The organism is Proteiniborus sp. DW1, assembly GCF_900095305.1.
Taxonomy (GTDB): domain Bacteria; phylum Bacillota; class Clostridia; order Tissierellales; family Proteiniboraceae; genus Proteiniborus.
In genome coordinates this window covers 1-81,763 of record NZ_FMDO01000055.1, presented here as the reverse complement: position 1 = coordinate 81,763, position 81,763 = coordinate 1, and the positions used below count along the sequence as shown (strand labels likewise).

Annotated in this window: 78 protein-coding genes and 1 other annotated feature; of the genes, 65 read left to right on the top strand and 13 right to left on the bottom strand. The window is 32.8% G+C overall.

The window, feature by feature from the left end; genetic code table 11:
• Positions 1 to 36: 36 nt before the first annotated feature.
• From DW1_RS13485 to DW1_RS13470, 4 genes are read left to right on the top strand one after another with little or no spacing between them, the layout of a single operon-like run.
• The gene (locus DW1_RS13485) at positions 37 to 921 is read left to right on the top strand and encodes a branched-chain amino acid ABC transporter permease (RefSeq protein ID WP_074351300.1); all 885 of its coding nucleotides are present in this window, start codon (positions 37 to 39) and stop codon (positions 919 to 921) included.
• 13 nt (positions 922 to 934) lie between these two features.
• Positions 935 to 1,876 carry a branched-chain amino acid ABC transporter permease gene (locus tag DW1_RS13480; RefSeq protein ID WP_074351298.1) on the top strand — a complete coding sequence of 314 codons (942 nt, stop codon included), beginning with the start codon at positions 935 to 937 and terminating at the stop codon, positions 1,874 to 1,876.
• Complete coding sequence (locus tag DW1_RS13475; protein WP_074351296.1) at positions 1,863 to 2,639, top strand: ABC transporter ATP-binding protein; 777 nt, start codon at positions 1,863 to 1,865, stop codon at positions 2,637 to 2,639. The genes DW1_RS13480 and DW1_RS13475 overlap by 14 nt, the downstream gene beginning before the upstream one ends.
• Positions 2,639 to 3,343, top strand: a complete 705-nt coding sequence (locus tag DW1_RS13470) for an ABC transporter ATP-binding protein (protein ID WP_074351294.1) — start codon at positions 2,639 to 2,641, stop codon at positions 3,341 to 3,343. Before DW1_RS13475 ends, DW1_RS13470 begins: the two co-directional genes overlap by 1 nt.
• 104 nt (positions 3,344 to 3,447) lie before the next feature.
• Here DW1_RS13470 and DW1_RS13465 read toward each other — a convergent pair whose 3' ends face one another.
• The 5 genes from DW1_RS13465 to DW1_RS13445 form a co-directional block, all read right to left on the bottom strand.
• Positions 3,448 to 3,621, bottom strand: a complete 174-nt coding sequence (locus tag DW1_RS13465; protein WP_074351308.1) for a DUF2249 domain-containing protein — start codon at positions 3,619 to 3,621, stop codon at positions 3,448 to 3,450.
• A 20-nt stretch (positions 3,622 to 3,641) separates the two neighbouring features.
• Positions 3,642 to 4,865 (bottom strand): Ger(x)C family spore germination protein, encoded by a 1,224-nt coding sequence (locus DW1_RS13460; protein ID WP_074351293.1) that lies wholly within the window; start codon positions 4,863 to 4,865, stop codon positions 3,642 to 3,644.
• Positions 4,852 to 5,955 carry a GerAB/ArcD/ProY family transporter gene (locus tag DW1_RS13455; protein ID WP_074351292.1) on the bottom strand — a complete coding sequence of 368 codons (1,104 nt, stop codon included), beginning with the start codon at positions 5,953 to 5,955 and terminating at the stop codon, positions 4,852 to 4,854. The genes DW1_RS13460 and DW1_RS13455 overlap by 14 nt, the downstream gene beginning before the upstream one ends.
• A gap of 4 nt (positions 5,956 to 5,959) precedes the next feature.
• The gene (locus DW1_RS13450; protein WP_074351291.1) at positions 5,960 to 7,438 is read right to left on the bottom strand and encodes a spore germination protein; all 1,479 of its coding nucleotides are present in this window, start codon (positions 7,436 to 7,438) and stop codon (positions 5,960 to 5,962) included.
• A 63-nt stretch (positions 7,439 to 7,501) separates the two neighbouring features.
• Positions 7,502 to 7,813, bottom strand: coding sequence for a hypothetical protein (locus tag DW1_RS13445; protein ID WP_074351290.1), 312 nt, complete (start codon positions 7,811 to 7,813; stop codon positions 7,502 to 7,504).
• 254 nt (positions 7,814 to 8,067) lie between these two features.
• Between DW1_RS13445 and DW1_RS13440 the strand changes: the two genes are divergently transcribed.
• The 5 genes from DW1_RS13440 (at position 8,068) to DW1_RS13420 (ending at position 15,206) form a co-directional block, all read left to right on the top strand.
• Positions 8,068 to 9,432 (top strand): MATE family efflux transporter, encoded by a 1,365-nt coding sequence (locus DW1_RS13440; RefSeq protein ID WP_074351289.1) that lies wholly within the window; start codon positions 8,068 to 8,070, stop codon positions 9,430 to 9,432.
• Between the two features lie 201 nt (positions 9,433 to 9,633).
• A complete protein-coding gene (locus DW1_RS13435) occupies positions 9,634 to 10,470 on the top strand; it encodes a CvfB family protein (RefSeq protein ID WP_074351282.1) in 837 nt (278 codons plus the stop codon).
• A gap of 93 nt (positions 10,471 to 10,563) precedes the next feature.
• Positions 10,564 to 11,142, top strand: coding sequence for a 30S ribosomal protein S4 (gene rpsD / locus DW1_RS13430; RefSeq protein WP_074351280.1), 579 nt, complete (start codon positions 10,564 to 10,566; stop codon positions 11,140 to 11,142).
• A gap of 262 nt (positions 11,143 to 11,404) precedes the next feature.
• Positions 11,405 to 12,475, top strand: a complete 1,071-nt coding sequence (locus DW1_RS13425) for a glycosyltransferase family 4 protein (RefSeq protein ID WP_074351278.1) — start codon at positions 11,405 to 11,407, stop codon at positions 12,473 to 12,475.
• 502 nt (positions 12,476 to 12,977) lie between these two features.
• Positions 12,978 to 15,206: an EAL domain-containing protein gene (locus tag DW1_RS13420; RefSeq protein ID WP_074351276.1), complete on the top strand. Its 2,229-nt coding sequence runs from the start codon at positions 12,978 to 12,980 to the stop codon at positions 15,204 to 15,206.
• Positions 15,207 to 15,227: 21 nt separating this feature from the next.
• Here DW1_RS13420 and DW1_RS13415 read toward each other — a convergent pair whose 3' ends face one another.
• A complete protein-coding gene (locus tag DW1_RS13415; protein ID WP_074351273.1) occupies positions 15,228 to 15,929 on the bottom strand; it encodes an RluA family pseudouridine synthase in 702 nt (233 codons plus the stop codon).
• Between the two features lie 122 nt (positions 15,930 to 16,051).
• Between DW1_RS13415 and DW1_RS13410 the strand changes: the two genes are divergently transcribed.
• From DW1_RS13410 to DW1_RS13370, 9 genes are all read left to right on the top strand, one after another.
• Complete coding sequence (locus DW1_RS13410; RefSeq protein ID WP_074351271.1) at positions 16,052 to 18,745, top strand: sigma 54-interacting transcriptional regulator; 2,694 nt, start codon at positions 16,052 to 16,054, stop codon at positions 18,743 to 18,745.
• A 240-nt stretch (positions 18,746 to 18,985) separates the two neighbouring features.
• Positions 18,986 to 19,306: a PTS sugar transporter subunit IIB gene (locus tag DW1_RS13405; RefSeq protein WP_074351269.1), complete on the top strand. Its 321-nt coding sequence runs from the start codon at positions 18,986 to 18,988 to the stop codon at positions 19,304 to 19,306.
• 23 nt (positions 19,307 to 19,329) lie between these two features.
• Complete coding sequence (locus tag DW1_RS13400) at positions 19,330 to 20,610, top strand: PTS sugar transporter subunit IIC (RefSeq protein WP_074351267.1); 1,281 nt, start codon at positions 19,330 to 19,332, stop codon at positions 20,608 to 20,610.
• A gap of 141 nt (positions 20,611 to 20,751) precedes the next feature.
• Positions 20,752 to 21,078: a PTS sugar transporter subunit IIA gene (locus DW1_RS13395; protein WP_074351265.1), complete on the top strand. Its 327-nt coding sequence runs from the start codon at positions 20,752 to 20,754 to the stop codon at positions 21,076 to 21,078.
• 1 nt (position 21,079) lies between these two features.
• Complete coding sequence (locus DW1_RS13390) at positions 21,080 to 22,168, top strand: DUF871 domain-containing protein (protein WP_074351263.1); 1,089 nt, start codon at positions 21,080 to 21,082, stop codon at positions 22,166 to 22,168.
• A 50-nt stretch (positions 22,169 to 22,218) separates the two neighbouring features.
• Entirely contained in the window at positions 22,219 to 22,683 is a 465-nt protein-coding gene (locus tag DW1_RS13385; RefSeq protein ID WP_143474427.1) for a hypothetical protein, read from the top strand.
• A 93-nt stretch (positions 22,684 to 22,776) separates the two neighbouring features.
• Positions 22,777 to 23,907, top strand: coding sequence for a TMEM165/GDT1 family protein (locus DW1_RS13380; protein WP_074351259.1), 1,131 nt, complete (start codon positions 22,777 to 22,779; stop codon positions 23,905 to 23,907).
• Between the two features lie 82 nt (positions 23,908 to 23,989).
• Entirely contained in the window at positions 23,990 to 24,511 is a 522-nt protein-coding gene (locus DW1_RS13375) for a peroxiredoxin (protein ID WP_074351258.1), read from the top strand.
• 144 nt (positions 24,512 to 24,655) lie between these two features.
• A complete protein-coding gene (locus tag DW1_RS13370) occupies positions 24,656 to 25,279 on the top strand; it encodes an NUDIX hydrolase (protein WP_074351256.1) in 624 nt (207 codons plus the stop codon).
• A gap of 207 nt (positions 25,280 to 25,486) precedes the next feature.
• On the opposite strand, the gene tyrS is transcribed toward DW1_RS13370, so the two are convergent.
• The 3 genes from tyrS to DW1_RS13355 form a co-directional block, all read right to left on the bottom strand.
• Positions 25,487 to 26,713 carry a tyrosine--tRNA ligase gene (gene tyrS / locus DW1_RS13365; protein WP_074351254.1) on the bottom strand — a complete coding sequence of 409 codons (1,227 nt, stop codon included), beginning with the start codon at positions 26,711 to 26,713 and terminating at the stop codon, positions 25,487 to 25,489.
• Positions 26,714 to 26,767: 54 nt separating this feature from the next.
• Positions 26,768 to 26,969 (bottom strand) — a binding site (T-box leader).
• Between the two features lie 74 nt (positions 26,970 to 27,043).
• The gene (locus tag DW1_RS13360) at positions 27,044 to 27,418 is read right to left on the bottom strand and encodes a class II SORL domain-containing protein (RefSeq protein WP_074351252.1); all 375 of its coding nucleotides are present in this window, start codon (positions 27,416 to 27,418) and stop codon (positions 27,044 to 27,046) included.
• Positions 27,419 to 27,552: 134 nt separating this feature from the next.
• Positions 27,553 to 27,927: a class II SORL domain-containing protein gene (locus DW1_RS13355; RefSeq protein WP_074351250.1), complete on the bottom strand. Its 375-nt coding sequence runs from the start codon at positions 27,925 to 27,927 to the stop codon at positions 27,553 to 27,555.
• 174 nt (positions 27,928 to 28,101) lie between these two features.
• Here DW1_RS13355 and DW1_RS13350 point away from each other — a divergent pair, with 174 nt between their 5' ends.
• Both DW1_RS13350 and DW1_RS13345 read left to right on the top strand, forming a co-directional pair.
• Entirely contained in the window at positions 28,102 to 29,232 is a 1,131-nt protein-coding gene (locus tag DW1_RS13350; RefSeq protein ID WP_074351248.1) for a THUMP domain-containing class I SAM-dependent RNA methyltransferase, read from the top strand.
• A gap of 78 nt (positions 29,233 to 29,310) precedes the next feature.
• On the top strand, positions 29,311 to 29,658 hold the full coding sequence (locus DW1_RS13345; protein WP_200800532.1) for a cupin domain-containing protein: 348 nt from the start codon (positions 29,311 to 29,313) through the stop codon (positions 29,656 to 29,658).
• Between the two features lie 83 nt (positions 29,659 to 29,741).
• Here the strand turns inward: DW1_RS13345 and hcp are convergent, their stop codons facing one another.
• Complete coding sequence (gene hcp / locus DW1_RS13340) at positions 29,742 to 31,388, bottom strand: hydroxylamine reductase (RefSeq protein WP_074351247.1); 1,647 nt, start codon at positions 31,386 to 31,388, stop codon at positions 29,742 to 29,744.
• 230 nt (positions 31,389 to 31,618) lie between these two features.
• Here hcp and DW1_RS13335 point away from each other — a divergent pair, with 230 nt between their 5' ends.
• On the top strand, positions 31,619 to 32,152 hold the full coding sequence (locus tag DW1_RS13335) for a cob(I)yrinic acid a,c-diamide adenosyltransferase (RefSeq protein ID WP_074351245.1): 534 nt from the start codon (positions 31,619 to 31,621) through the stop codon (positions 32,150 to 32,152).
• Positions 32,153 to 32,309: 157 nt separating this feature from the next.
• Here DW1_RS13335 and DW1_RS13330 read toward each other — a convergent pair whose 3' ends face one another.
• The gene (locus DW1_RS13330) at positions 32,310 to 32,696 is read right to left on the bottom strand and encodes a DUF5362 family protein (protein ID WP_074351243.1); all 387 of its coding nucleotides are present in this window, start codon (positions 32,694 to 32,696) and stop codon (positions 32,310 to 32,312) included.
• A gap of 277 nt (positions 32,697 to 32,973) precedes the next feature.
• On the opposite strand from DW1_RS13330, the gene DW1_RS13325 reads away from it, so the two are divergent.
• On the top strand, positions 32,974 to 34,098 hold the full coding sequence (locus DW1_RS13325; RefSeq protein WP_074351242.1) for a SpoIIE family protein phosphatase: 1,125 nt from the start codon (positions 32,974 to 32,976) through the stop codon (positions 34,096 to 34,098).
• A gap of 82 nt (positions 34,099 to 34,180) precedes the next feature.
• Positions 34,181 to 35,521: a glucose-6-phosphate isomerase gene (locus DW1_RS13320; RefSeq protein WP_074351240.1), complete on the top strand. Its 1,341-nt coding sequence runs from the start codon at positions 34,181 to 34,183 to the stop codon at positions 35,519 to 35,521.
• A gap of 57 nt (positions 35,522 to 35,578) precedes the next feature.
• Here the strand turns inward: DW1_RS13320 and DW1_RS13315 are convergent, their stop codons facing one another.
• Complete coding sequence (locus DW1_RS13315) at positions 35,579 to 36,310, bottom strand: DUF881 domain-containing protein (protein ID WP_074351238.1); 732 nt, start codon at positions 36,308 to 36,310, stop codon at positions 35,579 to 35,581.
• A gap of 336 nt (positions 36,311 to 36,646) precedes the next feature.
• On the opposite strand from DW1_RS13315, the gene DW1_RS15600 reads away from it, so the two are divergent.
• The 4 genes from DW1_RS15600 (at position 36,647) to DW1_RS13300 (ending at position 39,499) form a co-directional block, all read left to right on the top strand.
• Entirely contained in the window at positions 36,647 to 36,787 is a 141-nt protein-coding gene (locus DW1_RS15600; protein ID WP_159433595.1) for a hypothetical protein, read from the top strand.
• A gap of 144 nt (positions 36,788 to 36,931) precedes the next feature.
• Positions 36,932 to 37,675, top strand: a complete 744-nt coding sequence (locus tag DW1_RS13310; RefSeq protein WP_074351236.1) for an ATP-binding protein — start codon at positions 36,932 to 36,934, stop codon at positions 37,673 to 37,675.
• Between the two features lie 197 nt (positions 37,676 to 37,872).
• Entirely contained in the window at positions 37,873 to 38,265 is a 393-nt protein-coding gene (gene mscL / locus DW1_RS13305; protein ID WP_074351235.1) for a large-conductance mechanosensitive channel protein MscL, read from the top strand.
• Between the two features lie 229 nt (positions 38,266 to 38,494).
• Complete coding sequence (locus DW1_RS13300; RefSeq protein ID WP_074351233.1) at positions 38,495 to 39,499, top strand: LCP family protein; 1,005 nt, start codon at positions 38,495 to 38,497, stop codon at positions 39,497 to 39,499.
• 137 nt (positions 39,500 to 39,636) lie between these two features.
• On the opposite strand, the gene murC is transcribed toward DW1_RS13300, so the two are convergent.
• Positions 39,637 to 41,022, bottom strand: a complete 1,386-nt coding sequence (murC, locus tag DW1_RS13295) for a UDP-N-acetylmuramate--L-alanine ligase (protein ID WP_074351231.1) — start codon at positions 41,020 to 41,022, stop codon at positions 39,637 to 39,639.
• A gap of 461 nt (positions 41,023 to 41,483) precedes the next feature.
• On the opposite strand from murC, the gene spoVG reads away from it, so the two are divergent.
• From spoVG to DW1_RS15955, 38 genes are all read left to right on the top strand, one after another.
• Positions 41,484 to 41,744, top strand: coding sequence for a septation regulator SpoVG (gene spoVG, locus DW1_RS13290; RefSeq protein ID WP_074351229.1), 261 nt, complete (start codon positions 41,484 to 41,486; stop codon positions 41,742 to 41,744).
• Between the two features lie 228 nt (positions 41,745 to 41,972).
• A complete protein-coding gene (gene glmU, locus DW1_RS13285; RefSeq protein ID WP_074351227.1) occupies positions 41,973 to 43,349 on the top strand; it encodes a bifunctional UDP-N-acetylglucosamine diphosphorylase/glucosamine-1-phosphate N-acetyltransferase GlmU in 1,377 nt (458 codons plus the stop codon).
• Between the two features lie 13 nt (positions 43,350 to 43,362).
• Positions 43,363 to 44,310, top strand: a complete 948-nt coding sequence (locus DW1_RS13280; protein WP_074351225.1) for a ribose-phosphate diphosphokinase — start codon at positions 43,363 to 43,365, stop codon at positions 44,308 to 44,310.
• A 21-nt stretch (positions 44,311 to 44,331) separates the two neighbouring features.
• Positions 44,332 to 44,913 (top strand): aminoacyl-tRNA hydrolase, encoded by a 582-nt coding sequence (pth, locus tag DW1_RS13275; protein WP_074351223.1) that lies wholly within the window; start codon positions 44,332 to 44,334, stop codon positions 44,911 to 44,913.
• Between the two features lie 39 nt (positions 44,914 to 44,952).
• Positions 44,953 to 48,489, top strand: a complete 3,537-nt coding sequence (gene mfd / locus DW1_RS13270; protein ID WP_347499818.1) for a transcription-repair coupling factor — start codon at positions 44,953 to 44,955, stop codon at positions 48,487 to 48,489.
• A gap of 39 nt (positions 48,490 to 48,528) precedes the next feature.
• Positions 48,529 to 49,533: a peptidylprolyl isomerase gene (locus DW1_RS13265; protein ID WP_074351221.1), complete on the top strand. Its 1,005-nt coding sequence runs from the start codon at positions 48,529 to 48,531 to the stop codon at positions 49,531 to 49,533.
• A 128-nt stretch (positions 49,534 to 49,661) separates the two neighbouring features.
• The gene (spoVT, locus tag DW1_RS13260; protein ID WP_074351219.1) at positions 49,662 to 50,213 is read left to right on the top strand and encodes a stage V sporulation protein T; all 552 of its coding nucleotides are present in this window, start codon (positions 49,662 to 49,664) and stop codon (positions 50,211 to 50,213) included.
• Between the two features lie 285 nt (positions 50,214 to 50,498).
• Positions 50,499 to 52,112, top strand: a complete 1,614-nt coding sequence (locus DW1_RS13255) for a putative polysaccharide biosynthesis protein (protein ID WP_074351217.1) — start codon at positions 50,499 to 50,501, stop codon at positions 52,110 to 52,112.
• Positions 52,113 to 52,174: 62 nt separating this feature from the next.
• Positions 52,175 to 53,653 carry a bifunctional methyltransferase/pyrophosphohydrolase YabN gene (gene mazG, locus DW1_RS13250; RefSeq protein ID WP_074351215.1) on the top strand — a complete coding sequence of 493 codons (1,479 nt, stop codon included), beginning with the start codon at positions 52,175 to 52,177 and terminating at the stop codon, positions 53,651 to 53,653.
• A 79-nt stretch (positions 53,654 to 53,732) separates the two neighbouring features.
• The gene (locus tag DW1_RS13245; protein ID WP_074351213.1) at positions 53,733 to 54,011 is read left to right on the top strand and encodes an HU family DNA-binding protein; all 279 of its coding nucleotides are present in this window, start codon (positions 53,733 to 53,735) and stop codon (positions 54,009 to 54,011) included.
• A gap of 171 nt (positions 54,012 to 54,182) precedes the next feature.
• On the top strand, positions 54,183 to 54,425 hold the full coding sequence (locus tag DW1_RS13240; protein ID WP_074351210.1) for an RNA-binding S4 domain-containing protein: 243 nt from the start codon (positions 54,183 to 54,185) through the stop codon (positions 54,423 to 54,425).
• A gap of 279 nt (positions 54,426 to 54,704) precedes the next feature.
• A complete protein-coding gene (gene yabP / locus DW1_RS13235; RefSeq protein WP_074351208.1) occupies positions 54,705 to 54,992 on the top strand; it encodes a sporulation protein YabP in 288 nt (95 codons plus the stop codon).
• Between the two features lie 26 nt (positions 54,993 to 55,018).
• The gene (yabQ, locus tag DW1_RS13230; RefSeq protein WP_074351206.1) at positions 55,019 to 55,528 is read left to right on the top strand and encodes a spore cortex biosynthesis protein YabQ; all 510 of its coding nucleotides are present in this window, start codon (positions 55,019 to 55,021) and stop codon (positions 55,526 to 55,528) included.
• Positions 55,529 to 55,612: 84 nt separating this feature from the next.
• The gene (locus DW1_RS13225) at positions 55,613 to 55,927 is read left to right on the top strand and encodes an FtsB family cell division protein (RefSeq protein ID WP_074351204.1); all 315 of its coding nucleotides are present in this window, start codon (positions 55,613 to 55,615) and stop codon (positions 55,925 to 55,927) included.
• A gap of 87 nt (positions 55,928 to 56,014) precedes the next feature.
• Positions 56,015 to 56,425: a S1 RNA-binding domain-containing protein gene (locus tag DW1_RS13220; RefSeq protein ID WP_074351202.1), complete on the top strand. Its 411-nt coding sequence runs from the start codon at positions 56,015 to 56,017 to the stop codon at positions 56,423 to 56,425.
• Positions 56,426 to 56,876: 451 nt separating this feature from the next.
• Positions 56,877 to 59,270 carry a stage II sporulation protein E gene (spoIIE, locus tag DW1_RS13215; protein WP_074351200.1) on the top strand — a complete coding sequence of 798 codons (2,394 nt, stop codon included), beginning with the start codon at positions 56,877 to 56,879 and terminating at the stop codon, positions 59,268 to 59,270.
• A gap of 308 nt (positions 59,271 to 59,578) precedes the next feature.
• Complete coding sequence (locus DW1_RS13210; RefSeq protein ID WP_074351198.1) at positions 59,579 to 60,310, top strand: vWA domain-containing protein; 732 nt, start codon at positions 59,579 to 59,581, stop codon at positions 60,308 to 60,310.
• A gap of 104 nt (positions 60,311 to 60,414) precedes the next feature.
• Positions 60,415 to 61,341: a protein kinase domain-containing protein gene (locus DW1_RS13205; RefSeq protein WP_074351196.1), complete on the top strand. Its 927-nt coding sequence runs from the start codon at positions 60,415 to 60,417 to the stop codon at positions 61,339 to 61,341.
• Between the two features lie 45 nt (positions 61,342 to 61,386).
• Positions 61,387 to 62,775, top strand: coding sequence for a tRNA lysidine(34) synthetase TilS (tilS, locus tag DW1_RS13200; protein ID WP_074351194.1), 1,389 nt, complete (start codon positions 61,387 to 61,389; stop codon positions 62,773 to 62,775).
• A gap of 48 nt (positions 62,776 to 62,823) precedes the next feature.
• Entirely contained in the window at positions 62,824 to 63,375 is a 552-nt protein-coding gene (hpt, locus tag DW1_RS13195) for a hypoxanthine phosphoribosyltransferase (RefSeq protein ID WP_074351192.1), read from the top strand.
• 85 nt (positions 63,376 to 63,460) lie between these two features.
• The gene (ftsH, locus tag DW1_RS13190) at positions 63,461 to 65,278 is read left to right on the top strand and encodes an ATP-dependent zinc metalloprotease FtsH (RefSeq protein WP_074351190.1); all 1,818 of its coding nucleotides are present in this window, start codon (positions 63,461 to 63,463) and stop codon (positions 65,276 to 65,278) included.
• Between the two features lie 668 nt (positions 65,279 to 65,946).
• A complete protein-coding gene (locus DW1_RS13185) occupies positions 65,947 to 67,626 on the top strand; it encodes an acyl-CoA mutase large subunit family protein (protein ID WP_074351188.1) in 1,680 nt (559 codons plus the stop codon).
• A 41-nt stretch (positions 67,627 to 67,667) separates the two neighbouring features.
• Positions 67,668 to 68,069 carry a cobalamin B12-binding domain-containing protein gene (locus tag DW1_RS13180; protein WP_074351186.1) on the top strand — a complete coding sequence of 134 codons (402 nt, stop codon included), beginning with the start codon at positions 67,668 to 67,670 and terminating at the stop codon, positions 68,067 to 68,069.
• A gap of 12 nt (positions 68,070 to 68,081) precedes the next feature.
• Positions 68,082 to 69,029, top strand: a complete 948-nt coding sequence (gene meaB, locus DW1_RS13175) for a methylmalonyl Co-A mutase-associated GTPase MeaB (protein ID WP_347499812.1) — start codon at positions 68,082 to 68,084, stop codon at positions 69,027 to 69,029.
• A 23-nt stretch (positions 69,030 to 69,052) separates the two neighbouring features.
• Entirely contained in the window at positions 69,053 to 69,454 is a 402-nt protein-coding gene (gene mce, locus DW1_RS13170; RefSeq protein WP_074351182.1) for a methylmalonyl-CoA epimerase, read from the top strand.
• Positions 69,455 to 69,509: 55 nt separating this feature from the next.
• Positions 69,510 to 71,057, top strand: a complete 1,548-nt coding sequence (locus DW1_RS13165) for an acyl-CoA carboxylase subunit beta (RefSeq protein WP_074351180.1) — start codon at positions 69,510 to 69,512, stop codon at positions 71,055 to 71,057.
• Between the two features lie 13 nt (positions 71,058 to 71,070).
• Positions 71,071 to 71,454, top strand: a complete 384-nt coding sequence (locus DW1_RS13160; RefSeq protein WP_083605682.1) for an OadG family protein — start codon at positions 71,071 to 71,073, stop codon at positions 71,452 to 71,454.
• A gap of 48 nt (positions 71,455 to 71,502) precedes the next feature.
• Complete coding sequence (locus DW1_RS13155) at positions 71,503 to 71,919, top strand: biotin/lipoyl-containing protein (protein WP_074351178.1); 417 nt, start codon at positions 71,503 to 71,505, stop codon at positions 71,917 to 71,919.
• Positions 71,920 to 71,952: 33 nt separating this feature from the next.
• Positions 71,953 to 73,134: a sodium ion-translocating decarboxylase subunit beta gene (locus DW1_RS13150; protein ID WP_074351176.1), complete on the top strand. Its 1,182-nt coding sequence runs from the start codon at positions 71,953 to 71,955 to the stop codon at positions 73,132 to 73,134.
• A 117-nt stretch (positions 73,135 to 73,251) separates the two neighbouring features.
• Complete coding sequence (locus tag DW1_RS13145; RefSeq protein WP_074351174.1) at positions 73,252 to 74,238, top strand: biotin--[acetyl-CoA-carboxylase] ligase; 987 nt, start codon at positions 73,252 to 73,254, stop codon at positions 74,236 to 74,238.
• Positions 74,239 to 74,398: 160 nt separating this feature from the next.
• Positions 74,399 to 75,178 (top strand): ECF transporter S component, encoded by a 780-nt coding sequence (locus DW1_RS13140; protein WP_074351172.1) that lies wholly within the window; start codon positions 74,399 to 74,401, stop codon positions 75,176 to 75,178.
• 43 nt (positions 75,179 to 75,221) lie between these two features.
• Complete coding sequence (locus DW1_RS13135; RefSeq protein ID WP_074351170.1) at positions 75,222 to 75,989, top strand: type III pantothenate kinase; 768 nt, start codon at positions 75,222 to 75,224, stop codon at positions 75,987 to 75,989.
• Between the two features lie 214 nt (positions 75,990 to 76,203).
• A complete protein-coding gene (gene dusB, locus DW1_RS13130; RefSeq protein ID WP_074351169.1) occupies positions 76,204 to 77,181 on the top strand; it encodes a tRNA dihydrouridine synthase DusB in 978 nt (325 codons plus the stop codon).
• A 17-nt stretch (positions 77,182 to 77,198) separates the two neighbouring features.
• Positions 77,199 to 78,164: a quinate 5-dehydrogenase gene (locus DW1_RS13125; RefSeq protein ID WP_074351167.1), complete on the top strand. Its 966-nt coding sequence runs from the start codon at positions 77,199 to 77,201 to the stop codon at positions 78,162 to 78,164.
• Positions 78,165 to 78,195: 31 nt separating this feature from the next.
• On the top strand, positions 78,196 to 79,131 hold the full coding sequence (locus tag DW1_RS13120) for a hypothetical protein (protein WP_074351165.1): 936 nt from the start codon (positions 78,196 to 78,198) through the stop codon (positions 79,129 to 79,131).
• Between the two features lie 232 nt (positions 79,132 to 79,363).
• Positions 79,364 to 79,840, top strand: a complete 477-nt coding sequence (gene greA, locus DW1_RS13115; RefSeq protein WP_074351163.1) for a transcription elongation factor GreA — start codon at positions 79,364 to 79,366, stop codon at positions 79,838 to 79,840.
• Positions 79,841 to 79,874: 34 nt separating this feature from the next.
• Positions 79,875 to 81,356: a lysine--tRNA ligase gene (gene lysS, locus DW1_RS13110; RefSeq protein ID WP_074351161.1), complete on the top strand. Its 1,482-nt coding sequence runs from the start codon at positions 79,875 to 79,877 to the stop codon at positions 81,354 to 81,356.
• 29 nt (positions 81,357 to 81,385) lie between these two features.
• Positions 81,386 to 81,517 (top strand): hypothetical protein, encoded by a 132-nt coding sequence (locus DW1_RS15955; protein WP_278335763.1) that lies wholly within the window; start codon positions 81,386 to 81,388, stop codon positions 81,515 to 81,517.
• Positions 81,518 to 81,763 lie beyond the last annotated feature (246 nt).

Genomic DNA, 81,763 nt, shown 5'->3' with positions numbered 1-81,763 from the left:
TAAATTGTTGATTATTAGAAATGGAGGTGTGATAATATGGAACAACTATTCCAGCAATTAACAAATGGAATATCACTTGGAAGTATATATGCATTAATAGCCCTTGGCTACACTATGGTATATGGAATAATAAATCTTATTAATTTTGCACATGGTGAAATCTACATGGTTGGAGCGTATGTAGGCTTCGCTTTAACAACTTTTCTTGATTTAGGCTTTTTACCTTCTCTATTAATTTCAATGCTAGTATGCAGTATACTTGGAGTGGTTATCGAAAAAGTTGCATATAAGCCAATTAGGAAATCTACCAGAATATCAGCTCTTATCACAGCTATAAGTGTATCTTTATTTTTACAGTATACTATGATGTATTTTGTTGGTCCACAAACAAGAACATTTCCAGAGGTTTTAAAAAGCAAAAGTATCAACCTCTTTAATGGAAATATAGTAGTTGATTTAAAAAACATATATATAATTCTTATTACTATTATATTAATGACTGCACTTCAATACATTGTACGCAATACTAAAATAGGTAAAGCTATGAGAGCAGTCTCTCTTGATAAAGAAGCTGCGGAGCTTATGGGAATAGATGCTAATAAAATAATATCATATACTTTTGCTATTGGTTCGGCGCTAGCGGGGGCAGCGGGTGTGCTTGTAGGAGTTTACTACAATACAATAAATCCATTAATGGGAGCAACCCCTGGACTAAAGGCTTTTATTGCAGCTGTATTAGGTGGAATAGGAATAATCCCAGGAGCTGTGTTTGGAGGCTTCTTCCTTGGTATGACTGAAACCATAGTAAGTGCTTATGGGGGATCAATTTTTAAGGATGCAGTTGCTTTTGCAATTCTCATCTTAGTCTTGCTAGTAAGACCAAATGGACTTTTAGGTAAAGCTATAAAGGAAAAAGTGTAGGAGGGGGGAGAATATGAAAAAAATTAGTAAAGGTAGTATTTTAAGCTGCATTGCAATAATAATTTCTTATTTTATAATTCAAATGTTAATAAATATGGGATTCATTGACTCCTATCTTCAACTAAACATAATATTAGTAGGAATAAATATCATATTAGCAGTTAGCTTAAATCTCATAACAGGCTTTACTGGTCAATTCTCCTTAGGACATGCAGCTTTTATGGCAATAGGCGCATATACTTCTGCGATTTTTACAGCTAAATTTGGTCAACCTTTTATAATATCAATAGTAATCTCTGGTATAATAGCAGCTATTGCAGGAGTTCTTATTGGAATCCCAACACTTAGACTAAAAGGTGATTATCTTGCCATTGCTACACTTGGATTTGGTGAAATCATTAGGATTTTAGCTTTAAACACTGACTATATAGGTGGTGCAAGAGGGTTTAATGATATTCCACAATATACAAATTGGACTTGGATTTTTATAATGACAGTGGCTACCATAGTACTCACTAGACATTTCATTAATTCGTATCATGGTAGAGCCTGTATATCTATAAGAGAAGATGAGATAGCAGCTGAAGCCATGGGAGTAAATACCACTTATTACAAAGTACTTGCTTTTGCTATTGGAGCATTCTTTGCAGGTACTGCAGGTGCACTGTATGCTAATTATTTCTACTTTATAAAGCCTGATTCATTTGGGTTTATGAAATCTATTGATATATTAGTTATTGTTGTGTTTGGAGGAATGGGAAGTATTGCTGGTTCAGTAGTTGGTGCAATTGCACTATCCATTATTTCAGTGTTTCTTCAAAATATACCAGAGCTAAGAATGGTTATTTACTCACTTATTCTTTTTGCAATTATGGTATTTAGACCAACAGGACTCATGGGAAATCAAGAGTTCAAGCTATTTAGAAAGGGGGCTAAGCCAAATGCCGGTGCTTAAGGTAAACAACTTATCAAAATCTTTTGGGGGAATAAAAGCAGTATCTAATGTAAGCTTAAACATAGAAAAAGGAGAAATCATTGGACTAATTGGACCTAACGGTGCAGGTAAGACCACCTTTTTCAATTTATTAACAGGAATGTATACTCCTACTTCTGGAGATATTCTATATGATTTAAAAAGGAAGGCTACAACAAAAGAGCTAAAACCTCATAAAATAATACACTATGGTGTGGCTAGAACATTTCAAAATATAAGGCTTTTTAAAAATATGTCAGTAGTAGATAATGTGCTTATAGGTTTTCATCAAAGTTTAAAATACGGTGTGGCATCAGCTTTATTTAGACTACCATCATACTTTAAAAACGAAAAAAATACTTTTGAAGAGGCACTACAGCTTCTTGAAAAGTTTAACTTATTAGATAAAAAAGACGAGCTTTCAAAAAATCTTTCTTATGGAGACCAGAGAAGGCTTGAAATAGCAAGAGCATTGGCAGGAAATCCTCAGCTTCTACTTCTAGATGAGCCTGCTGCAGGTATGAATCCTAGGGAAACAGCAGAGCTTAAGGAGCTTATCAAATGGATTAGAGAAAGCTTTGATCTTACAATTATAGTTATAGAGCACGATATGTCCTTAGTTATGGAACTGTGTGAAAGGATATTTGTTTTTGATTATGGAATTCTAATTGCTAGTGGCACTCCAGAGGAAATACAAAGTAATAAAAGAGTAATAAAGGCTTATTTAGGTGAGGAGGAAGAATAATGCTAGAGCTTACAAATGTAAATGTATATTATGGGGGGATTCATGCATTAAAAAACATAAGCCTTAAAGTTGAAGAAGGGGAAGTGGTTACACTTATCGGAGCTAATGGGGCAGGGAAAAGTACTACCCTAAAAGCCATATCAGGCTTAGAAAAACCAAGCAATGGGGAGATTAAGTTTAATGAAAAGAAGTTAAATTCTTTAAATCCACCGGACATAGTTAAGATAGGTATATCTCATGTGCCTGAAGGTAGAAGGATTTTTTCTAAAATGAGTGTTATGGAGAACCTTGAAATGGGAGGTTTTACAAGAAAGGATAAATCTGAAGTCAACAAGGATTATGATAAAGTATTTTCATTGTTTCCAAGACTCTATGAAAGAAAAGAACAAATGGCAGGGACTTTGTCTGGAGGGGAACAGCAGATGCTTGCCATTGGTCGTGCGCTTATGTCAAGACCTAGACTTTTACTATTAGATGAGCCTTCAATGGGACTTGCGCCAATAGTAGTAAAAGAAATTTTCTCAATTATTAAAGACATTAATAAGGCTGGGACTACAGTATTGCTAGTAGAACAAAATGCACATATGGCACTAAATGCTGCAGACAGGGCATATATCATAAGAAATGGAGAAATGGAGGTAGAAGGTAATGCAAAGGAGCTTTTAAAGGACGAAAAAGTTAAGAAGGCATACCTAGAAGGATAAGAACGAGGCTCAGACATAAAAGGGATTCTTCGCTTACACTTAGAATGACACATTATAGAATACGGCATTTTAAGGTTATAAGTTCGAAGAATCTCTTTAATTGTTTATTCAAATTGACCTTCCAGTTCTGCTAGTACTTGATAATGTAAGGGGCTAGGGTCATGGTCATTAATAAGCTCCATTTTTTCGCCTTTCTTAAGGTTGTTAAAGGTTTCAAATATTACTGGATGCTTATCCTTTGGTGGATAATATTGATTGGCTAGGTTTAAATATCTAATTTAATTAATACTTTGTACTCTTAATCACCTATTTTAGATGGTTTTGAATGCTTGCCAAAGTCAATAAGTTTAACATCAAAGTCTACATTAACCTTTGCCTTTGTGTATTTTTCCATCCAATTATACTTTTCAAAATCTTCAAAAAGTAGAAATTTTCTTCTTGCAATTGAAGACCATAGAAAAGGTTCTCCACCAAACTCTTTCTGAGTTTTTTCAATTAGCTTTTTTGATTCGACTTCAAAATACTTTTCTATGAATTTTTTTAATAACTCCTGATTTTCCTGATTTTCAACATAATCAACGAGACTTGGAATAGCAGATATGCTTATTTTAATGGGAACAATCACATCAATAATAGGGTAATCTTCACTAATACTAATGTCTATTTTTATTCTACCTCTCATTAATTTAGCAGAAATAAATTCACCTTTCTTTAAGGGATCAGGAAAAGTCGTTAGAATATTATCTGTTTTTCTCACTGGTCTTAGGAACATGGCTAGTCTAGTTTCTTTTCCAGTCAATTTCCCAACCATTTTACCTTTCTTAATAACCGCTGAACCTATTAACTGGGTAGGGTTTAGTTCCTCTTTATAAACTTGACCTGCTATGTAATCCCCTATACCTACACTTAATTCTTTTTGAGCACTTTGTATGGTAGTAGCATAGCCTATCAAGTATAGGCTATGGGCATCTAAATTACGCTGAAGGTATCCATGTATATTAGCTAAGGGTATAAACCCTGTGTCTTCCCAAGTAGCAGTCATAAGTTCATAGTATTTACCTATTTGAGCATCAAATTGAGGACTATTTTTGCTAATAAATTCTGATGCTTCCTCCTTACAAACAATTAAATCTATTTCACGTCTCGTGTCTCTATCTCTTTGAGCTGATTCTATTAAATGATATATTTTATCTGTTTTAGCCAATTCCTCACTTACAATTAGAACTTTTGTATGAGAGAATGTGAGACGTCTTGCAAAAGAAATATTAGCTAAATCTTTTGCTGATATAATATCATCTGACAAAAGTGTTATTATTTCACTAGAGTCTTCATTTGTCTGAGAACCAATAGTTGAAGTAACTTGAGGATTAGTAATTTGAAAAGTTATTTTAACCTTGTTATCTTCTCCCTTATCTATACCTATAACTGTAACATAGCCTACTTCTTCTATCTCCATTTTGTCCCAGCATCCAGTTAAAAATATTACTATTACTAATATAGTAATAATTTTAGTCTTTTTCATTTTTAAATTCTCCCTTCAATTTAGCTATAATCCATAATAGAATCGGTAGACCTGCAATATATACCCATAAATATTTAATAGCGGTAGTTCTAAAAATCAAAATGTACTTTGTATAATTTTCGGGTAATATTGCAATGATGAAAATTATAAAGCCAATAAGAGGTATTAGTGTTTTCTTGCGATTTGTTTTTAACAAAGTAGTAGAGATTTCTGCTATAACATAGATAAATATACTAAAACGTACAGAAGAGATAATTGCCCAAAACCCTAAGTACAAGACCTCCGTATTAGTAATGAATCTTCCTATTTCAACTAAGCGTGTTATCTGATGAAAGGGGTAATTCATGTTAATAAACGTAAGATATCCAAAAACGGTTATGTAAGTTAATGTATATAAAGCTATTTGTAAAACAGAGATACTTAGCCCCCATAATGTTGCAGATTTAAATTCCTTGTAAGTCCTAACCTTAGGGAAAAAAACAGCTAAAAAGAGAAGAGTATCATAGATAGTTGTACTCGTAATGCTTGTTTTCAAAAGTACTCCAAGACCAGGACCACCTATGGGAAATATCTGATTGAAATCCATTTGCACCCATATGGTAGGTATCAATAATAAAATCACTACCTGCATATAGGGATACACAAACCAACACAAGCTTCCTAGTACAGTAAATCCTCTACTAGCTATATAGCAGCTAGTAACTATTAGTAGGAATAATATAAAAAGTGATGGAGTTTTTAAATAGAACATTGTGCCAAGGATATCAGCATATTCTCTAGTGCTTAATATAGTGTATTCGAATACAATTAATATTAATGCAATAGTAAATATATATCCAAAGAACTTGCCAGCTACATGAAAAATAACATCAATTAAATTCTTGTTTTTATAAAGCCTCAGTAAAGAGAAAATGCATGAAAGTGAAGGCATAAAAAAAAGAGCAGAGAGTATGGGAACCATCCAGGCTGCATTTAGGCCTTTTTTTGCAAACATAATTGGTGTTGTGTCAGTAGCCATTGATGCTACGACAATAAATATAACTGAGAAAAATTCTCTAAAACCAATTTTATCATCATATTTCTTTATCATTATTTCACTCTTTTCCTTTAGTTTTTCTTATTAAAGGTTCAAGCTTAGTAATATTTGAAGGCCTAAGTAGCTGCTTCCAGCTAGGAGTTCTAATATAAGTGTCATTAGACGATTTATAATAAGGTGCTATTGGAGACATAAAAGGGACTCCAAAGGAAGATAAACTGATTAAGTATGCTAAAAAAGCAGATAATGAAAGAGAAATTCCCAAAAAGCCCAAAAAACCAGCAGCTAATACAAATGCAAATCTAAGTAGCCTTGTAGCATAGCTAAGAGAAATATCAGATATAGCAAAGGATGCTAATCCTGTAATGGATACTATAATTACTAAAATAGGGCTTATTATATTTGCTTGTACAGCAGCTTGGCCTAATATAAGTGCGCCTACAATACCTATAGTTGAACCCATGGTATTAGGTACTCTTATTCCTGCTTCTCTAATGAGTTCAAATGATAGTTCCATAAAAATTACTTCTACAATAAGTGGAAAAGGCAATGTTTCTCTAGTTCCTGAAATAGCTATAGCGAGATCAGTAGGTATCATTTCAATATGATAATTAGCTATAGCTACATGTATAGCGGGGGTTAATAATGTTAATATCAATGCAATAAATCTTGAAATTCTGATAAAGTTTCCATAAGGCCACCTTAAGTACTGATCTTCTGATGTATGGAGAAGTGACCAAAAAGTAATGGGTAGTACTAAAGCAGCAGGAGAACCATCCATAATCAACACTATATGCCCTTCGTTTAAAAAAGAAGCAGCCCTATCAGGACGTTCTGTATATAAAATTGAAGGAATCAAAGAATAACTTCTTTCCTCTATTAATTGGTGAAGAATAGAGATGTTTAATACCAGATCAACTTCTATACTCTTTATTCGCTTTCGAACATTTTCTACTAGGTCAGGATCCGCAATTCCTTCAATATACATCATATACACGTCATTCTTACTTTTAAGGCCAACCTCGATACCTTCGGATATTAAATTAGCGTACTTATAGTGTTTACGAATAAGTGAACGGTTTACCTGAGCAGATTCTATAAAAGATTCTTTAGGGCCCTTTACCACATTTTCTGTTTCTGGCTTTTCTACTTGACGATGCTCAAATTCTGATGTTGAAATATAAATTGCCTCTGTGGAGCCTTCAATAAGTAATACTGTATCGCCTTTAACTAAAGAAGTAGTCATGTCAGAGATACTAGATATTTTCTCTGCATTTTTTGTAGTAGTGATTCTTTTTATTATATAGGCTGCAACATCACCGTCTATATCTGAGGCACTATCATTCATTAAGGGTTTGATTATATCATCAGTTATGGTGTTTATACATGCTGTACCCTGTACATAGATAATTACCGCATCTAAATCAAATGCCTTTATATGTAATGGACGAATAATAAAATCCTTATTTTTAGGATAGAAAAATATTTTTTTGAAAGCATCTAAGTCTACCCATAGGTTTCCGGTGAGTTTTTCCATAAAAATTCACTCCATATTATTGGTAATCTATTGATATAGTATTGCCGCTAGAAGAACTAAATATTATCCTAAAAATTGAGGATTTTCCTGATTGTCTGTTCGTATTGCTTTTTGCAGAATTGTGAGGCGAATCTTAGGACTGCCTTCTTTAAAATCATGAGAGTATCTAGTTTTACAGTTTATACATTCTAAATATTCCTTGCTGTTCAACAGTTCTCTATAGTCAAATAGAAAAGGTAGTTCTTTTTCTTTTTCACTCCAATTTTTAGTAAGAGGAGTGTCTAGCTTATAATTATATAAAAAAGTGGCTTCTCTTCTCATTTCAAAATTCACACCTTTACATTCAGGACATACTAAATATTTGTCTGTATCCATAATTCACATTCCTTTCTAAAATATAATTTTGAATTCACATGGTATTTAGGAAAGCCCGAGATTTATTTTATTATTGACATAACAGGGAATATGTATTACAAATTTTATTATCAGAATATATCCCAATTATTGTATTCTACGGTTTTATGTGTTGTACTTAGAAAACTATTTAAATAATTTTTCATAGTGATATAATCATAATAGTATACAAAAAATTTTTATTTGCTTTTAAACTCATCATAAGGGGGACAAAAATGGACAATAAGCAAAGAAGAGACTTAATTCTTAATGGAGATATTTATAAGGTAATAATCACATTATCTATACCAATTATGATAAACAATTTAATCCAAACCCTTTACAATTTAGCAGATGGAATTTGGGTTAGTAAGATTAGTTCTGTTCATTTTGCTGCAACATCCTTTGTTTGGCCAGTGAATTTTCTTTTTATTTCTTTTGGAATAGGGATATCTATAGCAGGAACTTCTATATTATCCCAGCTAATTGGTGCAGGAGATTATGAAGAAGCAAACAAATATTCCAGTCAACTTGTTGTAATATCATTAATATTTTCTATATGCTTTACTATTATAGGGTATTTATTAAGTCCTCATGTAATCAAACTGATGGGAGCTACAGGAGACCTTGCTGAGTACAGCAATATATACTTAAGAATTACTTTTTTAGATATGCCTTTTATGTTTTTGATTTTTAATTTTAATTCGATTATGAACGCACAAGGAAACACAGTACTACCAACTGTATTAAGTGGGATCAGTGCCATTTTAAATGTAGTGCTAGACCCTATATTCATATTTACTTTTAATATGGGTATTGCTGGGGCTGCTATTGCCACGTTGATTTCAAGGGCCTTATTAGCTTTTGCAGGAATATACATATTGTTTAAATCTCAAACTATGATTAAACCTACTTTCAAAGGATTTAGATTTGACAATGAAGTTATTAAGAGAATCATAAGTGTTGGAGTGCCTTCTTCAATTGGTCAAACTGGTTCTGCATTAGGATTTATGGTGCTCAATAGCTTTATTACATCCTATGGTACTGCTACTATGGCTGCCTATGGAATGGTAAACAGAATAAACTCACTAATTATGCAGCCAGCCATGGGAGTTGGCGCAGCATTAACATCTATTGTTGGGCAAAACCTTGGCTCAGGACAAACAGATAGAGTTAGAGAAGCTTTTAAAAAGTCTTCCATATTTACTATAGGCTTTTCAGTAGCTGGACTCATTTTGTTTTTATTATTTGATAAAGAGATAGTAAACTTCTTCATGCAATCTAAAGATGATCTAGAGGTTATTGACCAGGGAGTTAGCTATCTTAGATACATTACTCTTTCACTACCTCTAATGGGTATGTTTAGTGTATTTCAAGGTATATTCCAAGGTTCAGGTCACACTAAATATTCAATGGCAATGGAAGTAGGACGATTATGGTTTGTTAGACTACCTATGATACTGATATTCAAGCATTTTACTGATATAGGGTCTACGGGAATTTGGTTCTCCATGAGCTTTAGTAACTTAATAATATGTTTATATGGTCTTGCAGTCTATAAAAGAGGGCAATGGCAAAGAAAAGTTATTCGAACTGTTTAAAGATAGTAGAGCGATAGTTCAATAATAGTGTAACGATAGTTTAATGATTGTTAAACTACTGTTCCCTTACTATTGAATTATCGTTTATTTTTGTTTAAGAAAAAGCGTACATAGTATATTTTTTTGGGTATAAAATAAAGATAGTATTTAGTGTTAAATTGAATTATAATTAGGATTATGTTTTATATAGGAGGTTTTTTAGTGATAGAATTAGGTAAGTTTCAAAAATTACAGGTTGTTAGAAAAGCAGAGTTTGGAATATATTTGAATACAAAGGAGCGTAAATCTGAATCTGATATACTGTTACCAATTAAGCAGGTACCAGAAGGTATTGATAAAGGTGACGAAATTGAAGTATTTGTTTATAAAGATTCAGAGGATAGATTGATAGCTACTACAAAGAAGCCTAGGCTTGTAGTAGGTGAAATAGGAATGCTTAGAGTGGTGGAAACTACTAGAATAGGTGCATTTTTGGATTGGGGGCTAGATAAGGATTTATTGTTGCCCTTTAAGGAGCAAATAGGAAAAGTAGAAAAAGGTAAAGAATACTTAGTAGGGCTATATGTGGATAAAAGCAATAGGCTTTGTGCAACTATGAAGGTCAATAGAATTCTAAGTAGTGATTCTCCTTATAAAGTAGACGATAAAGTTAAAGGGATAGTATACAGAATAAACAAGGAAATGGGAGTATTCGTAGCTGTAGATAGTAAATATGATGCCATGATACCTAAACATGAGATTTATTGGACCTACAGAATTGGAGATAAAATAGAAGCTAGGGTCACAAAAGTAAGAGAAGATGGGAAGTTAGCACTAAGCCTTAGAGAAAAAGGACAAAAACAAACTGACGAAGATGTAATACGAGTCTTAACTAAGATGATTAAAAACGGTGGAGTGTTAATGTTAAATGATGATAGTTCACCAGAGGAAATAAAGGAACAGCTAAATATGAGTAAAGGTGCATATAAAAAAGTTATTGGGAGACTCTTAAAAGAGAGAAAAATAGAGATTATAAAAAATGGGGTCAAATTATTGTAGATGATAATAAATATCACTTGCAAACCATTATCAAAAATAGTATAATATCATTGGCTGCTGGATAAGTAAAAATAATTAGAGGAGGAATTTTATTTGGCAAGACCAATGGGCCCAAGGTTTAAGGTAGCAAGACGCCTTGGTGTTAATGTATTTAATCATCCAAAGGCTCTTAAAAGAGGAGCTAAAAAACTAGGCAAGCAATCTGATTATGGAAAGCAGCTTATGGAAAAACAAAAGCTAAAAGCATATTATGGAATGTTAGAGAAACAGTTTAAACTATATGTGGATCAGGCGCTTTCTTCTAAAGGAAATCCTGGAGAAAGACTAGTTCAAAGGCTAGAATGTCGTTTAGACAATATTGTATATAGACTTGGCTTTGGCTCTACTTTAAGACAGTCTAGACAAATAGTAGTTCATGGACATATACTTGTAAATGGCAAGAAGGTTGACATACCATCATATAAAGTAGAAGTAGGAGATATTATTTCATTAAAAGAAAAATCCAGAAAAAATGAGATGCATAAAGAGAACTTCTATGGGCAGGAAATGAGTTTGAATTATTTAGAAAAAGACCTTGAGAGCTTTTCAGGGAAATTAGTATATATTCCTAATAGAGACGAAATACCAATAGAAGTAACAGATTCTTACATTATTGAGCTTTATTCAAAATAATTAAGTATAACTATATGGTTCATGATATAAATCAGAGAGGGCTTTCTTCTCTGATTTTTTAAGTTACTGAATAATCGACCTGCAAGAAATTAGAAATAGGTAGGTCAAGCTGTAAAATACCTAACATCTGAATCATAATTTTTTGTAATTATTGGACATAATTATTAATAAGATTAATTGTCAAAGTATAGAAGAAGCGAAGTATTATTTTAATATTTGATGACTAAATTATTAATATAATGATGCTTATGGGGTGGTGCTTATGACTACTATAAATATGTTGTCATCTGCTGAAAAGGTTAAGGGACAAGGAGTAGCTTCTGCTTATTTAGAACAGGTAAGCCTTGTTCAAAGTGGCTTGTCAGATAAATACAAAGTAGAGATAAATAAATTTAAGCCTTGTGATATTACCCATTATCATACCGTAGACTTTAAACATTTTTTAAGTCTACCCTTTGCAAAGATTTCAGGGAAAACAGTTGGATGTGTTCACTTTCTTCCTGAAACCCTAGAGGAGAGCTTAGACATTCCCATATTATTTAAAAAGGTATTTTATAGGTATGTAGTAGCATTTTATAACAAAATGGACTATCTGGTAACAGTAAATCCATATTTTATAGATAAACTTTGTGAATATGGGATAGACAGAAGAAAGATAACCTATATACCTAACTTTGTTTCGTCAAAGGACTTTTATCCAGTTGATTTAAATAAAAAGAAGGAGATAAGAGAAAAATACAACGTTTGCACTGATGCTTTTGTAGTATTAGGAGTGGGCCAGGTACAGACAAGAAAGGGAGTTCTGGATTTTGTTGAAATTGCAAAAAATATGCCTGACATTCAATTCATATGGGCTGGTGGCTTTTCCTTTGGAAGAATAACAAGTGGTTACAAGGAATTAAAAGAAATAGTAGAATCACCACCTGAGAATGTTAAGTTTATTGGAATAGTTGAGCGAGATGATATGAATTTAGTATATAATATGTCTGATGTTTTTTTCCTTCCTTCATATAGTGAATTATTTCCTATGGCTATTTTAGAGGCTATGAATTGTCATTTGCCAATAGTATTAAGAGATATAGATATATATAAAAATATATTATTTGATTATTACTTAAAAGCTAGTGATAATAAGGAATTTGAAAAATTATTGAACGCTTTAAAAAATAGTGAGAATAAATACAAGCTTGCCAAAGAAAGGTCAGTTGCTGGAAGTAGATTTTACTCAAAGGAGCATGTACTACAACTTTGGAGAGAGTTCTATGACAACGTAAGTGAGGACTTAAAAGCAAGACGTTTCAGAGGAAAACGATATGAAAAGAAATCCAATTAAGTAATATGATACTGCTTTTTAGTGCAGGAATATCAACTTAAAATATATTTATCAATAGTTGGATATGAGTTTGTATAAATTATGTTTTGAATATTTTTTTTAGGGTATTTAGATATTAAGAATTATAGAATTTCAGATAAGTTAAATAAAAACTAAATAATATTTATGTTAGAATCAAGGACTATAGGAAGAAATTTATTTTGTTCAGGAACTTAACAAAATAAATTTCTTCTTTTTTGTCTATATGAAAACGTAAACTATTCTTGAAAGCTAAATTTCATACTGAAGTCCTATTTTTCTCTATGGTACTTTTTTAGCTATTTAGTATATTTTTTTAATTGATTTTATCTAGGTTTGGGGATTATTATAAAATTTCACTTCAGATTATTATCATATGCCACCTTAATTTAAAATATTATAGGTGGCTTAAAAAGGAGGATTATGCAGAACTTTGTAGAATTATACAATCTAATTAGCTGTTCTTTTTTGGAGGTGAGCTACTATGAAAAGTAAGATATTAATTTGTTTCTGTGTCAGCATTATATTATCTTTTGTTGTAGCGAATGCAACTTCCTCAAATACATTAGATAAGAACACTGTTATTTTGCGTGTTGCGGGGGATAATAATCATCCACCATATGAGTATATAGATGAAAGTGGAGTGTATAAGGGGTTTAATGTTGACATAATGAATGCATTATCTATTGAATTGGGAATAGATATTGAAATTGTACCTATGGAATGGAGTAATGCATTAAAGGCTCTTGAAAGAAAAGAAGTAGATCTTATACAAGGTTTATCTAAAACAAAGGATAGAGAAGAAAAGTTTATATTTGCTTCGCCTACTGTAGTAAACTCCCAAGCAATTTTTGTATTGAAAGAAACAAGTATTATTACAGAAATAGGCGATCTTTCTGGAACACGAGTAGCTCTCCAAGAAGGTGATATAAACCACGAAGTTATTGGTAAAATTCAAAATGTAATTATAGTTCCTAAAAGAAATCAAAACCAAGCTATGGATGCATTATTAAATGGTGAAGTAGATGCTTTTGTTGGAAATAGGCTTACTGGTACATACTATCTTCAAAAGCTGAGAAAGTCTCATTTGGTTAAAATCGTAGGAGAGCCTATGGAGTTAGTAGAATATGGTCCTGCTACATATTTGGGCAATGAAGAACTAATTATTATGTTAAACAAAGGCTTAGCGAATCTAAAGAAGAATGGCATATATGACAAAATATATAGGAAGTGGTTTGGGGAAGAGATTTTTAATAAAAAAGAAGTTATTAGAGCATATATTAAAGAATTTGCCATAATAACTGGGATAGTTTTATTAGTAATCATATTATTTATTGTCTGGAATAAACGCCTAAAAACAGAAGTTAGTAAGAGGACAAATGAACTTCAAGCGGCTAATAAGGATTTGCTTTTACATCAACAGAAAATTCATAGTCTTGCATACTATGATAGTGTCACATCTCTACCTAATAGGCTTTTTTTAATTGAAGCTCTAAATAAAACACTTAACAAGGCTATAGAGGATAATAGCAGATTTGCAATTCTATATTTTGATTTAGATAGATTTAAACAAATTAATGATACATTAGGTCATGACATTGGTGATATAGTATTAGACTTAGTAGGGAAGAGAATAGCTCAAACCATAAGAAAATCTGATATCTTGGCTAGAATAGGTGGAGATGAATTTATAGTTCTAATGCCGGATATAAATAATGAAAAGGAGACAGTTGTTCTAGCTGAGAGGATTATTGAAGGTTTCAGTAAACCATTTGCTATAAATACATATGATCTTTATTTAACTACGAGTATTGGGATAGCTATATATCCAGAAGCAGGAGATACAAGTCAAGCCATAATGAAAAGTGGCGATATAGCTATGTATAAGGCTAAAGATAATGGGGGTAATGGTTACTTTATATATACGAAAGAACTAAGCGAAAAGGAAATGGATAATCTAATCTTAATTAATCAACTAAGACAGGCCGAGCAAAATAATGAATTAAGATTATTTTACCAGCCAATAATAGAGATAAATACGGGCAATATAGTTGGAACGGAAGCCTTGATAAGATGGGAAAAGCCCGGAGAAGGTCTCATTAGTCCTGCCAGATTTATACCATTGGCAGAAGAGACGGGGTTGATAGTTTCTATAGGGGAATGGGTACTTAGAACAGCTTGTAAACAGCATATTGATTGGATAAATAAGGGGTACAAGCCTATAACCGTTTCTGTCAATATTTCTGCAAGACAGTTTCAGCAGCATAATTTCGTAGAAACAATACTGAAAATAATTAACGAAACTAAAATTGATCCTAGTTATTTAGTTTTAGAAATCACCGAATCTACAGCTATTATGAATATAGAATATACTCTTGAGATGCTAAAGAAGTTAAAAGGACTGGGAGTGCAAACATCTATAGATGATTTTGGAACAGGATATTCAAGCTTACATAAGCTAAAAGAGATGAATGTAGATGAGCTTAAGATTGACAAGTCTTTTATTCAAGATTTAAACTTAGATACTAGAAATGAAAAAATAGCTAAAACTATTATAATACTTGCAAATGAGCTGAAGCTAAAAGTAATTGCAGAAGGTGTAGAAACAAAGGAACAGCAGGAGTTTTTAAAAGAAAACGGTTGTATTAATGCTCAAGGATACTATTATAGTAAACCCTTACCAGCTGATGAACTTGAAAAACTTTTTGCATAAAAAATGATGGATTTTTGTCCATCATTTTTTATCTTGTATCTCAAATACATTCCAAGGATACTCCCAATAAGGAAAACTAGTGAAAGTGACAGGGGTATTACTTACTGGATGTATAAAACTTAGTTTATGAGCCCAAAGAGAAATCTGAGTCCATTCTTTCTTTTTGACAAAGATTTTATTGTATTTGTTGTCTCCCCATATAGGAAAACCTGCATTAGACAACTGAACTCTTATTTGATGATGGCGCCCTGTTCTCAAGTCCACTCTAAGGAGACTAATATCACCATATTCATCAGTCTTTTTTGTAGCTATAAGTGTGTAATCTAAAATAGCTTCTTTTGCATTTTTTGTACCTTCTGGTACTACTTTGCTCATATTAATAGTTACAAGCTTTTTCAAATAATCTCTCAATTGGTCATGTGAATAGGGTGGTATGCCACAGACAATCGTAAGATATTCCTTAGTAAGGCTACGCTCTGATATTTGCTTTGATAGAGCTCTATTTGCTTCTTTAGTCTTAGCTAAGACTAATATTCCACCTACAGGGCGATCAAGTCTATGTACTAGTCCCAAATATGGTTTTTTTGCACTATCTAATGCTAGCTGTTCTGACAATAAACTCAGTAAATCTTCGTCCTGTGTCTTATCACTTTGACAAGGTAACTTAGGTGGCTTTTCAACTACAACTATACTTGAGTCTTGAAATAATATATTTATTTTCATTATAAGTTCTCCTTACTCTATATACTCATATTAATTTTTTCAGAAAGATATCTAAATATCAATGGATAATTTTAGGAAAATAATATATTATAGTATTAGATTATACTGGTAGGGGTGAGAAAATGAGTATAGTTGATAATGTATATAAGATGCTTTGTAAGCTAGAGGAAACTATGCCTGAAGGGGTGTCTGCATCTGACATTGGTACTGTCCTTAACATAAGTCGATCCAATGCCAGCAGATACTTAAACGTATTATATAAGGAAAACAAACTAGAAAAGATTCAAGGTAGACCTGTTTTATATAGATCAACTGTTAAGAACTCATCTCACCAATTGGAATCTGATACATACAGCTTAGATAAAATGGTTGGGTCAACTTCAAGTTTAGCTGTATCTATACAAAAAGCTAAAGCAGCAGTGTTATATCCACCTAGAGGTTTACATACTTTAATTCTTGGAGAAACAGGTGTTGGTAAATCTATGTTTGCAGAGTTAATGTATAGATTTGCGATTGAATCTATGGTATTAAAAGAGGATGCTCCATTTATAAGATTTAATTGTGCAGACTATGCTGATAATCCTAACCTACTAACTGCCCAAATATTTGGTGTCAAAAAAGGTGCATACACCGGAGCAGATGCTAATAAAGAAGGTCTTTTAAAAAGAGCACATGAAGGATTTTTATTTCTCGATGAGGTACATAGACTATCTCCTCAAGGACAGGAAATGCTATTTACATATATAGATAAAGGTTTTTTTAGGCCTTTAGGTGCAACAGATGCCGTTGAGCATGCTAATGTGAGGATAATTGCTGCCACTACAGAAAATCCGCAGTCATATCTCTTGAAGACATTTACTAGAAGAATACCTATGGTTATAAATCTACCTTCATTGAGAGATAGAAGCATTATAGAAAGGCATGCTCTTATAGAGACTTTTATAAAAGAAGAATCTTTAAGAGTTAATAAAAGCATATATGTGAACAAAAACTCTTTTATTGCGTATTTGCTTTATGATTGTCCTAATAATATAGGGCAATTAAAAAGCGATATACAATTGGCTTGTGCAAAAGCCTTTCTTAACTATAAGTCAAACAATGATAATTATATACTTATAAGTCAATCTGATTTACCTAATCATGTAATAAAGGGCTTAATGAAAATAAAATATCATAGGAAGGAGATTGAGCAAATTTTATGTTCTACAGGTGATATTCTAAAGTTTAGTCAAGATAAAAAAGATAGAATTTTTATTAGTGATGAGCACAATAATACTGAGGACTTTTATAGTTCAATTGAAAAAAAGCTTGAATCTCTAAAGAATATCGGCATTGATGAAAAAGAAGCTAATGAGATATTGAATATAGATATAGAAACTCGTTTTCAGAAGTATATTGGTAACATATCAGATAAATTTAGAAAAGAAGAACTTTCAAAAGTAGTAGATATGAAAACTTTAGAGGTAGTAGAAGAAATATTATTGCTAGCACAACAAAGCTTAAAAAAGGAATTTGATGAAAAGATATACTCAGGCTTAGCACTACACTTGGAAAGAAGCATAGAAAGAATTAGAAGAGGAGAAAAAATATATAATCCTAAATTGAATTTCATTAGAGTAAACTATGAAGAAGAATTTTTATTTGCCACTAAAATAGCTAAACTAATTGATAATAAATTTGGCATTGAAATACCTATAGATGAGATTGGTTATTTGGCTATGTTTTTCTCAGCTTCATCCTTTATGTCTAATGTTGAAGAAACAGGAAAAGTAAGAGTCCTTGTAATAATGCACGGAAAAACAACGGCAAGTAGTATGGCAGATGTGGCTAATAGTCTCATAGGAGAAGAATATGCAGAGGCTTTAGATATGCCGCTTAGTATGAAACCTGAGACTATGTATGATATAGCAAAAAGAAAAGTGTTAGAAATAGATGAAGGCAAGGGTGTAATATTACTTGTAGATATGGGTTCTCTTAATAGTTTTGGCGATATGATTATGGAAGATACGGGAATAGAATGTAGAACTGTTGATATGATAAGTACTCCATTAGTTATTGATATTTGTAGAAAAGCTATAATGGGATATGAGTTAAGCGAGATTTACGACTCTACTGTAGAGAAAAATTTCCAAGCTAATGAAAAAATAAGAAAAAATAATAAGAGAACCAATGTAATAATTTCTGCTTGCTTCACAGGAGAAGGTTCTTCAAAACGATTAATTAAATTGATAGAAGAACAGATCGGAAGTGAAGGACAAGTCAAACTTATTCCAATAAATATTTTAGATAGTATAAGTTTTATGAAAAGACTAGATGAAATGAAAAAAAGATATAATATTCTGGCTATAATAAGTACAATGGATATGGATACAGGTCATATTCCATTTATACCTGCTATTGAAATACTAGATGGAGTTGGAATATATAAGATAAAAGAAATACTTAAAGAGGAAGAGATGTTTTTCAAAATAGGAAAATCCCTTAATGATCATATGTTAGCTGTTGAGGGAGAAGAAGTAGCAGATAAGGTGAAATATGTAATAAGAAATATTGAAAAAGAATTGAGTGTGAAAGTATCAAATGATGTTAAGATGGGTATTGCATTACATATAAGTTTTCTAGTGGATAATATTTTAAACGGTAACGAGCCTAAGAGTTTTGAAAATCTAAGTGAATATAAGGCTGCACACAGAAAAGAACTGATGCTGATTAAAAAATCTATAAAACCTTTAGAGAATAGCTATAGTATCAGTATTGAAGACAGTGAATTAGCTCATATAGTCAAGTTGTTTTTAATGAATAATACTAGTGTGTAATAGTGTGTTACTAAATTACACACTATTTATTTTTATTACACAGTACAAATTATTATAAATTAATAATAGTGTACATTCTTTTCAGCTCCATTCTGCATAAATCAATGTTTACAAGACCTAGATAAGAATCTGATTATTGAGATAATTGGCACGATTTATGCATTATATATTAGTGTGTTATAACACCAATATATTTAAAGGAGGGTAGAAAAGACATTTATTTGTTAGGGGGAGACATTAATGATTAAAGTTATGCTTGTATGTTCTGCAGGAATGTCCACTAGCTTATTAGTAACCAAAATGAATACGGCAGCAGTAAAGAATGGCATTGATGTTACCATATTTGCGGTAGCAGAAGCAGATGCCAAAAGACAATTTGATGAAGTAGATGTAGTATTACTCGGGCCACAGGTAAGATTTCTTTTACCTAAGATGAAGGAACTTTTAGAGCCAAAAGGGATACCAGTAGATGTAATTAACGGCATGGACTATGGAATGATGAACGGAGAAAAAGTATTAAATCAAGCATTGGAGCTAATGAAAAGGGGAGAAGAGAGTTAATAAAAATAATAAGGGGGATAAGAATGAATAGTTTTATTAGTTTCATGGAAAGACGTTTTGTACCTATTGCGGCTAAAATAGGTGCTCAAAGACATCTTGTGGCTATTCGAGACGGTTTTGTAGCAATTATGCCTTTAATACTAGCAGGTTCATTTGCATTAGTATTCAAAAACACATTGTTTTCATGGATACCTGGTTTGGAAGTCCTAAAGGGAATATGTGATAGCGTGTGGTGGGGAACACTGGCTATTATGACATTAGTGGTAGTATTTAGTGTAGGATATAACCTAGCAAAGGGATATGAAGAAGATAGTCTTGCAGCAGGAGTCATATCAGTTGCTGCATATATCGCAACTCTTCCTCAGGCACATGGAGATGCAGGCTGGGGGTATATTCACTGGGGATATTTAGATTCTAAAGGACTGTTTACGGGATTGATAGTAGCATTGATAGCAACTGAGATTTTTGTAAAGCTAACAAAGAAAAAAATAATTATTAGGATGCCAGATAGTGTACCACCAGCAGTAGGCAAGGCTTTTGCAGCAGTTCTTCCAGGCATCATTGTTTTAACAATATTTGGGACTATAACGTTAGTAATCTCTCTAGCAGGTTTAGGAAGCCTATATGAAATGATATACAATGGAATCCAAAAGCCACTACAAGGGTTTGGGCAAGGTGTAGGTTCTGCTATGTTTTTAACAGCATTAATAAGTCTGTTTTGGTTCTTTGGACTTCATGGAGGCAATATTCTAGACCCTATAATGAACTCATTATATATACCTGCCCTTGAAGCTAATTCAAGTGCTATTCAACAAGGTCTAGCTGCACCTAATGCTATTACTAGAGTATTCTTTGATTCCTATGTGTATCTAGGAGGCTGTGGAGCCACTTTAGCACTTATTATTGCTATATTTATTGTATGCCGTAAGAGAGAGGATTATAAGGCTGCTGCTAAACTATCAGCACCATCAGGAATATTCCAAATCAATGAACCGATTATGTTTGGACTTCCTATTGTTCTTAATCCAATACTAATTATTCCATTCGTAATTATACCGCCGATACTTACACTGGTGGCATATCTAGCAACAGTTACAGGATTGATTCCACCAACATATGTTGCTATACCTTGGATAACGCCTCCTGGAATAGGAGCATTCTTGGCTACAGGAGGAACGCTAAAGAGTTTATTTGCAGGGTTAGTAGCATTGATAAATCTTGCTATAGCTACATTAATCTATTTACCGTTCGTATCACTTGCCGAAAGACAAGCAAGAAAAGAAGACAAAAAAGCTAATGCATAAATATAATACTGTAGTGTTAAAGGGTAGTATGCCCTTTAACACTATAATCATTTACAGTATTATTTAATTAATATTTAGGTAAGCATGGAATGAAAAATGTTACTCAGATAGCGAGCTTATTAATTCTAAGGAGAGAGAGACATGGAATTTGAAATGATTATTATGAACTTGTTAAACTATAGTGGAGAAGCTAGAAGCTATAGCATGGAGGCAATACAATTTGCTAAAGATGGAGAGGTTGAGAAAGCAAAGAAAAGCATAGAAGAAGCAGAACAAAAAATATCTTTGGCTCATAAATTTCAAACAAGTTTAATACATTCTGAGGCTCAAGGAGAAAAGCTAAGTATATCCTTGCTCCTAATACATGCAGAGGATCATCTTATGAATGCTATAACTATAAAAGACATGGCAACAGAGTTTGTTGACTTATATGTTAGGATGAGTAAAATATCAAATGGAGGGTGTTAAAATGCGTAAGCTAGGTGTTTCTATATACCCTCAAAATGCATCTAAAGAAGAAAATATGAACTACTTAGAACTTGCTGCTAAGTATGGGTTCTCTAAGGTATTTACTTGCCTTATTTCAATGAAAGGCAACAAGGATAATTTTATTAGGGACTTTAGTGAGATTATGAATTATGCTAAGACCTTAGGAATGGAAGTAATAGCAGATGTATCTCCTTCGGTGTTTCATGATTTCAATATTGACTATAAAGATTTAAAATTTTTTCATGAGCTAGGTCTAGGAGGTATAAGGTTAGATTTGGGGTTTACTGGACTTGAAGAGAGCATAATGACTTTTAATCCATATGGGTTAAAGATAGAAGTAAATATGAGCAATGGAACTAAGTATATAGACAACATATTGTCCTATGTTCCTAATAAAGATAATCTTGTTGGTTGTCACAATTTTTATCCCCATAGATATACAGGTCTATCAAGAGATCATTTTATGAAGTGTTCGAGAACATATAAGCAATATGGAATAGAGACAGCAGCCTTTATTTCTTCTGAAAATGCAGTTTTCGGTCCATGGCCACTTAATGAGGGGCTTTGCACTTTAGAGGAACATAGAGAACTTCCAATAGAAGTGCAAGCTAAGGACTTATTTAACACTGGCTTAATTGATAATGTAATCATAGCAAATTGCTTTGCTTCTGAAGAAGAGCTGAGGATACTTGGTGAAATGAATAAAGACCTATTATCTTTAAATATTCATATCTATGAGAATGTTCCAGAACTTGAAAGAAAAATCATATTAGATGAAGTTCACTTCAATAGAGGAGATGTGTCAGAGTATATGATACGGTCTACTCAAAGTCGAGTGAAGTATACCGGACATCATTTTGAAGCCTTTAATACTAGAGACATTGAACGAGGAGATGTTTTGATAGAAAGCAGCTTGTATGATAGGTATGCTGGAGAATTGCAAATAGCATTAAAACCAATGAAAAATAGCGGTAAAACAAGTGTAGTAGGAAGAGTTTGCGAAGAAGAAATATATCTTTTAGATAAAATAGGACCTTGGCAAAAATTTATCATTATTGAAAGGGACTAAAGACCTATGATATAATCAATTGTATTAAAATGATTATAGAAGGGAAGCAGTTGATGTATACAATTTTAGATATTATTGCCAAGTTGATTGAAATCGATAAAGAATCTTTGGAGTTATATAAAACACTAAAAGAAAGCTCCAATGTAAACCAACGTGTAAAGCTAGCTGCAGGTGTATTTGCAAGGGAGGAAGAAAGACATATAAAGGTATATGAAGATTTAAAAAATGAGATGTCAAAATTTGAAGATATAACAATTGATTTTGATATATATGATTCGGTATCAAAGATTATCTTAGAATTTAAGAAAGGAATGACTTTTTATGAAGTAGATGAAGTAAAAGAGCTTCTGAACAATACTTTAGCTTTTAGAAAGAAAAAAGTAGCTTTAATCATCAGTATACAAGGTTTATTAGTTAGAAAAATAGAGGATACTAAAACTAGTAGCTACAAAGCACTAACTAGAATAATCGCAGAAGAAGAAGAACATATTAAGATGATAGAAACCTTTCTATAACGGACATAATTAAATCTTAAAGGGAATCCTTGTTAAATAGGATTCTTTTTTGAGTCATTAAAAATTAAATGCTTAAGCTGTGGAGGGATACTAATGTTAAAGGAATTATTAAGAGCTTTTTTCTTTATTTTTGCAGCAGAGATGGGAGACAAGACTCAGATATTAGCTATGACATTTGCAACACAATATAAGGTGCGAAAGGTTTTATTAGGAGTTATCATTGGCTCTGCACTAAACCATGGTATAGCCATAGCTTTAGGCTCCTATCTATCAAATGTAATCCCATTAGACAAGATACAATTAGCTGCCGGATTGATGTTTGTAATATTTGGATTGTGGACACTAAAAAATGATAACGAGGAAGAAGAGAAAAGTAGTAAAAAGAGTTTTGGGCCAGTATTAACTGTAGCTATGGCTTTTTTTGTGGGAGAACTAGGAGACAAAACACAGCTTACAGCTATGACTTTAGGTACAGATGCAAGTTATCCAATTTTTATATTATTTGGAACGGTTTTAGGAATGTTGGCTACAAGCAGCCTAGGCATATTTGTGGGAAGCATAATTGGAGATAAGGTACCTGAGTTTGCAATTAAAATTATTTCATCAGGCATTTTCTTATTCTTTGGTACTGTAAAGCTATTTCAGACAGTTAATCCAAGATTTATAACAGGACTAAATGTTATGATTTACTTTATAATTATAGCTTTATCTGTTTATCTATTATTGAAGCCAACCTTAAAGGCGAGAAAAACAGGAAAGAAACTTCCAATGCAGGAGGCTGCAGCTGCTTTGTATATTCAAGCAAATGAGATTGAAAGAGCCGTAGAGAACATATGTCTTGGGGAATCTAATTGTGGAGCTTGTGCAGGAAGTAAATGTCTTATAGGATTTACAAAAAGAGCTCTAATGTCTGCCATAGAAGAAGGAGTATACATTTTACCTTCCGAATGGGAAGAGTTACCTAAGTATAATAATAAAGATTTCGAACAAGGGAAAGTAATAGAAGCATTAGCTCTTACTCTGTCTCATCTAAAAAAATATGGACATAATGTTGATGAAAACTATGTAGTCAATAAGGCTAGACAGGCTTTAGAGACTATAGCCTTTGGAGAGAAAATTCCTTTTGATGGAAACATTGAAAAATATTATAAAAACATGAAAAAAAGAAACGAAAGAATACACGACAGAGTGAAAAAGAGAGTTGAAGAACAGTTGGCCATGTGAATTAATTAACTTTGTTTAAAATTTTATTGATGGGATATAAATATATTGATTAATATTATTTTAAACATAAGGAGGAAATTACATGGAAAGAATAGTTGGTAAACCAGCATTAGATTTTAAATTAAACGCAGTTATGCCTAATGGCGAGGATTTTGGTGAAGTAAAACTAAGTGATTATAAGGGAAAATGGCTAGTAATGTTCTTTTATCCGTTAGACTTTACTTTCGTTTGCCCTACTGAAATAAGAGCCTATAGTGATAGATATGAGGAGTTTCAGAAAGCAGGAGCAGATGTTTTAGGGATTAGTACAGACAGTGAACATTCACATAAAGCTTGGATAAAGGGTGACCTAGGAAAGCTAAAATTCCCGCTAGCATCTGATAGAACAAAATCTACAGCAAGAGATTATGGTGTTTTGATAGAGGAAGAGGGAATTGCACTTCGAGGACTATTCATAATTGACCCAGAAGGGGTAGTGAGATACTCAGTAGTTCATGACCTTGGAATAGGTAGAAGTGTAGACGAAACCATAAGAGTATTAAAAGCACTGCAAACTGGTGGTCTATGTCCTATAGATTGGAATGAAGGAGAAGAGTTACTATAATAGAGAAATAGAAATTTAACAGGACGCCCAATTGGGCGTCCGACTTTTTTTTGTTGCTTATAAACTCGAGGGTTTGACTATCTACTTATCTATATCATTGGAATTCAATTGGAGATATGATAGTATCATAATGAGGTGGTAATTATGGATTTTCATTATTTAGAACAAGTATTTAAACAGCGAAAAGGAAGCTCTATGGATTTAATAGATAATTATGCTATACTTTTACCTTTAATAAACATGGATGGGAAGTGGCATATTTTATTTGAGGTGCGTTCAGAAAAGTTAGATAGACAGCCTAATGAGATATCTTTTCCAGGCGGGAAAGTAGAGGGAAAAGAGACATTTAAAGAAGGGGCTATTAGAGAAACCTGTGAAGAATTAAATATTAAATCTGAAAGTATAACCCTATTAGGAGAGTTAGACTATGTATTGTCTTCGAAAAGTGTAGTATATGGTTATGTGGGAGTACTAGAGGATTTAGATGTGGAGCTCCTAGAATACAATAGAAATGAAGTTGGGCATGTATTTACAGTACCATTAGATTTTTTTCTAAAAAATGAACCAGAAATACATTATACGAAGCTAGAAGTCACTCCTAGGGCTGACTTTCCATATCATCTAATACAAAATGGGAGAAATTATAATTGGAATAAGAGCAGTCAAGCAGTTTATTTTTATGTTTATGAGGACTATGTTATATGGGGCTTAACTGCTAGATTTGTAAAAAATTTTGTAGACATAATAAATAGAACTGAAAAGAATTAAATTAGTTCTTGTTTTAATTTTTATATTAATAATTTTCTGTATTTTTATAAGTACATGAAGGATATGACGTATTTATGTTACTTTAGACATATAGTTATTAAATAACAATGTATTTCATAATAATATATCTCGAGTAAAAATGTGATAATTGCATTAGCCAAAATAAACAGGGACGACTTGGATTAAATACAAGTCGTCCTCGTGTCTCTATACTAGCTTGATTTGGTGGTATACTTTTTTGCCCTTTCTAATTATAAGCCTATTATCCTCAAAGTCATCTAAGGTGATTACTATGCTTGGATCACTTACCTGACTATTTTTAATAGATATTCCACCTTGAGTAATCAGTCTTCTTGCCTCACCATTAGACTTTGTAAGGCCAATTTGAGTTAGTAGACTTAGTATTCCAACACCTTCTTCAAATAGAGATTTTTCAAGCTCAGTAGTAGGCATCGAATCTAAATCCCCACTGCCACCAAATAAGGCCTTTGTGGCATCTTCTGCTTTTATCGCTTCTTCCTCACCATGAACAAGCTTTGTAACCTCAAAAGCCAATACTTTTTTAGCTTCATTTATTTCAGCGCCTTCAAGGGCAGATAGTCTTCTAACCTCATCCATCGGTATGAATGTCAACAGTCTTAAGCACTGCTCTACCTCAGCATCATCTACATTTCTCCAGTATTGGTAGAACTCATATGGAGAGGTTTTCTCTGGGTCTAGCCATACAGCACCCTTTGCAGTTTTGCCCATTTTGTTACCTTCACTATTTGTTAGTAGTGCACAAGTCATCGCATATGCTTGCTTGCTAGTCTTTCTTCTTATAAGTTCCATACCAGCAATCATATTAGACCACTGATCATTGCCACCCAATTGCATTATGCAATTATGTTTCTCATTTAACACATAGAAATCATATCCCTGCATTAGCATGTAGTTAAACTCTAAGAAGGATAGTCCCTTTTCTAGTCTTTGTTTAAAACATTCAGCAGTAAGCATTCTATTAACTGAAAAGTGAGTTCCAACTTCTCTTAAAAAGTCAACATAGTTTAGATCTAACAGCCAATCAGCATTATTTTCTAGTATTGCCTTACCATCGCTAAAGTCAATAAAATTCTCTAATTGTTTTTTTATACAGCTTACATTATGCTCAATTCCTTCTTTAGTAAGCATTTGTCTCATATCAGTTCTTCCTGATGGATCACCTATCATAGCAGTTCCACCGCCAACTAAGGCTATAGGTCTATGGCCCGCTCTTTGCATATGTGCCATAAACATCATAGTAACGAAATGTCCTACGTGTAGGCTGTCAGCAGTAGGGTCAAAGCCTATATAAAATGTAACTGATTCTTTTCCTAAAAGCTCTCTTATCTCTTCTTCATGGGTTGTTTGTGCTATATATCCTCTTTCCATTAAGGTATCAAATACATTCATTATAATTCCTCCTTTATTGATGATTTTATGAAAAATAAAAAGGGTTTTCTCAAATCCTATAAGGACGAGAAAACCCGTGGTACCACCTTAATTCGCATCAAAAGATGCCTCATAGTCATTATATCGTATGACATACGCAATATTTTCATATTGAGACTCCAGAGTGTAATTCATACTTTATGTACTGAAGGCTTTTCACCAACCAGCCAACTCTCTACATGCACCCATAAAGCACTACTAGTTCTTTCACAGTCATATAAATATGATTTGCATATATGATATTTCTTTTTATGTTCATTGTCAAGTGATTTTATAAATTTTTATTCCCTAAATTTAATTAAATTTAACTTCTTCCCTGTGTTCCCATAAACCATGAATATTGCAGTATGCCATTGCATAGATAAATCCAGGTTTATGTAGTATTACATGGGTTAATCCTACTGGCTCTGTAAACACTCCACCTTCGCCATGGGAGGAGAAATTAAAATCAGCGATTTCTACAGGGAACTTTCCTTCTTCACTAAAGTAATATAGCTTAATCCATACGATATGATGATCTAAGGTGTTAGGATGCTTTATATCATCACCAATAGAGACTTTAATTTCAATTTCCTCACCTTCACGTATCTTTTCTGGTAAATGAATTACTGGAACATGTTTTTCATTTTTGAAATCACCAGTTTGTAAAAATTGACCTAAGCTTTGCATAATATTCCTCCTACTAATAATATATTTTCAAAAAACAATAAGTTATAACTTTTAGTATTCCCGTATAGAGAATAAATAAAAAAAGAATCCTAAAATCAAGGATTCTTTTTAAACAATTAATTTACTCTTATTTACTATTCAACTAATATTTCAGCAGAGTTTTCCCATAAACCATGTATGTTACAGTAGCTCAATGCATGGAAAGTACCTGATTTGCTTACTTTGATTTTGCTAGTTGCTATAGGTTGAGTAAATACTTCTCCTTCGCCATGAGCAGTAAAGTTGAAATTACCTACTTCTACAGGAAATTTTGCTCCCTCTGGTAAGAAAAATACCTTAATCCAAGAAATATAATGTTCAAATGTATTAGGATGAGGAATCTCTTCACCTACTAAAACCTTTATTTCAAACTCCTCTCCTGCCTTTACCTTCTCAGGAATATGTATTACTGGAACGTGCTTTTCACCCTTCCAGTCTCCAGACTGTAAAAATTGACCTAATGATTTCATATTATGTACCCCCTTAATTGTTTATATAATTTTATTATTATTTCATACACAATATACCCTCATATTTTGAATTAAAACAAGAAAATGATAATAAATAAACATATAAAGTTAGTAAAAAGCCTATCTTTTTGGTAAAATATATATTAGATATTGATACGAATTAGGAGAGATGAGATGGCAAATATACAATTAATAGCTACATCAACATTTGGACTTGAAGCAGTGGTAAAGAGAGAAGTGGAACAGCTAGGATATAAAAATATAACAGTAGAGAATGGGAAAGTTACTTTTAATAGCGATGAATCAGGAATTCCTAAGGCAAATTTATGGCTAAGGACCGCTGATAGAATTTTATTAAAAATGGGTGAATTTAAAGCTTTATCTTTTGAGGAACTTTTTCAAGGAACTAAGGCTCTTCCTTGGGATGAATGGATAACAGAAGATGGAGAATTCACCGTCACAGGAAAGTCTGTAAACTCTAGACTTTTTAGTGTTTCTGATTGTCAAGCAATCGTAAAAAAGGCAGTAGTTGAGAAATTAAAAGAAAAATATAAAACGGAATGGTTTAAGGAAGATGGTCCAAAATACACTATTCAGGTGTCTATTCTTAAAGACATAGCCACGCTTACAATTGATACAAGTGGAGAGGGATTACATAAAAGAGGATATAGGATACAAAATGTAGAAGCACCTATTAAAGAAACACTAGCGGCTGCAATTGTTAGCCTAAGCTATTGGAATTCGGGTAGAATATTATTAGATCCTTTCTGCGGTTCAGGAACTATACCTATAGAAGCAGCTATGATTGGTAAAAATATAGCACCAGGCCTTCAGAGAAGCTTTGCTTCAGAAGAATGGCCTAGAATTGGAGAGGCTCTATGGAAAGAAGCAAGAAAAGAAGCATTTAAAGTTATAAAGCAGGATTTAGACCTTAAAATATATGCCTCAGACATAAATCCTAAAGCAGTGGAGGCTGCTAAGGAAAACGCCTATGAAGCAGGAGTGGATGACTGTATAATCTTTGAAGTTAAGGATATGTCAAAAATAGATATAAAAGGCGAATACGGAGTTATCATATGCAATCCTCCATATGGGGAACGTTTAGGAGAAAAAGGAGAAGTTGAAGAGCTTTATAGGATAATGGGGAAGGTATTTAAAAAACTTGACACTTGGTCTGTTTATGTAATTACCTCAAATGAGGATTTTGAAAAACTCTATGGGAAAAGGGCAGACAGGAAAAGAAAACTATTTAATGGCAGGATAAAGGTAGATTATTATCAGTATTATGGACCTAAGCCTGTATAAAGGTAGTTTGGCGATTGTTTAATTACTGCTCTACTATTTTGTTAGCTATTGTTTAACATAAAAAAAGGGGGGCTTACCGTGATAGTATCAAACAAAAAGGATGTAAAGTCAGTAAAGATTGAAAATCCACAAGCTAAAGATGCTGCAATGAAAGTACTAGTATCACCTAAAGAAGGCTGGGAAGGTTATGTAATGCGTGTATTAGAAATTGAGCAAGGAGGACATACTCCAAAGCATAGTCATCCATGGCCACATATCAATTATATTATCAGTGGGAAAGGGATACTTTATTTAGACGGAAAGGATATAGAGGTAGAGGCAGGAGGATTCGCTTATGTACCTGCAAATACTGAGCATCAGTTCTCAAATGCAGGTAATGAAATCTTTGAATTTATTTGCATAGTACCTGAAGAAGGACATAAGTAGAAAAAGATAGCTAATTACAAGAATATTTAAAGCCGCTCCATATGATTATACAAACCATATGGAGCGGCTTTTTATCTAGTTAATTATGCTCCCATGAACATTTTTAAATCATCTTCAACATTAGTGATTCCACCAATTCCAAATGTTTCAACTAATACCTTAGCTACATTTGGTGATAGGAATGCTGGTAGAGTTGGTCCTAAGTGAATGTTTTTAACACCTAGATATAGAAGAGCTAATAATACAATAACAGCTTTTTGTTCATACCATGCAATGTTATATGATATTGGAAGCTCATTTACATCATTTAACTCAAATACTTCTTTAAGCTTAAGAGCAATAACTGCTAATGAGTAAGAGTCATTACATTGTCCTGCATCCAATACTCTTGGGATTCCACCGATATCCCCTAGCTCAAGCTTGTTGTATTTATACTTAGCACAACCTGCTGTAAGGATTACAGTATCTTGAGGTAAAGCTTTTGCAAATTCAGCATAGTAATCTCTTGATTTCATTCTTCCATCACAACCTGCCATAACGAAGAATCTCTTAATTGCACCTGATTTAACAGCATCTACAACCTTATCGGCAAGATTTAATACAGTATTGTGAGCAAATCCACCAACTATTTCACCTGTTTCAATTTCAGTAGGAGCTGCACATTTCTTTGCATGCTCAATTACTTGAGTGAAATCTTTTTTACCATTAGCATCTGCTGTTATATGTGTTAATCCTTCGAAGCCTACTGCACCAGTAGTATAAACTCTATCTTTATATGAATCCTTTGGAGGAACTAGGCAGTTTGTAGTTAGTATAATAGGCCCATTGAAGCTATCAAACTCTTTATCTTGCTTCCACCAAGCATTTCCGTAGTTTCCTGCAAAGTGAGAATGTTTTTTAAATGCTGGGTAGTAGTGAGCAGGTAGCATTTCACCGTGAGTATATACATCTACTCCAGTTCCTTCAGTTTGTTTTAGTATTTCTTCAAAGTCTTTTAAATCATGTCCACTTACTAGTATTGCTGGGTTGTTTCTTACACCTATATCAACTTTAGTTATTTCAGGATGACCATAAGTGCTAGTGTTAGCCTTGTCTAATAGAGCCATTACATCTACACCATGTTTTCCACATTCCATTACAAGGGCTACTAGGTCATCTGCTGATAGACTGTTGTCTGTAGTAGCTACTAAAGCCTTTCCAATAAAAGAATATACTCCTTCATCTTCATAGCCTAAGTTTAGAGCGTGTTCAGCATATGCTGCCATACCCTTAAGACCATATGTTAATAACTCTCTTAGAGATCTTACATCTTCATTTTCTGTAGCTAAAATTCCTACGTATTTTGACTTTTCATCGAATACATCTTCTGAATCAGAATACCAAGAAGCAGAATCATGAGTAATATCTTCAATGCTTCCTCCAGCCTTAACTACTGATTTTTTAATTTCATCTCTAAGCTTTAATGCCTCTTTAATTTTTGATACAAAACGAGCTTTATCAAAGTTAGCATTAGTAATAGTCATGAAAAGACTTTCAATAATAAAGCGGTCAGCCTTTTTTGTGTCTAGCTTCAATTCTCTAGCTTTGTTGTTATAGAATGAGATCCCCTTTAGTGAATAGATAAGCAAATCCTGAAGATTAGCTACTTCAGCAGGCTTGCCACATACTCCCCTAATTGTACAGCCTGTTCCTTTTGCTGTTTCTTGGCATTGAAAACAAAACATACTCATTAAAAAATCCTCCTTTATTTAAATGTATTAATATTAACAGTATAAATATACCTTATAAGTTATTCGCTAAACTTTATAATTAACTTTATCAACTACTTATTATAATAAGAGATATTAGAATGTAAAACCGTGATTGGTATCAAATAAAAGTGTGATATATATCACAGATAATAAATAAACAGTATTGTTTTGGGTATATTTTGATTATAGAATAGAAAAGAGGTGTATTTATGAGTGTATATACTAAGACTGGAGATAAAGGTCAAACTAGTTTGTTTGATAATAAAAGAGTAGATAAGGATGATTTGAGAGTAGAAAGCTATGGAACCATAGATGAGTTAAATAGTTGGCTAGGTCTATCTAAGAATTTTGTAGAAGACAGTGAGATATTCAACCTAATTCATCATATTCAAAGAAGACTATTTGATGTAGGAGCTGAGTTAGCTACAGAAGATGAGAGCAAAAGACCAGTTATGATAAAAGAAGAAGAAGTAACTTTTCTAGAGGAGGAAATTGACAAATATATAGAAAGAATAAAAAAACCTGATCACTTCATAATACCAGGAGCAGGTAAGATATCAGCTATTTTACATGTGGCGAGAACTGTTTGTAGAAGAGCTGAAAGAAGAATAATTTCTCTTTCAAAGAAAACCAATATAAACCCTCATTTAATCAAATATGTAAATAGACTTTCGGATTTATTATATGTACTGTCAAGATGTACTGAAGATGATTACGAGGAAGTAATTTTTTATAGGGAATAGAGAAATTCTATTTTGTAATTCATATATTCAAGAGCTTTCCATTAATTAGCTTCAATAAAAGCTTTCTTAGTTTATGGCGTTTCGATAAAAACCTATATTTCTAGAATAAAAAAAGCAGGTTTATTAGCTGTAAACCTGCTTTTTTCTTAGAAGCTTTTTAGTAATAACCTCCAAATTGGCTGAAAAGAGCAATTCCACCTATAATAACAACAATTATAACTATAACTGCCATAACGAGACCTACAATCATTAAGATGCCTTGCAACTTCATATATGAGCCTAATTTCTCAAAAATACCATTTACTTCTCTTGCATCTCCTGTTAAATACTTGTCAATAGATGTTTTAGCATTTCTAAGCTTAACCCCAAGTATGATTTGAATAATTCCAGGAATTAAAGAAATACCAAATGTACCGAATGCTCCCAGGCATGTAATTGCCCCTGTTATTATATTCATTATGCCTACAAATCCAGACCATTTGCCTAGTGTCTCTAACAAACTTCTATCAGGAGTAGAGTATGTAGCTTGACTTAAATTATCCATCAGATTCACCTCCTTTTCCTATATTTAATATAGATTATATATAACATTATGCCAGAAATCAAATACTACTGCGGCAATATGCCTCTTTTCTTTGCTGTGAATGTACAATATATAAATATAGAAAAACACTAAAATTATGATATAATACTAATTAATAGAGTTATTTAAGTACATTCTCTAAAAGAATTTTGTCATGATTATATAACATAGTGTAAAATATAGTTTAAAAAACAACAGACTATTATAGTGTATTTTATAAATAGAGGGGGGGTAGCATTTGATTCAAGAACCTAAGAAACTTGTTCTAAATGATAAAACTAAAAGAGATAGTATTATTTCTTACGAAGTGCTAGATGGCATGGTAGACTGGGTACGAGTCATAGACCAGAATGGAGTTATAATATTTGCCAATAAATCAATGAAGGAAGCTTTAGGTGGTAACATTATAGGCAAGAAGTGCTATTCAGTCCTTGGAAAGGGCTGTGCTTGTAAAAGATGCATTACAGAAGCTACAGTGAATACAGGTGAAATAGTGGAGAAAGAAGAAGTAATTGGAAATAGAATATTTTCTGTGAAGAGTTCACCAGTTAAAGATCTAAACGGTAATATTTATGCAGCAGTTGAGGTTTTTAGAGATGTAACCAAAGAAAGAAAGCTGGAAAAAGAGTTAATTAAGAAGAATGAAAAGATGAGTAAGGATTTGTCTTTTGCTAGAACTATTCAGAAAAAAATATTACCTAAACAAGGGAAATTAGGTCCACTAAATATAGATTATTTATATTTTCCTTCAGAGATGCTAAGTGGCGATATTTTTGATATAAATAAGATTAATGAAGACCTTATAGGTATTTATATAAGTGATGTGGTTGGACATGGAATTACAGCGTCGATAATGACTATGTTTATTAGGCAGGCTATGAAATCAATAAAATATGACTACTTAGATCCAAGTGAGGCCATTAGTGAATTACATCAGAGATTTTTAGATTTAAATCTTGACACAGAAGAGTATTTTTCAATATTTTATGGTATTTTTGATAAAAGAGATAATACGTTTAAATATGTTAATGGCGGACATAACTGTATTCCACTACATATCAATAGTAATGGAATAGAATTTCTAGAGGCTAAAGGCTACCCAATAACTTGTCTATTTGATACTATAAAATATGAAGAAAAATCTATTAAACTTAAAAAAGGTGATAAAATATTATTTTATACTGATGGAGTAATTGAAACTAGAAATGAAAAAGGAGAACTATTTGGATTTGATAGATTGATAGATATAGCAAGTAAACATAGAGACAATCTACTAGATGCCATAGAAAAAAATCTAAATGAATTTAAATATAAAGACGTAGACGATGATTTTGCACTGTTGACTGTTGAGTTAGTTGGATAAAAAGCTGGTTAGCCAGCTTTTTTTCTGAACGTATATAGAAAATAGTGTTTAATGCTCTAATAATTACAAGAGGGTGATAAAAGTGCAAGATATTTTTTTGGATTTTTCAAATTCAATGGTATCATTAGCAGAAATTAATAGTATTAGAGAACAGGTTTTTACTGCTCACGATTTGTTGCATAATAAAAAAGGTTTGGGGAAAGAGTTTTTAGGCTGGATGGATTATCCTATAGAGTATGATATTGAGGAGTTTGAAAGGATAAAGAAAGCAGCTGCTAGAATAAAAGAAGACTCACAAGTATTGATAGTAATAGGCATAGGAGGGTCATATCTAGGTGCAAGAGCTACTATAGAAGCCCTTAATCATTCATTTTATAATTTGCTTCCTGCCGGAGAAAGGAGAGCACCTGAGATTTATTTTGCCGGAAATAGCATTAGCACAAAGTACATTGGAGATTTGTTAGATATCGTAAAAAATAAAGACATAAGCATAAATGTCATATCGAAGTCTGGAACCACTACTGAGCCTGCTCTTGCATTCAGAATATTTAAGGAATTTATGGAGAAAAAATACGGAAAGAGTGAAGCTTCAAAGAGGATATATGTAACTACTGATAAAGAAAAGGGAGCATTGAAAAGACTTGCAGAGGATGAAGGGTATGAAACATTCGTCATACCTGATGATATAGGTGGTAGATTTTCTGTACTTACACCTGTAGGATTGCTTCCTATTGCCACTGCAGGTATAGATATTGATTTACTAATGAAAGGTGCAAGAGCTGCAAGAGAAGATTATTCTCATAAAAATCTGGAGAAAAATCACTGCTATATATATGCTGCCCTAAGGAACCTACTCTATAGAAAAGGAAAGCATATAGAAGTATTAGCTAGCTATGAACCTTCTTTGCACTTTACTGCTGAATGGTGGAAACAGCTTTATGGAGAAAGTGAAGGAAAGGATGGGAAAGGAATATTTCCTGTTTCTGTTGCATTTTCTACTGACCTTCATTCTTTAGGTCAGTATATTCAGGACGGGAAAAGAGTTTTATTTGAGACTACAATTAATATTAGAAATTATTCAAGAGAGATAAAAATCAGTAGAGAGGATTCAGACCTTGATGGCTTAAATTATCTTGCAGAAAAAACCTTAGATTATGTAAATAAGATGGCATTTAATGGCACAGTAATTGCTCATGTAGATGGAGGAGTTCCTAACCTAGTTATTGATGTGCCAGAATTAAATGAATTCTATTATGGGAAATTAATATTTTTCTTTGAGAAGGCATGTGCTATAAGTGGATACTTATTAGGAGTAAACCCATTTGACCAACCTGGAGTTGAGGCTTACAAAAAAAACATGTTTGCATTATTAGGAAAACCAGGATATGAAGACTTACGAAAGAAGCTTCAAAAAAGAATATAGGGTTAATAAGGGCTAGTTCCTAGGAAACCAAACTATACCCTAGGAGACTAAGCCTTTTTAATTATCCAAGTTGTCTATAGGCCTTACATATTTGAGCTCAATTTTTTTGTTGATACTAGGTATTACAATATCATCTTTTCTAGATACATTGACCTTGAGGTGTAACTGTCTTTTCATAGCATCTAATATTCCGTTCCTGAAGGTGAGGTTAGCTTCTAATTCCTTAGGCTCACCTATAGCCTTGATTGTAATTGGGGGACTTAAAACATGGTCATCAAAAATTAATGAATTATTTTCTAACTCAAGTGTTGAATATGATGTATATCTTATATCATTTATGGAGATTGCCTCAGCATTAGCAGCGTTTAAAAAGCTTATTATCTGTAAGAGAGAATCATAATTATATGCTATGATGCTAGTACCATCATCAAAAATAGCCTCTTTTTCAGGTTCGCTGATTTCCACAACAACACCAGGACCTTGTATTTCTTTATAGCCTATAAACATATTATATTTTTCTAATTCACTATAAAGATTTCTTAGGTAATAATTTTTATTGGCCTGTTCTTGCTCAAGTCTTTTAATTTCATCTTCAACCTCTGATAAATCTTTTTTAACCTCTGCTCTTTGAGCTTCTAGCTTATTTAATTCTGCCAGTAGAGTTTTAGATTTAGCAATAGGGGTATCACCTCCGGTGACATTTTGAGTAATTTTAAATTGTATAGAAAGAATTATTCCTAAAATCGCACAGACTAGAAATACAGCCAACATACCTTTTATTTTTTTCAAATCAATTCCTCCTAGAATATCTAGTTTATAATAATATAATAACCTTTTTCGAGAAAAAAAGGAATTGGTATTATGTATTTTTCTTGTTAAAGATAATTACCATGATAGGTGGGTATATTAGATATATATTATTTTAAGAAGAAATACTTTATTGAAGAGTAGAAAATATGGAGGTATATTATGAACATAATTATAGATGATAAAGTAAGAAAATATCTAAGAGCTTTAGGTAAAAAAGCAATCACAATATATACAGAAATAGTAGGAAGTTGCTGAAGCCCAAGGCCTGAAATTTTTGTAAGGACAAGGGAGCCGGAGGCAACTGAGGATTTTGATTTGTACAATATAGATAATATCAAAGTTTATTTATTTAAAGAAGCTAATGTTGGAGAAAAGGTTACAATAAAAATGTCAGAGCAAACTTCTGATTTGCCAGACAAAGAGATTGCAGTAGAAGGAGTTGATTTAAGCAGGTAGCTTGTACTTTTGCTTAGGTTTAAATATAGACCTAGTTGCTAGTATTTAATGTGACAAACATCACTGATTTTTGTGAGCCTTTTCGTGTATTATTATTTATGTTAAGTTATAATGAAAATATAATAACATGAAAGGGCGTTGAAGATGGCTTTAAGAAAAATAATGCATATTGATGAAGAAAAGTGTATTGGATGCGGATTGTGTACAAAAGGATGCGCAGAAAGTGCTATAAAAATAGTTAATGGTAAGGCAAAGCTAATATCAGAGAATTTATGTGATGGATTAGGAAAATGTATTGGACATTGTCCAATGGGTGCTATAACGATAATTGAAAGGGAAGCAGATGAATTTGATGAAGAAGTAGCAGCAAAGCACTTAGAGAATTTAAATGAAAATAAAGCTTCCTTAGAACATAGTCATGTAGGAGGATGTCCTGGAAGTAGGGCTATGGCTATTCAGAGAAATGAAAAAAGAGGAACCTCAAGTTCTGTATCTACAGGAGATATTGAAATTAAAATAAAGCCACAGTTGTCACAATGGCCTGTTCAATTAAAGCTAATACCTGAAAAGGCTTCGTATTATGATGGAAAAGAGCTATTAGTAAGTGCTGACTGTGTACCTATTGCATATCCAAATTATCACTTAGACCTACTTAAAAATAGAGCAGTAGCAATTGGGTGTCCAAAGCTAGATGATGTGAATTTTTATGTTGAAAAGCTAACTAATATAATTTCAAATAATGATATAACAGGAATTACAGTAGCTCATATGGAGGTTCCATGCTGTAATGGTATAGTTATAGCCGTAAATGAAGCAGTGAGGAGAGCTGGAAAAGATATAGAAGTTAATAAAGTAAAGATACTAATTAATGGTGAAAAAGAGAGCTAAAACTCTCTTTTCTTTTTATGACCTAACCCGATTTTCTGAATGCTTTTTTCAGAAAATCGGGTTAGGTCAAACGCAACGAGCACCAAATTTATGGAGGGTAGCGAGTAAATAAATTTGTGTTGCGAGATTGTGATAATGAACAAGAGAAATATGATATAATAGTATAAAAATAGTAACTATGAAGTGAGGGAGAACATATGCTTAAAGAGTTTAAGAAATTTGCAATGAGAGGAAATGTAGTTGATTTAGCAGTAGGGGTTATTATTGGTGGTGCTTTTGGAAAAATCGTAACATCACTTGTAAATGATGTAATTATGCCACTATTGGGACTTTTATTAGGAGGCATTAATTTTGCAGAGGATAAGTTATTACTAAGGGAAGCCAGTGGAACAACAGAAGCACTTTATCTAAATTATGGACAATTTGTTCAGTCAGTAATTGACTTTTTGATCATATCATTCTCAATATTTCTTTTTATTAAGGCTATAAATTCAGTTAAGAAAAAAGAAGAAAAGCCAAAGCCTGCTGAACCAACTAAGGAAGAAATTTTACTTACTGAAATTAGAGACTTGCTGAGGGAGAGAAAATAATTATTCAAAGGCATAAAAAAATTTTGCACATAATTGAGTATAAATGACAAATTTTGTGGATATCTGCAAGGAAAACAAACAATCCTGTGGATATCTTTAATTTTGTAATATAATCTTAACTTTTTAATATTTTTTAATATGTTATAATTTTCATAAACACTATAAGATTTTTTTGGTAGCCTAATTTTGCAAAATTTACACTTCATAAAACTGAAAGTAGGTGTGTGCATTGAAATATTTTTTAAAGGTTTTTACTATTGCTCTTGCATGTTTCCTATTAGCTGTTGGTGCAGGTGTATATACATACTCTAAAATATATGTACCATCAGAAGAGGAACCAGGTATTACTGATAATGATGAAGATGATGAAAAGAATGATGAGGACTCCATGAAGGAAGAGAAGCCTAAAGACCCTTTACAAGAAGCCATAGCTAAGAGCAAGAGAGTAAACTTCATACTTATGGGGATGGAAGGCGCTAGGTCTGATACTTTGATATTTGCAAGCTATGACCCTAAGGACAAAAAGGTAGATATGATATCTATTCCAAGGGATACCTATTATCACACAAAGGGGTATGATGGTGCTGAACTTAGAAAAATAAATGCAGTATATGGTAGAAGTAAGACTGAAGGAGTCAAAAAAGCAGTAGGAGAAGTTTTAGGACAAGTTCCTGTTCATCATTATATTATGGTAGACTACAAAGGTGTAGCCAAGATTGTAGATTCCATTGGTGGTGTAGAGGTAAATGTACCTTTTCATATGGATTATTATGACCCACATGATAAACCACCTTTACGTATAGATATACCAAAAGGGAAACAGGTTTTAAAAGGAGAGCAAGCAGTCAAGTATTTAAGGTATAGGCACAATACTGACAAGACAGTAGGATATCCTGATGGGGATTTAGGAAGAATAAGAGCACAACAGGAGTTTTTAAAATCAGCAATAAAGAAATCCTTAAGCCTTAAACTTATAAATGTAGTAAATACAGCCTTTGACTATGTTAAAACGGATGTTAAACTAACAGATGCCTTAGGTTATGCCACAGGCCTAATAGGTTTTGATATGGATAATATGTCAATGACCACATTGCCTGGTGCAGAAGAAAAGAGAGCATATGGAAATCAAAGATTATCATATTTTATACATGATCCTGTGAAAATAAGAGACTTGATGATGGATATTTATAATGTGGAAGAAGAGGTAACTGAAGAAAATAAAAATAATGATTAAAAAGAGACCGTTGCGATACTCAGTATGACATATCTCTTTGTAATTCCAAGTGAAATGAGAAATTCTCACTTAATGCACAAAACAAAAGCCTGCTATTGCAGGCTTATTTTTTCACTATAGAAACTAAGTTGATTTTGTTATTTATTACCAAGTAACATTTCGCCAACTATATATATGTCTCCTGCTCCCATAGTAACTATAATATCTCCTTCAGAAGCATTATTTCTAATATAATCACCTATTTCCTCAAAAGTTCCTAAGTATTCAGCATCAACACCATTTTTGACTATCTCATTTGCTAAATCCCTTGAGTGAATAACACCTGTATCCTGCTCTCTAGCAGCATATATATCTGCAATTATAACCTTGTCAGCATCAGAGAATGAGTCAGCGAATTCATTTAATAAAGCTTTAGTCCTTGTATAAGTATGAGGTTGAAATGCACATATTATTTTGCCATTAGACGAGTTCTTAAGTGCAGCTAGGGTGGCTTTTACTTCAGTTGGATGGTGAGCATAATCATCTATAATGGTAGCACCCCTTAGATTACCTTTGTATTCCAGTCTTCTATGAGTTCCTGTATACTTAACTATTGAATCAATGATTGAATCCATTGAAACTCCACAGATGTGAGCAGTGGCTATGGCGGCTAGTGCATTATATACATTATGAATTCCTAGTGCTCCTAGTGTTACTTCATAGGTTTTATCATTATTTACTACTAGTTTAAAGGATGGAAGTCCTCTATCATTAAAGGTAATATCAGTTGCACGATATATAGCATCATCTTTGACTCCAAATGTTATTATATTACATTTAGAGTTTTTAATAGCCTTCATAACATTTTTATCGTCACTGTTTGCAACAATATACCCGTCTTCAGATATTAGCTTAACAAAATCTGAGAAGGTTTGAATAATATGATTTAAATCCTGATAATAGTCTAAATGATCTTCATCTATATTTAATATAACTCCAATTGTTGCATAAAACTTCAGTATATTTCCTTTATATTCGCATGCTTCAGTAAGTAGCACTTCTCCATTTCCTATTCTAACATTACCACCTATCTGGTCTAATTCTCCTCCTAACAGAATAGTAGGGTCTAAATGCGAATCATTAAAAATAACAGACATCATTCCAGTAGTTGTAGTTTTACCATGAGTACCAGTTACAGCAATGGAGTTCTTATATAACCTCATTAACTGACCTAGAAAAGTTCCTCTATCTACAGTAGTTATATTTTTTTCATAAGCTTCTAATAATTCAGGATTATCTTTGCTTATTGCATCAGTATATACCACTAAATCTGCATCACCTATATTGTCTCTGTTATGACCTATGTTTATTACAGCACCCTTACTTTCAAGCTTTTTTAGAATGTTAGAAGACTTCATATCAGAACCAGAAACTCTGTACCCATTTTCTAAAAGTATTTCGGCTAATCCACTCATACTTATTCCACCAATGCCAATAAAATGGACATGAGAAAAGCTATGATTATGTATATTAAAAGAAAACATTATATAACCTCCTGATAAGGAATAACATGATTATTCATATTATTGCCAACAATTGTACTATTATTAATATATTCTAAGGTAATTCTACTTGATACAGTGATGATTATACCACAACAGTATCTTTTTAAGAAGGAAATAATTTATAATATTAAATATTTATAGATTATGTGATATGAGAATTAAAAATGAAGTATAATATTCAAGTTGAGTAGGCATAATGTGGAAATAGGGATATAACTTGATAATCCTTGTCAACAATAAACTTATTATAATACTACTATTCTAGTAATAAATATAACATAATAATAAAAGATAAAAAGCTTTAAAATATAAATATATGAGCATAAACATACAAAAAATAAATATTTTTTGATTATAAAGAAGGAATTACCAAAAAAATAGAGAATATAAAAGTAATGCAAAATTAAAGCTTATAGACCCCGTGGGAAGGTGGTGAATTCATGAAGGTAACAGACGTAAGAGTCAGAAAAGTCAGCAACGAAGGAAAGATGAAGGCTATAGTATCAGTTACATTCGATGATGAATTTGTAGTACACGACATTAAAATAATTGAAGGACAAAATGGATTATTTATCGCTATGCCAAGTAGGAAAATGGCTGATGGAGAGTTTAGAGACATAGCTCATCCAATTAATTCAGAAACTAGAAATGTAATACAAGAAGCAGTTTTTGCTGAGTATGAAAAAGCAATGAATGAGTAAACTAAAGGGTCATATGACCCTTTTTACTTTTTTGTACGTTATTTAAATTAATATATTGTAATACTGTATACAAATTTAGAGTATTATCTTGTTTTTTTATATGTAAAAGAGTATATTATTAATGGTGGCTTTTAAACAAGTTTGCTCTACTAAATGAATTAAAAGACATAAAATAGCTAAATATTATCTATATAATAGTATTGAATAATAGATAGAGAGGTGTGAAAAATGATATTTTCGATTATACTTGCAGCGGGAGAAGGTACTAGAATGAAATCAAAGCTTCCAAAAGTTTTGCATAAGATATGCGGGAGGCCCCTACTAAGCCATGTAATAAATACTGCTAAGTCCTCTGGTATAGACAAAAACATAGTAATAGTAGGCAATAGAAGCGATCTTGTAAGAAAGACTATAGAAGAAGAAGTAACTTTTATAGAACAACCTATGGGTGAAGGAGTACCTTATGGAACTGGATTTGCTGTAATGCAGGCAAGAGATTTTATAGAAGATGATAGTCATGTCATTATTTTATATGGAGATACTCCCCTAATTACTAATGAAACAGTAAATAATATTATAGATTTTCATAAAAAAGGCAATTATGAAGCAACAGTTTTAAGTGCTGACTTTGATGATCCTACAGGCTATGGAAGAATAATAAGAGACAAAAATGGAAATGTAGAGGCAATAGTTGAGCACAAAGATGCAAGTGAGCGGCAAAGAGAGATTAAAGAGATTAATTCAGGTATTTATTGCTTTAATGGAAAAAGTCTAAAAATAGCACTGGATAGATTAGATAACAATAATGCTCAAAACGAATATTACATTACTGATGCCATTAAGATACTTAATGATTTAGGGTTAAAAGTGGGAGGATACAAAATATTAGACAATGAAGAGATTTTTGGAATCAATTCAAGACAACAGCTTGCTGAAGCCGAAAAAATAATGAGAAAAAGAATTAATAGTACTCATATGACTAATGGGGTTACTATAATAAATCCTGAAAATACTTATATAGATGCTGATGTGAGGATAGAAAGAGATACTATAATATATCCTGGTGTCATCATTGAAGGTAAGACCAGAATTGGAGAGGATTCAATAATAGGACATAACTCTAGAATTGTAGATAGTGTTATAGGAAATAGAGTAGAAATTCAGATATCAACAATCATAGAGAGCAAAATAGATGATGATGCTCATATTGGACCATATGCATATTTAAGACCAAATAGTGAAATAGGAAGGAATGTAAAGATAGGTGATTTTGTAGAAGTTAAAAATTCTAAAATAGATGACAATTCAAAGGCTTCTCATCTCTCATATATTGGAGATGCCATTGTAGGAAAAGGTGTTAACATAGGTTGTGGAACTGTATTTGTAAATTATGACGGTAAGAAAAAACACAAAACTATAGTTCAAGATAATGCGTTTATAGGTTGCAATACTAATCTTATATCACCAGTAGAAGTAGAGGAAGGGGCATATATTGCTGCCGGCTCTACTATTACAGAAAGAGTACCAAAGGGAAGTCTTTCTATTGCAAGAGCTAAACAAGTAAACAAAGAAGGCTGGGTTGAAAAGAAAGGCTTAAAAAAATAAAGGAGGACTATAAATGAACATTAGTGGAAGAGACTTGAAGATTTTCACTGGTAATGCAAATAAAGAATTAGCAGAGAAGATTTGCATGGAGCTAGGTGAGACACTTGGGAATAGTGAGGTTGGTGTATTTAGTGATGGAGAAATATCAGTAAATATTGGTGAAACTGTAAGAGGATATGATGTATTTGTAATTCAACCTACATGCCCACCTGTCAATAATAATTTAATGGAACTTTTAATTATGATTGATGCATTAAAAAGAGCTTCTGCAGGAAGAATAAATGCTGTAGTCCCTTACTATGGATATGCAAGGCAGGACAGAAAAGCAAAGGCAAGAGATCCAATTACAGCAAAGCTTGTTGCAGACCTACTTGAAGTATCTGGACCAGATAGAATTATAACTATGGATCTACATGCAGCTCAGATACAGGGCTATTTTGACATACCAGTTGACCATTTGCTTGGCGGGCCAATACTAGCACAGTATTTTAAAAAGAATTTAGCTAGTGATACAGTAATAGTATCACCTGATGTTGGAGGAGTACAAAGAGCAAGGAATTTTGCTAGTATATTAGACTTACCTATTGCTATAATAGAAAAAAGAAGACCAAAAGCAAATGTATCAGAGGTTATGAATGTAATAGGAGATATTGAAGGAAAAGATGCTATAATAGTTGATGATATCATAGATACAGCTGGTTCTATGACTAAGGCTGCAAGTGTATTAAAGGACTTTGGAGCTAAGAGAGTTTTTGCATGCTGTACTCATGCTGTTTTATCAGGACCTGCCATTGAGAGAATACAGAACTCTGTTATAGAAAAACTAGTAGTTACAGATACAATTCCATTAACAGGAGAAAAGAAAATAGATAAGATTGAAGTAGTATCAGTAGCTCCTATTATAGCTGAGGCAATAAGAAGAATATACAAAAATGAGTCTGTTAGTAGAATATTTGATTAGGCTCATGAAGGAGTTGGTTGTTTGTATGCAGTAATAGGACTAGGTAACCCAGGTACGAAATACAAGGGAACTAGACACAATGTAGGATTTGATACAATAGACTGTCTTGCTCAGAGGAATAATACTAAGATAACTAAAATTAAATTCAAGTCACTTTATGGAGAGACTCAAATAGGTAATGAAAAAGTACTTCTTGTAAAGCCTCAGACCTATATGAATAGAAGTGGAGAAAGTGTATTAGAAATAAGCAAGTTCTACAAACTGCCAATAGAAAATATTATTGTTATAGTAGATGATGTAGATATAAAATTTGGGTCACTCAGAATAAGAGCAAAAGGAAGTGCAGGCACTCATAATGGATTAAAATCTATCATATACTTGCTTCAAAGCGAAAATTTCCCAAGGGTCAAGATAGGTGTAGGTAAACCAAATGAGCATCAAGATTTAGCAGATTTTGTTTTAAGTGGTTTTTCAAAGGAACATAGAGTGATTATAGATAATACAGTCGAACAAGCTGCAAAGGCAGTTGAAAAGATTATCACAAGTGGCATAAGTGCCGCAATGAATGAGTTTAATATAAATATTGAGAGCCCAGGTATCTAAAACCTGGGCTACAGGCGTTCTAGCTAAGGAGCTGGTTTTGTGGAATTAAATATGTTTATAGACAGTTTAAAAAATCTGTCTTCATATGATCAATTAATAAATGAAATAAATAAAAAAACTTCACCAATTGCTTTACATGGGTTATCTGAAGAAAATATAGCCCATATTTCTTATGCTTTAAATCAACACTTAAGTAAACAAATTCTTATAATAACCTATGACGAAATAAGAGCAAAAAAGATTTTGGAGGATTTAGTTTTTTTTGGCAAAGAAAATAGTGAATTATTTCCTACGAGGGAAGTAGTTTTTTATGATATTGCTGCCCATAGTCAAGAGGTATCAAATCATAGGGTAAGAGTCCTAGATAGGCTGATTCAAGGTGAAAACATATTAGTAGTATCTTCTATTCAATCCATAATGAATAAGATAATGGCAAAGACTCTAATTAAAGAATATACCATTGATATTGAAATGGGACAGATTATTGATTTAAATAAGTTATCAAAGATTTTCGTCACTCAAGGCTATGAAAGAGTGGATATGGTAGAAGGAGTAGGACAATTTAGTATAAGAGGAGGTATCATTGACCTTTTCCCAGTTAATTCATCAAATCCATTTAGGATTGAGCTGTTTGATGACGAAATAGATTCAATAAGAATATTTGATTTAAAAACTCAGAGATCAATTGAAAATTTAACTAAGATTCATATCCCACCAATTAAAGAGATTCTTATATTAGAGGAAGAGATTAATAATGTTATAAATGGAATTGAAAGCGATTTAAGCACTGCAACTAAGAAACTTCAGAAAAAAGGCGAGTTGGGAATAGTTGAAAATCTAACAGAAAAGTTCAAATCCTATATAGAGAGATTGTCAAATGGATTGAGTATAGGAAACCTTGATTTATTAGTTCCTTACTTAGGGCAAAACTTTTCAAATATTATTGAATACTTCAAGAATGACTCTGTAGTCATAGTAGATGAGCCTCAGAGAATAGAGGAAAGTGTAAAAGGACTTAGGCAGGATTTTATGAATAGATATACTGACCAGTTCGAAAGAGGAGAAGTATTATCTAGGCATCAAGACATTTATCACACCTATGATACTATTTTAGAAAATATATCTAAAAATACTTGTATCACTACAACTAATCTCCTAAAAAATAATCCTAGATTTAGACCTAAGGCCATTATAAATTTCAGTATAAAGGGTATGCAATCTTTTCATAATAAGATTGAAATACTAGTAGAGGAGCTTAAGCATCTTAAGTATAGAGGATATAAGACTATCATACTTTCTGGAACTAAAGAAAGAGGAGTTAGGTTAGTACAGAATCTTTTAGAAAACAATATTGAATGTAACTATGTAGATGATGCTATTAGAGAAATAAAGTCGGGTCAAGTCTTCGTAACTGCCGGAAGCATAAGCAGGGGATTTGAATATTCAAACCTAAAGTTTGCTATTATAAGTGATAAAGAAGTTTTTGGAACCTATAAGAAAGCAAGAGCTACTAAGGCGAGAAAAGATTCCGCTAAGATAGCATCCTTTACAGACTTAAATGTTGGAGATTATGTAGTTCATGAAACTCATGGTATCGGAAAGTATGTTGGAATAGAGCAATTAACAGTACAAGGAGTCAAGAAGGATTATTTATCAGTGAAGTATTCAGGAGAAGACAAACTCTATGTGCCAATTGACCAGATGAATTTAATCCAAAAGTATATCGGCTCAGATACTGTAGAGCCTAAAATAAGTAAGCTTGGTAGCAGCGAGTGGGCAAAGACCAAAACAAAGGTCAAGAAGGCTATAGAAGACATGGCTGCAGATTTGATAAAGCTTTATGCAGCTAGACAAACAGTACAAGGATATAAATTTTCTCCTGATACTCCATGGCAGAAAGAATTTGAAGATGCTTTTCCCTATGAAGAAACTGAAGATCAGTTAAGATGTATAGAAGAAATCAAAAAAGACATGGAAAAAAACAGACCTATGGATAGGCTGTTGTGTGGAGATGTAGGGTATGGGAAGACTGAGGTGGCACTGAGAGCTGCATTTAAGGCAATAATGGATGGTAAACAAGTAGCTATTTTAGTACCTACAACCATATTAGCTCAGCAGCACTATAATACAATAGTTGAGAGATTTAGCCAATTCCCTGTCAAGGCTGAAATGCTAAGTAGATTTAGAACAGCAAATCAGCAAAAGAAAATAATCAATGATTTAAAAAGTGGAAATCTTGATATCGTAGTCGGAACCCATAGGCTATTATCAAAGGATGTTAAATTTAAAGACCTAGGATTACTGATTATTGACGAAGAGCAAAGGTTTGGAGTTAAGCATAAAGAAGCTATTAAGATAATTAAACAGAGCATAGATGTGCTTACATTAACGGCAACTCCTATTCCGAGAACTCTTCATATGTCATTAATAGGTATTAGAGATATGAGTATTATTGAAGAACCTCCGGAAGAGAGATATCCTGTGCAGACATATGTTGTTGAATACAATGAACAGCTAATAAAAGATGCTATCATCAGAGAGCTTAATAGAGAAGGACAGGTTTATTATCTATATAATAGAGTTAATAATATTCAGCAATTTGCTTCAAAAGTAAAAAGCCTAGTACCAGATGCAAGAGTAGCCATTGGACATGGACAGATGAGCGAGAGAGAGTTAGAAAGAGTAATGATGGACTTTCTCAATAGAGAGATAGATGTATTAGTATGTACAACAATTATTGAAACAGGTCTTGACATACCTAATGTAAATACGATAATAATTCATGATGCTGACAAAATGGGCCTTTCTCAATTATATCAATTAAGAGGTAGGGTAGGGCGCTCTAATAGAATAGCCTCGGCTTATTTTACCTATGAAAAGAATAAAGTGCTAACTGAAGTCGCAGAGAAGAGATTGAAGGCAATAAAAGAGTTTACAGAGTTTGGTTCAGGCTTTAAGATAGCTATGAGAGACTTAGAGATAAGGGGAGCAGGTAATCTATTGGGATCAGAGCAGCATGGACAAATGGCTGCTATAGGGTATGATTTATATGTTAAGTTTTTAGATGAAACTATAAAGAAACTAAAAGGGAAACAGGAAGAGGAAGCTGTAGAAACTACTATAGAGATTAATGTAGACGGTTATATACCTAGAAAATATATTGAAAATGAAGAGCAAAAAGTAGAGATTTATAAGAGAATTGCATCTATTATGAATAAACAGGATTATTCAGATGTTCTAGAAGAGGTAATGGATAGATTTGGAGAGATACCAATAGAAGTAACTAACCTACTAAGGATATCTTATATTAAGTCGCTTTGTAGTAAGGCTAAAATTGTATCAGTGTCTCAAAATGGTGATATGATCAAATTAGATTTTAATTCAATAGAAAGCATTACACCTGATCTTATGAATGAACTAGTACTGTCCTTTGGCAGAAGAATGACCTTTGATATATCTAAAACACCAAACTTCAAATATAAGCTTATGGGCAAGTCTCAAGAGAGTATATTAGATGAAATAGAAAAATTAATTGAAAAAATTAGTGGTTTTCATGGGACATTAAATAATATATAATGTATATATATGTTAGGCTTATAGTTAGGAGGGTAAAGATTGCAATTTAAAATAAATAAAAAAGTTATCTTAGCTACAGTAACAATCCTTATATTATCTATGGTGCTGAGTGCTTGTGGTACATCAAGGGAAGATTCAGTTGCAATAGTTAATGGGGAGCCCATATCAAAATCTGAATTTGGAATTAATTTTGATATAAACAAAAAGATGTATGAAAATCAATTAGGCAAGGATATTATGTCAAAGGACATGGGGCAAGGAAGAAATTTTGAAGAAGAGTTAAAACAAGTAGTACTGGATAATCTTATAGTTGAAAAAATAATACTGCAAGATGCAGAGAAACAAAAGATTACAGTAAGTGACAAAGAAGTAGAAGAGGCAATAGATCAATTTATAGCATCAGTAGGTGGACAAGAGAAGCTAAAAGAATTTCTTAAACAAAACAATATGACAGAAGATTTTATGGAAAAGAGAATGAAAATAGAAATGATTGTAAATAAATATAGAAATCATTTCTTTGAATCAATTATTTCAGAAGAAGATATTAAAAAACAGTATGATGAAAATAAGGATGCATATATATCTATTAGAGCTAGTCACATACTAGTGAAAACAGAAGAAGAAGCTAAGGATATATTAAAACAAATTAATGAAGGAAAGAATTTTGATGATTTAACTAGTTTATCAACTGAGCCAGGAGCAGCAGAGCGAAAAGGTGATTTGGGATATTTTACAAGAGGTATGATGGTTTCTGAATTTGAAGAAGCTGCTTTTGAACTAGAACCTGGTGAAATAAGTGATGTTGTTAAGACAGATTTTGGATATCATGTCATAAAGCTTACTGATAGAAAAGAAGCCTATGAAGATGTTAAAGATAGTGTATTAGCTGACTTACAAAGCAAAGAATCTGCTAAGTTTGACGAAAAAGTTAATGAATTAAGAGATAAAGCAAAGATAGAAATTCTTATGAAAACTGAACCAGCAAAGAATGAAGAGCAAAATAGTACTGATGAGAAAACACAAGAAAATAGTGAAGAAAACTAAAAGACTGTCTTATCAGTCTTTTTTTGCGCCTTTTATAAAATTTCCACTTATGCATAAAAAAATCTCAATAGTAAAATAATAAGTAAACAAAGCTATATATTTACTTTTATTATTGAGGAGGGAAAAAAGTGAAAGCTACTGGAATCGTAAGGAGAATAGATGACTTAGGTAGAGTAGTAATACCCAAAGAGATTAGACGAACACTTAGGATAAGAGAAGGCGATCCTTTAGAGATATTCACCGATAGGGAAGGAGAGGTAATACTAAAGAAATATTCTCCTATTGGCGAGCTAAATGAGTTTGCTACTGAATTTGCAGAGTCACTATACGAGAACATAGGTCATACTTCAGTTATTTGTGACAGGGATACTATTGTTGCCATATCTGGAGGCTCAAAAAAGGAATACTTGGATAAAAGAGTAAGCCCTGAGCTAGAGAAAATAATGGAGGGCAGAGAGACTTATATAGCTACAGGTGCAAATAAACCAATCAGATTAGCCTCTGATGAGTTAAATCCAGAAAAGTATCTTAATCAGATTATTGCACCTATAGTAACACAAGGAGATCCAATTGGTGCAGTTGTATTAATAACTAAGGAACCAAATGTAAAGATGGGAGAGATTGAAGTTAAGCTTGCTGAAACAGCTGCAGCATTTTTATCTAAACAAATGGAGCAATAATTTACGTACATAGCCTACCAACAGTGGTAGGCTTAAATATTTTTATTCATTATCCAGCATAGTTCTGATATAATAGTATTTGTGAATCAAGACTGTATGGTTTAGGATTTTAATAAAATACACACTTATGAAAACCTACAATTTGTAAACTTGTTTCGGTTAACGGAGTTGCCACCTATCATTAGCTAAGAATTATAGTGTTAAATCTGAAGGTTGCTTAGTATTCTATTAAAATCCTATTGAAATGTATTAAACTGTAGAATTTCAAGATTGGAGGCAGGTTTTATGGCAAAAAACAATTTTTTGAAGGGGGCTGCAATATTAGGTATAGCAGGTTTAATAGTAAAAGTCTTAGGTGCTTTTTATAGAATTCCCCTTTCAAACATGATAGGCTCAGAAGGAATGGGATATGTTCAAACAGCATACCCACTTTATACATTACTTGTAGCAATATCAACATCTGGCTTTCCTTCTGCTATTGCCAAAATAATAGCAGAGAAAAGAGCACTTCATGACTTTAGAGGAGCTCATAGAGTATTTAGGATATCTTTCGCAGGATTTTTAGCTGCTGGGATAATTACATCAGTATTTGTATTCTTATCTGCAAGATCTATTGTAGATGCCATAGGAAATAGTAATGCTTATTATTCACTAATAGCTATGACACCTGCATTATTTTTTGTGCCCATTATGTCTGCTTTTAGGGGATATTTTCAAGGAAGACAGGTAATGACACCAACTGCAATATCACAACTAATTGAGCAGCTGTTTCGTGTTGCCATAGGCTTGCTTCTAGCATATCAACTAGTAGGTATTGGACTTCCAGAAGCAGCAGGAGGAGCTTCGTTTGGAGCCTCTGCTGGGGCTATTGCAGGTACTATTATTATAGTGATTATATATATTAAGGAAAAAGGTAAAATAACAGAAGAGATCAAAAACAGTAGAAGCAATACAAAACCAGAAACTATAGGTAAAATAGTGAAGGATATTCTGAAGATAGCCATACCTATTACTATTGGTGCATCTATTTTACCAATAATAAATACTATAGATGCGGCTTTAATTATGAGAAGACTCCAAGAAATAGGTTTTACTGAGACACAGGCTAATGCGTTGTATGGTCAGCTTACGGGAAATGCACAAACCCTAATTAACCTTCCACAAGTATTGTCTATGGGTATAGCAGTAAGCTTAGTACCGGCAGTATCTAGTGCATTTGCTAGAAAGGACTATGAGGATATTAAAGCTACTACTAAATCAGGTGTTAGGGTAACTCTTCTTATAGGTTTGCCTTGTGCATTAGGCTTATTTATATTGGCTACACCTATCATTGATCTTTTGTACTATAACTATAGCCTTGCAGAAAAGCAAAGTACTGGAGCTATACTTCAAATACTAGCAATAAGCTTAATATTTTTAACATTGATTCAATCTCTTACATCCATACTTCAAGGGATAGGAAAGATAATGATACCTGTACGTAACTTAGCTATAGGAGCAGGAATAAAAGTTATTTTGACATATATTTTAACAGGTATACCTTCTATAAATGTAAAGGGGGCGGCTATCAGTACAGTTGTAACTTATCTAGTAGCGGCTATACTAAACTATATAGAGGTCAAAAAACATACAAGAGTTAACTTTAGATTTATAGATATAGCTTTAAAACCTATAATATCAACACTTATAATGACTGGTGTGGCGTGGTTTACTTATAGATATACTAATGCCTTAATAGGGAGCAAGATATCAACTATACTATCAATTGGTACAGGTGGAATTGCATATGTGGCTTCACTACTTCTAAGTGGGGCTCTAACTACAGAGGATTTTGAGCTATTGCCCAAGGGAGAAAAGCTAGCCAGGACATTAAAAGATAAAGGACTTTTAAAAAGCTAAAAGTACACATGTATAAAGAAAATAGTATTTGTCAATGATAAGAGTAAATATGGAGGGAAACTATGGGGAAAATCACAATAGTAGGACTAGGACCAGGCGATATAGGCTCTCTTACATTAGGGGCTATAGAGCAGATATGTAGTGGACATAGGGTTTTTTTGAGGACAGAGAATCATCCTACAGTAAAATACCTAGATGAAAAAGGTGTTGATTATACTTCATATGATTATGTATACGAGACTCAACAAAGCTTTGAAAAGGTCTATGAGTTTATAGTGGATGATTTGATAAAAAAATCCGAAGAATTTCATAACATAATTTATTGTGTACCTGGTCATCCATTAGTAGCTGAAAAAACAGTAGCAAGTCTAATAGAACTTGAAAAAAGAGATGCTGTAGAATTAGAGATAATACCAGGATTAAGCTTTATTGAACCCGTAATATTATCAGTAGGCCATGACCCTATAAATGGTCTTAAAATAATAGATGGACTAAACATTCATGAAACAAATGTCGATATAAATGTTGACTGTTTAATAACTCAGGTGTATGATAAAATGAGAGCATCAGAACTTAAGCTTGCTCTTATGGAAGTTTATGGGGATGAACATGAGGTATATGTTGTTAACTCTGCAGGTATTAAACATGAAGAAAAGGTCCTTAAGATTCCTCTATATGAAATAGATAGAATAGATGACATAAGTTTCCTAACAAGTGTCTATGTTCCTAAGGTGAAGAATAAGATCAGATATGACATCTATGATTTGATGAAAATCATGGAAAGGCTAAGAGGAAAGGAAGGATGCCCTTGGGATTCAGAACAGACCCATATTTCCTTGAGAGAATATGTAATTGAAGAAGCTTATGAAGTAGTAGATGCCATCAATAATGATGATATGGATGCTTTAGCTGATGAACTAGGGGATTTATTGCTTCAAGTAGTGTTTCATAGCCAAATTGGCAAGGAGGAAGGTTACTTTAACTTTTGGGATGTGACGACAAATATTTGTAATAAGCTCATACATCGACATCCTCATGTGTTCTTAGATAAAACAGCTAATAATGTATCTGAGGCGCTAATGAGCTGGAATGATATGAAAGCTGAAGAAAAAAATATTGAAAGCTATACTGATAGACTTAAGGACATACCTAAGAGTCTTCCTTCACTTATGAGGAGCTATAAGGTTCAGCAGAGAGCAGCAGATGTAGGATTTGACTGGGATGATGTAAGTGGAGCAATAGAAAAGCTATATGAAGAATTAGAAGAGGTTATGAAAGAAATTAAACGCAATGATAAGGACAGCTTAGAATGTGAACTAGGGGACTTATTATTTGCAGTAGTAAATGTTTGTAGGTTTGTAAATATAAATCCTGAAAATGCTATTAATAGAACGATAGAGAAATTTGTCGAGAGGTTCGAGTTTATAGAAGTAGAAAGTAATAAAAAGGGTCTAGATTTAAAAGAAATGACTTTAGAGGATATGGATTTTATGTGGGATAAGGCAAAAATACATAAAAATAAAAAAAATGATAAAAAATAGTATAGAAAAGAAGGATTTTGCTAAAAAACATAGAATATGCTATACGTAACCATATTAATATTATAAGGGAGGTTATATTGTGAATAAAGCTGAATTAGTAGCTAGCATGGCAGAAAAAAGCAATTTAACAAAGAAAGATGCAGAAAGCGCTTTAAATGCATTCATGAAGAGCGTTGAAGAAGCATTAGCAGGTGGAGAGAAAGTTCAGTTAGTTGGTTTTGGTACTTTCGAAGTTAGAGAAAGAAAAGCTAGAGAAGGTAGAAACCCAAGAAATCCTGAAGAAGTTATAAAAATACCAGCATCTTCAGCTCCAGTGTTTAAAGCAGGAAAAACATTAAAAGAAGCAGTAAATAAATAAGAGAATCAGGTCAAGGACCTGATTTTTTTATGACCTAACCCGATTCTTTCGGGCGCCTTTTCGAAAGAATCGCAGGTAGGTAAAACTAGGTGAATATCAAATTTATTGAGAGTAATCGAGTAAATAAATTTGAGTTGCAGGACTACGAATAAGAGAAAGAGGTGAGCTTATATGAGAATAGATAAATTTTTAAAAAATGCAAGAATAATCAAAAGAAGAACTGTAGCAAAAGAAGCTTGTGAACAAGGAAGAGTCTTCGTAAACGGTAAAGAAGCAAAACCAGGAACTGAGTTAAGCATTGGAGACAAAATTGAGATAAATTTCGGTACTAATACTATGAAAATAGAAGTATTAAAGCTATTAGAACATGTAACTAAAGAAAATGCAGAAGAAATGTATAAGAACATACAATAAAATAGGACTGCAATTTGATACGATACTTCCAAGCAGACAGTCTAATTAAATAAAATTAGATTATCTATTTGGAGGTATTTTTTTATAACTAATAAGGAAGTCCTACTTTGATGTTCTCACATAAGAGGATTTTCAGTTAATGAGTTTCAATAAAAGTTTTCCTAGTTTATTGCACTTCGATGGATACCTTACTATACAGATATAATCTATATATACATAGCATAATCAAACCATAAAAAACATATTTATTAACATAAGCTTATTAAAGGAGGAGATAGCATGACCGAGAAGAAGGCTATGGGTAAGAGCAATAACATAATACTTGAAGATAGAGAAAAACTTGCGATTTCAGGTGTTGAATTTGTAGAAAGCTTTAACGACAATACAATTATTCTTGCTACATCTAAAGGCGGTGTAAGTATAAAGGGTACTTCATTAAATATTAGCAAATTAAATCTAGATGACGGAAATGTAACTATCCAGGGCGTTATAAATAGTATAGTATACACTAACAAAGAAATATCCAGTGGGAAAGGAAATGGACTATTAGGAAAGATGTTTAAGTAATTTAAGTACTAACGAGAGGTGGTAGGGTGGATATTTTTGCTCAAAGTCAAGCCTATGTGTTTTTAGCCACTTTATATGGCGGTATAGTTATGGGGTTTATATATGATTTGTATAGGATTTTTAGATATTATTTAAAACCAAAAAAAGTTGCCACTTTTATTGAAGATTTTATCTTTTGGATTATTATTTCTGTAGTATTCCTTACGGTTATTTTATACACTAACTGGGGGGAAATAAGGGGGTATATTTTTCTAGGATTTTTTACTGGGGCTTTTTTATATTCAAAGTTTCTAAGCAAGATTATAATTACTTTAATAGTATGGGTTGCAAATAGTATTATAAAAGTAATTAAACAAATACTTAAGATTATTTTTTTTCCATTCAAATGGATGGGCTTCAAGCTACAAGTTCCATATAATAAGGTTAAGTCTAAAGTAAACCGTTTAACTAATAAGGTTAGGAGATACTTGAAGTTACCTTTTATATTGCTTAAAGGTTTAAAGAAAAATATCAAGACTATATTCCGCAAAAAATAGGTACTATAACATATTTAGACAAAGGATTTTTTAAAGTTGTGTAGAAAAGATTATACTAAAGCGAAGATAAAAAGGGTGATTTTAATGAAAAAAAGAAAAGTAAAAAAGAGAATTAGAGCTGGACATTTGATTATCTTAGCTCTTGCTGTTTACTTAGGAATCACATTCTTCAATCAACAAAGAGAGATTAAGGCTCTTGAAAAAGAAAAACTCCAAAAACAACAAGAAATTGAAAAGCTCAATAGTGAAATAATGGATATAGAGGAAAAACTAAAGTATACGGATTCTTTAGAATATATTGAGAAAATGGCAAGGGAAGAGTTGAAAATGGTTAAGCCTGATGAAATAATAGTCATAGATACAAATAGAGATAAGTCTAATAAGGGCATAGATAACTGATTTTAACAGATTGACATATTTATTGTTATAATATATACTAAGATAAGTTGATGTATTTAAAATTTCTAAAGGAGGAGTATTTAATTTATGCCCGTTTTAGTAGGTAGTGTAGTTGAAGGCACAGTTTCAGGTATTACGAATTTTGGTGCTTTTATTCAACTTCCAGAAGGAAAGACTGGACTAGTTCATATATCTGAAATATCTCATGATTATGTCAACAATGTTAGTGATTATTTAAAAAAAGATCAAGCTGTTAAAGTAAAGATTCTATCAATTAGTGATGAGGGAAAAATAAGCTTATCAATAAGACAAGCTGAACCTAAAAAATCTAAAACGATGCCAGTTGAGATTGATTGGAATAAGACTGATGATAAGCAAAAATTTATGTCTTTTGAAGATAAAATGGCAAAGTTTTTAAAGGATAGTAGTGAAAAGCAAGAGCAAATAAAGAAAAAGGAATCAAAAAAGGGTTTTGGTTCAAGAAATCGTAGAGCGTAAAATATAACCGGGGGTTCCCCGGTTTGATTATTTTTTGCCCAATTTTCTTTAGACAAAAATCTGCTTTGTTTCTAATAAAAGTACCCTAAAAATAATTAATCTAAATCATGAATGTTAAGCCAAATTGTAGGGCATTACTATGGTTTCAAGAATACTACAGAAAAATACATTAGTTTGGCTAAATTGATTTTGGGAATAGTTCACAAGTTTATTTTGTCGATATTTACAGACGTTAGATTTTAACAGGGGTGTATCCAATTTCAAAAAAACAACCTTAAATTAACATTATATTTTCTTTAAATACTTTAACCAGAAGTATACTCAAAAAAATGATAAAAGTATACTCAATATTGTCAAAAACTTATTAGCTTTATACAACCTAGATTGACAAATATTTTGTAACCCTTCTGCTACAATGGCATAAACAAAAGATTGAGTGGAGGGGTATAAAATGATAAGTAGAATGGAGATATTTCCTACAAGCAAGCAAAGTAGATGGAGTGAAAGAGTTATTGACTTCAAAAATTTTAGGGCAGTCATTAGACGTATTGATACCAGTAATATTGTAATGGGAGTTCTTGCCTTTCTTATAAGCAGATCAACTATTATGGAAGGACTAACGCCCTTTGGAATAGCATTTATATCGGCTTATTTTATTAAATATGGTAGCACGCATACAATCCCATTATTTGCATCCTTAGGAATTTTATCAGTTCACGGACTAGATAGTTATCAGTATATTTCAGTTATATGGTTTATATTCTTCACTTTTAAAATATTAAATCCGAAATTCAAGGAGAATGTAATTAAAACGGCTATATTCTCAGCCTTATCCCTAGTATTACTGAAAAGCCTGTATTTAGTTATTAATGATTATTATATCTATGATTTGATACTAACAGCCTTTGAAGGTATAGTTGTATTTACTCTTACATACATATTAGCTTACAGTATTCCTACCATAGATACCACATTTAACAGGGTGTTTTCAAGTGAAGAGGTTATTTGTGGAGCTATAATGCTTGCTTTAGCTGTATCTGGATTAGACAGTATGAGTATATTTGGGATATCTATAAAAAATGTAATTGGTATAACAATAGTTATGTTTTTTGCATATAATAAGGGGCCTTCAATAGGCGCTGTTGTAGGAATTACTATTGGTGTGATTACGTCGATGTCACAGATTAGCCTCCCATTTGTCATATCAATATATGGATTTTCAGGGCTTTTGTCAGGACTCTTCAAAGAGGTAGGCAAGTTTGGCAGTTGTCTTGGTTTTCTTTTAGGAAATATTATTATGTCTTTTTATATAGATGGCTCTATGGAAACAATGCTTAAAAATAAGGAGATAGCAGTATCAATAGTGGCATTTATACTAGTAACTAAATTGATAAAAGGATTAGGAAGCAAAGTTGTTATTGGAATATCTGATAGGTCACAAATAGAGGAAGCATACTCGAATAGAGTGAAAGATATGACCTATAAAAGGCTTACAGAAATATCTCAGGTTTTCGAGGAGCTCGGACAAACCTTTAGAAGAGTATCAGATAGAAAAAAGATTGTAGAACAAAAAGATATATCAAAGCTCATTGATGATGTAGCTAATGAAGTTTGTAGTAAATGTTCTCTTTGCAGATTTTGCTGGGAAAGTGATTTTTATTCAACCTATCAGTCAATGTTTGAGATTCTAGGTACTATTGAAACTAGAGGAGGCATTTTACCTAGCATGATGCCAGAAATATTCCAAAAAAGATGTACTAAAACTGATGAAATAGCACAGAAAATTAATTATATATTCGATATTTATAGACTTGATTATAAGTGGGAAAATAAAATATTGGAAAGTAGACAGCTTGTATCACAACAGCTAGAAGGAATGTCAAAGGTAATTAAGGATCTGGCAAGTGAGATATATAATGATATAAGGTTCAAAAGAGATGTGGAAAAAGAAATATATGCAGGTCTAAAAAGAAATAAAATAAATGTGGACAAGGTAGTTGTTACAGAAGATAAAGAGGATGGCTTTGAAATATATTTGGAAATAAAGACTAGAAGTGGCGATGATATTATAGATAAGACAACTAAGATTGTGTCTGAAATAGTAGGTATTGAATTAACTAGTAATAAGTATTGCTCCAGTACAAAATGCGAAGATAAGAGAATAAAATTCAAGCTTATAAAAGCAAATCGATACGGAGCAATTACGAAAGTATCAAGGGTTGATAAAGGATTCAACAATGTGTCTGGGGACAATTATACATTTGGGGAAAGAAACAACAACTATTTCGCTGTAATCAGCGACGGCATGGGAGTAGGACATAAGGCAAAGCAAGAAAGTGATATTACCATATCATTACTTGAAAAATTTTTAGAGGCAGGTTTTGATAAAGAGCTGGCATTAAAGACTATTAATTCGGTATTAGTACTAAAATCCGCAGATGAGATGTTAGCCACTATAGACATGTCAATTGCTGATTTATATACTGGAAAGACACAATTTATAAAAATAGGTTCAGCTCCAACCTTTATAAAGAGAAAAAACAAAGTGCAAATAATAAACTCTCATTCACTTCCTGTTGGAATCCTTAGAGATGTTGATATTCAAGTATATGAAGAAGATGTAGAAGACGGAGATTTTATAATTATGATATCTGATGGCATACTAGATGCAAATTATGATGAAGACAATAAGGAAAAATGGCTAGCTAATGTTATTCATGATATAGAAAGTGTAAATCCTCAAACCATTGCCGACAAAATAATGGAGGCTGCATTAGAAGCTTGTGGTGGCACTGCTAATGACGATATGACAGTTCTAGTAACAAAGATATGGAAGAGAAGATAGAACAATAAAAGGCATGTAGGAAAACCTACATGCCTTTTATTGTTATGACTTACCAGTGATTTCCTGAATGCTTTTTTTCAGAGAATCGCTGGTAGGTCAAACTGGGCGAGCACCAAATTTATGGAAGGTAGCGAACAAATAAATTTGTGTAGCGAGATTGCGGCGAATGACTTATCTAGAAAAGTTCTAAAATTTGTGGACGAGCATATCTATATATTAAGTATACGATAAAATCTAGAACTAATAGTGTATATAAATTAGAAAAGTGGCAATAATTACAAAAAAAGCCAAGGAGGATTATTATTGTTATGAAGAAGACTATAGAATTTAGGCAAATAATGCTCATAACCGATGGTGAATCTAATGAAGGCATAGACCCTATAACTGCTGCAAAAGAGGGGCATAATAGAGGGGTTACTATCAGTACTATAGGAATAACAGACAAGACAAATGATGAAAGACCATTATCAGAAATAAAAGATATAGCAGAAGCAGGTGGAGGAGTTTGGGAATTAACTAATATTCAAAATCTTTCAATGGCACTTAGCATGGCAACTGTTAAATCTGTGTATAAAACTATAGAGGAAGCAGTAAGCAAGGAATTGAAGGAGATAATAGGGACTGGCCTTAACGATATACCACCAGAATCCAGAATTAAAGTCACGGATATGATAGACAGGCTTGGAGATGAGATAAATATAAAATGCTGCATAGTCATAGATTCAAGTAGCAGCATGACTAATAAAATGAGTATGGCGAAGAAAAGCATAATAAACCTTTTAAGAGTACTAGAACAAAGAAAAGGAAAGACAGAAATAGCAGTAATAAGTTATCCAGGCAAAAATAAAGATCAATATGACATCCTTTGTAACTTTACTGAAGATGTGTCATTACTTGAGGAGTCTCTTAATAAGATACTCATAGGAGGGAATACTCCTACAGGACCTGCAATAGAAAGTGCTGTACAGCTTTTATGTAATCATCTCGACTATGGATTGAATGCAAAAGAGGAAATAGTTTTTAAGAGTATGAGTGTATAAAACATTAGCCCTTCGGGCTACGTTCAGGATGAGATAGTACTCTGGTTGAACGTAACGAAGGGTCTCATTTTTTTATTAGGTAGTATAGGTCAAGGGGGATTAAAATGCTTCAAATAATGGAGACAGTAATTGGGAAATGGAATAAGAATAAATACACCGTCCTATCTAAGCTTGGAGAAGGGGGAATAGGATCAGTATATAAGGTAAAAGATGCGAAAGGAAATATAAGAGCTCTAAAAATTAGCAAGGATATAAACTCTATAACTAGGGAGTTTGATGTCATGAATAAACTAAAGTCACTTAAAAATACTCCAAATGCATATGAGATAGATGATTATAAAAAAAATGGGGATATATATTATTTTTTTGTTATGGACTATATAGAAGGGTATAATATTAAAAAAATAATAGAACATGGCAAATTAAAATTAAAAGATATAATTGGAATAGGAATAATTTTATTGAATATTCTTGAAAGAATATATAAAATGGGATATGTATATGTTGATATTAAGCCAGATAATATTATGATAGATAAGAAAAAGAAGAAGGTCGGTTTTATTGACTTTGGAGGAGTGATAGAAGTTGGCCAAGGAATCAAGGAATTCACCCCTGCCTATAGCATTTTTTCATGGGGTATAGACGTAAATAATAATTATGAAGCCTATATTATTTTTAGCAATGCTATGATAATTTCCTCTATGCTACTAAGAAGAGAATTTAATCCATTAGTACATAACTTAGAACAGATAATATCAAATATTAATCTTCTAACTCTTGATAGAAGACTAAAAAAGTGCTTAATAAAAGCACTTAGAGGAGAAATTAATAAAATAAGTACTTTTAGAGAAGACCTTAAAAAGCTCCTTAAAGAATGTAATCTACACCTAGAAGTAAATAGGAATACAGCCCATAAAATTAAATACAATATAAAGTCTGAGTTGTTTATAGATGTATTTTTTATATTTAGTATAGGATTTTTTTTAACGATGATTGCTATAGGTATTAATATTTATTTTTTTAGAGGATGACATGAGCGATTATGAATTATTAAAGGACTACAGGTGATGCCATTTATGAGAGAAAAAGTAATTAATGTAATAAAAGAATACGGTTTAATAGAAAAAGATGATAAAATAGTAGTAGGAGTTTCAGGTGGACCTGATTCTATGGCTTTACTTTATATTCTTAAGGATGTAAGGGAAGAGATTAATTTCAGTATTTATGTTGCTCATGTGAATCATGGTATCAGAAAAGAAGAAGCAGATGCTGATGAGGAGTTTGTTAGGAGCGTATGTTTAAAGAATTCTTTTCCTTTTTACTCAATTAAGGTTAATATGGATCAATATGCTGCTGAAAATAAGCTTACATCTGAAGAAGCTGGAAGAGCTATAAGATATGATTTTTTTAATAAGATACTAAATGACCTCGGTGGAGGAAAGATTGCTGTAGCACATAATAAAAACGACCAGGCGGAGACATTATTAATGAGATTTTTTAGGGGAACAGGCTTAGAAGGCTTAAGGGGCATGGAATACAAGAATATGAATATTATAAGACCTCTTTTAGATATTAGTAGAGAGGAAATAGAAGATTTTTGCAGGAATAATAATATATCTGTTAGAATTGATAGGACAAACTTAGAGCCTATATATGGTAGAAATAGAACTAGGTTAGAAGTTATCCCTTACATAATCAAAAATTATAATAAGGGAATCATTGATACTCTAAGCAGGACTGCTAGGCTAATGCAAATGGATAGTGAATTTATATTAGGGATTGCAGATGAAAGATTTAATAATTTAGTTGTAGAGGAGTCTCCAAATAGTATAGTACTATATATAGATAGGCTTAAAAATGAGCACTATTCCATTAGAACGAGAATAATTAGAAAAAGTATTGAAAAAATAAATGGAAGTCTAAAGGGTATAGAGGAAAAGCATATTAATAATATAATTAGTTTAATAGATGAAAACATAACAGGAAAAAGTATAAATATAACTAATAATATTATTATTAAAACTAGTTATGGAAAGATGATAATTCAGAAAGAAAATAAATATAATATAAAGTCCTTCAAATATACCTTTGACATAGGAGATACTATAGATATAAATGAGCTAGGAGCTATTGTTACTTCTAAGATAGTGCCTATATCAGAAGTAGATATTAAGCAAAGTAAAGGGTTTATAAAGTTCTTTGACTATGATAAAATTAAAGGTAGGCTTTGTATAAGAAATAGAAGAGATGGAGATAGATTTGCTCCATTAGGAATGAGAGGGACTAAAAAACTCAAGGATTTTTTTATTGATGAAAAGATACCAAGAGATGAGAGAGACCGTATACCAATTATAGAAGATGGTGAGAAGATTATTTGGGTAGTAGGATATAGAATAAGTGAAGAGTGCAAGATAAGTAGCAATACTTCAAGTGTCTTAGTATTAGAATACCAAAAATATAAATAAAACAATGTAAGATGGTTATTGACCGTCATTGATAAGGGAGGATTTTATATGAAAAACAATGTAAGGGAAGTATTAGTTTCACACGATGATATTCAGAAAAAAGTTAAAGAAATGGGACAAAAGATTACAAAAGATTATACTGGTAAGGACTTAATGCTCGTTGGTGTATTAAAAGGAGCATTTATGTTTTTAGGAGATCTTGCGAAAAATATTGAGATACCTCTTACTATAGACTTTATGGCTGTTTCTAGCTATGGAAATTCTACAGAATCTTCTGGTGTAGTGAGAATTCTTAAGGATTTAGAGGGAAGTATAGAAGGCAAGGATATATTACTAGTAGAAGACATTATTGATACTGGACTCACTCTAAACTACCTTGTTAATAATTTAAAGTCTAGAGGAGCTAATAGCGTAAAAATCTGTACTCTTCTTGATAAACCAGAGAGAAGATTAGTTGATCTAGAATTAGCATATAAAGGATTCGATATACCTGATGAATTTGTTGTAGGTTATGGAATAGATTTTGCAGAAGGTTACAGAAATCTTCCAGACGTATGTGTTTTAAAGGAAGAAGCATATCGTCATATACTTGAAAAATAAAATTTGACCATTATTGTCTTTTTATTATTGCTATGTTAGAATATAGTGATAATATTAACATCTGAGTTCGAAGGGAGGACTATTTTTGAAAAAATATTTTCGAGGTATAAGCTTTTATTTGCTTATATTTATCATACTAGTATTTGCAGTTCAGCTGTTGACGAAAAATGTTGAAGAAGCAAAGCAAATGGATTTTATCACATTGGTTAAGGAAATAGAAAACGATAATGTTGAAAGCATTGTGATAGTTCAAAATGAAAATACTGTAAAAGGTAGGCTTAAGGATAATACAACATTTTCCTTAACATTACCTTTTGATGCAAATACATTTTATGAGCAACACTTGAGAGACGCTATGGATGAGGACAAGATTCAAAGTATAACTGGAGAACCCCAACCACAGACTCCAATCTTTTTATCAGCTCTCCCAACTATATTTATGATTCTTGTATTTGTTGTGTTTTGGTTTGTATTTATGCAACAATCACAGGGTGGTGGAAACCGTGTAATGTCATTTGGTAAAAGTAGAGCTAAAATGCATAAGGATGAAGGTAAGAAAATTACTTTTGCCGATGTTGCAGGACTACAAGAAGAAAAAGAAGAGCTTAAGGAAATAGTTGATTTTCTTAAGAGCCCTAGAAAATATATTGAGTTAGGAGCTAGAATTCCTAAAGGAGTTCTAATGGTAGGCCCTCCAGGAACAGGAAAGACCTATTTAACAAAGGCTGTAGCTGGAGAAGCTGGAGTGCCATTCTTTAGTATAAGTGGTTCTGACTTCGTTGAAATGTTTGTAGGTGTAGGTGCTTCACGTGTAAGAGATTTATTTGAACAGGCTAAGAAAAACTCTCCTTGTATTGTTTTTATAGATGAGATTGATGCAGTGGGAAGAAGAAGAGGGGCAGGTCTTGGCGGAGGTCATGATGAAAGAGAGCAAACCTTAAATCAACTACTAGTAGAGATGGATGGATTTGGAGAAAATGAAGGTATAATCATGATAGCTGCTACAAATAGGCCTGATATCCTAGATCCAGCATTACTTAGACCTGGTAGATTCGATAGACAGGTATATGTTGGAGTTCCAGATATTAAAGGTAGAGAGGAAATCCTAAAGATTCATACTAGAGGCAAGCCACTAGCAGATGACGTAGACTTAAAGGTTGTGGCTAGAAGAACTCCTGGTTTTACACCAGCAGACTTAGAAAATTTAGTAAATGAGGCTGCACTACTTACAGCTAGACAAAATCTTAATAAAATACCAATGTCTATAATTGAAGAAGCATCAACTAAAGTAGTAGCTGGACCAGAGAAGAAGAGTCGAGTCATTAGTGAAAAAGAAAGAAAGCTTACGGCATATCATGAGGCAGGTCATGCAGTGGCTGCAAGACTTCTTCCAGGGTCAGATCCGGTTCATATGGTTACTATAATTCCTAGAGGAAGAGCTGGAGGATTTACAATGTATCTTCCAGAAGAAGATAGAAACTATGCAACAAAGACTGAGATGGAGCTTAGATTAGTTCACATGCTAGGCGGAAGAGTTGCGGAGCAGTTAGTGCTAGGAGATATAAGTACTGGTGCACAAAACGACTTAGATAGAGTGACTAAGATAGCTAGAAACATGGTAACTCACTATGGAATGAGTGAGAGTCTTGGACCTATGACATATGGTTCTGATGATGACGAAGTGTTCATAGGCAGAGATTTAGCAAGAAGTAGAAATTATAGTGAGGAAGTAGCTGCGGCTATAGACAAGGAAATGAGAAGAATTATAGATAATGCTTATAGTCAAGCAGAAACACTTCTAAAAGAAAATATAGATAAACTTCATAAAGTAGCAGAAGCACTACTAGAAAAAGAAACTCTAGATGCAAAAGAATTCGAAGCACTATTTGCAGAAGAGCAATAAAAGATAGAAGGCATAACAAGCCTTCTTTTTTTATGACCTAACCCGATTTTCCAAACGCTTTTCTTATGACCTAATCCAATTTTCTAACGGTGTTTGTTATATGTTTGTTAAATAACTATGATTAATACATAAGAATTAAGCGAATTTTTGTTTACAAGTTCTATTAAATGGTGTTATAAAATATACACAAGAGAAACTATAAAAAAGCTCAAATTTCAAACATTATGTTAAAATCCCTTGTTTAAACCAACCAATGACATATTCATACAATACGAAACAGAATTTTGACAAGTAATAGGACAATTTCCCGGGCAATGATTAAAATTGTAGATTTATCTCTAACTATGATTGAAAAAGCCAAGAAAAAATAATCAAATATGTCGGAAGTCATAAAGGAATAAAGATATTTTTATAGAATAATCTTTATAATGAAACATTTACTTCACAGCATTTAATATTATGAAATTAATATTGCAAAAACATGCTACATATAATAGTCTATATTTAGATGCATATATGTAAAATTGAAGCGTTAACTGCTAGTTTGACATAGTTTTAAGTTTGATTTTACAATGGGTAGATGTAAACGCTTTCACAATCGTTACATTTTACAGACTATTCAGAATGTAACAGAAATAGGAAACAAATTATAGATTAGGGGGAATAAGATGTTTGACAATGAGAGCTTAAAGGAGATTAAAAAAACAAGAAGTGAATGGGAAGAAACTCAACTAAAGAAAACATTGGCTAAGTTTCCTGAAAGAAAAGAAAAATTCACTACTGTTTCTGGTGAGGTAGTAAATCCGCTCTATACTCCTGAAGACGTAGAAGGACTGGACTATAATGAGGATATTGGATATCCAGGTCAATATCCTTTTACAAGGGGAGTTCAGCCCACCATGTATAGAGGAAAGCTTTGGACTATGAGAATGTATGCTGGATTTGCTACAGCAGAAGAATCTAACAACAGATATAAGTACTTACTTGAACAAGGTCAAACAGGTCTTAGCGTAGCTTTTGATTTGCCTACACAAATTGGTTATGATTCAGATCATCCACTAGCAGAGGGAGAAGTAGGAAAGGTTGGTGTTGCCATAGATTCATTGGAAGATATGGAAACACTTTTTGATGGTATTCCTCTTGACAAAGTGAGTACTTCCATGACAATTAATGCACCTGCTTCAGTTTTGCTTGCTATGTATATAGCAGTAGCAGAGAAACAAGGTGTCACGCCTGACAAGTTAAGAGGAACTATTCAAAACGACATACTAAAAGAATATATAGCACGAGGAACATATATTTTCCCAGTGGAACCATCTATGAGACTAATAACAAATATATTTGAATACTGCTCAAAGTTTGTACCAAAGTGGAATACAATAAGTATTTCAGGATATCACATTAGAGAGGCAGGCTGTACTGCAGCTCAGGAAGTAGGATTTACACTTGCTGATGGCATAGCTTATGTAGAAGCAGCCATAAAAGCAGGACTTGATGTAGATGATTTTGCACCTAGGTTATCATTTTTCTTTAATGCTCACAATGACTTATTAGAAGAGGTGTCAAAATACAGGGCTGCCAGAAGGCTTTGGGCAAAAATAATGAAAGAAAGATTTAATGCAAAAAATCCTAAATCAATGATGTTAAAATTTCATACACAAACCGGAGGTTCTACACTTACTGCACAGCAGCCTGATAACAACATTGTACGTGTTGCTATTCAAACATTAGCTGCAGTACTCGGTGGAACACAATCCTTACACACTAATTCAAGGGATGAGGCTCTTGCTCTCCCAACTGAAGATTCAGTTAGAATAGCCCTTAGAACTCAACAGATAGTAGCATATGAAAGTGGAGTTACAGATACCATTGACCCTCTAGCAGGTTCATATTATATAGAAGCTAAAACTGATGAAATAGAAGATAAGGCAATGGAATATATTAAAAAGATAGATGAGCTTGGAGGAGCACCAAGAGCTATAGATATGGGATATATCCAACAAGAAATAATGGATGCGGCATATAAATATCAAAAAGAAGTAGAAACAGGTGAAAGAATAGTAGTTGGCATGAATAAATTCCAAATAGAAGAAGAAGCACCGAAGGGGCTTTTAAGAGTAGACCCTGCTGTAGGTGTTCTTCAAAAACAGAAAATTGCTAACTTAAAAGCGAAAAGAGACAATGGACTTGTTAAGGAAAGGCTAGAGGCTTTAAGAAGTGCTTGTGAAGGTGACGCAAATGTTATGCCATATATTCTTGACTCAGTTAAGGCTTATGCGACCTTAGGAGAAATTTGCGGAGTGATGAGAGAAGTTTTTGGTGAGTATCAGCAATCTGTAATTATATAAAACACAAATCTTTAGAATTGGTGTAAAGGGAGGAAAACTAAGTGAACAGTAGACCAATAAGAGTTTTAATTGCAAAGCCGGGACTGGACGGACATGATAGAGGTGCAAAAGTAATCGCTAGAGCTTTAAGGGATGCAGGTATGGAAGTCATATATACGGGGCTTAGGCAAACCCCTGAGCAAATAGTATCTGCTGCCATACAAGAGGATGTGGATGTAGTAGCTATGAGTATACTATCAGGAGCTCATAACCACTTGCTTCCTAGAGTAGTAGAATTGCTTAAACAAGAAGGTGCAGATGACATGCTTGTTTTAGGTGGTGGAGTAATACCAGACGAAGATATTCCAGGACTTAAGGAAGCGGGGATAAAGGAAATCTTCACTCCAGGAACACCTACAACAGCAGTTATCGATTATATAAATGAAAACGTGAACAGACAATAGTGTATTCAGGCGGTGTTAATATTGGAATATATAGAAAAGCTTCTAAATGGAGATAAGAGAACTTGTGCTCGACTAATTTCCATAGCAGAAAATAATGAAGAAGAAGCGAAAAATATTATTAAAAACATATATAAATATACGGGGAAAGCTCACGTTATAGGTATTACAGGTCCTCCAGGTGGTGGAAAGAGCACCCTTACTGATAAACTTACAAAAGAGCTTAGAAAAAAAGGCAAAACAGTAGGTATAGTGGCTATAGACCCTACAAGTCCATTTTCTGGGGGAGCTATACTTGGTGACCGAATTAGAATGCAGGATTTAGCTACTGACCCAGGGGTATTTATTAGGAGTATGGGGACTAGAGGACACTTAGGGGGATTATCAAAGGCTACCCAAAGTGCAGTGAAGATATTGGACGTTTATGGAGCTGACTACATCATTATAGAAACTGTAGGGGTAGGTCAATCAGAGATAGATATAGTTAAAAATGCAGACACTATTGTTATGGTAATGGTGCCAGGTCTTGGAGATGACATTCAGGCTATTAAAGCTGGAGTAATGGAAATAGGGGATATATTCGCGATAAATAAAAGCGACTTAGATGGAGCGTCTAGAACTGCTGCAGAAGTGAAAGCAATGCTTGATATGGGGCCTAAAAAAGACAGAAGACCACCTATAGTACAGGTTGTAGCTAGCTTAAATAAAGGAATAGATCTTTTATTAGATGAAATTATGGACCATATGGAATATCTAAGATCTTCAGGAGAGCTTAATAAAAGGAGAGAAGACAACATTAGAATGGAAATTATAAAGCTAGTGGAAACAGAAATTATGAAAATTGTACTGCATAAATCCCAAACAGATCATATATTAGAAAAGGTAACTGCTGAAGTGGCAAATAGAAAGATAGATCCATTTAGTGCATGTGAATCTATAATGAAATTATTTTCAAATAATTAATAGTGATTTGAGGAGGGAAAAGTATGGTAAAGAAAGTAGATCATATAGGTATTGCTGTTAGCAATCTTGATGATGCTTTAGAGTTTTATGAGAAAGTATTAGGCATGAGTCTTCAAGGTATAGAGATAGTTGAAGAACAAAAAGTTAAGGTGGCATTCCTTCCAATAGGAGATACAGAAATAGAATTATTAGAATCAACTGATAAAGAAGGACCTATTGCTAAGTTTATTGAGAAAAAAGGTGAAGGAATACAGCATATTGCATATAGAGTTGACGATATAGAAAAAGCACTAGAAGAAATGAGACAAAAAGGTATTAGGCTAATAGACGAAAAACCTAGATATGGAGCTGGGGGAGCTAAGATTGCTTTCCTACATCCGAAAAGCACAAAAGGTGTATTAGTAGAACTTTGCCAAAGGGATTAATAAATTCTAAATATAATATGATTGCGTAGTCAATCAACGTAAGGAGGGTCTTTTAATGGCAAATAGCAAGTTAGAACAGCTACGTTTAGCTAAAGAAAAGCTAGCCGAAGGTGGGGGTAAGGACAGAATTGCAAAACAACATGAAAAAGGAAAGTTAACAGCTAGAGAAAGATTAAATCTATTATTTGATGAGGGAAGCTTCGTAGAAATAGACGCATTTGTAGAACATAGGTGCACTAATTTTGGCATGGAAAAAACAAAGGCACCTGGAGAAGGTGTGGTATCAGGTTACGGTACAGTAAATGGAAGACTTGTTTATGCATTTGCTCAAGATTTTACTGTAATAGGTGGCTCTTTAGGAGAAATGCATGCTGCAAAGATTTGCAAGGTACAAGACATGGCTCTTAAAATGGGAGCTCCATTAGTAGGAATAAATGATTCTGGTGGAGCCAGAATCCAAGAGGGTGTAGATGCGCTAGCAGGCTATGGAAATATATTCTATAGAAATACAATAGCATCAGGAGTTATACCACAAATATCTGTAATTATGGGACCTTGTGCAGGAGGAGCAGTATATTCACCAGCACTTACTGACTTTATATTCATGACAGATAAAACAAGTATGATGTTTATTACTGGACCACAAGTAATAAAGACAGTAACAGGAGAAAATGTTACTCAAGAAGAATTAGGTGGAGCTATGACTCATAACAGAACAAGTGGGGTAGCTCACTTTATAGATGCAACAGAACAAGAAACAATTGAAAGAGTGAAACTGCTTTTAAGTTACTTACCATCAAATAACTTAGAAGATGCACCAGTATTTAATACAGGTGATGACTTAAATAGACTAGAAGAAAAGCTAAATGATATTATTCCAGATAATCCAAATAAACCGTATGATATGAAAGAAATAATATTAGCATTAGCAGATAATGGAGACTTTCTAGAAGTACAACCATATTATGCACAAAACATACTAACAGGCTTCATAAGATTAAACGGAAAATCAGTAGGAGTAATAGCTAGTCAACCAAAGGTACTAGCAGGCTGTTTAGATATAAATGCTTCTGATAAGGCAGCAAGATTCATAAGAACATGTGATGCATTTAACATCCCATTATTAACCTTAGTAGACGTGCCAGGATTCTTGCCAGGAACGGATCAGGAATACGGCGGAATAATTAGACATGGTGCAAAAATGCTTTATGCATACAGTGAAGCAACAGTGCCAAAAGTTACAGTTATAACAAGAAAGGCATATGGGGGAGCATATATTGCTATGTGCAGTAGACATCTTAATGCAGATATAGTTTTAGGATGGCCAACAGCTGAAATAGCAGTTATGGGACCAGAAGGGGCAGCTAATATAATATTTAAAAACGATATAGAAAAAGCAGAAGATCCAGCGACTATGAGAGCTGAGAAAATAAAAGAATATAGAGACACAGTATCAAACCCATATATAGCAGCAGCAAGAGGTTATATAGACGATGTTATAGAGCCTTCTACAACAAGACAAAGAATAATAAGTGCATTTGATATGCTTGCAAGTAAAAGACAAAGCTTGCCACCAAAAAAACATGGCAATATGCCATTGTAAAGAGGTGAATTAAATGTTTTTTGGAGATAATATCACGATAGGCGACTCACTGATAATTACATTATTTAGTATGCTATTAGTATTTGCTGTTTTAATTATATTATCGTTTACAATAGATGGTTTTAGGCTACTTTCACATAGACAAGGAAAAAATACCGAGAATGCAGGAAAACCTAAAGACATAATAGCTGAAGCAAATAAACAAGCAGTCAGTCATGTTGCAGAGAATACACCTAGTCAGCAAGATGAATTAGAGCTAGTTGCAGTAATAACAGCAAGTATAGCAGCTATGCTATCAAAGCCAGCAAGTAGCATAGTGGTTAGAAACATAGTAAGAGTACCACAAACTACACCAGTATGGAGTAGTGCATCAAGACAGGAAATGATAAATAAATAATTATATACAAAACAAAATATCAAAAAAGGATATTAAGGAGGCATTATAATGAAAAAATTTATAGTAAATGTGAACGGAAAAAGCTATGAAGTTGAGGTAGAAGAAGTAGAAGGTTCAACACAACCAGCTATATCTAATCCTACACCTGTTGTACAACAGGCACAGCCTAAAGCTGCACCAACACCAGCTCCAGCGGTTCCAGCAGCAACACCAAAAGTAGAAGCTAAACCAGCTCAAGCAGTACCACAAGGAGCAGAAGTAGTAGAAGCACCAATGCCAGGAACTATATTAGATATAAAAGTAAATCAAGGAGATACAGTTAAGAAGGGACAAGTATTGTTAATATTAGAAGCAATGAAAATGGAAAACGAAATAATGTCACCTAGAGATGGTAAGGTAACAGCAATAAACACATCTAAGGGGTCATCAGTTAATTTAGGAGATCCATTAGTTTCGCTTGAATAGGGATAAAACTAGTCCGAAAGAGAGGTTTTCTAGATGTTTTTAGATATAATAAAAGGTTTCTGGGAAAGCACAGGCTTTGCAAGTCTGACATCGGGTCATTTGATAATGATTGGAATATCACTAGTATTACTTTACCTAGCAATCAAAAAAGGCTTTGAGCCATTGCTATTAGTACCAATAGCATTTGGAATGTTATTAGCAAACTTGCCATTAGGTGGACTTAATGCAGAGCCTATTGTAGAGATAGTGAGGGATCCTAATACAGGTGAATTAGTTTCGCAAACTAAACAGCTAGGAGGATTATTATACTATTTATACCAAGGAGTTAAACTAGGGATATACCCTCCTCTAATATTTTTAGGAGTAGGAGCAATGACAGACTTTGGACCATTGATTGCAAATCCTAGAAGTATATTATTAGGAGCTGCAGCGCAGTTTGGAATATTTTTTACATTTGTTGGGGCAACAATGTTAGGTTTTACAGGGCCAGAAGCAGCATCCATTGGAATTATAGGTGGAGCAGATGGACCAACAGCACTATTTCTTACAAGTCAATTAGCAGATCATTTACTTGGGCCAATAGCTGTAGCAGCTTATTCGTATATGGCATTAGTTCCAATTATACAGCCACCAATAATGAGAGCTTTGACTACTAAGAAGGAAAGAGCTGTGAAGATGGAACAATTAAGACCAGTTTCCAAAACAGAGAGAATATTATTCCCTATAGTAGTAACGATACTAGTTATACTGATTCTTCCATCAGCAGCACCTTTAATAGGTTTCTTAATGTTAGGGAATCTTTTAAGAGAATGTGGAGTTGTTGATAGACTTTCAAAAACAGCACAAAATGAGCTGATGAATATAGTAGTAATATTTCTAGGAGTAACAGTAGGAGCTACAGCAACAGCAGAAGCGTTCTGGAACTTAGGAACATTAAAAATAATAGCACTAGGGCTTATAGCATTCTCAATTGGAACAGCAACAGGTGTAGTATTTGGTAAGATAATGTATAAATTATCAGGAGGCAAGGTTAACCCACTAATAGGAGCAGCAGGAGTATCAGCAGTACCTATGGCAGCAAGAGTGGCACAGAAAGTTGGACAAGAAGAAAATCCATCAAACTTCCTACTAATGCATGCAATGGGTCCAAACGTAGCGGGAGTTATAGGATCAGCAGTAGCAGCAGGAGCACTATTAATGTTCTTTGGAGGCTAATGTTTAGGGGCGCCCAATGGGCGTCCTAAATTATTTTTTGAGTAGCTAGCAGTTTTATTATAAGATTATTTATTATAAAATATAGAAAATACCATAACTAAGGAAGGAGGTTCTGAGTTGAAAGAAAAGGTACTAAAACTATTAAAAAAGCATAAAGATGAGTTCGTCTCTGGACAAGAGATAAGTGAACAATTAGAAGTAAGCAGAACTGCTATTTGGAAATATATCAATGCATTAAAAGAAGAAGGATATGAAATAAAATCAGTATCTAGAAAAGGGTATATGCTTATTTCCACACCAGATATTCTTAATTATGAAGAGGTATCTGAGTATTTGTATACTCACTATATCGGTAAAGAGATTTTCTATTTTGATTCAATAGATTCTACTAATGTAAAGGCTAAGGAACTAGCGATTAATGATGGAACAGATGGAGTGGTGGTTATAGCTGAGGAACAGACTAAAGGTCGTGGTAGGCTTGGAAGAAGTTGGGTTTCTCCTAATAAAAAGGGTATATGGATGTCTATTATCCTTAAACCTCAAATAGATCCACAGGATGCGGTGAAGATTACACAGGTGACAGCTGCTGCTATATGGAAGGCAATGAAGCAAATAGGAGTAAGCCCCCAGATAAAGTGGCCTAATGATATAGTTATTAATGGCAAAAAAGTCTGTGGTATATTGACTGAAATGAGTGGTGAACTAAATAGGTTAAATCATCTAGTAGTAGGTATTGGGATCAATGCTAATACCAATATAGGCGAATTCCCAGAAGAGATAAGAGATAAAGCTACTTCATTAAAGGTAGAAGTTGGTCAAGATGTTGACAGAAAAAAACTAGTTGGTCTTATATTAAATAATTTTGAAGACTTGTATAATAAACTGGTTGAAGATAGAAGTATAGAGGAAGCAATTAGAATCTGTAAAGAAAACTCTGCTATCCTAGGAAAGGATGTTAGAATAATTATAAAGGGAGAAGAAAAAGAGGCTAAGGCAATAGACATTAATGCAGAGGGAGAGTTAATAGTTCAAGATAAGAGTGGTAGTATATCTAAAATTATTTCAGGAGAAGTATCAGTTAGAGGATTATATGGATATATTTAAAATATGAAAAAACTGATATAATATTGCGTATATATACAAAAGTTGTTAAAATTAAATTGTAATATAGCCAATATCCAATGGAATTGGACTATATTACTGTAAATAAAAATATATTAATTCGACTGGTATCCTTTAAGGAACTAGAGCGGGAGGCGATTTTATGTCAAATGTTTATGCAAAATCATCTTTTAATGTCAGAAAGATGACTATTGTTGGGGTGCTTGGTGCTATCTCAGCAGTGCTAGGGATGACCCCCATAGGGTTTATTCCAGTAGGACCTACAAGTGCAACTATAATGCATATACCAGTTATTATAGGGGCTATAGTAGAAGGTCCCATAGTAGGTATGCTTGTTGGACTAATATTTGGTATTTTTAGCTTAATAAGAGCTATTACTACACCAACAATCATATCCCCTGTATTTTACAATCCATTAGTATCTATATTACCAAGGGTGCTTATAGGATTGGTGTCTTATTACACATTTGTAGCTGTTAAAAAAATGAATAAAAAAACTTCCACAATTATCTTAATCAGTATTTGGATAGGAATATTATCTTATCTATCCCTTGCATTTGTAAAAAATATTGGAGCATACTCATCAGGAGGTATAGGTACAGGAAGCTTGGTGTTTAGTGGAGCTTTAGTGCTTTTCACTTTATTCATTGGGTGGCTGTCCTATAAAAAACTTAATCATAATGCTTTAGATATAATGATAGGCACTATAATGGGAACCCTAACCAATACTGTAGGTGTTCTAGGAATGATTTACCTATTATATGGTAGATGGTTTGTGGAAAAGCTTGGAGGAGATCCTGACTCAGTAGGAAAAGTAATTATGGGAATAGGTATAGCTAACGGAATACCTGAAATTATAATTGCTGTCATAATAGTTACAAGTGTAATACTAGGAATGAGAAAACAATCTAAACTAAAATAATTTATATAGATTATGAACTATATACTACAAAGTAGGTGTTGAAATGATTTTAGTATGTGACGTAGGAAATACAAATGCAGTGCTTGGAGTCTTTCAAGGCGAAAGGTTGCTTAAAGACTGGAGAATTTCAACTGATAAGGATAAGACTTCAGATGAATATGGGATTATTTTAGACCAGTTATTTAGATATAATGAGCTAAATATAGACGATGTGGAGGGGGTCATAATATCATCTGTTGTCCCTAATCTAATGCACACACTACAAGCTATGAGTATAAAGTACCTAAATAAAGAAGCTTTAATAGTAGGGCCTGGAATAAAAACTGGTATAAATATTAAATATGATAATCCTAGAGAAGTGGGAGCAGATAGAATAGTAAATGCAGTTGCAGCATATGAAAAATATGGTGGTCCGTTGATTATAGTTGACTTCGGGACAGCTACAACCTTTTGCGCCATATCCAAGGACGGAGAGTACGAAGGAGGCACTATAGCTCCTGGCATAATAATATCAAGTGAAGCATTGTTTCAAAAAACTGCAAAACTTCCTAAAATAGAGATAGCAAAACCAGAAAAAATAATTAATAAAAACACAGTAAATAGCTTGCAGTCTGGAATAACATATGGCTATGTAGGATTAGTAGATTATATAGTCAAGAGAATGAAGTCAGAAATGGATGGAGAAGTAAAGGAAGTAATAGCAACGGGAGGACTATCAAGCTTAATTGCGAGCGAGTCAGAAACCATAACTAAAATAGACAAGTTACTTACTCTAGAAGGATTAAGAATAATATACGAAAAAAACAAGTAGCCTTGGCTACTTGTTTTTTGTCGGTAATATCAGTACCACTAAAGCAAAAATTTTGTTAATTTCAGCATAGATCAAATACAATGAGAAATAAGTTTTTATTATGAGACTGAATATTGAGAATCAAGGTATTATTTGGGTTATACTATAGGAGTAAAAATCAAATAAAAGACATGTAGAATTTATTAATTCTGTGCTTGTTAAGGAGAGTGAACAAATGAAGATAGGCAGTATAGAAATAAAAGGCAGAGTATTTTTAGCTCCTATGGCAGGAGTTTCAGATGTGGTTTATAGAGTTATATGCAAGGAGATGGGAGCAGGGCTTACATATAGTGAAATGGTAAGTGCAAAGGGGCTTTATTATAAAGATAAAAAAACAGAAGAACTTATGATAATAGATGAAAGAGAAAGGCCTTCAGTAGTACAGATATTCGGGTCTGATGTAGAAGTTATGAAAAGTGTTACATATGATTATTTAAACAAAAGAGATGATATAGATATTATTGACATCAATATGGGGTGTCCAACTCCTAAAATAGTTAAAAACGGAGATGGAAGCGCACTTATGAAAGAGCCTAAGAAAATTGGAGAAATTGTAAAAGGTATTACATCAGTGTCTATTAAGCCAGTTACAGTAAAAATTAGAGCTGGATGGGATGATTCAAATATAAATGCAGTTGAGGTAGCTAAAATTATAGAAGACAACGGAGCCAGTGCAATAGCAATCCATGGTAGAACTAGAGAACAGTTTTATTCTGGTAAGGCTGATTGGAGTATAATAAAAAAAGTAAAAGAAGCTATTACAATACCCATTATAGGAAATGGGGATATTTGTTCGCCTGAAGATGGGCTTAGAATGATTGAAGAGACAAACTGTGATGCCATAATGATAGGAAGGGGGAGTAGAGGAAACCCTTGGATATTTAAGAGAACAGTGGCTTTATTAGAAGAAGGAATTAACCTTCCCTTGCCTTCGCAAACGGAACGAATAGATATGTGTCTAAAGCACTTAAGAGCATTATGCAATCTGAGAGGAGAAAGAATAGGAGTTAAAGAGATGAGAAAGCATATTGCGTGGTATATTAAGGGTATGAGGGATTCATCAGAGGTGAAAAATAAAATAAATTCAATAACAGATAGAGAACAGATGGAGAACGAGCTTATAAAATATAGAGAATTAATAAATGAAAACTGATAAGGGGAGATATTGGGATGAAAAGAGTAGTTAGTATTAGTATAGGTTCTTCTAAAAGGAATCACAGAGTAGAGACTAGTATGCTAGGAGAGGATATAATTATTGAAAGGATAGGAACAGACGGGGATAAGAAGAAAGCAATACAGCTTATTAAAGAGCTGGATGGTAAAGTAGATGCATTTGGACTAGGTGGGATAGATATTTATTTAAGGTGTAAAGATAAAAGATACATAATAAAGGACTCAATTCCACTAAAACAAGCTGCGACAATAACACCAGTTTTAGATGGAACTTTTTTGAAAGACACACTAGAAAGAAGAATAATAAGACTCATAAATGATGAACATATTGTAAACTTAAAAAATAAAAAGGTTCTGATTACATCTGCACTAGATAGATATGGTATGGCAGCAGCTTTTGAAGAACATGGCAGCATTATCACATACGGAGATATAATATTTGCCTTAGGAATACCTTTAAGGATAAAGTCATATAATACCTTATACAATATCGCAAGGGTTGCTGCTCCAATGCTACTAAAGTTACCATTTGACATGCTATATCCTACTGGAAAAAGTCAAGAGACTGATGATTCTAACAACAAGTTTAACAAATTTTTCCACGAGGCCGATGTTATAGCTGGAGATTATCTATATATAAAAAAACACATGCCAGATACTATGGAAGGGAAAATAATAATTACAAACACCATTACACCTAGCGATATTGAAGAATTATCAAAAAGAGGAGTTGAGCTTTTAGTTACTACCACACCTGAGCTAAATGGAAGATCTTTTGGTACAAATGTAATGGAAGCAGTGATAGTAGCTCTATCTGGAAGAAATCCTGAAAACATGGGAAGCAAGGATTTTGACCAAATGTTAGACAAACTAGGATTTAGACCTAGAATAGAATATCTTAAGGGGAGAAATAATATTTTGAATAATTCAATATTGAAAGGGGATAGGAGGGTGTCAGGGTAATTTTATATATGTTTTAGAGCCAGATGCTTACATGAACTATTTAAAAAAAGGAATGCTAAAACACATATCTGATAAGATTTTTTTAGCCTTTCATAAGAGAATAAAGCCTAGAATAGTATGCAATTTTGTAAAAGAAAAAGGTATAACTTGTGGAAGTGCAGCTGGAATATTTGTAACATATAAAAATCTATCAAAGTCAGACTATATATCACAGCTTATTAACTCAATTAATACAATAAAAACAGAAAACACAAAAAGCTTGATAACAGAAAAAATTCATACACTTTCACAGGAAGATATAAAGGATATAGAAGACAATTGTGGACTAAAGGTTCTAAATGGCAGAAGTGAGATTGTAGACCATATTCCATATTTACTAAGAGAAATGTGCAGATTAAGAAAAAGACAATTGAATGAAAAAGAAATAATAATAATTAGTGATAATACAGTGTTAACTAAAAAGTTAACAGTAAATATGGCAAGATATTTGAGGTTTTTGACTATTATGAGCAGGGATATGACTTTCGTTGAAAAGCTAGAAAAAGAAGTTTTAAGTGAAACAGGGCTCTCACTTCAAACCATGGGAAAATTAGATAGAACAGTTCAGAATTTTGATATAATTATAAACATGACTTCAGATGTGAGTTTGGATACCTATAATATTAAGAGAGGTGCAATTATAATAGATATTAGTATAGGAAGAGTACTTAAAAAAGTAAATAATAACAGGAAGGATTTAATAATAATTACAGATTTATTATTTGCCAATAATGGAATATTAAAAAGTAATCCTGAAGTTTTTTCTTTTGACAATAAAATTCCTTCCTATATATATGAAGGAATAAAAACACAAGATAATATTAATCCAGTAGCTATAAGGGTCAATAATAAGGACTATAGTATTAAGGAACTAGTAGATACTTATTATGGTAAAAGCCGAAATAGTTCTGTGTTTCTATTAAAGTAAATATATGTACTATATACTCTTGACAATGAATGATTACTAAATTATAATAGTCATCATAAATAAAGGGTAGGCACTGTAAGAAACTTACGGTGCTTCTTGTTTAGCATGGATCGAAATACGTTATATGGCGGTTTGTAGAATAATTCATTGAAATAAATATATAACTTATACAATATACGTATTAATTTAAAGGTTTTTTATATTACTAATCTTTTATAAAGGAGAGAGGGAAATGACAGAGAGAGAGATCTTTTTAACAGCTGAGGGGCTAAAAAAGATAGAAGAAGAATATGATGAGCTGAGAACAGTAAGAAGAAAAGAAGTAGCCGATAGAATAAAACAAGCATTAGCTTTTGGAGATATAAGTGAGAACTCAGAATATGATGAAGCTAAAAATGAACAAGCTCGTTTAGAGGAACGTATTGCAAAGCTTGAAAGAACATTAAGAAATGCTAGAGTAATAGATGATGAGGATATATCTGCAGAAGTAGTTAGCATAGGTTCAAGAGTAACTGTTAAAGACATTGAGTTTGACGAAGAAATACAATATACTATAGTTGGATCAGCTGAGGCAGACCCATATGAAGAAAAGATTTCTAATGAATCACCAGTAGGAAGAGCCTTGATTGGAAGGAAAGCTGGTGATATAGTAGAAGTACAAGTTCCAGATGGAGTGATAAAGTACGAAATAGTGTCTATTAGTAGATAACTATTGTACTAGGAGTTTACTAGGAGGCGGTCAAATGATTAATGAGGAAAATAACCTTAGTGAATTACTACTTATTAGACGAGAGAAACTAAAGCATCTAAGAGAAATTGGAAAAGACCCATTTCTAATAGAAAAGTATAATGTAACAGACTATAGTAGCAGAATTAAAGAAAACTTTGAGGAAATGGAAGGAAAAGAAGTATCTATAGCTGGAAGGATTATGACTAAAAGAGGTCATGGTAAGGCTAGTTTTGCAGATGTTCAAGACAGTCAAGGAAGGATACAAGTATTTGTTAAGGTGGATGTAGTAGGACAGGAAGAATATGAGTTGTTTAGTACCTATGATATAGGGGATATAGTAGGTGTAGAAGGAGAAGTTTTTAAGACTAAAACAGGAGAAATCTCTATAAAAGCTAAAAAAATCACTCTATTGTCAAAATCTCTTCAGATTCTGCCTGAAAAGTTTCACGGTTTAAAGGACCCTGACTTAAGATATAGACAAAGATATGTTGACTTAATAATGAATCCAGAAGTTAAGCAAACATTCATAAAAAGAAATAAAATTATAAAAGCTATAAGAAGATTTTTAGACGAGAGAGGATATTTGGAGGTAGAAACACCTATACTCACTACAGTTGCTGGAGGAGCGGCTGCTAGACCATTCCTTACTCATCACAATACTCTAGATTTAGATATGCAATTAAGAATAGCTAATGAGCTTTATCTAAAAAGACTTATAGTAGGTGGATTTGACAAGGTTTATGAGATGGGAAAAATGTTTAGAAACGAAGGTATATCCATCAAACATAACCCAGAATTTACAAATATAGAGTTATATTCTGCATATGAAGACTACGAGGATATGATGAGAATTACAGAAGAGCTTGTTGCATATTGTGCTGAAGAAGTGAATGGCTCTACTTTAGTAGAATATCAAGGAACAGAAATAGACTTCAAACCGCCTTGGAGAAGAGCATCAATGCATGACCTAGTTAAAGAAAAAACTGGTGTGGATTTTTATGGTCTAGAAAGTGATGAAGAGGCTAGAAAGGTTGCAAAGGAGCAGTTGCATTTAGAAGTCGAAGGGCATATGACAAAGGGACATCTTGTTAATTTAGCATTTGAAGAGTTCTGTGAAAAAGACTTAGTACAGCCAACCTTTGTATTACATCATCCTGTGGAGGTTTCACCACTAGCTAAGAGGAATCCATACAATCCTTTAATTACAAATAGATTTGAGGCCTTTGTAAATACTTGGGAGATTGCTAATGCTTTCTCTGAATTAAATGACCCAATAGATCAAAAACAAAGATTTGAAGAACAGCTTAAACAACGTGAATCAGGTGACGAAGAGGCTCACCCAATGGATGAAGACTTTGTCAACGCTTTAGAAGTAGGGCTTCCACCTACAGGTGGATTAGGAATAGGTGTAGATAGATTAATAATGCTACTTACTAATTCAGCATCTATTAGAGACATAATACTATTCCCTACGATGAAGCCAATAGAGAAATAAGAGTATTTTTAGTCACTATCATACTAACAATGAAACAATATAATTATGGATATTCAAACACATATGATATTGCAGATACATCATATGTGTTTGTTTTTTATAACGAGCATGAAAGTTCTACTTTCAGGCTATTATATAAAAATAAGAGAAACTTTAGTTAATGAGTTTTAATATAGGTTTTCTTAGTTTATAATATTTCGATAGAAACTTTTCATTATGAAATTCCTAGTTGACACAATACAAATATTGTGTTAAGATTAAAATCTAACTCAAGAAAGTATAAAAAATAAGAAGCAAAAAAACATGTTGACTAATACTTTAATATGTGTTATAGTAAATAAGTCGTCACCAAACGACAAGAAAAAATAAAAACAAAAAAACTTAAAAAACTATTGACAAGCAGATTT

Coding starts and splice junctions, on each gene's coding strand:
- glmU (WP_074351227.1), top strand. CDS start 41,973: ATGATATTTTCGATTATACTTGCAGCGGGAGAAGGTACTAGAATGAAA.
- DW1_RS13240 (WP_074351210.1), top strand. CDS start 54,183: ATGAGAATAGATAAATTTTTAAAAAATGCAAGAATAATCAAAAGAAGA.
- DW1_RS13355 (WP_074351250.1), bottom strand. CDS start 27,927: ATGAAATCATTAGGTCAATTTTTACAGTCTGGAGACTGGAAGGGTGAA.
- DW1_RS13165 (WP_074351180.1), top strand. CDS start 69,510: ATGGCAAATAGCAAGTTAGAACAGCTACGTTTAGCTAAAGAAAAGCTA.
- DW1_RS13455 (WP_074351292.1), bottom strand. CDS start 5,955: ATGATAAAGAAATATGATGATAAAATTGGTTTTAGAGAATTTTTCTCA.
- mscL (WP_074351235.1), top strand. CDS start 37,873: ATGCTTAAAGAGTTTAAGAAATTTGCAATGAGAGGAAATGTAGTTGAT.
- DW1_RS13150 (WP_074351176.1), top strand. CDS start 71,953: ATGTTTTTAGATATAATAAAAGGTTTCTGGGAAAGCACAGGCTTTGCA.
- DW1_RS13485 (WP_074351300.1), top strand. CDS start 37: ATGGAACAACTATTCCAGCAATTAACAAATGGAATATCACTTGGAAGT.
- DW1_RS13280 (WP_074351225.1), top strand. CDS start 43,363: ATGAACATTAGTGGAAGAGACTTGAAGATTTTCACTGGTAATGCAAAT.
- DW1_RS13225 (WP_074351204.1), top strand. CDS start 55,613: ATGAAAAAAAGAAAAGTAAAAAAGAGAATTAGAGCTGGACATTTGATT.
- DW1_RS13395 (WP_074351265.1), top strand. CDS start 20,752: ATGGAATTTGAAATGATTATTATGAACTTGTTAAACTATAGTGGAGAA.
- DW1_RS13125 (WP_074351167.1), top strand. CDS start 77,199: ATGAAAAGAGTAGTTAGTATTAGTATAGGTTCTTCTAAAAGGAATCAC.
- DW1_RS13410 (WP_074351271.1), top strand. CDS start 16,052: ATGAGTATAGTTGATAATGTATATAAGATGCTTTGTAAGCTAGAGGAA.
- greA (WP_074351163.1), top strand. CDS start 79,364: ATGACAGAGAGAGAGATCTTTTTAACAGCTGAGGGGCTAAAAAAGATA.
- DW1_RS13375 (WP_074351258.1), top strand. CDS start 23,990: ATGGAAAGAATAGTTGGTAAACCAGCATTAGATTTTAAATTAAACGCA.
- DW1_RS13155 (WP_074351178.1), top strand. CDS start 71,503: ATGAAAAAATTTATAGTAAATGTGAACGGAAAAAGCTATGAAGTTGAG.
- DW1_RS15955 (WP_278335763.1), top strand. CDS start 81,386: ATGAAACAATATAATTATGGATATTCAAACACATATGATATTGCAGAT.
- DW1_RS13475 (WP_074351296.1), top strand. CDS start 1,863: ATGCCGGTGCTTAAGGTAAACAACTTATCAAAATCTTTTGGGGGAATA.
- DW1_RS13370 (WP_074351256.1), top strand. CDS start 24,656: ATGGATTTTCATTATTTAGAACAAGTATTTAAACAGCGAAAAGGAAGC.
- yabP (WP_074351208.1), top strand. CDS start 54,705: ATGACCGAGAAGAAGGCTATGGGTAAGAGCAATAACATAATACTTGAA.
- spoIIE (WP_074351200.1), top strand. CDS start 56,877: ATGATAAGTAGAATGGAGATATTTCCTACAAGCAAGCAAAGTAGATGG.
- DW1_RS13440 (WP_074351289.1), top strand. CDS start 8,068: ATGGACAATAAGCAAAGAAGAGACTTAATTCTTAATGGAGATATTTAT.
- DW1_RS13210 (WP_074351198.1), top strand. CDS start 59,579: ATGAAGAAGACTATAGAATTTAGGCAAATAATGCTCATAACCGATGGT.
- DW1_RS13415 (WP_074351273.1), bottom strand. CDS start 15,929: ATGAAAATAAATATATTATTTCAAGACTCAAGTATAGTTGTAGTTGAA.
- DW1_RS13160 (WP_083605682.1), top strand. CDS start 71,071: ATGTTTTTTGGAGATAATATCACGATAGGCGACTCACTGATAATTACA.
- DW1_RS13185 (WP_074351188.1), top strand. CDS start 65,947: ATGTTTGACAATGAGAGCTTAAAGGAGATTAAAAAAACAAGAAGTGAA.
- DW1_RS13310 (WP_074351236.1), top strand. CDS start 36,932: ATGGCTTTAAGAAAAATAATGCATATTGATGAAGAAAAGTGTATTGGA.
- DW1_RS13120 (WP_074351165.1), top strand. CDS start 78,196: ATGAACTATTTAAAAAAAGGAATGCTAAAACACATATCTGATAAGATT.
- DW1_RS13330 (WP_074351243.1), bottom strand. CDS start 32,696: ATGGATAATTTAAGTCAAGCTACATACTCTACTCCTGATAGAAGTTTG.
- DW1_RS13480 (WP_074351298.1), top strand. CDS start 935: ATGAAAAAAATTAGTAAAGGTAGTATTTTAAGCTGCATTGCAATAATA.
- hcp (WP_074351247.1), bottom strand. CDS start 31,388: ATGAGTATGTTTTGTTTTCAATGCCAAGAAACAGCAAAAGGAACAGGC.
- DW1_RS13405 (WP_074351269.1), top strand. CDS start 18,986: ATGATTAAAGTTATGCTTGTATGTTCTGCAGGAATGTCCACTAGCTTA.
- DW1_RS13425 (WP_074351278.1), top strand. CDS start 11,405: ATGACTACTATAAATATGTTGTCATCTGCTGAAAAGGTTAAGGGACAA.
- DW1_RS13255 (WP_074351217.1), top strand. CDS start 50,499: ATGGCAAAAAACAATTTTTTGAAGGGGGCTGCAATATTAGGTATAGCA.
- DW1_RS13460 (WP_074351293.1), bottom strand. CDS start 4,865: ATGAAAAAGACTAAAATTATTACTATATTAGTAATAGTAATATTTTTA.
- hpt (WP_074351192.1), top strand. CDS start 62,824: ATGAAAAACAATGTAAGGGAAGTATTAGTTTCACACGATGATATTCAG.
- DW1_RS13400 (WP_074351267.1), top strand. CDS start 19,330: ATGAATAGTTTTATTAGTTTCATGGAAAGACGTTTTGTACCTATTGCG.
- DW1_RS13205 (WP_074351196.1), top strand. CDS start 60,415: ATGCTTCAAATAATGGAGACAGTAATTGGGAAATGGAATAAGAATAAA.
- DW1_RS13220 (WP_074351202.1), top strand. CDS start 56,015: ATGCCCGTTTTAGTAGGTAGTGTAGTTGAAGGCACAGTTTCAGGTATT.
- tilS (WP_074351194.1), top strand. CDS start 61,387: ATGAGAGAAAAAGTAATTAATGTAATAAAAGAATACGGTTTAATAGAA.
- spoVG (WP_074351229.1), top strand. CDS start 41,484: ATGAAGGTAACAGACGTAAGAGTCAGAAAAGTCAGCAACGAAGGAAAG.
- DW1_RS13470 (WP_074351294.1), top strand. CDS start 2,639: ATGCTAGAGCTTACAAATGTAAATGTATATTATGGGGGGATTCATGCA.
- dusB (WP_074351169.1), top strand. CDS start 76,204: ATGAAGATAGGCAGTATAGAAATAAAAGGCAGAGTATTTTTAGCTCCT.
- DW1_RS13420 (WP_074351276.1), top strand. CDS start 12,978: ATGAAAAGTAAGATATTAATTTGTTTCTGTGTCAGCATTATATTATCT.
- DW1_RS13445 (WP_074351290.1), bottom strand. CDS start 7,813: ATGGATACAGACAAATATTTAGTATGTCCTGAATGTAAAGGTGTGAAT.
- DW1_RS13350 (WP_074351248.1), top strand. CDS start 28,102: ATGGCAAATATACAATTAATAGCTACATCAACATTTGGACTTGAAGCA.
- mce (WP_074351182.1), top strand. CDS start 69,053: ATGGTAAAGAAAGTAGATCATATAGGTATTGCTGTTAGCAATCTTGAT.
- DW1_RS13140 (WP_074351172.1), top strand. CDS start 74,399: ATGTCAAATGTTTATGCAAAATCATCTTTTAATGTCAGAAAGATGACT.
- DW1_RS13135 (WP_074351170.1), top strand. CDS start 75,222: ATGATTTTAGTATGTGACGTAGGAAATACAAATGCAGTGCTTGGAGTC.
- DW1_RS13390 (WP_074351263.1), top strand. CDS start 21,080: ATGCGTAAGCTAGGTGTTTCTATATACCCTCAAAATGCATCTAAAGAA.
- murC (WP_074351231.1), bottom strand. CDS start 41,022: ATGTTTTCTTTTAATATACATAATCATAGCTTTTCTCATGTCCATTTT.
- DW1_RS13335 (WP_074351245.1), top strand. CDS start 31,619: ATGAGTGTATATACTAAGACTGGAGATAAAGGTCAAACTAGTTTGTTT.
- DW1_RS13380 (WP_074351259.1), top strand. CDS start 22,777: ATGTTAAAGGAATTATTAAGAGCTTTTTTCTTTATTTTTGCAGCAGAG.
- mazG (WP_074351215.1), top strand. CDS start 52,175: ATGGGGAAAATCACAATAGTAGGACTAGGACCAGGCGATATAGGCTCT.
- lysS (WP_074351161.1), top strand. CDS start 79,875: ATGATTAATGAGGAAAATAACCTTAGTGAATTACTACTTATTAGACGA.
- DW1_RS13450 (WP_074351291.1), bottom strand. CDS start 7,438: ATGGAAAAACTCACCGGAAACCTATGGGTAGACTTAGATGCTTTCAAA.
- DW1_RS13360 (WP_074351252.1), bottom strand. CDS start 27,418: ATGCAAAGCTTAGGTCAATTTTTACAAACTGGTGATTTCAAAAATGAA.